Source organism: Streptomyces sp. NPDC085937, from assembly GCF_044540535.1.
GTDB lineage: Bacteria > Actinomycetota > Actinomycetes > Streptomycetales > Streptomycetaceae > Streptomyces.
In genome coordinates, this window is record NZ_JBITSH010000010.1 from 113231 (window position 1) to 224065 (window position 110835).

107 protein-coding genes and 1 pseudogene (2 of these 108 only partly in view) are annotated in these 110835 nt (G+C 73.4%); 66 read left to right on the plus strand and 42 right to left on the minus strand.

Annotation, left to right across the window (positions count from 1 at the left end; translation table 11 throughout):
- The 6 genes from ACIF8S_RS21615 to ACIF8S_RS21640 all read left to right on the plus strand — a co-directional run.
- A protein-coding gene (locus ACIF8S_RS21615; RefSeq protein WP_400000939.1) for a LacI family DNA-binding transcriptional regulator crosses the window boundary here: on the plus strand, nt 1-74 show its 3' end. Its footprint begins 1012 nt before the window's first position; only the last 74 of its 1086 coding nucleotides appear in the window; its start codon lies off the left edge, out of view; it ends in the stop codon at nt 72-74.
- Between the two features lie 402 nt (nt 75-476).
- Nucleotides 477-1718, plus strand: coding sequence for a sugar ABC transporter substrate-binding protein (locus ACIF8S_RS21620; protein WP_400000940.1), 1242 nt, complete (start codon nt 477-479; stop codon nt 1716-1718).
- A gap of 5 nt (nt 1719-1723) precedes the next feature.
- Nucleotides 1724-2701, plus strand: a complete 978-nt coding sequence (locus ACIF8S_RS21625) for a carbohydrate ABC transporter permease (protein ID WP_400000942.1) — start codon at nt 1724-1726, stop codon at nt 2699-2701.
- A complete protein-coding gene (locus tag ACIF8S_RS21630; RefSeq protein WP_400000944.1) occupies nt 2698-3582 on the plus strand; it encodes a carbohydrate ABC transporter permease in 885 nt (294 codons plus the stop codon). Before ACIF8S_RS21625 ends, ACIF8S_RS21630 begins: the two co-directional genes overlap by 4 nt.
- Nucleotides 3583-3640: 58 nt before the next feature.
- Nucleotides 3641-4843, plus strand: a complete 1203-nt coding sequence (locus tag ACIF8S_RS21635) for a glycoside hydrolase family 1 protein (RefSeq protein WP_400000947.1) — start codon at nt 3641-3643, stop codon at nt 4841-4843.
- Nucleotides 4844-5036: 193 nt separating this feature from the next.
- The gene (locus ACIF8S_RS21640) at nt 5037-6458 is read left to right on the plus strand and encodes a glucoamylase family protein (protein WP_400000948.1); all 1422 of its coding nucleotides are present in this window, start codon (nt 5037-5039) and stop codon (nt 6456-6458) included.
- Between the two features lie 39 nt (nt 6459-6497).
- On the opposite strand, the gene ACIF8S_RS21645 is transcribed toward ACIF8S_RS21640, so the two are convergent.
- The 3 genes from ACIF8S_RS21645 to ACIF8S_RS21655 form a co-directional block, all read right to left on the minus strand.
- Complete coding sequence (locus tag ACIF8S_RS21645; RefSeq protein WP_024887711.1) at nt 6498-6800, minus strand: muconolactone Delta-isomerase family protein; 303 nt, start codon at nt 6798-6800, stop codon at nt 6498-6500.
- Nucleotides 6801-6873: 73 nt separating this feature from the next.
- Complete coding sequence (locus tag ACIF8S_RS21650) at nt 6874-7236, minus strand: SgcJ/EcaC family oxidoreductase (RefSeq protein WP_024887710.1); 363 nt, start codon at nt 7234-7236, stop codon at nt 6874-6876.
- 154 nt (nt 7237-7390) lie between these two features.
- Nucleotides 7391-8104, minus strand: coding sequence for an SDR family NAD(P)-dependent oxidoreductase (locus tag ACIF8S_RS21655; protein ID WP_400000951.1), 714 nt, complete (start codon nt 8102-8104; stop codon nt 7391-7393).
- Nucleotides 8105-8331: 227 nt separating this feature from the next.
- Here ACIF8S_RS21655 and wrbA point away from each other — a divergent pair, with 227 nt between their 5' ends.
- The 3 genes from wrbA (at nt 8332) to ACIF8S_RS21670 (ending at nt 10115) form a co-directional block, all read left to right on the plus strand.
- A complete protein-coding gene (wrbA, locus tag ACIF8S_RS21660; protein ID WP_400000952.1) occupies nt 8332-8961 on the plus strand; it encodes an NAD(P)H:quinone oxidoreductase in 630 nt (209 codons plus the stop codon).
- A 63-nt stretch (nt 8962-9024) separates the two neighbouring features.
- Nucleotides 9025-9645, plus strand: a complete 621-nt coding sequence (locus tag ACIF8S_RS21665) for a TetR/AcrR family transcriptional regulator (RefSeq protein ID WP_400000953.1) — start codon at nt 9025-9027, stop codon at nt 9643-9645.
- 41 nt (nt 9646-9686) lie between these two features.
- Nucleotides 9687-10115 carry an OsmC family protein gene (locus tag ACIF8S_RS21670; RefSeq protein ID WP_400000955.1) on the plus strand — a complete coding sequence of 143 codons (429 nt, stop codon included), beginning with the start codon at nt 9687-9689 and terminating at the stop codon, nt 10113-10115.
- A 59-nt stretch (nt 10116-10174) separates the two neighbouring features.
- On the opposite strand, the gene ACIF8S_RS21675 is transcribed toward ACIF8S_RS21670, so the two are convergent.
- Genes ACIF8S_RS21675 through ACIF8S_RS21685 form a run of 3 tightly spaced genes read right to left on the minus strand, consistent with a single transcriptional unit; the run spans nt 10175 to nt 12810 of the window.
- Nucleotides 10175-10993 carry a polysaccharide deacetylase family protein gene (locus ACIF8S_RS21675; protein WP_400000957.1) on the minus strand — a complete coding sequence of 273 codons (819 nt, stop codon included), beginning with the start codon at nt 10991-10993 and terminating at the stop codon, nt 10175-10177.
- 38 nt (nt 10994-11031) lie between these two features.
- A complete protein-coding gene (locus ACIF8S_RS21680; RefSeq protein ID WP_400000959.1) occupies nt 11032-11946 on the minus strand; it encodes a DMT family transporter in 915 nt (304 codons plus the stop codon).
- A gap of 12 nt (nt 11947-11958) precedes the next feature.
- Nucleotides 11959-12810 (minus strand): SDR family NAD(P)-dependent oxidoreductase, encoded by an 852-nt coding sequence (locus ACIF8S_RS21685; RefSeq protein ID WP_400000961.1) that lies wholly within the window; start codon nt 12808-12810, stop codon nt 11959-11961.
- Between the two features lie 178 nt (nt 12811-12988).
- Here ACIF8S_RS21685 and ACIF8S_RS21690 point away from each other — a divergent pair, with 178 nt between their 5' ends.
- Nucleotides 12989-14146, plus strand: a complete 1158-nt coding sequence (locus tag ACIF8S_RS21690; RefSeq protein ID WP_400000963.1) for a galactosyldiacylglycerol synthase — start codon at nt 12989-12991, stop codon at nt 14144-14146.
- An 18-nt stretch (nt 14147-14164) separates the two neighbouring features.
- Here the strand turns inward: ACIF8S_RS21690 and ACIF8S_RS21695 are convergent, their stop codons facing one another.
- The gene (locus ACIF8S_RS21695) at nt 14165-14947 is read right to left on the minus strand and encodes a ribonuclease BN (RefSeq protein ID WP_400001219.1); all 783 of its coding nucleotides are present in this window, start codon (nt 14945-14947) and stop codon (nt 14165-14167) included.
- 320 nt (nt 14948-15267) lie between these two features.
- Complete coding sequence (locus tag ACIF8S_RS21700; RefSeq protein ID WP_400000964.1) at nt 15268-16104, minus strand: MBL fold metallo-hydrolase; 837 nt, start codon at nt 16102-16104, stop codon at nt 15268-15270.
- Nucleotides 16105-16305: 201 nt separating this feature from the next.
- On the opposite strand from ACIF8S_RS21700, the gene ACIF8S_RS21705 reads away from it, so the two are divergent.
- Nucleotides 16306-17364, plus strand: a complete 1059-nt coding sequence (locus ACIF8S_RS21705) for a DNA topoisomerase IB (protein WP_400000966.1) — start codon at nt 16306-16308, stop codon at nt 17362-17364.
- Nucleotides 17365-17682: 318 nt separating this feature from the next.
- Here the strand turns inward: ACIF8S_RS21705 and ACIF8S_RS21710 are convergent, their stop codons facing one another.
- Nucleotides 17683-18585, minus strand: a complete 903-nt coding sequence (locus tag ACIF8S_RS21710) for a UbiA family prenyltransferase (protein WP_400000968.1) — start codon at nt 18583-18585, stop codon at nt 17683-17685.
- Between the two features lie 7 nt (nt 18586-18592).
- Here ACIF8S_RS21710 and ACIF8S_RS21715 point away from each other — a divergent pair, with 7 nt between their 5' ends.
- Genes ACIF8S_RS21715 through ACIF8S_RS21725 form a run of 3 tightly spaced genes read left to right on the plus strand, consistent with a single transcriptional unit; the run spans nt 18593 to nt 21298 of the window.
- Nucleotides 18593-19747 carry a type III polyketide synthase gene (locus tag ACIF8S_RS21715; protein ID WP_400000970.1) on the plus strand — a complete coding sequence of 385 codons (1155 nt, stop codon included), beginning with the start codon at nt 18593-18595 and terminating at the stop codon, nt 19745-19747.
- A gap of 10 nt (nt 19748-19757) precedes the next feature.
- A complete protein-coding gene (locus ACIF8S_RS21720) occupies nt 19758-20273 on the plus strand; it encodes an isoprenylcysteine carboxyl methyltransferase family protein (protein ID WP_400000972.1) in 516 nt (171 codons plus the stop codon).
- Nucleotides 20270-21298, plus strand: coding sequence for an NAD(P)/FAD-dependent oxidoreductase (locus ACIF8S_RS21725; protein ID WP_400000973.1), 1029 nt, complete (start codon nt 20270-20272; stop codon nt 21296-21298). Before ACIF8S_RS21720 ends, ACIF8S_RS21725 begins: the two co-directional genes overlap by 4 nt.
- A gap of 18 nt (nt 21299-21316) precedes the next feature.
- Here ACIF8S_RS21725 and ACIF8S_RS21730 read toward each other — a convergent pair whose 3' ends face one another.
- The 5 genes from ACIF8S_RS21730 to ACIF8S_RS21750 all read right to left on the minus strand — a co-directional run bounded on the left by ACIF8S_RS21730 (nt 21317) and on the right by ACIF8S_RS21750 (nt 27267).
- Nucleotides 21317-23386, minus strand: a complete 2070-nt coding sequence (locus ACIF8S_RS21730; protein WP_400000975.1) for a SpoIIE family protein phosphatase — start codon at nt 23384-23386, stop codon at nt 21317-21319.
- 124 nt (nt 23387-23510) lie between these two features.
- Nucleotides 23511-24323: an alpha/beta fold hydrolase gene (locus tag ACIF8S_RS21735; protein WP_400000976.1), complete on the minus strand. Its 813-nt coding sequence runs from the start codon at nt 24321-24323 to the stop codon at nt 23511-23513.
- A gap of 711 nt (nt 24324-25034) precedes the next feature.
- On the minus strand, nt 25035-26012 hold the full coding sequence (locus ACIF8S_RS21740) for an alpha/beta fold hydrolase (RefSeq protein WP_400000978.1): 978 nt from the start codon (nt 26010-26012) through the stop codon (nt 25035-25037).
- Between the two features lie 179 nt (nt 26013-26191).
- The gene (locus ACIF8S_RS21745) at nt 26192-26791 is read right to left on the minus strand and encodes a molybdopterin-dependent oxidoreductase (protein ID WP_400000980.1); all 600 of its coding nucleotides are present in this window, start codon (nt 26789-26791) and stop codon (nt 26192-26194) included.
- 95 nt (nt 26792-26886) lie between these two features.
- Complete coding sequence (locus ACIF8S_RS21750) at nt 26887-27267, minus strand: STAS domain-containing protein (RefSeq protein ID WP_400000982.1); 381 nt, start codon at nt 27265-27267, stop codon at nt 26887-26889.
- Nucleotides 27268-27591: 324 nt separating this feature from the next.
- Between ACIF8S_RS21750 and ACIF8S_RS21755 the strand changes: the two genes are divergently transcribed.
- Nucleotides 27592-29325, plus strand: coding sequence for a SpoIIE family protein phosphatase (locus ACIF8S_RS21755; RefSeq protein WP_400000983.1), 1734 nt, complete (start codon nt 27592-27594; stop codon nt 29323-29325).
- Nucleotides 29326-29363: 38 nt separating this feature from the next.
- Here the strand turns inward: ACIF8S_RS21755 and ACIF8S_RS21760 are convergent, their stop codons facing one another.
- On the minus strand, nt 29364-29606 hold the full coding sequence (locus ACIF8S_RS21760) for a hypothetical protein (RefSeq protein ID WP_400000985.1): 243 nt from the start codon (nt 29604-29606) through the stop codon (nt 29364-29366).
- A 292-nt stretch (nt 29607-29898) separates the two neighbouring features.
- Between ACIF8S_RS21760 and ctaD the strand changes: the two genes are divergently transcribed.
- Both ctaD and ACIF8S_RS21770 read left to right on the plus strand, forming a co-directional pair.
- On the plus strand, nt 29899-31614 hold the full coding sequence (gene ctaD / locus ACIF8S_RS21765) for a cytochrome c oxidase subunit I (RefSeq protein ID WP_400000987.1): 1716 nt from the start codon (nt 29899-29901) through the stop codon (nt 31612-31614).
- Nucleotides 31614-31991 (plus strand): hypothetical protein, encoded by a 378-nt coding sequence (locus tag ACIF8S_RS21770; RefSeq protein ID WP_145828254.1) that lies wholly within the window; start codon nt 31614-31616, stop codon nt 31989-31991. Before ctaD ends, ACIF8S_RS21770 begins: the two co-directional genes overlap by 1 nt.
- On the opposite strand, the gene ACIF8S_RS21775 is transcribed toward ACIF8S_RS21770, so the two are convergent.
- Nucleotides 31981-32973 carry an alpha/beta hydrolase gene (locus ACIF8S_RS21775; protein ID WP_400000989.1) on the minus strand — a complete coding sequence of 331 codons (993 nt, stop codon included), beginning with the start codon at nt 32971-32973 and terminating at the stop codon, nt 31981-31983. The two genes, ACIF8S_RS21770 and ACIF8S_RS21775, sit on opposite strands and share 11 nt — an antisense overlap.
- Nucleotides 32974-33057: 84 nt before the next feature.
- A complete protein-coding gene (locus ACIF8S_RS21780) occupies nt 33058-33387 on the minus strand; it encodes a putative quinol monooxygenase (RefSeq protein WP_400000991.1) in 330 nt (109 codons plus the stop codon).
- A 146-nt stretch (nt 33388-33533) separates the two neighbouring features.
- Between ACIF8S_RS21780 and ACIF8S_RS21785 the strand changes: the two genes are divergently transcribed.
- Nucleotides 33534-34436, plus strand: a complete 903-nt coding sequence (locus ACIF8S_RS21785) for an AraC family transcriptional regulator N-terminal domain-containing protein (protein WP_400000993.1) — start codon at nt 33534-33536, stop codon at nt 34434-34436.
- A gap of 4 nt (nt 34437-34440) precedes the next feature.
- Here the strand turns inward: ACIF8S_RS21785 and ACIF8S_RS21790 are convergent, their stop codons facing one another.
- Complete coding sequence (locus ACIF8S_RS21790; RefSeq protein ID WP_400000995.1) at nt 34441-34941, minus strand: N-acetyltransferase; 501 nt, start codon at nt 34939-34941, stop codon at nt 34441-34443.
- 227 nt (nt 34942-35168) lie between these two features.
- Here ACIF8S_RS21790 and ACIF8S_RS21795 point away from each other — a divergent pair, with 227 nt between their 5' ends.
- Nucleotides 35169-35747 (plus strand): Dps family protein, encoded by a 579-nt coding sequence (locus ACIF8S_RS21795; protein ID WP_400000997.1) that lies wholly within the window; start codon nt 35169-35171, stop codon nt 35745-35747.
- Between the two features lie 77 nt (nt 35748-35824).
- On the opposite strand, the gene ACIF8S_RS21800 is transcribed toward ACIF8S_RS21795, so the two are convergent.
- From ACIF8S_RS21800 to ACIF8S_RS21810, 3 genes are all read right to left on the minus strand, one after another.
- On the minus strand, nt 35825-36967 hold the full coding sequence (locus ACIF8S_RS21800) for a polyprenyl synthetase family protein (RefSeq protein ID WP_400000998.1): 1143 nt from the start codon (nt 36965-36967) through the stop codon (nt 35825-35827).
- Between the two features lie 137 nt (nt 36968-37104).
- Nucleotides 37105-38685: an SDR family oxidoreductase gene (locus ACIF8S_RS21805; RefSeq protein WP_400001000.1), complete on the minus strand. Its 1581-nt coding sequence runs from the start codon at nt 38683-38685 to the stop codon at nt 37105-37107.
- Between the two features lie 86 nt (nt 38686-38771).
- Nucleotides 38772-40940, minus strand: coding sequence for an FUSC family protein (locus ACIF8S_RS21810; protein WP_400001001.1), 2169 nt, complete (start codon nt 40938-40940; stop codon nt 38772-38774).
- 230 nt (nt 40941-41170) lie between these two features.
- On the opposite strand from ACIF8S_RS21810, the gene ACIF8S_RS21815 reads away from it, so the two are divergent.
- Nucleotides 41171-42322, plus strand: coding sequence for a DUF3103 family protein (locus ACIF8S_RS21815; protein ID WP_400001002.1), 1152 nt, complete (start codon nt 41171-41173; stop codon nt 42320-42322).
- Between the two features lie 196 nt (nt 42323-42518).
- A complete protein-coding gene (locus tag ACIF8S_RS21820) occupies nt 42519-42998 on the plus strand; it encodes a universal stress protein (RefSeq protein WP_400001003.1) in 480 nt (159 codons plus the stop codon).
- Between the two features lie 9 nt (nt 42999-43007).
- Here the strand turns inward: ACIF8S_RS21820 and ACIF8S_RS21825 are convergent, their stop codons facing one another.
- Nucleotides 43008-43592, minus strand: a complete 585-nt coding sequence (locus ACIF8S_RS21825) for a TetR/AcrR family transcriptional regulator (protein ID WP_400001005.1) — start codon at nt 43590-43592, stop codon at nt 43008-43010.
- A 73-nt stretch (nt 43593-43665) separates the two neighbouring features.
- On the opposite strand from ACIF8S_RS21825, the gene ACIF8S_RS21830 reads away from it, so the two are divergent.
- The gene (locus ACIF8S_RS21830) at nt 43666-44727 is read left to right on the plus strand and encodes a zinc-binding dehydrogenase (RefSeq protein ID WP_400001007.1); all 1062 of its coding nucleotides are present in this window, start codon (nt 43666-43668) and stop codon (nt 44725-44727) included.
- Nucleotides 44728-44983: 256 nt separating this feature from the next.
- Here the strand turns inward: ACIF8S_RS21830 and ACIF8S_RS21835 are convergent, their stop codons facing one another.
- Together ACIF8S_RS21835 and ACIF8S_RS21840 are read right to left on the minus strand one after the other, a co-directional pair.
- Entirely contained in the window at nt 44984-46501 is a 1518-nt protein-coding gene (locus ACIF8S_RS21835; RefSeq protein ID WP_400001008.1) for an MFS transporter, read from the minus strand.
- Between the two features lie 159 nt (nt 46502-46660).
- Nucleotides 46661-47680, minus strand: coding sequence for a LacI family DNA-binding transcriptional regulator (locus ACIF8S_RS21840; RefSeq protein WP_400001010.1), 1020 nt, complete (start codon nt 47678-47680; stop codon nt 46661-46663).
- Nucleotides 47681-47822: 142 nt separating this feature from the next.
- On the opposite strand from ACIF8S_RS21840, the gene ACIF8S_RS21845 reads away from it, so the two are divergent.
- The 7 genes from ACIF8S_RS21845 to ACIF8S_RS21875 all read left to right on the plus strand — a co-directional run bounded on the left by ACIF8S_RS21845 (nt 47823) and on the right by ACIF8S_RS21875 (nt 53826).
- Nucleotides 47823-48674: a phytanoyl-CoA dioxygenase family protein gene (locus tag ACIF8S_RS21845; protein WP_400001012.1), complete on the plus strand. Its 852-nt coding sequence runs from the start codon at nt 47823-47825 to the stop codon at nt 48672-48674.
- A gap of 38 nt (nt 48675-48712) precedes the next feature.
- Nucleotides 48713-49783, plus strand: coding sequence for a sulfite oxidase (locus tag ACIF8S_RS21850; protein WP_400001013.1), 1071 nt, complete (start codon nt 48713-48715; stop codon nt 49781-49783).
- 66 nt (nt 49784-49849) lie between these two features.
- Complete coding sequence (locus tag ACIF8S_RS21855) at nt 49850-50809, plus strand: Rieske 2Fe-2S domain-containing protein (RefSeq protein WP_400001015.1); 960 nt, start codon at nt 49850-49852, stop codon at nt 50807-50809.
- Between the two features lie 41 nt (nt 50810-50850).
- Nucleotides 50851-51348 (plus strand): DUF1360 domain-containing protein, encoded by a 498-nt coding sequence (locus tag ACIF8S_RS21860; protein ID WP_400001221.1) that lies wholly within the window; start codon nt 50851-50853, stop codon nt 51346-51348.
- A 132-nt stretch (nt 51349-51480) separates the two neighbouring features.
- A complete protein-coding gene (locus tag ACIF8S_RS21865) occupies nt 51481-51948 on the plus strand; it encodes a hypothetical protein (protein WP_400001017.1) in 468 nt (155 codons plus the stop codon).
- On the plus strand, nt 51945-53120 hold the full coding sequence (locus ACIF8S_RS21870; RefSeq protein WP_400001018.1) for a zinc-dependent alcohol dehydrogenase: 1176 nt from the start codon (nt 51945-51947) through the stop codon (nt 53118-53120). The genes ACIF8S_RS21865 and ACIF8S_RS21870 overlap by 4 nt, the downstream gene beginning before the upstream one ends.
- Before the next feature lie 16 nt (nt 53121-53136).
- A complete protein-coding gene (locus ACIF8S_RS21875; protein ID WP_400001020.1) occupies nt 53137-53826 on the plus strand; it encodes a phosphodiesterase in 690 nt (229 codons plus the stop codon).
- Between the two features lie 124 nt (nt 53827-53950).
- Here the strand turns inward: ACIF8S_RS21875 and ACIF8S_RS21880 are convergent, their stop codons facing one another.
- The 4 genes from ACIF8S_RS21880 to ACIF8S_RS21895 form a co-directional block, all read right to left on the minus strand.
- Nucleotides 53951-54643 (minus strand): hemerythrin domain-containing protein, encoded by a 693-nt coding sequence (locus ACIF8S_RS21880; protein WP_400001021.1) that lies wholly within the window; start codon nt 54641-54643, stop codon nt 53951-53953.
- A gap of 2 nt (nt 54644-54645) precedes the next feature.
- Complete coding sequence (locus tag ACIF8S_RS21885; protein ID WP_400001023.1) at nt 54646-54807, minus strand: hypothetical protein; 162 nt, start codon at nt 54805-54807, stop codon at nt 54646-54648.
- Nucleotides 54808-54940: 133 nt separating this feature from the next.
- Nucleotides 54941-55474, minus strand: a complete 534-nt coding sequence (locus ACIF8S_RS21890; protein ID WP_400001025.1) for an SRPBCC family protein — start codon at nt 55472-55474, stop codon at nt 54941-54943.
- Nucleotides 55475-55586: 112 nt separating this feature from the next.
- Complete coding sequence (locus tag ACIF8S_RS21895; protein ID WP_400001026.1) at nt 55587-56462, minus strand: PhzF family phenazine biosynthesis isomerase; 876 nt, start codon at nt 56460-56462, stop codon at nt 55587-55589.
- Nucleotides 56463-56688: 226 nt separating this feature from the next.
- Between ACIF8S_RS21895 and ACIF8S_RS21900 the strand changes: the two genes are divergently transcribed.
- The 6 genes from ACIF8S_RS21900 to ACIF8S_RS21925 all read left to right on the plus strand — a co-directional run bounded on the left by ACIF8S_RS21900 (nt 56689) and on the right by ACIF8S_RS21925 (nt 63005).
- Nucleotides 56689-57633, plus strand: a complete 945-nt coding sequence (locus ACIF8S_RS21900; RefSeq protein WP_400001028.1) for an NADP-dependent oxidoreductase — start codon at nt 56689-56691, stop codon at nt 57631-57633.
- A complete protein-coding gene (locus tag ACIF8S_RS21905; protein WP_400001030.1) occupies nt 57630-58241 on the plus strand; it encodes an HD domain-containing protein in 612 nt (203 codons plus the stop codon). The genes ACIF8S_RS21900 and ACIF8S_RS21905 overlap by 4 nt, the downstream gene beginning before the upstream one ends.
- A 138-nt stretch (nt 58242-58379) precedes the next feature.
- Nucleotides 58380-60710, plus strand: coding sequence for an FdhF/YdeP family oxidoreductase (locus ACIF8S_RS21910; RefSeq protein WP_400001032.1), 2331 nt, complete (start codon nt 58380-58382; stop codon nt 60708-60710).
- Between the two features lie 182 nt (nt 60711-60892).
- Nucleotides 60893-62011, plus strand: coding sequence for a hypothetical protein (locus tag ACIF8S_RS21915; protein ID WP_400001034.1), 1119 nt, complete (start codon nt 60893-60895; stop codon nt 62009-62011).
- A gap of 168 nt (nt 62012-62179) precedes the next feature.
- A complete protein-coding gene (locus ACIF8S_RS21920) occupies nt 62180-62341 on the plus strand; it encodes a hypothetical protein (protein WP_400001035.1) in 162 nt (53 codons plus the stop codon).
- Between the two features lie 37 nt (nt 62342-62378).
- The gene (locus ACIF8S_RS21925; RefSeq protein WP_400001037.1) at nt 62379-63005 is read left to right on the plus strand and encodes a histidine phosphatase family protein; all 627 of its coding nucleotides are present in this window, start codon (nt 62379-62381) and stop codon (nt 63003-63005) included.
- 186 nt (nt 63006-63191) lie between these two features.
- On the opposite strand, the gene ACIF8S_RS21930 is transcribed toward ACIF8S_RS21925, so the two are convergent.
- The gene (locus ACIF8S_RS21930) at nt 63192-64052 is read right to left on the minus strand and encodes an SDR family NAD(P)-dependent oxidoreductase (RefSeq protein WP_400001038.1); all 861 of its coding nucleotides are present in this window, start codon (nt 64050-64052) and stop codon (nt 63192-63194) included.
- Nucleotides 64053-64253: 201 nt separating this feature from the next.
- Here ACIF8S_RS21930 and ACIF8S_RS21935 point away from each other — a divergent pair, with 201 nt between their 5' ends.
- The 3 genes from ACIF8S_RS21935 (at nt 64254) to ACIF8S_RS21945 (ending at nt 66780) form a co-directional block, all read left to right on the plus strand.
- Nucleotides 64254-65153, plus strand: a complete 900-nt coding sequence (locus ACIF8S_RS21935) for a helix-turn-helix transcriptional regulator (protein WP_400001040.1) — start codon at nt 64254-64256, stop codon at nt 65151-65153.
- A gap of 169 nt (nt 65154-65322) precedes the next feature.
- Nucleotides 65323-66144 carry a nucleotidyltransferase domain-containing protein gene (locus ACIF8S_RS21940; protein WP_400001042.1) on the plus strand — a complete coding sequence of 274 codons (822 nt, stop codon included), beginning with the start codon at nt 65323-65325 and terminating at the stop codon, nt 66142-66144.
- 162 nt (nt 66145-66306) lie between these two features.
- Nucleotides 66307-66780, plus strand: coding sequence for an SRPBCC family protein (locus tag ACIF8S_RS21945; RefSeq protein WP_400001044.1), 474 nt, complete (start codon nt 66307-66309; stop codon nt 66778-66780).
- Nucleotides 66781-66865: 85 nt separating this feature from the next.
- Here the strand turns inward: ACIF8S_RS21945 and ACIF8S_RS21950 are convergent, their stop codons facing one another.
- On the minus strand, nt 66866-67357 hold the full coding sequence (locus ACIF8S_RS21950; RefSeq protein WP_400001046.1) for a hemerythrin domain-containing protein: 492 nt from the start codon (nt 67355-67357) through the stop codon (nt 66866-66868).
- Between the two features lie 221 nt (nt 67358-67578).
- On the opposite strand from ACIF8S_RS21950, the gene ACIF8S_RS21955 reads away from it, so the two are divergent.
- On the plus strand, nt 67579-70104 hold the full coding sequence (locus ACIF8S_RS21955; RefSeq protein ID WP_400001047.1) for a SpoIIE family protein phosphatase: 2526 nt from the start codon (nt 67579-67581) through the stop codon (nt 70102-70104).
- A 99-nt stretch (nt 70105-70203) separates the two neighbouring features.
- The gene (locus ACIF8S_RS21960) at nt 70204-71577 is read left to right on the plus strand and encodes an APC family permease (protein WP_400001049.1); all 1374 of its coding nucleotides are present in this window, start codon (nt 70204-70206) and stop codon (nt 71575-71577) included.
- A 93-nt stretch (nt 71578-71670) separates the two neighbouring features.
- Here ACIF8S_RS21960 and ACIF8S_RS21965 read toward each other — a convergent pair whose 3' ends face one another.
- Nucleotides 71671-72180 (minus strand): DinB family protein, encoded by a 510-nt coding sequence (locus ACIF8S_RS21965; RefSeq protein WP_349796245.1) that lies wholly within the window; start codon nt 72178-72180, stop codon nt 71671-71673.
- Between the two features lie 86 nt (nt 72181-72266).
- Entirely contained in the window at nt 72267-73025 is a 759-nt protein-coding gene (locus tag ACIF8S_RS21970) for an SDR family NAD(P)-dependent oxidoreductase (protein ID WP_400001051.1), read from the minus strand.
- A gap of 240 nt (nt 73026-73265) precedes the next feature.
- On the opposite strand from ACIF8S_RS21970, the gene ACIF8S_RS21975 reads away from it, so the two are divergent.
- From ACIF8S_RS21975 to ACIF8S_RS21985, 3 genes are all read left to right on the plus strand, one after another.
- Nucleotides 73266-75026 (plus strand): MOSC domain-containing protein, encoded by a 1761-nt coding sequence (locus tag ACIF8S_RS21975; protein ID WP_400001052.1) that lies wholly within the window; start codon nt 73266-73268, stop codon nt 75024-75026.
- A 293-nt stretch (nt 75027-75319) separates the two neighbouring features.
- Entirely contained in the window at nt 75320-76330 is a 1011-nt protein-coding gene (locus tag ACIF8S_RS21980) for a sporulation protein (RefSeq protein WP_400001054.1), read from the plus strand.
- A gap of 150 nt (nt 76331-76480) precedes the next feature.
- On the plus strand, nt 76481-76936 hold the full coding sequence (locus tag ACIF8S_RS21985; RefSeq protein WP_400001056.1) for a tellurite resistance TerB family protein: 456 nt from the start codon (nt 76481-76483) through the stop codon (nt 76934-76936).
- A 75-nt stretch (nt 76937-77011) separates the two neighbouring features.
- Here ACIF8S_RS21985 and ACIF8S_RS21990 read toward each other — a convergent pair whose 3' ends face one another.
- Nucleotides 77012-77944: a M56 family metallopeptidase gene (locus ACIF8S_RS21990; protein ID WP_400001057.1), complete on the minus strand. Its 933-nt coding sequence runs from the start codon at nt 77942-77944 to the stop codon at nt 77012-77014.
- Between the two features lie 6 nt (nt 77945-77950).
- A complete protein-coding gene (locus tag ACIF8S_RS21995; protein WP_400001059.1) occupies nt 77951-78340 on the minus strand; it encodes a BlaI/MecI/CopY family transcriptional regulator in 390 nt (129 codons plus the stop codon).
- Between the two features lie 285 nt (nt 78341-78625).
- On the opposite strand from ACIF8S_RS21995, the gene ACIF8S_RS22000 reads away from it, so the two are divergent.
- Nucleotides 78626-79201 (plus strand): TerD family protein, encoded by a 576-nt coding sequence (locus ACIF8S_RS22000; RefSeq protein WP_400001060.1) that lies wholly within the window; start codon nt 78626-78628, stop codon nt 79199-79201.
- Nucleotides 79202-79277: 76 nt separating this feature from the next.
- Nucleotides 79278-79562: a twin-arginine translocase TatA/TatE family subunit gene (locus tag ACIF8S_RS22005; protein WP_400001062.1), complete on the plus strand. Its 285-nt coding sequence runs from the start codon at nt 79278-79280 to the stop codon at nt 79560-79562.
- A 127-nt stretch (nt 79563-79689) separates the two neighbouring features.
- On the opposite strand, the gene ACIF8S_RS22010 is transcribed toward ACIF8S_RS22005, so the two are convergent.
- Nucleotides 79690-80085 (minus strand): GNAT family N-acetyltransferase, encoded by a 396-nt coding sequence (locus tag ACIF8S_RS22010; protein WP_400001063.1) that lies wholly within the window; start codon nt 80083-80085, stop codon nt 79690-79692.
- Nucleotides 80082-80591, minus strand: a complete 510-nt coding sequence (locus ACIF8S_RS22015; RefSeq protein WP_400001065.1) for a DUF2199 domain-containing protein — start codon at nt 80589-80591, stop codon at nt 80082-80084. Before ACIF8S_RS22015 ends, ACIF8S_RS22010 begins: the two co-directional genes overlap by 4 nt.
- A 200-nt stretch (nt 80592-80791) precedes the next feature.
- Here ACIF8S_RS22015 and ACIF8S_RS22020 point away from each other — a divergent pair, with 200 nt between their 5' ends.
- From ACIF8S_RS22020 to ACIF8S_RS22035, 4 genes are all read left to right on the plus strand, one after another.
- The gene (locus tag ACIF8S_RS22020; RefSeq protein ID WP_400001067.1) at nt 80792-81454 is read left to right on the plus strand and encodes a DedA family protein; all 663 of its coding nucleotides are present in this window, start codon (nt 80792-80794) and stop codon (nt 81452-81454) included.
- Nucleotides 81455-81543: 89 nt separating this feature from the next.
- On the plus strand, nt 81544-82770 hold the full coding sequence (locus ACIF8S_RS22025) for a sensor histidine kinase (RefSeq protein WP_400001069.1): 1227 nt from the start codon (nt 81544-81546) through the stop codon (nt 82768-82770).
- Nucleotides 82761-83405 carry a response regulator gene (locus tag ACIF8S_RS22030; RefSeq protein WP_400001071.1) on the plus strand — a complete coding sequence of 215 codons (645 nt, stop codon included), beginning with the start codon at nt 82761-82763 and terminating at the stop codon, nt 83403-83405. Before ACIF8S_RS22025 ends, ACIF8S_RS22030 begins: the two co-directional genes overlap by 10 nt.
- A gap of 141 nt (nt 83406-83546) precedes the next feature.
- Entirely contained in the window at nt 83547-84644 is a 1098-nt protein-coding gene (locus ACIF8S_RS22035) for a MerR family transcriptional regulator (RefSeq protein WP_400001222.1), read from the plus strand.
- Between the two features lie 151 nt (nt 84645-84795).
- On the opposite strand, the gene ACIF8S_RS22040 is transcribed toward ACIF8S_RS22035, so the two are convergent.
- On the minus strand, nt 84796-86880 hold the full coding sequence (locus tag ACIF8S_RS22040) for an NPCBM/NEW2 domain-containing protein (RefSeq protein WP_400001072.1): 2085 nt from the start codon (nt 86878-86880) through the stop codon (nt 84796-84798).
- Between the two features lie 508 nt (nt 86881-87388).
- On the opposite strand from ACIF8S_RS22040, the gene ACIF8S_RS22045 reads away from it, so the two are divergent.
- The 12 genes from ACIF8S_RS22045 (at nt 87389) to ACIF8S_RS22100 (ending at nt 100226) form a co-directional block, all read left to right on the plus strand.
- The gene (locus tag ACIF8S_RS22045) at nt 87389-88675 is read left to right on the plus strand and encodes an ABC transporter substrate-binding protein (protein ID WP_400001073.1); all 1287 of its coding nucleotides are present in this window, start codon (nt 87389-87391) and stop codon (nt 88673-88675) included.
- A 1-nt stretch (nt 88676) separates the two neighbouring features.
- On the plus strand, nt 88677-89615 hold the full coding sequence (locus ACIF8S_RS22050; protein WP_400001075.1) for a carbohydrate ABC transporter permease: 939 nt from the start codon (nt 88677-88679) through the stop codon (nt 89613-89615).
- Nucleotides 89612-90469 (plus strand): carbohydrate ABC transporter permease, encoded by an 858-nt coding sequence (locus ACIF8S_RS22055; RefSeq protein ID WP_400001224.1) that lies wholly within the window; start codon nt 89612-89614, stop codon nt 90467-90469. Before ACIF8S_RS22050 ends, ACIF8S_RS22055 begins: the two co-directional genes overlap by 4 nt.
- Nucleotides 90466-92562: an alpha-galactosidase gene (locus ACIF8S_RS22060; protein WP_400001077.1), complete on the plus strand. Its 2097-nt coding sequence runs from the start codon at nt 90466-90468 to the stop codon at nt 92560-92562. Before ACIF8S_RS22055 ends, ACIF8S_RS22060 begins: the two co-directional genes overlap by 4 nt.
- A gap of 75 nt (nt 92563-92637) precedes the next feature.
- Nucleotides 92638-93411, plus strand: a complete 774-nt coding sequence (locus ACIF8S_RS22065; RefSeq protein ID WP_400001079.1) for an SDR family NAD(P)-dependent oxidoreductase — start codon at nt 92638-92640, stop codon at nt 93409-93411.
- A gap of 40 nt (nt 93412-93451) precedes the next feature.
- A complete protein-coding gene (locus ACIF8S_RS22070; protein WP_400001080.1) occupies nt 93452-94189 on the plus strand; it encodes a FadR/GntR family transcriptional regulator in 738 nt (245 codons plus the stop codon).
- Nucleotides 94186-95331: a galactonate dehydratase gene (gene dgoD, locus ACIF8S_RS22075; protein ID WP_400001082.1), complete on the plus strand. Its 1146-nt coding sequence runs from the start codon at nt 94186-94188 to the stop codon at nt 95329-95331. Before ACIF8S_RS22070 ends, dgoD begins: the two co-directional genes overlap by 4 nt.
- 2 nt (nt 95332-95333) lie before the next feature.
- Complete coding sequence (locus ACIF8S_RS22080; protein ID WP_400001083.1) at nt 95334-96182, plus strand: hypothetical protein; 849 nt, start codon at nt 95334-95336, stop codon at nt 96180-96182.
- 78 nt (nt 96183-96260) lie between these two features.
- A complete protein-coding gene (locus tag ACIF8S_RS22085; RefSeq protein WP_400001085.1) occupies nt 96261-96893 on the plus strand; it encodes a bifunctional 4-hydroxy-2-oxoglutarate aldolase/2-dehydro-3-deoxy-phosphogluconate aldolase in 633 nt (210 codons plus the stop codon).
- Nucleotides 96890-97765 carry an SMP-30/gluconolactonase/LRE family protein gene (locus ACIF8S_RS22090; protein WP_400001087.1) on the plus strand — a complete coding sequence of 292 codons (876 nt, stop codon included), beginning with the start codon at nt 96890-96892 and terminating at the stop codon, nt 97763-97765. The genes ACIF8S_RS22085 and ACIF8S_RS22090 overlap by 4 nt, the downstream gene beginning before the upstream one ends.
- On the plus strand, nt 97762-98742 hold the full coding sequence (locus ACIF8S_RS22095) for a sugar kinase (protein ID WP_400001089.1): 981 nt from the start codon (nt 97762-97764) through the stop codon (nt 98740-98742). Before ACIF8S_RS22090 ends, ACIF8S_RS22095 begins: the two co-directional genes overlap by 4 nt.
- Before the next feature lie 260 nt (nt 98743-99002).
- Nucleotides 99003-100226 (plus strand): erythromycin esterase family protein, encoded by a 1224-nt coding sequence (locus tag ACIF8S_RS22100; RefSeq protein WP_400001091.1) that lies wholly within the window; start codon nt 99003-99005, stop codon nt 100224-100226.
- Nucleotides 100227-100301: 75 nt separating this feature from the next.
- Here the strand turns inward: ACIF8S_RS22100 and ACIF8S_RS22105 are convergent, their stop codons facing one another.
- Both ACIF8S_RS22105 and ACIF8S_RS22110 read right to left on the minus strand, forming a co-directional pair.
- Nucleotides 100302-102587 carry an alpha/beta fold hydrolase gene (locus ACIF8S_RS22105; protein WP_400001092.1) on the minus strand — a complete coding sequence of 762 codons (2286 nt, stop codon included), beginning with the start codon at nt 102585-102587 and terminating at the stop codon, nt 100302-100304.
- A gap of 236 nt (nt 102588-102823) precedes the next feature.
- Nucleotides 102824-103927 carry an FAD-dependent monooxygenase gene (locus tag ACIF8S_RS22110; protein WP_400001094.1) on the minus strand — a complete coding sequence of 368 codons (1104 nt, stop codon included), beginning with the start codon at nt 103925-103927 and terminating at the stop codon, nt 102824-102826.
- 540 nt (nt 103928-104467) lie between these two features.
- On the opposite strand from ACIF8S_RS22110, the gene ACIF8S_RS22115 reads away from it, so the two are divergent.
- Entirely contained in the window at nt 104468-105313 is an 846-nt protein-coding gene (locus tag ACIF8S_RS22115; protein WP_400001095.1) for an MBL fold metallo-hydrolase, read from the plus strand.
- A gap of 33 nt (nt 105314-105346) precedes the next feature.
- Here ACIF8S_RS22115 and ACIF8S_RS22120 read toward each other — a convergent pair whose 3' ends face one another.
- A complete protein-coding gene (locus ACIF8S_RS22120) occupies nt 105347-105556 on the minus strand; it encodes a hypothetical protein (RefSeq protein WP_400001226.1) in 210 nt (69 codons plus the stop codon).
- Here ACIF8S_RS22120 and ACIF8S_RS22125 point away from each other — a divergent pair.
- Nucleotides 105530-105628 (plus strand): annotated as a pseudogene (locus ACIF8S_RS22125) (short-chain dehydrogenase); the annotation flags it as partial. The gene ACIF8S_RS22120 and the pseudogene ACIF8S_RS22125 sit on opposite strands and share 27 nt — an antisense overlap.
- 14 nt (nt 105629-105642) lie before the next feature.
- Here the strand turns inward: ACIF8S_RS22125 and ACIF8S_RS22130 are convergent.
- Nucleotides 105643-106740 carry a serine hydrolase domain-containing protein gene (locus ACIF8S_RS22130; protein ID WP_400001097.1) on the minus strand — a complete coding sequence of 366 codons (1098 nt, stop codon included), beginning with the start codon at nt 106738-106740 and terminating at the stop codon, nt 105643-105645.
- Nucleotides 106737-107573, minus strand: a complete 837-nt coding sequence (locus ACIF8S_RS22135; RefSeq protein WP_400001099.1) for an IclR family transcriptional regulator — start codon at nt 107571-107573, stop codon at nt 106737-106739. The genes ACIF8S_RS22130 and ACIF8S_RS22135 overlap by 4 nt, the downstream gene beginning before the upstream one ends.
- 54 nt (nt 107574-107627) lie before the next feature.
- Between ACIF8S_RS22135 and ACIF8S_RS22140 the strand changes: the two genes are divergently transcribed.
- The 3 genes in view from ACIF8S_RS22140 to ACIF8S_RS22150 are tightly spaced (each overlapping or abutting the next) and all read left to right on the plus strand, a layout consistent with a single transcriptional unit that may run on beyond the window.
- Nucleotides 107628-109205, plus strand: coding sequence for an ABC transporter substrate-binding protein (locus tag ACIF8S_RS22140; protein ID WP_400001101.1), 1578 nt, complete (start codon nt 107628-107630; stop codon nt 109203-109205).
- Nucleotides 109202-110194, plus strand: a complete 993-nt coding sequence (locus tag ACIF8S_RS22145) for an ABC transporter permease (protein ID WP_400001103.1) — start codon at nt 109202-109204, stop codon at nt 110192-110194. The genes ACIF8S_RS22140 and ACIF8S_RS22145 overlap by 4 nt, the downstream gene beginning before the upstream one ends.
- A protein-coding gene (locus tag ACIF8S_RS22150; RefSeq protein ID WP_400001104.1) for an ABC transporter permease crosses the window boundary here: on the plus strand, nt 110191-110835 show its 5' portion. The gene runs 276 nt beyond the window's last position; the window shows 645 of its 921 coding nt (coding positions 1-645); it begins with the start codon at nt 110191-110193; its stop codon lies beyond the right edge, outside the window. Before ACIF8S_RS22145 ends, ACIF8S_RS22150 begins: the two co-directional genes overlap by 4 nt.

Here is a 110835-nt window from a genome sequence, read left to right on the forward strand (position 1 = left end):
TCCCCGTCACCGTCGCCCGCCGTGCCAGTTGCGGCTGCGGCCCCGTGGAGCAGAACGTCGCCATCGGGGCCTGACGCCCACCACGCGGGTGGGCGCCGCCCCGGAGCCAGGCGCGCGGGCGTTCAGCCCACCCGCCCGCTCGCCCCACCCGCCCGCCGCGCGGCCCCAGCCCTTCCGCCACATCCCCCTCACCACATCCCCACGGGACGTATCTCACACCCGCTTCCGTACGCCCAGCCTCCGACCTAGGTTGCTGAGAGGGCCCTGTGCCCGTCATCCGGGGTGTCCGCCTGTCGCGACGTACGCGCGCAGGTGAACGCCCCTTTCTCGCGTCCCTCACACCCCCGGCAGGGCGACCGCAGCCGTTACCGGAGTGTGACCCGGCGCCCCCTTGCCACGGCGGGGCCCCTCCCGCAGAGTCATGTATGCGCTTACAGAATGCGCATACATCGGGAACGCTCGAGGAGGAGCAGTCCATGCACCGCGCCACACCCGCCGCGATCGCCCTCACCGTGGCGTCCGCGCTCACCCTCACCGCCTGTGGCGGCTCCGGTGGCGCGGACGTGGACGCTGATGCCCAGCAGGCGCTCACCGTCTGGGCCATGGGCACCGAGGGCGAGAAGCTCGCCGAGGTCGCCGACGCCTACGAGAAGTCGCACCCGAACATCACCGTCAAGGTGACCCCGGTCGGCTGGGACGTGGCGCACCAGAAGCTCGTCGCCGCGGCCGCCGCGGGCAAGCTGCCCGACGTGATGCAGATGGGCGGCACCTACCTCGGCGAGTTCGCCGACATGGGCGTCCTGGAACCGGTCGACACCAAGACCGTCAAGGAGCGCGACTTCTTCCCCGCCGCCTGGCAGCAGGCCTCGTACGACGGTGAGACGTACGGCGTCCCCTGGTACGTCGACACCCGCGTCCTCTTCTACCGCACCGACCTCGCCGCCGAGGCGGGTCTCGCGAAGCCGCCCGCCACCATGGACGAACTGCGCCGTGCCGCCCAGGCATACCAGGACAAGGCGAAGACCAAGTGGGGCCTGTCCATCCAGCCCGGCGGGCTCGACACCGTGCAGAGCTTCTACCCGTTCCTGTACTCCGCCGGCGGTGAGATCCTCACCGAGGACGGCAAGGCGGCCGTCAACAGCCCCGAGGCGGTCAAGGCGCTGGCGACCTACGGCGACTTCTTCGCCAAGGGCCTCAGCGAGAAGTCGGTCCGCCCCGGCTACGACGTGACCAAGGACTTCAACACCGGCGACGTGCCGATGTTCCTCGGCGGTCCGTGGGTCATGTCGCTGCTCGACGAGAACTACCCCGACATCAAGGGCAAGTGGGCCGTCGCCCCCGTGCCCGCCGACAAGCAGTCGGTCTCCATGGCCGGCGGCTCCAGCCTCGCCGTCTCCGCGGACAGCGAGCACAAGGCCGCCGCGAAGGAGTTCATCTCCTTCCTCACCGACGCCAAGGGTCAGTCCGACTGGTACGAACGCACCCGCGACCTGCCCGCCAACCAGCAGGCATGGGAGTCCGGCGAGCTCGCCACCGACCCCAAGCTGAAGGTCTGGCGCGAGCAGATGGAGACCGCCAGGACCACGCCGTCCCAGCCCCGGCTGACGGAGATCACCTCCAAGGTGGACACCGCCATCGAGTCGGTCACCCAAGGCAAGTCGGATGCGAAGGCCGCCCTGGACAAGGCGCAGGCCGAGATCGAAGGACTCGTGGAGTAACCGGCATGCCCCTGCTGACCAAGGCGGCCGCCGACCGCGCGGCCCCAGTGACCAGGACCCGCCCGGACGGGCCGCCGGGAGAGGGGCGGCGCCCGCGCCGCCCGCTCGGCCGGCACAACCTCTACGGCTGGCTGTTCTCCACGCCGTTCCTGGTGCTGTTCGCCCTCTTCATGGCGTTCCCGATCGTCGCCACGCTCCTGATGAGCTTCACCGACTTCGGCGCCCGCCATGTCACCCACCCCCTGGAGGCGGAGTTCGTCGGCCTGGAGAACTACACCAAGCTCTTCGAGGACGACCGTTTCCTGAAGGCCCTGTTCAACACGGCGTACTTCGTGGTCGTCGGCGTGCCGCTGACCATCCTGCTCGGACTGCTCGTCGCGGTCCTGCTGAACAACGGCATCGACCGTGCCCGCACCTTCTTCCGGGTCGGCTTCTACGCCCCGGTGGTCACCGCCATCGTCGCGGTCGCCGTCGTCTGGCGGTTCGTCCTCGATCCCTCCGACGGCCTGATCGCCGGCCTCGCCGCCGAACTGGGCATGACCGCGCCGGACTTCCTCGGCTCCGAGACCTGGGCCATGCCCTCGCTCATCGCCATGGCGGTGTGGCGCAACCTCGGCACCGTCATGGTGCTGTTCATCGCCGGGCTCCAGGCCATCCCCGCCGACGTGCGGGAGGCGGCGCGGCTCGACGGCGCCGGCGCCTGGCAGGAGTTGCGCCGCATCACCGTGCCGTTGCTGCGGCCCACCATGCTCTACGCCACCGTCATCACGACCATCGGTTACCTCAACGTCTTCGAGGAGCCGTTCGTGATGACCCAGGGCGGCCCGTCCGACGCGACGCTCACCGTCTCCCTGGACATGTACCGCGAGGGCTTCAACTTCTTCCACATGGGTTATGCGAGCGCCATGGCGTACGTGCTGTTCGTGGTCATCATGGGCATCACGGTGCTCCAGCTCCGACTGCTGAAGGACAACACCCGATGAGCGCCCCCACGGCATCCCCGCGCCCGGTGCCCGCACAGCCCCGCCCCCGCGGACGGAGCCGCGTCCGCACCCCCCTGCTGTACGTCGTCGCCTCGCTCGGTCTGCTGGTGATGTCCGCGCCGTTCCTGTGGATGGCGCTGTCCGCCTTCAAGACCCGCCGGGACCTCACCGCGAGCCCGCCGGTGTGGCTCCCCTCCGAGTGGACGCTGAGCAACTTCGGCGCCCTGCTCGACCAGCTCGACATGCCGCGACACTTCCTGAACAGCCTGATCGTCGCCTTGCTGGTCACCCTGTGCAACCTGCTGTTCTGCTCCATGCTCGGCTACGCGCTGGCCAAGCTGGAGTTCACCGGCCGGTCCAAGATCTTCGGCGTCGTGCTGGCCGCGCTCATGGTCCCCGGCAACCTGCTGATCCTGCCGCTGTACGTGCTGATGACGAAGTTCGGTCTCATCGACACCTACGCCGGTCTGGTGCTGCCCTTCGCGGCGGGGGCGTTCGGCGTGTTCCTGATGCGCCAGTTCATGCAGTCCATCCCCGACGAGCTGCTGGAGGCGGCCAGGATCGACGGCGCCGGCGAGTGGTACATCTTCTGGCGCATCGTGATGCCGCTGGTGAAGCCCGCCCTCGCGACGCTCACGATCTTCACCTTCCTCGGCTCCTGGAACAACTTCGTCTGGCCGCTCATCGCGACCAACGACCCCGACAAGTACACCCTGCCGGTCGCCCTGGCCACCTTCGCCAACGATCCCAACCGGACCGTCGGCGGCGGCAACGGCATGCTGATGGCGGGCTCGCTGCTCGTCGTGCTGCCGGTCCTGCTGGTCTTCGTGGTCCTCCAGCGCCACTTCACCCAGGGCATCGCGACCGCCGGACTCAAGTGACCCGTCCCCGGCCCGTTCCGCCGGTGACCGCCCCACCCCCACCAGAGAGAAAAGGACGATGACGCGTACCTCCCTGCCCTTCCCCGACGGTTTCCTGTGGGGGGCGTCCACCGCCGCCCACCAGATCGAGGGGAACAACGTCAACAGCGACTGGTGGCGGAAGGAACACGACCCGGCGGCGGGCATCGCGGAACCCAGCCTGGACGCCTGCGACAGCTACCACCGCTGGGAGCAGGACATGGACCTGCTCGCGGAACTCGGCTTCACCGACTACCGGTTCAGCGTCGAATGGGCCCGCATCGAGCCCGTGCCCGGAACGTTCTCGCACGCCGAGATCGCGCACTACCGCCGCATGGTCGAGGGAGCCCTGGCGCGCGGCCTGCGACCCATGGTCACCCTGCACCACTTCACCGTCCCGCAGTGGTTCGAGGACCTCGGCGGCTGGACCGCCGACGGCGCGGCGGAGCTGTTCGCCCGCTACGTCGAGCACTGCGCGCCGATCGTCTCCGAGGGAGTCCGGCACGTCTGCACCATCAACGAGCCCAACATGATCGCCGTCATGGCGGGCGCGGCCAAGGCCGGCGACCAGGGCTTCCCGCCCGCCGGACTGCCCACCCCCGACGAGGACACCACCCACGCCGTCATCGCCGCCCACCACGCCGCCGTCAAGGCCGTACGCGCGATCGACCCCGCCATCCGGGTCGGCTGGACGATCGCCAACCAGGTGTACCAGGCACTTCCCGGCGCCGAGGACGTCACCGCCGCCTACCGGCACCCCCGCGAGGACGTCTTCATCGAGGCCGCGCGCGGCGACGACTGGATCGGCGTGCAGTCCTACACCCGCACCAAGATCGGCACCGACGGTCCGATCCCCGCCCCCGAGGACGCCGAGCGCACCCTCACCCAGTGGGAGTACTACCCGGCCGCCGTCGGCCACGCCCTGCGCCACACCGCCGACCTCGCCGGCCCGGACATGCCTCTGATCGTCACCGAGAACGGCATCGCCACCGCCGACGACACCCGCCGCGTCGACTACTACACCGGCGCCCTGGAGGCGGTCACCGCCGCCATCGAGGACGGCGTCGACGTCCAGGGCTACCTGGCCTGGAGCGCCCTCGACAACTACGAGTGGGGCTCCTACGCGCCGACCTTCGGCCTGATCGCGGTCGACCCGGTCACTTTCGAGCGCACCGCCAAGCCCTCCGCCGTATGGCTCGGCGAGATGGGCCGCACCCGGCAGCTCCCGCGCGCCGAGCGCTGACCGCCCCGGCGCCCTGGCGCGCCGCCCCGGACCCGGGAGCCGGTGGGCCCCTGACACCCACCGGCTCCCGCACACCCGCGAACGCCCAACACGCACCGCACGACACGCACCGCACGACACGCACCGCACGACGCCCCGCGGCCGGCGCTCCGCCGCCCGCCGCACCCCGCCCTTCCCCGGAGGCTGGAGCCGCATGAACCGTCGTACGTTCCTCACCACCGCCACGACCGCCACCCTCGCCGCCGCGGCCTCCGCGACGGCCCTCGCCGCCCCCGCCCCGGCAGCCGGCGGCGCCGGCACCGGGCGCGCCCCGTTCCGCACCTGGTTCGAGGCGACCCACCGCTCCCTCGACGCGATGACCACCGACTTCGGTCTCACCGCCGACAAGATCGACGTCAGCGGGACGGGCACCCCCGTCCCGTCCGCGCAGACCTCGCCCACCAACATCGGCTGCGGCCTGTGGACCACCGTCGCCGCCGCCGGACTCGGCGTCATCGACTCCGACACCCTGCACCGCCGCCTGACCCGCACCCTCACCGCCGTCGAAGGGCTGGAGCGCGCCCACGGCTTCTGGCTCAACTGGTACGACGCGCACGACGGTTCCCTGCTGACGACCTGGCCGGAGACCGGCGACCCGGTGCGGCCCTTCCTCTCCAGCGTCGACAACGCCTGGCTGGTCACCGGCCTGATGATCGCCGCCGACGCCGACCCGTCACTCCGCCCCCGCGTCGCCCGCCTGCTGGAGGACGCCGACTGGTCGTACTTCTACACGCCCTACGACCCCGCCGACCCGGTCGCGGGACCCGGCCAGCTGCGCGGCGGCTACTGGCCCGACAAGCCCGGCAAGGGCGAGCCGACCGGCCACCACTACGGCGCCCTCAACACCGAGCCGCGCATGGCGAGTTACCTCGGCATCGCCGACGGCTCCCTTCCGCCGGAGCACTACTGGCACGTCTTCCGCACCCTTCTGCCCGGCATGGGGCAGGAGCAGGAACCCGGGGGCGCCTGGGTCACGATCGACGGCGTCCGCGTGTGGCAGGGCCACTACACCCACCGCGGCCGGAAGCTCGTCCCCACCTGGGGCGGGTCCATGTTCGAGGCGCTGATGGTGCCCCTGTTCGTGCCCGAGGCCGAGTGGTCCCCGCACTCCTGGGGCACCACGCACCACCGCTATGTGCGCGGCCAGATCGACCACGGCTTGAAGGAGGCCGGCTACGGCTACTGGGGCTTCTCGCCCGCCAACATCCCCGACGGCGGCTACAGCGAGTACGGCGTCGACGCCCTCGGCATGCAGGAGGAGGGCTACACCTCGAAGGGCGTGGTCACCCCGCACGCCTCCTTCCTCGCCCTGCCCTACGAGCCCGCCGCGGCCGTCGCCAACCTCACCGCCCTGGACCGGGACTTCGGCGCGTACGACGACCGCTACGGCTTCCGTGACTCGGTCGACACCGCGACCGGCCGGGTGAGCGACTACGTCCTCGCCCTCGACCAGGGCATGGTCGCCGCTGCCCTGGCCCAGCAGGTGCGGCCCGGCCTGCTGCAACGGCCCTTCGGCACGGGCGGCTTCCGCTCCCGCGTCCGCCCCCTGCTGGCGAAGGAGCGGTTCAGCATCTGAGCCGCGCCCGCCGGAGGGGCACAAGGCCGCGGGCTCGGGTCAGGCGGAGGTGCCGGCACCACCGGGGTCGTTGGGATGCGGCTCCAGCTCCGTGACGACCGCGGTCATCCACGGCCACAGGGGCAGCGTGCCGAGCACCTCCTCCCGCAGCGCCGCCTCGTCGGCGGCACGCCACAGGCCGATGCTGCGCTTCTCCCCGACGGGTCGCCACAGCCGCGCCAGGTTCCCGGTGGCCGTGAGCTCACGGGCGCGTACCGCCTCCCGCGCACGGACCCGGTCCACCTCGGCCGGGTCCGTGCCCTCGGGGACGGTGGTGGTGAGCTCCACGAGAAACTCCCGCATGTCGTTCTCCGATCCTGTGACGAGGGCCCCGGACCTGTCCGGGTGCCCGTGCGATGTACGCCCCGTTGCCGTCTCAGTCGCCGGCGGCGATCCGGGAGACGTGGTACTGGCGGATCCTCCAGCCGTCGTCATGCCGCAGGACCAGCGACAGGTGGACCTTCGCCTCCCACCCCGACGGCGCGCTGAAGGTGACGTCCGCGAAGCCGCCGGCGACCCGCTCACCGATCGTGTAGGTGTGCAGGACCGTGACGTCGGCGCGCCGGTCCTCGGCCACCGCCTCGTAGTACGCCCGTACCGCGTCGCGGCCGGCGACCACCTCGGGGCCGAACCCCTGGAACAGGGCGTCGGGGGTGAACAGTTCCGCCATCGTGTCCGGCCGGTGGGAGTCGAAGGCGGCCTTCCAGCGGTCGAGGACGTCGTGCATGGGGTCGGTCATGGCCGTGCTCCTTGGGTGTGCGCCGGGCGCGATGCCGCCGGCGCTCGAGGTGTGTTCCCGTCCCGGCCACGCGCGTCCCTCCGCCATCGGGGCGGACGCCGGCGCGGGCCGGAGCGGCCGGGCGGGTGTGCCCGGGCGGAGGCCGGGGTCCGGTTCAGCCACCGGCGGCCTGTCCGCCGTCCACATGGAGTACCGCGCCGGTGACGAAGGGCGCGTTCTCCAGGTAGACGACGGCGTCGGCGATGTCGCGAGCCCGGCCCATGCGCCCCACGGGGTGCAGGGCGGCGAGTTCCTCGTGCTGGTCCTCCGCGTGCATCGGCGTCGCGATGGTGCCCAGGGAGACCGCGTTGGAACGGATGCCCCGGGAGGCGTACTCGATGGCCAGGGCCTTTGTGGCGGCCTGAAGCCCGCCCTTGGACAGGGACGCCAGGACGGAGGGGACCGCGGCGCGGGGGTGGTCCACGAGGCTGGTCGTGATCTGGACGACGTGGCCGCCGCCCTGCTCCAGCATCCGGGGGACGACGAGACGGGTCATGTGGAAGAAGCCGGCGACGTTCACGCCCATCACCGTGTCGAAGTCGTCCTGGGTGAACTCGGTGAACGGCTTGGAGACGAACACCCCCGCGTTGTTGACGAGTGTGTCGATCCGCCCGAACCGCTCCAGGCCGGCGGCGACGACCCGTTCGGCGGTCGCGCGCTCGGCGATGTCCCCCTGAACGGTGATCACGCCGGGGTCCCGCGAGGCGCCGATCGTGCGCGACGTGGCGACGACGGCGTGACCGAGTGCGCGGTAGGCGCCGACCAGCTCGGCGCCGATGCCTTGCGACGCGCCGGTGATGACGGCGACCTTCTGTCCCTGAGTGCTCATGTGGTCGTTCCTTGGCGAGAGGGGGTGACGGTCGACGGACCGGCTGCGCACCATGGTAGACGACCGGTCTAGTGCAAGCAATCGACCGAGGTCGGTGGCGATGTGAGGTGACCGACACGCTCCCGAATTGACGGTGGTAGACCGGTCGTCTACCTTCGAGGCAGTTGACCGGTCGGCTAGTTCTTCCGCAGAGCCGGCCGCCCTTCCCGAAACGGAGCTCACCCGCCATGTCCGCATCAGTGAACGTCGCCATCGTGTACTACTCCTCCACCGGCACCGTCGCCGAGATCGCCGAGGAGCTCAGGGACGCCGCCGTCAAGGCCGGCGCCGAGGTGCGTCTCGCCAAGGCCCCGGAGCTGGCCCCCTGGGAGGCCATCCGGTCGAACCCGGCGTGGGCCGCCCACCGTGCCGCCACGTCCGGCATACCCGAGGCGTCCGTGGACGACATCGAGTGGGCCGACGTCGTGCTGTTCGGTACGCCGACCCGGTTCGGCAATCTGTCCGCCCAGCTCAAGCAGTTCATGGACACCCTCGGGGGCCTGTGGGCGCAGGGCAAGCTGGCCGACAAGGTCTACAGCGGCTTCACCTCCTCCGCCACCGAGCACGCCGGCCAGGAGACGACGCTGCAGGCGCTCTACACCTCCGTCCACCACTTCGGAGGCCTCGTCGTCGCCCCCGGCTTCACCGACCCGGTGAAGTTCGTGGACGGCAATCCGTACGGCACCTCCCACGTCGACGGACAGGGCACCCGCCCTGTCGGCGAGGCGACCCGTGCCGCCGCACGCCATCAGGCGGAACGCGTCGTCGGCATCGCCCGACGGCTGAAGGCGGCCGAGGGTCTCGGCGTCGCGGCCTGACGCCCCTGAGAGCGGTGGCCCTTCTCACCACGTCCACTAGTCGAATGGTCGTATACTTCCATCATGGGACGAACGAGCGACGCCAGGAACAAGATCCTCACCGCTGCCCAGTCTCTGATCGAAGTGCGCGGCTATTCGGCTCTGGGCGTGGCCGAGATCTGCAAGGCGGCAGGGGTTCCGAAGGGGAGTTTCTACTACTTCTTCGAGTCCAAGGAGGCCCTCGCGCTGGCCGTGCTGGACGAGCACTGGTCCGCCCAGCGGCGTGACTGGGCGAGCGCACTGGAGAGCGACCAGGAGCCCCTGCTCCGGCTCCGCGCGCTCTTCGAGCGGACCGAGGCGGCTCAGCGCGCGGGCCAGGCCGACTGCGGGACGGTCTCCGGCTGCATGTTCGGCAACCTCACCCTCGAGATGAGCAACCAGACCGAAGCGATCCGGGAGCGGCTGCAGCAGATCTTCGACGCCCAGGTCGACATGGTCGAGGAGGTCATCGCCGAGGCACGCGAGCGTGGCGACGCCGCGGTGGCCGACCCCCGCGCCGCCGCCCGCTCCGTGGTGGCGCAGCTGGAGGGGCAGGTGCTGTTCGCGAAGCTGTACAACGACACCGCCCCGCTCGAGGCGCTGTGGCAGAACTGCCTGGCCCTGCTGGGAGCCAGGCTCCCCGAGACGGGCCCGGTGACCGCCTGAGCGGTCGGCGGCCCCGTCACCCGGCGCACTACTGTCGACGCATGAGCCAAGATTCCCAGCGGTCCGTCGTCGTCGAGCGGACGAGCAGCGGTCACTACGTCGCCACCAACCCGAGGGGCGGGACGATCACGTTCAGCACCGACGGGGGCGCCGAGTTCACCCCGGTCGAACTGCTGCTCGCCGCCATCGGGGGCTGCTCGGCGGCCGACGTCGACGTCGCCACCAGCCGGCACGCCGAGCCCGCCGAGTTCTCCGTCGCGGTGACCGGCGACAAGATCAGCGACGACCAGGGCAACCGCATGACGAACCTGCGGGTCACCTTCAGCGTCGCCTTCCCGGACGAGGAGGGCGCGGACCGCGCCCGCGCGATCCTCCCTCGCGCCGTGAAGACGTCCCACGACCGCCTGTGCACGGTCAGCCGCACCGTCGAGCTCGGCACCCCCGTCGCCACGGAGGTCAAGGAGAGCTGACCCGTCGGGCCGCCGGGGGCGGCGCGGCCCCCGGCGGCGGACGACTGCCCGTGCGCCCCCTACGGACACCCGGTTGCCGGAGAGCTCCGCGCGCCGGCCGCCACGCTCGCCGCCCCGGGGACCGTGGCGCGCACCGCCGCCGTGCCGTGCTCGGACAGCGTCCCCACGGTCAGGCCGGCGGCGCGCCAGCCGGCCACCAGCCCGGGCAGCGCGCCCAGCGCGGCCCGCCAGCAGCCCGGCGCCGCCATCCGGTCGGTGTCGTGCAGCAGGACGGTGCCGCCGCCGTGAACATCGGCCTCCACCGTCCGGCGCACCGAGGCGGGGGTGGCCCGCGCCGTCCAGTCCCGGCCCCAGGCGCTCCACAGGACCGGCCGCAGCTCCGCCGCACGGGCGGCGGCCCAGCGGCCGGAGGTCAGGATCCCGTACGGCGGCCGGTACCACCGCGGATCGCTCCCCGTGACGTCCCGTACGGCGTCCGCCGCCCGGCACAGCGCCAGGACGTCACCCGCCGGGGTGGGCAGCCACGGACGGTCGTGGCTCCAGCCGTGCACGGCCACCTCGTGCCCCCGGCGCACGGTCTCCCGCACCACCGCCGGATGGCGTACGACCGCGTCGCCCAGCACGAAGAAGGTCGCTCGCACCCCGACGGCGTCCAGCGCGTCGAGGAAGCGGGGCGTGGACACGGGATCGGGCCCGTCGTCGAAGGTCAGGGCGACGTGGCGGGGGTGGCCGGTCCCGGCCAGGCCGGGGAACAGGCGCCGGCGTACGGCGGGCAGCCAGGTGACGGCCGGACCGATGTGCGCCGCGGCGAGGGCGGCCAGGGGAAGCCCGACGGCCGCGGCCCGCCGCCCGGCGGACGGGGGGAGAGGACCGGACATCGCAGTGCCTCCTGGTCGTGCGGCGGCTTCCGCGCCGCTCACGGTGGGTGGGACGCATCGCGCGCCTCGGAGTCAGGGCCGTCCCGTGCCCTCGCCCCGTCCCAGCCGCCGCCGACCGAGGGAGCGCGCGCCAGGCCGACGCTGCCCGCGCCCATGAGCGCGATGCCGATCACCTCCGGCGCCACCCGCGCGCCGAGCGTGATCTGCTCCCCGAACAGGGCCCAGCCCAGTGCCACGCTGGTCAGCGCGTCCCCGAGGGTCAGGGCCGGCTGGGACGCCGCCAGCGTCCCCGCCCGGAACGCGGCCTGCAACAGCAGGAACGCGATCACCCCCACCACGGCGGTGGCGTACAGCGGCCACGTCGTCAGGACGGCGCGCGGCCCGTCCGGGATCAGACCGGTGACGTCCTTGAGCAGCGCGGCGGTCGCGGAGAACGACACCGCGGACGCCAGGCCCAGCAGAGCGGCGCGCGGCGCGCCCCGCACGCCCCGGGACACCGCCACCAGCAGCACCACAGCGGCCAGCAGGGCCGCCCCGACGGGCCACCAGTGCCCCGGTACGGACGAGGACCGGCCGGACGTGGGCGCCGCCGCGGTCAGGAACAGGGACAGGCCCAACGCCAGCGCGACGAACGCCAGCCAGGTTCTCAGGTCGGGGCGACGGTGGAAGACCAGACTCCCCACCGCCAGGGTGAACAGCAGCTCGGCGGCCATCAGCGGCTGCACCAGCGCCAGACTGCCCACGCCGAGAGCCGCCGCCTGCAGCACCGTGGACAGGGCGAGCATCCCCGCGCCCACCACCCAGTGCGGCCGCCGCAGCACGTGGACCAGCCAGCGCACGGCCTGCCGCAGCCCCGCGCCCCCCTCCGGCTCGTCCGCCGCGGCCCGCCGCTGCAGCACGGAGGCCGCGGCGTTCGCCAGCGCCGCGAGGAGAGCCAGGACGACCGTGAGCACGCCGGGCTGTCCTCAGCCGAACGTGGCGGCCAGCCGCCGGTACAGGCCGGGCGCCGCGCCGCGCACCCTGGCCGGAAGGCGCAACCACCCGGGGACGTAGATCTCGTCCCGGCCGCGCGAGACGGCGCGCCACACGGCGTCCGCGACCCGCTCGGGCGGCACCGGCCGGGGCCGGTTCCGCGGATACGGCGCGCCCCTGTGCTCGAAGAACGGCGTGTCGACCACCCCCGGCACGATCAGGCTCACCCCCACGCCGGTGCCGCGCAGTTCGTACCGCAGGGCGTCGGCGAACGCGGCGACCGCCGCCTTGGACGCCGAGTAGACGGCCTCGCCCCGCACCCCGACGGAGCCCGCCAGGGAACCGACGAGCACCACCCGGCCGGAACCCGCCTCCACCATGTGCGGGAGCACCTGCCGGACCAGGCGCAGCGTGGTCACCAGATTGACGTCGATCACCTCGTCGAAGGAGCGGCGGCTCATGGTGGTGAAGTCACCGGCCCAGCCGACCCCGGCGCACGCGACCAGCAGATCCAGCCGGCCCACCTGTTCCAGCGCGAAACCGGTCAGCCGCCGCTCGGCGGCCGGCCGGGTGAGGTCCCCGGGGAAGACCGCCGCGGAGGCCCCCGCCGCGACCTCGCCGAGGCGGCCGGCGTCCCGGCCGTTGAGCACCAGACGCCATCCCTCGGCGGACAGTCGGCGTGCCACGGCGGCACCGATGCCGGAGGAGGCCCCGGTCACCAGCGCCGTCCCGGGGCGTCGGGCCGGCGCACCGCCGGGACGGGCCCGCGCGTCGCCGGGGAGGGCGGCCGGTGTCCGGGTGTCGGAGGCGCCGGCCGTACCGGCGTGGGAGGGTGCGTGGGGCATGGGCTGACCTCGGCTGCTGGGCGGACACCGGAAGCGGCCGGCTGTGACCACTCCCGTCGTCCGGGAGGGCGTGAGCCCCGGAGTATCCAGGTCAGGGACCGCCGAAACGCGCGCCGGGCGTTTCACCGGCCCGCGGGCCGGGCGTTTCGGGGGCGAGTGAAAGGGTGACTCACCAGACGTGCTTTCGTCCTTCCCGGTCCCGCACCGAGGCACCGCACCGGCGGGTGACGCCCGCCGGGTGCTGCTGCTCAGCGCCAGCATGGGCGCCGGCCACGACACGGTGGCCCGGGAACTCGCCCGCCGCGCCCGCGAGCAGGGCCACGAGGCGGAGACCGTCGACCTGATGCGGCTCCTGCCGTACGGGACGGGATCCGGGCTGCGCACCTTTTATCGGACGTCGGTGCGGCACGCGCCCTGGGTGTACGACGGCCTCTACCGGGCGTTTCTGCGCCCCGGCGACGGCGCCCGCCCCAGCGGTGTCCCGCTCGCCCGGCTGGCGGGCGAGGGGCTGGTCCGGCTCGTGGCACACACCGGCGCGGACGTCGTCGTCCCCGTCTTCCATTTGGCCGCCCAGCTGACCGGTCACCTCAGGACGCGGGGCCGGCTGAATGTCCCGAGCGGCGTCTTCGTCCTCGACTTCGCCGTCCACCGGCAGTGGCTCCACCCGGGCAACGACGCCTACTTCTGCCTCACCGAACAGGCCGCGGAGGACGTCCGCCGTTCCCTTCCGGCGCGTGTCGAGACGACGGGTCCGGTGGTGGCGCCCGAATTCTTCGCGCCCGCCCCGGGGGCCGCCGCCTGGCGGGACCGCTTCGAGCGCTTCGCCCCGGGCCGGCCGGCCGTGCTGCTGTCCGCGGGCGCCTGGGGCGCGGCGGCGGGTCTCGGCGAGACCGCCCGGCTGCTGGCCGGGGCCGGCTACCTGCCCGTGGTGCTGTGCGGCCGCAACGAGGCGCTCCGGACCCGCACGGCCCGCGTCCCGGGCGCGCTCGCGCTGGACTGGGTCGACGACATGCCCGGCCTGCTGCACGCCGTCCGCGCGCTCGTCGACAACGCCGCCGGCCAGACCGCCGTGCAGGCCCTCGCGGCCGGGCTGCCCGTGGTCGGCCACCGCCCGCTGCCCGGCCACGGCGCCGACGGTGTGCGCCGGATGGCGGAACTCGGCCTCTCCGACGCCACCGCCGACGGACCCTCACTCCTGCGCGTCCTGCACCGGCTCACCACCGAGCCTCTCGCGGAACGGCCGGGGACCGGGTCCTCGCTCTTCCGGTCCGACGTCCTGGCACGCGCGGCGGCCCTGGCGCACCGCCCCGCCGGACCGTCCACGCGCGGGGCATGAGCCGCCGTCGGCGCGTGGTCACTCGGTGTCGGCCTGCTCCCGGCCGGAATCCCGCATCCGGTGCCGGTGCAGATGCCCCGGGTGCCAGTGGCCGTGGTGACTGAGCAGCCAGTGCCCGAACAGGGCGCCGCCGTACACGACGAACCCCACGCCGATCAGCCAGGACTCGACCACGAGGACCACGCCGACCGTGCCGTAGCTGATCGCGTTCTCCACGATCAGCGGCGTGAAGACGTAGTACGAGAAGATCCGCAGGCCGACCAGCCCGACCATGGTGGCGACGGCGCCCGGCAGCAGGTCCCGCCATCTGACCTGGCCACCGAGCAGGAAGCGCTGACCCCACCAGAAGAACAGCACGCCGGTCGTCGTCGTCAACGCGATCCGCTCGGGCCCGTACAGCGTCGTGCGCGTCTGCACCTCCTGGTAGAGGTACGCGGTCAGGACGGCCAGCCACAGCGCCTGGCGCCACACCCGGTGCCAGGGGCCCGGAGGCAGCTGCCACACCCGCTCGTAGCCGTTCTGGACGCTGCCGCCCAGGGCGACGCCGAACACGGCGAGGGCCAGTCCGCCCCAGACGCTCGTGGTGCCGACCACCTTGCGCGGAGGGCTGATGATCTCCGTCAGCACCCGCGCGGACTCCCCGGTCACCCCCATGCCGTCCGCGAGCCACGCCGCGAAACCGCCCTTCGCCAGCGGGTCCGCGGCGGCGACCACGATCAGCAGCGGCGCCAGGGTCACCAGCGCCATGGTGGCGAACCCGGTCGCCCGGTGCATCAGCTCCAGCTCACGGCCCCGCGCCATCAGGGTGTGGGCACCCAGCCACCTGTAGACGTTCCGGAGCACGCCGAGGAACCGCCTCACGGTGCCCCTCCTTCGCCTGCTCGGGCACACGCCGCGAAGTCACCCGCGGCGCGGTCGGACCGTCTCGCCCCGCACCGGGGGCGGACCGGGGCGCCGCACGGCACCCGTTCCGCTCTCCGCGCCCATCATCCGGCGTGCGTGACCGGGCCCGCCACTTCGCCCCGCCCGGCGGTCCCCGTCCGCAACGACGACTACGGCGGTCCACGCCCCGCCGAGCACCCTTCCGGAGGGGTGTCCGGTCCGTTCGGGTGACGTCCGGCTCAGCGGCGGGTGTCCCCGCCGACCGTCACCCGCTCACCCGGGGCGCAGCGCAGGATCCGCCGGCCGTGCCCGCGCCGCCCGGCCTCGGCGAGGAAGTCGGTCAGCGGCGAGCGGAAGACGCCGTAGTCGTCGTAGTGGACGGGGAGCGCCCGGTGCGGACGGATCATGTCCAGCAGGTCGGCGCCCTGTTCGGCGTCCATGGTGACGACCATGCCGCCGGGCAGGGTGGTCCCGCCCAGGTGCAGCACCGCCAGGTGGATGTCGGGGTGGCGGCGGGCGATCTCCCGCAGGCCGTCGAACATCAGGGTGTCGCCGGAGATGTAGAGGACCAGGCGGATCTCTCCGGACCGGTCACCGAACTCCAGCAGGCTCCCCATCACCGGCGGCAGCAGCCGGCGGGCCGGACCCGGGGCGTGACGTCCGGGCAGCGCGGTGACGCGGACCAGCGAGTCACCCCGCAGCAGGGTGTGGCTCTGCCAGGTGCGCAGGCCCAAGGCGCGGTGGAAGCCGAACAGCCCCTGAAGGACGCGTGAGGCGTGCGGGGTGGTCACGAAGGGCAGCCCCCGGTCCAGGTGGCGCCGGGCCACCCGGTCGAAGTGGTCGCCGTGCAGATGGGACAGCACCACCGCGTCCAGGTCCGCGTGCGGGAGGTCGGCGACGTCGACGGCGGGTTCGGTCAGCCGGCGCGACACGAGCCCGTAGCCGAGGTGCGCCCGCTGGCCGCGGTGCAGGAAGTTCGGGTCGGTCAGCAGGGTGAGGCCGCCGTACCGGATCAGCAGGGTGGCGTTGCCGATGAACTGCACCTCCACGGTGCCCACGGGCGGTGTGCGCTGCACGAGGAACTCCCTCCGCCGCCTACGGCGTCCCGAGCACGACCCGGGTGATCCGGCCGGAGCGTCCTACACCCGCCGGAGCCGCGCGCGTGCCGTAACCGCGTTCGCGGGTACCCGCGCCCCAGGTTCCAGTTCTCGCCCTCCCCGCACGCGCGCCCGCCGCGCGTGCCGGACGGGTTCCACGGTCCACGCCGGGAGGTCCGGTTGCGTCTCCACCACAGTCGCCCCACCGACGCGGGGTACCGCCGGCTGCGCCACGGGCGCGGCTTCCGCTACCTCGACGTCGCGGGCGAACCCCTGCGCGATCGCGAGGAGCTGTCCCGCATCCGCGCGCTGGTCATCCCGCCGGCCTGGACGGACGTGTGGATCTGCGAGCGGGCCAACGGCCACCTCCAGGCCGTGGGCACCGACGCCGCCGGACGGCGCCAGTACCTCTACCACCCGCGCTTCCGGGCCGAGCAGGAGGCCGCCAAGCACGAGCACGTCCTTGACGTCGCCGAGGCGCTGCCGGCCCTGCGGGAGGCCGTCGAAGGGCACCTCGGTGACCGGGGCCTGACCCGCTCCCGCGTCCTCGCCACCGCGGTCCGCCTGCTCGACCTCGGCTTCTTCCGCATCGGCAGCGAGCGGTACACCGAACTGAACAACAGCTACGGACTCACCACGCTGCTGCGGGAACACTCGACCTGCCGGTCGGGCGCGGTCCTGTTCAGCTACACCGGCAAACACGGCAAGGAGATCATCCGGACCGTCGCCGACCCCGCCGCGTGCCGCAGCCTCACCGCGCTGCTGCGCCGCCGGGGCGGCGGCGACCGGCTCCTGGCCTACTGGGAGGGGCGCGCCTGGCACGACGTGAGCAACGCCGACGTCAACGCCTATCTCAAGGAGCTGGCCGGCCTCGAAGTCACCGCCAAGGACTTCCGGACCTGGCACGCCACCGTCATGGCCGCCGTGGCGCTGGCCGTGTCCGAGCCGGTCGCGCGCAGCGAGACCGCCCGGCGGCGCGCCATCGCCCGCGCGGCGCGCGAGGTCTCCGGCTACCTCGGCAACACCCCCGCGGTCTGCCGGGCCTCCTACATCAACCCCCGCGTGATCGAGCTGTACGAGGAGGGCGTGACCGTGGCGCCCGCGCTGCCCCACCTCGGGGACGAGGCCGCCCTCGGCATCCCCGCGACCCAGGGCGTCACCGAACGCGCCGTCCTGAGCATGCTCCGCACCGGCTCCCCACCCCTGGACCTCACCACACCCGTGGCAGAGGCGGCGTGAACCGCGGGCCGCGCCCGCAGGGCCTGTCGCGGAGCGGGGGGGAAGCGCGGGTCACGCCCGTGGGGCCCGGCGCGCGGGAGTCGGGGCGCGTCTGCTGAGCGTGGAGCGCCGGCGTGAAGCGCAGGTCACGCCTGCGGGGCCGAGGTGCGGTGGGAGGAGGGCGCGGGTGCGGGTCCGGGCGTTACGCCCGTGGGGCCCGTCGCGCGCGGGAGTTGCGGGGCGCGTCCACTGAGCCCGTCGCGCCGGGGTCGCGTGAAGCCCGGGGCGTGGGCCCAGGATCCGGGGCGTCGGGGGAGTGGGGCGTGGGGGCAAACGGGGTCACGCCAGGTGCGTGCCGTGCAGCAGCAGTTGCGACACCGCCATGGCGGCCACCACCATCGCCGCCCGGAACGGCCACCGGCTGTGCCGCCCCGCCGCCAGCGCCGTACCCGCCACGGCCACGGTCCCGGCCACGGCGGCCAGGAACAGCCCCCCGCGGCCCGCCGCCCCGGGCGGTCCCGCGACGACCACCCAGACGGCCGTCAGCATGACCAGCGGCGCCAGCCACCGGCAGGCCGTTCGGCCCAGCCGCTGCGGCAGCCCCCGCACCCCCGTCGACAGATCGTCCTCGATGTCCGGCAGAACGTTCGCCAGGTGCGCCCCCACCCCCAGCAGCGCCCCCGCCGCCACGGCCCACCAGGCGGGCCAGGCGGGCGACGGCAGACCGAGGGTGACGAACACCGGCAGGGACGCGAAACCCACGGCGTAGGGCAACGGCGACAGCACCGAGTGCTTGAGCCGCAGGTTGTAGCTCCAGCCCGCGGCCACGCCCGCCAGATGCGCCAGCCCCGCAGCCACCCCGCTGAGCAGCGACAACGGTACGCACAGCCCCAGTGCCGCCCATGCCGCCACGGCCACCGTCCGCGCCGGCAGCCGGCCCGCCGCCACCGGCTTGTCCCGGCGCCCGCACGCCGTGTCGCGCCGCGCGTCCACCGCGTCGTTGCTCCACCCCACCGACAGCTGACCGGCCAGCACCGCCGAGGCCACCGCCGCCGAACCCGCGAACCCCCGGCCCGCCGTCACCGCCAGCGCGGTCACGAACAGCGTGACGGCCACCGCCGGCTCGGGATGACAGGCGCGCAGCAGCGCCGGGACACGGCGCGGTGCCGTACGCGGGAGAACCCCAGACGGGTGGTGGGACACGGGTGCAAGGTAGCCGGGCGCCGTCGGTGTGGAAGTCATTACCGACATGCGTGTCCCTCTCATCGCCGACCCACCGTCCTCCCCGCAGCCCGCCGCGACGCCCCGCCCGGGCGTCCCGGCGGTCACTACCATCGCCGCCGTGCACACCGCGCTGCCCCCTCACCGCTACCGCCAGGAAGACCTCACCGAGCCCATCGGCGACCTGTGCCTGGTCCCGGCGGCCGACCGGGCCGTGCTCCGCCGGCTGCACGCGTCCGCCGGTGTGCGCACCCGCCATCTCGCCCTGCCCATCGAGCGGTACGCCGCACTCCGGGACTTCCGCGAGAGCAACGAGGCCTGGCTCACGACCGGCCTCGGCCTGGCCGAGCGGGCGCTCACCGGCGCGCTGGCCCGGGCGGGCCTCGCCCCGGCCGACGTCGACCTGCTGGTGTGCGCGTCCATCACCGGGGTGGCCGCCCCGTCGCTCGACGCCCGGCTGGCCGGGCGCGTCGGCCTGCGGCCCGACGTGAAACGGCTGCCGGTGTTCGGCCTGGGCTGCGTCGCCGGCGCCGCCGGTCTCGCCCGGGTCCACGACTACCTGCGCGGCCACCCCGGCGGCACCGCCGTCCTGCTCTGCGTCGAACTGTGCTCGCTGACGCTCCAGAAGGGCGACGACTCCCGCGCCAACCTGGTCGCCGGCGCCCTGTTCGGCGACGGCGCGGCAGCACTCGTCGCCCGCGGCGCCCGCCTCGACGACAGCCACGGCGACCACGGTGCGGCGCCGGCCGGGCCCGCGGTGATCGCCACCCGCAGCCACCTGTACCCCGGCACCGAGCACCTCCTGGGCTGGGACGTCGGCGCCGGCGGCTTCCGCGTCGTGATCGACCCCGCCGTCCCCGCCCTGGTCCGCCGCGACCTGGGCGGCCAGGTCCGTGGCTTCCTCGCCGAACACGGCCTGACCACCGGGGACATCGGCACCTGGGTGTGCCATCCGGGAGGCCCCAAGGTGCTGGACGCCGTGACCGACGCGCTCCACCTGCCCGACGACGCCCTCGACCCGGCGCGGCACTCGCTCGCCGCGGTGGGCAACATGTCCTCCGCCTCGGTCCTGCACATCCTCCAGGGCGTCACCGAGACCTGGAGCCCCGAACCCGGGAGCTGGGGGCTGCTCATGGCGATGGGCCCCGGCTTCTGTTCCGAACTCGTCCTGCTGCGCTGGTGAGGTGCCCGCCGTGCCCTGGTACACGCTTCTCCTCCTCGCCGTGGCCGTCGAACGCCTCGCCGAACTCGTCGTGGCCCGCCGCAACGCGGCGTGGACCCGCGCCCGGGCCGGGGTGGAGCACGGCCGCGGCCACTACCCCGTCATGGTCGTCCTGCACACCGGCCTGCTGGCGGGCTGCCTGCTCGAACCCCTGCTCACGGACCGCCCGTTCCTGCCCGCCCTGGGCTGGCCCGCGCTGGCGCTCGCCCTCCTCGCCCAGGCCCTGCGCTGGTGGTGCATCACCTCCCTCGGCCCCTACTGGAACACCCGCGTCATCGTCGTCCCCGGCGCCCGCCTGGTAGGCCGCGGTCCCTACCGCCTCCTCCGCCACCCCAACTACGTCGCCGTCGTCGTCGAGGGCGTCGCCCTGCCCCTGGTGCACTCGGCGTGGATCACGGCGACCCTGTTCACCCTGGCCAACGCGGTCCTGCTCACCGTGCGCATCCGCTGCGAGAACGCCGCCCTCACCCGGGCGGTGCCCGCGTGAGCCACCCCGACCTCCTCGTCGTCGGGGGCGGCCCCGCGGGTCTCGCCACCGCCCTCCACGCCGCCCGCGCCGGGCTCGACACCGTCGTCGCGGAACCGCGCCCCGCGCCCGTCGACAAGGCGTGCGGAGAAGGCCTGATGCCCGGCGCGGTCCGCGCCCTGACCGCCCTCGGCCTGCACGTCCCCGGCCACCCCCTCACCGGCATCCGCTACGTCCAGGGGCACCGCAGGGTCCAGGCGGAGTTCCGGCACGAACAGGGCCTCGGCGTCCGCCGCACCGACCTGCACCAGATACTCCACCGGGCGGTGCTGGACGCGGGCGTGCCGGTGCTCCCGCTGCGCGTGGACGACGTACGGCAGGACGCCACCGGGGTGACCGTGCCCGGCGCGGGACTGCGCGCCCGCTGGCTGGTCGCCGCCGACGGCCTGCACTCACCCGTGCGCCGCGCCCTCGGCCTGGCCCGCGGGACCCGCACGGCGCCCCGCTACGGGCTGCGCCGCCACTACGCCGTGCCGCCCTGGTCGGCGCACGTCGAGGTGCACTGGGGACCGGACACGGAGGCCTACGTCACCCCGCTCGGCCCCGAACTGGTCGGTGTGGCCCTGCTGACCACCCGGCGAGCCCCGTACGACACCCAACTGGCGGACTTTCCCGACCTGGCGGCCCGCCTCCCGCCGCACGCGGCCGTCACTCCGGTGCGCGGTGCCGGACCGCTGCGGCAGCGCTCCCGCACCCGCGTGCACGGCCGGGTCCTGTTCGTCGGCGACGCCGCCGGGTACGTCGACGCGCTCACCGGCGAGGGCGTCTGCCTGGCCCTCACCGGGGCCCGCGCCCTGGTCGCCAACCTGTGCCGGGGCACGCCCGGCCGCTACGACGCCGACTGGAACCGGGCGACCCGCCGCTACCGGCTCCTGACGGAACTGCTGGTCCGGGCACGCCAGCAGCCCGCGCTCGGCCCTCGCATCGTGCCGGTGGCGGCGCGCCTGCCCCGCCTGTTCGGGGCGGTCGTCAACGCGCTCGGGTGACCCGGAGGCCGGTGACCGTCAGCGCGCCTCCGGATCTGGACTGAGCAGCAGCAGCGCGATGTCGTCGCCGGGGGAGGGGGCGTGCTGGACGAGCGTGTCGGCCATGGCGTCCAGGTCGCACGGATCACCCTGTTCCACCAGGCCGGCCAGGGCGGCGGTCGCGTCGTCGAGGTCCACACCCGGTGCCTCGACGAGGCCGTCGGTGTAGAGCACGAGCACACAGCCGGGCGGCAGAGCACACTCCAGCGAGGGATAGCGGGACGTGGGGTCGATCCCCAGGAGCAGCCCGGGCGGGATGTCCAGCAGCTCGGTACGCCCGTCGCCGTGGCGCATCAAAGGCGGCGGATGCCCGGCGGTGGCCAGGCAGGCCCGTCCCCGGCCCAGGTCCAGGTGCGCGTACAGGCAGCTGCTGAACAGACCGGGGTCCAGGTCGGTGAGCAGGCGGTTGGTGCCGGTCAGGACGTGGTCCGGGGGCGCGCCGACGGTGGCGTGGGCGTGGACGGCGGTGCGGACCTGCCCCATGAGGGCGGCGGCGTCCACGTTGTGCCCCTGGACGTCCCCGATGGTGGCCGCCGCCGTGTGCTCGTCCAGGCGGATGAGGTCGTAGAAGTCGCCGCCGATGCCCAGACCGCGGGCGGCCGGCAGATAGCGGGCGGCGACCCGCAGACCGGGGATGCGGGGCAGGCTGTGGGGGAGCAGGGCGGACTGCAGCCGGTGGGCGAGGTGGTCCTTGCTGTCGTAGAGGCGCGCCCGGTCCAGTGCCTGTCCGACCAGCCCGGCCAGGGAGGTGAGGATCGCGCGCTCGCCCGGCGGGAAGGCGTGCGGCCGGTCGTAGGAGATCAGCAGGGAACCGATGGGCCGGCCGGACGCGATGAGCGGCAGGACCGCCCACGCGGCCATCCCGTCCTCGTGCGTCGTGGCCGGGTAGGAGCGCGCCATGTCAGCGAAGGAGGGGAAGAAGCCCGGCTCCCCGGTGGCCAGCACCGCCGCGCCGGGGATCTCCCGGCTCAGCGGCGCGCCGTCGAAGCGGTCCATCAGCTCGCTGCTGTACCCGCGCTGGCCCAGGATCCTGAGCCGGCCGTCCTCCGCGGTCATGAGCACCATGCCCTGGGCACCGAGGGCGGGCAGCAGCTGGTCGGCGGTCTGGTCGACGACGTCCTGCACCCCGACGGCCTCGGTCAGCGTGGTCGCCAGGTGCATCAGGTGGTAGAGCACGGTGGCGCGGCCGGGTCCCTGCGCGTTCGCCGCGAGCGCGCGGGTGTCCTCGTCCTCGTCGGCCCGGTCGACACGGACGCTGATGCCGGAGCGGTCCGGATACAGCTCGAAGGACAGCCAGGTGCCGGGCGGGCGCAGCACCCGGAAGGCCTGCGGCCGCCGGCTGATCAGGGCCGCCCGGTACCTGTCCTCGACATGGGGGATGTCCATCCAGGGCAGGGCCTCCCAGGGCAGGGAACCCATCAGACGGTCCGGGTCGGCACCGACGAGGTCGGCGGCGGCCGGGGTGACGAGGGTGATGCGGCCGTTCAGGTCCAAGGCGACGTACCCGCCGGGGAGGCGGTCGAGGAGCGCCGTGCCGGCCGACGCCTCCGCGGGTGTCGGGGCACGCCCCGGCTCCGACGGCAGGATGCGCGGCCGCCCGGCGGGCAGCAGCTCCTCGCCCCGCTCGGCGGCCTGGCGCAGCCGGTCACCGAGCCGGCGGCAGCCCACCCGTACGGCCTCCTGCTCGGCGGGGCTGAGCTGCGGCGCATGGCCGCTGGGCCACAGCAGCACCAGCCCGCCGTGCACCCCGGCGTCCGACGGCACCGGCGCGGCCGCCAGGGCGAAGTCGTAGGGCAGCACCACCGCCGGCCGGGGGTAGCGGCGGGCCATTTCCACCTGCCCGTTCACCCACACCAGGCGCTCTTCGCGGACGGCGTCGGCCACCGGCATCGGGTCGCTCACCGCCACCCTGCTCCAGGGGGCCACGACCTCGTGCGGGGCGCCCGACACCATGATCAGCCACAGGGCCTTGCGGTCGGGGGTGAGGGCGTAGAGCAGCGCACCGGAGGCCCGGGTCTCCCGCACCACGTCGGCCATCGCGGTGTCCATCAGTCACCCGCCCGCCCCGGCGGGGGCGGGACCGGCCCGTCGGCCGCCTCCGCCCGAACATCACCCATATCCGGACACTACGCCGAATCCGTACCGGAGGCATCCAAAGGCGGGGCGGCAGCTGTCAGGTGACCGTGTCCCCGCCGAACGGCCCGCGCGCGGGTGCGCGCAGCACCGGCATCATCGTCTCGACCTCGCCCCCGGCGAGGTGTTCGAGGATCATCCGGTTGACCTCGGCGGGCTTCTCCAGCGGCACCAGGTGCGACGCGCCCGGGACGACCGCGAGCCGGGCGTCGGGCAGGGCGCGGTACAGGGCCGCGGTGTGCTCCAGGGTCACCAGGTCGTCGTCGCCGGAGACGACGAGCGTGGGGGAGCGGATCCCGGCCAGGTCCTCGGGGTCGAGCGCCGGCTGGGTCCGCCACATGTCGATCACCCGTGCCGTCACGGCCGGCCAGTGGGCGGGACCGTCCGGGCTGACGGCCTCGTACAGCTCGCGGAAGAAGGCGAGTTCGACGCCGTCGGGCGTCATCGCGTCGAGCATCTCCGGCTCGACGAAGGACTCGGGCGCCGGGCGGAAGTTGGTGCCGATCACCACCGTGCGGCGCACCAGGTCGGGCCGGGCCAGGGCGACGAGCAGGGCGACGACGCCGCCGTCGCTCCAGCCCACCAGATGCGCGGGCCCGCCCACCACGCCCTCAAGGAACGCCACCGTGTCGTGCGCCATGTCGGAGTAGGTCAGCGGTCCCTCGACGTCCGGGGTGTGCCCGTGCGCCCGTCGCTCGGGGAGGTACAGACGGTGGGCCGCGGCGAGGTCGGCGCGCTGGGCGCCCCAGGTGTCGTTGGTGCAGAAGCCGCCGTGCAGCAGGACCAGCGGGTCACCGGACCCCTCGGTCTCGTACCACGTCCTGACCCCGGGCAGGTCCGCGTAGTCGCCCATGCTCCGGCCCTTTCCGGGACGGCCACCGCCCCCGGCCAGTCTCCGACACCCCCCGAGGGGCCGCAACGCGACTCCTTACCCAGGGTCGGGGCCGGTCTCGTCCGCCCCGGCGCCGGGTCAGAACGGCGAGTCTTCGCTGTAGCCGCTTCGCCGGGAAGCGTGGGCGGCGGCGAGGAGGGCGTAGCGCCGGCGTGCCGCCGTGTCGGTCTCGTTCTCCAGACTGCTCGTGTCGTGTCCCCAGGCCCGCATCGCGTCCGGGGCGCGGTCCCGGTGACGCCGATCGGCGCTGGTGGCCAGCAGGCGCCGGGCGTGGTCGGCCAGGGCGGCCTGATGCCGGGTGAGGAAGGCATGCTCGACGAGCGGGACGGCGGTGACGAGGGCGGTGTGGCGAATGCCGGGGTCCTTGTGGTCGAGAAAGCCCAGAGCTGCGGAGAAGAGGGCTGGGCGTGCGTCTCGGAAGGTACGTATGGGCGCGTGGTCGTCGAGAAATCCCGGACCCTACTCACGCTCTTCCAACGCGACGCACGCGTCGTCGGCGTCGTATGCGGTGTCGCCGAGCCAGAGCGTGGATCTCGTCCCTCAGCCCGGCGGGGAAGCGTTCGAGGATGCCGGCGGCCGCGGTCCGCAGATGGGCGAGGAAGGTCTCCGCCTCGATCCGTCAGCCCAAGAGCATGCCATCCGCCCGAGCGGCGCTCGGGCGGAGGACCGCGTTCAGGTGCGGCGGCGGGCGATGGCGACGAGGCCGGTGCCGGTGGCCAGGGCGAGGACGGCGGCGCCGCCGAGGACCGTGAGCTGTTCGGCAGCGCCCGTGTCGGCGAGGGCGGGCCGGGAGGAGTCGTGCGCCGCCTGCAGGATCAGATCCGTGATCTCGTCGGGAGCGGTCTCCATGACGGCGTGCGGTCCGTCGACCTCGACGGTGGTGGAACCGGCCCGCTCCGCCATGAAGCGCAGGTTGGCGGTGCCGATGGTGCGGTCGTCCGTGGGCACGAGGAACCAGGACGGGATGTCCTTCCACGCGGTCGCCTCGGTCGGCTCGTTGCCGCTGGCGACGGTGCCGGGCCGCTGGGCGGCGGCCAGGACGGCGGCCCGGTCGGCCTCCAGCCGGTCGCTGAGGAAGACGTCGCTGAACTTGTCGGGCTTGAGGTACAGGTCCACGTCGGTGGGGTCGTCGCTCAGCGGCACGGCGTTCAGGGAGGTGGGCACGGGAGCCGTGGGGTCGTCCGTGATGCGGCTGCCGGGGTACTTGGCCGCCAGTTCGAACGCGCTCTCGCCCTTCTCCGGGGCGAACCCGGCGATGTAGACGAGGGATTCGACGTTCGGGTTGCCGGCCGCGGCGTTGGTGATGACGGCGCCGCCGTACGAGTGGCCGACCAGGACGATCGGTCCCTCGATCGTCTTGAGCAGGGTGGCCAGGTAGTCCGCGTCGCCGGAGAGGCTGCGCAGCGGGTTCGCGGGGGCGATCACCCGGTGGCCCTCGGCCTGGAGGTTCTCGATCACCTGGGTCCAGCCCGAGCTGTCCGCCCAGTAACCGTGCACCAGGACGACGGTCGGTTTGGCGTCCTGGTGCGGCGTGGTGTCACCTCCGCTCTCCGAGCCCGCGGACGGGCCGGCCGTCATCAGGGCCAGGGCCGGGAGGAGGATCGCGAGGGCGAGTGTCCGCCGCGCGGCGGAGTGCCGTATGTGCGTCATGACCGCTCTTTCTGCGTGGGCGAAGTCTGCTGAGACGACACTGCACGCGCGGGGGTTGCACGGCACCGCCCGGTGGTCCGTGCGGGTGACACCGCACGGACGACGCACGGGTGAAGATCACGGCGGTCAGGTTTCGGCACGCCTCGCCCCCGGCGGATCACGCCGGGGGAGGCCGCGTGTCAGTCACCCCGGTGCCGCTGCTCCCGCCAGGGGTCCCCGTAGTTGTGGTAGCCGCCGCCCTCCCAGAAACCCGGCCGGTCCTCGGCCGTGAGGCGCAGTGCGCGCACCCATTTCGCCGACTTCCAGAAGTACAGGTGCGGCACCAGGAGCCGTGCGGGACCTCCGTGCTCGGGTGACAGCGCGAAGCCGTCGTAGGCGTGGACCACCCATGCCTTGCCGCCGCGCAGGTCGGCGAGCGGGAGATTGGTCGTGTAGCCGCCGTAACTGTGCGCCACGGCGAACGCGGCGTCCGTGTCGACACCCTCCAGGAACGTGTCCAAGGAGACCCCGCGCCACCGGGTGTCGAACTTCGACCAGCGGGTCACGCAGTGGATGTCGCGGACCGGCTCTTCCTGCGGCAGCGCCATCATCTGGTCCCACGTCCAGCGGCGCTCCTCGCCGTGCTCCGTGGTGACCGTGAACGTCCACGTGTCGGTGGACACCTCCGGCGTGGGACCCGCCGACAGCACGGGAAAGGACTCGGTCGGATACTGCCCCGGCGGAAGGCGGTCGACGAACGACCGGCCGCGTCCGCGGAAGCCGGGCGAAAAAGAACTCACGGCTCACTCCGTCCCAGGGAAGAGCGAGGGTCGGTGTGCTTCTTCTCTCCTCGAAACGTCACTCGATCGACATGTCCCCGAACGGCCAGCCTACGTCAGCAGTGCGCCTCGGGCAGGGGCGGCCGCGCGGCGCGGACCGCCTCGTCGACATCGGCGTGGAAGGTGAAGACCTCGTCCAGTCCGACCATCTGCAGCACCCGCATCTGCGAAGGAGCGACCCCGGCCAGAGCGAGCGACGACCCCGCCGCCTGCGACCGCCGGTGCGCCGTCACGAACACCGTGATGCCCGTCGAGTCGCAGAAAGTCAGCCCGGACAGGTCCAGCACCACCCCCAGCGGCCCGAAAGGGGCCTCGTTGACAGCCTCCGACAGCACCGGGGCCGAGTGGTGGTCGAGTTCCCCGACCACCTCGAGGACGTACGGCCCCGAGGCGCTGGGGCGGGGGGTGACGGCGAACGTCTGGTCCGTTTCGGACACGAAATCTCCTCGGCGGGGTCCTCGGCGCGCACGGCCGACCTGGCCTCGCCCATCCAGGGGTGCATTGCTGGCCGGATCATCCTACGAACTCGACGCGGGCGGATCGTACATCCTCTGTACCCGATCGCTCCGCGTACGCGTCTCGTCCCGTTCTGTGCGGTGGCGCGCGAATCGGGGGCGGGAGGACCGCGCGCCCGCCGGACGTGTGATGATCTGGGGAGGGGTCGCGTCGTGCTTCCCGGTTTCCCGCCACGGTCCGGCCGAGCGCTCGGAGCCGTGGGGTCCCGTGACCGTTCTTTGACCGACAGGGGGCGAGGAGGGGACATGGAGACGGCGGGCGATGGTCGTGGCCCCGGCGACGGGCACACCGGAGCGGGCTCCGACGAGACGGTCGGCGACATGCTCGCCCGGCTCCGCACGGGCGCCTACGTCGTGGACGTACGCGGCTCCATCGTCGCCGTCAACGCCCTCGCCGAGCAGCTCCTCGACCGTACCGCCGCGCAACTCGTCGGTGCGGACGCACACGACCTGCTGCACCGCAACGCCCGCGGGGAGTCCATGCCGACGTCCCGGTGCCGCATGCGGCCCGCCTTCCTCGCGGGCCGCCCCGCCCAGGACGACCAGGAGTGGTTCGAGCGGGGGGACGGCACCCTGCTCCCCGTCTCCTGGAGCATCGTCCCGTGCGGCGCGGGACCGGACGACACGCTCGTGCTTGTCCTCTTCCACCGCCGCGAACCCTCCGTCGGCCTCACCGGGCACGAGGAGGCCGGCGGCGGGACGCTCGACGAGCTCGAACGGCTCGCCCTGCTGGCGGAGATGACCACCCAGCTGACGTCGACCCTGTCCGTCGACGAGGCGCTGAGCCGTCTCGTCTCCCTGGTGCTGCCGCGGCTCGCGGACTGGGCGGTCGTCGATCTGATCAGCGAACGCGACGAGGTGTGGCGGACCAAGGTGGTCCACATGGAGAACGGCACCACGGTCGTCCGCCGGGACCTCGAAGGCCCCATGGCCCCCGTCCCCGCCGAGTCCCCGATGCCGCTGTCCCGGGCCCTGCGGGGCGTCTCCTCGACGATCGCCGAACCGCAGACGTACGAGCGGTCCCCCGACTCGGGCATCGCCGTAGAACAGCGCCGGCTGTTCGAGGCCACCGGCATGCACTCGGCGGCCATCGCTCCGATACGCGGGCTGCGCGAGGTGCTCGGCGCCCTCACCCTCGGCCGGTCCGAACGCGCCGACAGGTTCACCCCCGCCGACCTCACCCTGCTCGAGGACATCACCCGGCGCGCCGGGCTGGCCCTGGACAACGCCCGCCTCTACCAGCGGCAGCGCAAGGTCGCCGAGACCATGCAGCGCTACCTGCTGCCCCAGCTGCCGCGCGTCACCGGCCTGGAGATGACCTCCCGGTACCTGCCGGCGCCGGACGCCTCCCACGTCGGCGGCGACTGGTACGACGCCTTCACCCTCGGCGACGGCGACACCGCCCTGGTGATCGGCGACGTCTCCGGGCACGACCTGGACGCCGCCGCGGGCATGGCCCAGCTGCGCAACGTGCTGCGCTCCTACGCCTGGTCGCAGAAGGAACCGCCGAGCCGCATCGTCGAACGGGTGGACCGCGCGGTGCTGCGCATCACCGACGTCTCCATGGCCACCCTGGTGCTCGGCACGCTGACCACGGACGACGAGGGACGGTGGAGCCTGCGCTGGACCAACGCCGGCCACCCGCCGCCGCTGCTGGTCACCCGGGACGGCGTCACCGAGTACCTCACGGACGGCGGCGGCATGCTGCTGGGCACCGGCACCGACCGGCCGCGCGTGGACGGCTCGACGGCCCTGCCGCCGGGCTCCACGCTCGTGCTCTACACGGACGGACTCGTCGAGTCACCCACCCACTCCATCGACGACGGGCTGGACCGGCTGCGCCGGAACGCCGCCGCGCTCGCCCACCGCCCGGTGGAGGCGTTCACCGACGAACTCCTGCGCAGGGCGAGGCCCGCCGACAACGACGACGACGTCGCCCTGCTGGCCGTACGGATCGGCACCCGCTCCGGCCACCGCTGACACCCGTTTCCGACGCCTGGCGAGGCGCCCCCGCCCCGTCAGCGCAGGCTGTCGCGGAGCCGGGAGACGGCGGCCTGCAGGGCATCGAAGGCGTGCTCCTCCTGCCGCGGACCGGTGCGCGCCGCCGGTAGCAGGCTGTCACGGGCCGCCCGGGCCCGGGCGTACGCCTCGAAGCGCGTGACGACGTCGGCCACGGCGTCGGGCGGCGGTGCGCCCTGGTGGGGTTGCTCGCGGGACGGCATGGAGCGTCCTTCCCTCCCCGAGTCGGTCCGTCCGGTCATGCCCCGCATCCTTACCGGACACCCTTGCCCTCCACACTGCCCGCGGCCGGACACGGACCGTGGGCCGACCTTGCCGGAAACCGGCAACGCGCCGCCGTACGCCCGTCGTCCCCCGCGCATCGGCGCCACTCGCACGGGTGAAAGTCGGCGTCCGGTCGGGGAGTGTCAGAAGCGGACCCCGGGATACCTGACATAGCGTCGACCCGACCCACCCGTGCCGTTTGCACCTTTTACGGCATGAGTGGACGCCCTTTCCGCTTCAAATCCCCGCGTTGTGAACCGAAGGACCTCGATGGCGACACACACGACTGAACCGCTTTCTCCGGTACCCGCGGCGGAGGGACGACGAGGGAAAGGGCGTGTGGTCGTCTCGTGGCTGACGACGACCGACCACAAGAAGATCGGGCACCTGTACCTGATCACGTCGTTCGCCTTCTTCCTCGTGGGCGGCCTGCTCGCCATGGTGATCCGGGCCGAACTGGCGCGCCCCGGGCTGCAGATCGTGTCGCAGGAGCAGTACAACCAGTCGTTCACCATGCACGGCACGATCATGCTGCTGCTGTTCGCGACGCCGACCTTCGCGGGTTTCGCCAACGCGATCATGCCGTTGCAGATCGGCTCCCCGGACGTGGCGTTCCCCCGGCTGAACATGCTGTCGTACTGGCTGTTCGCCCTGGGCGGTCTCATCGTCCTGGGCAGTTTCCTCACCCCCGAGGGCGCCGCCGACTTCGGATGGACGGCGTACACCCCGCTCAGCGGCGGTGAGCGCACCACCCAACTGGGCGGTGACCTGTGGATCATGGGGCTGGCGCTGTCCGGTTTCGGCACGATTCTCGGTGCCGTGAACTTCATGACCACGATCATCTGCATGCGCGCGCCGGGCATGACGATGTTCCGGATGCCGATCTTCACGTGGAACGTCCTGCTCACCTCGGTGCTGGTGCTGCTGGCGTTCCCGGTGCTCGCGGCGGCGCTGCTGGCCCTGGAGGCGGACCGCAGGTTCGGCGCGCGGATCTTCGACCCGTCCAACGGGGGCGCCCTGCTGTGGCAGCACCTCTTCTGGTTCTTCGGTCACCCCGAGGTCTACATCCTGGCGCTGCCGTTCTTCGGAGTGGTCACCGAGATCCTGCCGGTCTTCTCCCGCAAGCCGATCTTCGGATACATGGGCCTCGTGGGTGCCACCATCACCATCACGGGCCTCTCGGCGACGGTGTGGGCGCACCACATGTTCGCCACCGGCGCGGTGCTGTTGCCGTTCTTCTCCTTCATGAGCTTCCTCATCGCGGTACCGACGGGCGTGAAGTTCTTCAACTGGATCGGCACCATGTGGAAGGGATCGCTCTCCTTCGAACCGCCGATGCTGTGGGCGGTCGGGTTCCTGGTGACCTTCCTCTTCGGCGGTCTGACGGGTGTTCTGCTCGCCTCACCCCCCATGGACTTCCACGTCCACGACAGCTACTTCGTCGTCGCCCACTTCCACTACGTGGTGTTCGGCACCGTGGTGTTCGCCATGTTCGCCGGATTCAGCTTCTGGTGGCCGAAGATGACCGGCACGATGCTCGACCACCGGCTGGAGAAGGTGCACTTCTGGACCCTGTTCGTCGGCTTCCACACCACCTTCCTGATCCAGCACTGGCTGGGCGCGGAGGGCATGCCCCGGCGCTACGCCGACTATCTCGCCGCCGACGGGTTCACCGCGCTGAACACGGTCTCCTCCATCGGTTCCTTCCTGCTCGGCCTGTCGACGCTGCCGTTCCTGTACAACGTGTGGAAGACCGCGCAGAAGGGCGAGAAGGTCGAGGTCGACGACCCCTGGGGCTACGGCCGTTCCCTGGAGTGGGCCACCTCCTGCCCGCCTCCCCGGCACAACTTCGTCACCCTGCCGCGGATCCGCTCCGAGTCGCCGGCCTTCGACCTGCGCCACCCGACCCTCGCCGGCTTCGACCAGGCGGAGAACGCCGGCCAGCGCGACGTCCTCGACACCGGCGGCCACAAGGGCGACCGCTGATGGCGCGGGCCTCCCGCTCCCGTCGCGCCCTCGCCCGCGACGCCTCGGCCGTCACGGCCGAGGCGGAGGGCATCGTCATGGCGCGGTCCCACCTCGCCGAGGCGCGGCTGGAGGCGGAGGCGCTGTGCGGGGACATGCCGTGGCTGACCACCGCCCAGGCCGAGGACGTCGCCCGGCACTACGTCGACCGGCGCATCGACCTCACCCGGCGGATGCTCCAGACGACGGTCCGCCGCGCCGACGAACTGCGCGGCGAGTACGAGGCCCGGTACGCCGAACTGCGCGGCGCGCTGCTGAGGCGTCACGTGGCCTGCGCGTCCGGCCTGCTGGCCTGCGCCACCGGGATCAACGCGGCGCTCTGGGTGTTCACGCGCTAGGTCCTGTCGTCACCTTCCCGTGGTTCGCCTGCCGCAGTACACGGGCCAGCCAGTCGGCGCGGGTCCGGCGCGCCGCGACCGACAGCTCCGCCTGCGGGAACAGCGCGTCGAACCCGTGGTGCCCGCCCGCCCACACGTGCAGTTCCGCCTGCCCGCCGGCCGCCCAGAGGCCGGCGGCATAGGCCACGTCCTCGTCGCGGAACACCTCGGCGGAGCCGGTGTCGACGTACGCGGTGGGCAGGCCGGTCAGGTCGCCGGCCCGCGCGGGGGAGACGTACGGGGGCACCTCGTCGTCGGCGAGGTCACCGAGGACCGCGCGCCAGGCGAACGCGTTGGTCTCCTGGGTCCATACACCCGGCTCCCCGGCGTACTGCCGGCTCGAGGGGGTCGCGTTGCGGTGGTCGAGCATGGGGCAGATCAGCAGCTGCGCGGCGATCGCGGGCGTACCGAGGTCACGGGCCAGCAGACAGAGCCCGGCGGCGAGGCCACCGCCCGCGCTGGTACCGGCGACCACGATGCGGCCGGGGTCGATGCCCAGCTCCTCGCCGTGCCCGGCCACCCACTTCAGCCCCTGATGGCAGTCCTCAACGGCCGTGGTGCCGGTGGCCTCCGGCGCCAGCCGGTACTCCACGGTGACGACGACCGCGCCGAACCGCTCCAGCCACTCCAGCGGGATGTCGATCTGCGAGAAGCGGTCCCCCATGACCATGCCGCCGCCGTGGATCCAGTACACGCACGGCGAGGGGACGGCCGGGTCGCGGTCCGCGGGGCTCAGGACCGACAGCCGGACGACAGCGCCGTCCTCGGCGGGCACGTCGACCTCGCGCCGGACGGCGCGGTGGCGGGCGAGGAGGGAGTCGACGGGGGTGGAGGGCAGCTGCCGCAGCTGGGCGAGGATCTCCTCGTCGAGCCGTGCCACGAGGGGCATGTCGGCCAGGAGGGTGCGCAGTTCGGGGTCGAGGGCGGGACGCGGGACGGTCATGGGGCTGCCTTTCGGGGGAGGGTGGGACGGGTCAGGAGTGCCGGGGTCACGGCCCGCCGGCGGGCCGGGCGAGCGCGGTGCGGGTCAGACGGCGGCCGGGAACGCGGCCTTGCCGTGCACCGGGACGTGGTCGGTGTACACGGGCTCCCCGGCCAGCAGTCCGGAGAGCCGGGCCACCACGGCCTGGGCGGCCTCACCGGCGAAGACCCGGTGGTGGTCGTCCTCGCTGGTCCAGCCCTCCATGACGTGGACGACGTCCGGGTCGGCGGCGGACCGCGAGACGAGATAGACGACGCAGTGCTCGCCGGCCGCCGGGCCACCCTCGGCCAGCCCGGTCAGGAGCACGTCGACCAGCGCCTCGCCCATGCCGGGCCGGGCGGTCAGGGTGGCCTGGAAGCCGTAGTGCGCGATCATGTCGGCCTTCTTTCGTCCGATGGAGTGCGGCGATTCCATTGAAGGCCGTTGAACTGCGAAAACGTTAGAACGATGCTCTCCGCTGCTTGCACGATCCTGCCGCCGCGGGGGACACCTGGCCCCGACGGGTGTGCTGCAATGGGGGTATGGCCCTTGACGAGCTGCGTACGCTGCTGGAGCGGCACGCCCGCCCCGACGCCACCACCGTCATCGACGGCGTCCTCGCCTCGAGGATCGACCGCCAGGGCCCCCCGGGCCCCTCCATGTCCGGCACGGTCCTCGCCGTCATCGCCCAGGGCGCCAAACGTCTCGCCCTCGGCGAGAGGGTCTACGAGTACGGGCCCGGCCACTATCTGGTCGCCTCCGTGGACCTGCCCGTCACCGGACAGTTCCTCCAGATCGACGCCGAGCACCCGGCGCTGGGCTTCGGGCTCGTACTGGAGCCGTCCGCCATCGCCGAACTGCTGCTTCAGGCCGGGCCGGGGGACCTGCCCCGGGCCGGCGGCGTTCCGTCCGCGATCGCCGTCAGCGACGCCCCGGCGGCGCTCCTCGACGCGATCGTCCGGCTGCTGCGGCTGCTGGACGAACCGCGCGACCGCGCGGTGCTCGCACCCCTGCTCAAACGGGAGATCCTCTGGCGCCTGATGACCGGCGAACAGGGCGCGACGGTCCGTCACCTGGGCCTGGCCGACAGTGGACTGAGCCATGTCTCCCGGGCGGTGCGCTGGATCCGCGAGCACTACGCGCAGGCCTTCAGGGTGGAGGACGTGGCGCGCATGACTGGCATGAGCGTGTCCGCGTTCCACCGCAACTTCCAGGCGGTGACCGCGATGAGCCCCATCCAGTTCCAGAAGCAGATCCGGTTGCAGGAGGCCCGCCTGCTGCTGGCCACCCGCCCGGGTGACGTCACCGCGGTCGGCCGCCGGGTCGGCTACGACAACCCGTCCCAGTTCAGCCGGGAGTACCGGCGCCAGTTCGGCGCGCCCCCCAGCCGTGACGCGGTCCGCCTGCGGGACGCCGGACACGTCCCCGCGGCGGTCACACCCTGACCGGTCAGCCCACGTCCGGCAGCTTCATCCACGCGTCCCAGGTCAGGTCACGGCCGATGAACCGCGGCCGCCGGAACGGCCAGTCCTCGGCGATCCACCGCGGCACGAACGCGTCGAGCGCCCGCTCCAGGGCGCCGCCCACCTCGTCGTCCACCACCCACCAGGAGATCTCGGCGTCCGCGCCCTCCTTCTCCGGCGGGTCGATGTACACGCAGCCCTTCAACGCGGTGCGCTCCGCGTTCTCCACGGTGTAGTTGAACGATTCGTGCGCCTCGATCTCCGCGGCGTGCCGCTCCAGATCGGCGAGATTCGCCTCGTACGACATCGTGGCCGACGGCCAGCCCCACGCGGGCCCGAAGATCGAGAACAGCCGCTCGCGCGACCCCATCACCGTCGGGTAGTCGAGGGGCGCGTCCGCGCCACTGATCGGCCGCAGCCGATGACCCCCGCCGCCGGGTATGCCGACGTGCAGAGGATGGACGAAGTCACGCGGAAGCCAGCTCATGACCGCGAAGCCAACCACGCACCGCCCACCGGGGCAAAGAAATATCCGCACCGGGCGGTTCCGGCGGCTTCGGCGGGGACCGCTGCTCTGCTGGGAACGTCATCCCGGTGGTGGGGCTGCTCCAGATTGGTGAGATGCGGGGGGTCCGGCAGGGGGGAGCCGGGGAATCGGGCGATGACCCGCTTATCTGGAGGTCCGAGCATCGGACCATCGCAAGGAGTTACACCGTGCCGTCACAGCCCAGCGACCCCTCGTACACCGTGCCGGGCCTGCGCACCCAGGACAGCGGACGGATCATCGAGCTGCTGCAGATGCGACTTCACTCCCTCAACGACCTCCACCTGACCTTGAAGCACATCCACTGGAACGTCGTCGGGCCCCACTTCATCGCCGTGCACGAGATGATCGACCCGCAGGTCGACAAGGTGCGGGACATGACCGACGACCTCGCCGAGCGGATCTCCACCCTCGGCGGCGAGCCCAACGGCACCCCCGGCGCCCTGGTGCACGCGCGGACCTGGAACGACTACTCCATCGGCCGGGCCGAGGCGATGGAGCACCTGGGCGCGCTGGACCTGGTGTACACGTCCGTCATCGAGGACCACCGGGAGGCGATGCGGGAGACCGAGGAGGCCGACCCCGTCACCCAGGACATGCTCATCGAGCAACTGCGCGGCCTGGAGCTCTTCCAGTGGTTCGTCCGCGCCCACCTCGAGTCCAGCGGCGGCCGGCTCAGCACCCGCGGCGCCACCACCGAGACCGGCGCGGCGGGGCAGGCTGCCGAGCAGGCCCGCAACCAGCCCTGACCGTCGCCCCGGCACGGGGGACCGCGACCGCCGTGCCCGCCTCCGTCCGGCCGGCCGGACCGAGGCGGGCACGAACCTCACACCGCTTCCCGCACACACCCCGTGGCGATCCCCGACGCGCGGGCGACCAGCGCCGCGAACTCCCGCCGCACCGCGGGCTGCGCGCCGGTCTCGTCGAAGTGCCGCAGCGCCGAGTCCGCCAGCTCCGCGATCTTCGCCTCCACCTCGTCCCGGGCGCCGGTCCGCTCCAGCGCCGCCCGTACGCCCTCCACGGCACCGTCCGGCAGGGTGGCGGAGCCGGGGGACAGGGCCGCCACGGCCTCCTCGTCCCCGTGGGCCCGGCCCAGCTCCAGGGCGACGGCCAGCAGATACGTCAGCTTGCGCGCGCGCAGGTCGTCACCCACCGGCTTGCCCGTCAGCGCGGGATCGCCGAAGGCGCCGAGCAGGTCGTCCCGCAGCTGGAAGGCCAGCCCGGTGCAGCGGCCGGCCGCCCGCAGCGCCGTCATGACCGACTCGTCCGCCCCGGCCAGCGACGCGCCGAGGGCCAGTGGCCGCTCCACCGTGTACAGGGCGCTCTTGAGCGTCGCGATCGTCAGCGCCTCGTCGACTCCGGACGCGCCGGCCGCCTGCGCCTGGAGGTCGCGGTACTGACCGGCCACCATCTCGCCCCGCATCGCCCGCCACTCCCGGTACACCCGGGGCCCGTGCGGCGAGCCGAGGACGATGTCCGTCATCAGGTCGTCGGCCCAGGCCAGCGCCAGGTCACCGGCCAGCACCGCCGCGGAGTGCCCGAACGCCTCCGCGCTGCCCGCCATGCCCTCGTCGCGGTGCATCCGGGCCAGGTCCACGTGCATCGCGGGCGCCCCGCGGCGCAGGTGCGACCGGTCCATCACGTCGTCATGCACGAGCGCACACGTCTGCACCAGTTCCAGCGCGGCGCCCGTGCGCAGCAACGGACCCGGGTCGCCCGAGCCGCCGCCGGCCCGCCACCCGCACCAGGCGAACGCCGTACGCAGCCGCTTCCCGCCGCGCCGGGCGAACGCGGAGACCCGGCCGGCGACCTCGCGGGCGAACACCGCGTCGACGTCGTACGCCTGCGACATCCGCGCGTCCAGCACCTCGTCCAGGACCCGCCGCACGGCCCGGGTGGCGGCGTCGGCGGTGAGCGGGCCACCGGCCCGTTCCGCAGGTTCCTCCGTCGCCGACCGCAGTTCACGCATGCACAGCCTCTTCTCGTTGTCCGTCGCCCGCCCGCACCCGTCCGCCGCCGGGTACCCGGGAAAAGGCGCGGTGACCTTCTCCCGTCGGCGCGGCGGCCCCGGACGCCGGTCCGGAACGCCCACGGGGGCGGCCCGGCCTAGTTCGGGACGCCCGCCCGTCGTCGGCGGGTCCGCCATCCCCGCCCGGCGCCCGTGGCGCCGCCCGGTACGCTTCCGCCCGCCGCCGCCCGGGTGATGTTGCGCGCCATGCCGCCGAAGACCACGGCGTGGAAGGGCGAGACGGACCACCAGTAGGCGTGGCCCAGCAGGCCACGCGGGTGGAACAGGGCGCGCTGCCGGTAGGCGGTGCGGCCCGCGCCGTCCGTCTCCACGCGCATCTCCAGCCACGCCAGGCCCGGCAGCCGCATCTCGGCCCGCAGCCGCAGCAGCCGTCCCGGCTCGATCTCCTCCACCCGCCAGAAGTCCAGCGAGTCACCGGCCCGCAGCCGCTGCGGGTCACGCCGTCCACGCCGCAGCCCCACCCCGCCGACGACGCGGTCCAGCCAGCCCCGGACCGCCCACGCCAGGGGGAAGGAGTACCAGCCGTTCTCGCCGCCGATGCCCTCGATCACCTTCCACAGCGCCTCCGGCGACCCGGACACCGCCCGGTGCCGTTCGTCCCGGTAGAGGCTGCCGCCGGCCCAGTCCGGGTCGGTGGGCAGGGGGTCGCTCGGGGCGCCCGGCACGGCGGCCGACGACCAGCGGGTGGCGACCTGCGCCTCCCGCACCCGCCGCAGGGCCAGCTCCAGCGCCTCTTCGAAGGGCAGGGGCCGGCCGGGCGCGTCGGGCACGTACGCGGCGATGTCGTGCTCACGGCACACGACCTCGTGGCGCAGCGACTCCGTGAGGGGCCGCGCGATGCCCGCCGGCACGGGGGTCACCAGCCCCACCCAATGGCTCGACAGGCCGGGAGTGAGCACCGGCACCGGCACGATGACGCGCCGCCGCAGACCCGCCACCGCGGCGTAGCGGCGCATCATGTCACGGTACGTCAGGACGTCGGGGCCGCCGATGTCGAAGGCCCGGTCGACGTCGGCCGGCATGGTGGCCGACGCGACGAGGTAGCGCAACACGTCGCGGACCGCGACGGGCTGCGTGCGGGTGTGCACCCAACTGGGGGTGACCATGACCGGCAGGCGCTCGGTCAGGTAGCGCAGCATCTCGAACGACGCCGACCCCGAGCCGATGACGACGGCGGCCCGCAGCACCGTGGCGCGGACGGGGGAGTCGAGGAAGATGCGGCCGACCTCCGCCCGGGACCGCAGGTGCGGGGACAGCGTGTGCTCCGGCACGCCCTGCGGGGTGAGCCCGCCGAGGTAGACGATGCGGCGCACCCCGGCCGCGTGCGCCTGCTCGGCGAAGGTGCGGGCCGCGCGGCGGTCGGTCTCCTCGAAGTCGCCGCCGGTGCCGAGCGCGTGGACCAGGTAGTACGCCACGTCGACGCCGTCCATGGCCGCGGCGACGGAGGCGGCGTCGGTGACGTCGCCGCGCACCGTCTCGACGTCCGGCGCCCAGGGGTGGTCGCGGAGCTTGTCGGGGGAGCGGGCCAGACACCGGACCCGGTGGCCGGCCTCGAGGAGATCGGGGACCAGCCGTCCGCCGATGTAGCCCGACGCCCCGGTGACGAGGCAGTGCGCCCCCGCGCTGCTTCCTCCTTGGCCGCGCCTGTCCACGGTCATCCCTCCGCACGGTCGTCGTGACACCGGCTCCTGCTCCCGATCCTCGCCGCACGCGCCCGGTCCCGCGCGTCGACCGGGGCGCGGCTTCACCGGTGACCGTCCCGGTCCCCGTCGCCCGGCCCGACGGCCGTCTCCAGGTCGGAGGCGAGGGCGTGCAGCCACACCTCCACGTCGACCAGGTGGGAGACGGACGGTGCCGGGATCCGCGCCAGGATCCCCACGGGCAGTGGCGCCGGTCGCACGGCCACACCGCCGGCCGGGAAGTCCGCCGCCCGGAGCGCCGCGGACACCACCTCCTCGGCGGCCGCCCGGGCCCAGTCCGCCGCGTCGGCGGGCCACGGCGTCCCCGGTGACCAGGGCACCCAGTAGGTGCCGGTCAGCACACGGGAGCCGAAGTTGAGCGCGGCGAGCCAGTCGGGCCCGCCGTCCGCCGGGCGGCGGGGCGGGGGCTCGGTCCGCAGTTGCGCGTACGAGGCGTGGGCGATGCGCCACCGCAGCAGCGCCCGCCGCAGCGTCGGGGCCGCGTCCCCGCGGCTCGTGGGGGCCGCGTGCCCGGCCGCCGTCCGCTCGACGGTGACCCGCACCAGCGGCGCGGTGGTACGGAACAGGGCGGCCGCGCTGCGCCGCATCTCGGCCCGCGCACCGGCGGGCCAGGCCAGCACCCCGCACACCAGTCCGATCACGCTGCCGGTGAGCACGTCGACGATCCTGGCCTCCGCCAGCTGCCACGTCACCGGCGCGATCTGCGCGAAGGCCACGGACACCACCAGGGTGAAGAGCCCCTGCCCCCAGGCGGGCCCGCCTACCGGCCCCGCCCAGAAGGCCACCAGCATCGTGGGCACCAGCAGGGCGGCGTACACCTCGGCCGCGTCGCCCGCCGAGACCAGCAGCGCGCCCGCCGCCAGCGATCCGACCAGCGTCCCCACGACGGCCCCGCGTACCGCGGACCAGGTGGCCCCCGCCGTGGTGCGGCCCAGGGTCAGCATGCCCAGCAGGACCCAGAAGCCGTGCGACAGGTCCAGCGACCCCGCCACCAGCCGGGCGAGCGCCAGCCCGGAGGCGCTGCGAACGGAGTTCTGGAAGACGACGGAGCGCGGCGTGACGTGGTCGGCGATCCGCACCCACCACAGCCGGGCCGTGGAGGCGCCGGCGTACCAGAACTGCTCGCGCGGCAGTCCGGGCAGGGGCCCGCGTCGTCCGGTCGCCAGGGCCACCGCCGCGCTCACCGTCACCGCCGACACCGCCACGGCGAGGAGTGTCGACTGACGGCTCAGCAGCGGGTGCGGGTCCCCGCACAGGTCCGACGGCACGCCCCGGGCGACCGCGTACTGCGCGGTCATCTCCTCGATCCTCTCGGGGTCGGGGGCAGGGCGCGTCCCGCGCAGCGCGCCGGCCGTGTCGGCGCAGGCGGCCGCGAGACCGCGCAGCAGGGTGGCCGAGGGCAGGTCGACCGGTGGCCGCAGCAGCGGCGCGAGGACCGCGAGCAGGTCGAGGCAGCGGCGCGTCGCGTACCCCGCCTGGGCCAGCGCGCGGTCCCGCGCACCGGCTCCGGTGGGGCGGCCGCCGGCCGGTGTCCTCGAGAAGCGCAGGTCCCGGCCCGCCGCCCGCAGCGCCTCGGCCGTCTTCCGGCCGTCGGCGACGCCTCGCAGCAGGTCCCGTACGGCGTGCGCCGCGAGGTCGAGGCTCCCCGCGATCCGGTCGCGGTACGACGGCTGTTCGGGTTCCGGCAGCAGCAGCCACTCGCACACGACGGTGAGGGCCGCGCCCAGGGCGAGCCCGGCCAGCCGGTCCGGCAGCGTGCCAGGGGCGTAGGGAGGGAAGCTGGCCAGGATGTAGCTGAGCTGGAGCGCGGGGACGACGCCGGCCGCCCGGGAGCCGATCGAGGAGCCGAGCACGAGCACGAACCCCACGAGCAGCATCCCGAGCGCCGCGGACCAGCTCGCCGCCGCCAGGTACGTGCCGAGCACGATCAGCGCCGCGGCGGCCGGCACGGCGCGCAGCACGGTGCCGGCGCGCCGGCGTCCGCAGCCGGGGAGCGGGGAGAGCAGCCCGAACGCGACGGGGATGAACAGCGTGTACAGCGCGAGCACGGGCCGGTCCAGCAGATCGACCGCGGGGTAGAACCCGGCGACGGCGGCGACCGTGACGCGGACCGCGCGCCGGGCCGCGCCCACGGATTCGCCCCGTGACGGCGGATTCGGCAGCAGCGTCCGCCAGGAACGCGCGTGCCCCTCGGAGCGCCCCCGGTGCCACATGACGCACCATCCTGCCCGGACGCGGCCCGTGTGGCGGGCAGGCCGCACCGTCGTGGGCGGCGGTACCGCCCGTCCGGCGCACCGTGGCGCAGGCCCCCTTGCTGGACTGTCATGTCAGCGTCATCATTGCTACTCGCGGGTATCTACCCGCATAGACACCGCACGGTCACGCTCACGAGCTCCATACGCAGTGCCCCCGCCCCTCACTCGTCCCAGGAGGCTCGATCCACGTGAGACCCCGTCATCTCCGCCGCCGCGGCGCCCTCGCCGTCGCGGCGACGACCCTGGCCGTCCTGTTCGCCGGCCAGTCCCTCGGCGCCCCGCAGGCCGCCGCAGCCCCCGTCCCCGTCCCCGCGCCGGCCTCTCCCGCGTCCGAGGTGCACGCGGCGGAGGACCTGGCCGCGCGGGCCATCGCCGGCGCCCTCGCCGACCCCGCCTGGAACGCGCGCGTCCGCCGGGCCGCGCTCGCCTCCGACGAGGTCGCCGTCACCGCCCTGGCCGACGGCACCCTGAGGTCCACCCTCGCCGCGGCCGACCGCAGGATCGCCGCCGCCAAGGGCCTCGACGCCGGTGTCGGCCCGCTGCTGCGGCTGCGGCTCGGCGACCCCTCGATGCGCGGCGCGCTCACCGCCGGCACGCGGCCCTGGGTGGCCGCCGCCACCTCGGACGACGGCCCCGTCACCGCGTACGACAGCGGGGGCCGGACCCACACGCTGGACGCGCGCGAGGCGCCCGCGCACCCGGTGTACGTCGTCGACCTCGACGGCTCCCGGGCGCTGGCCGCCGGCCTGGACGTCCTGAACGAGGAGCTGACCCGCCGAGGCGTGCGCTCCACCGCCCCGACGACGCGGCGCACACCGCTGCGGGACGCGTCGGCCACTGCTGCCGCCGCCGGTTTCTGGACCACCCGCGTCGCCGCGGTCTCGCTCTCCGACGACCAGGAGCCCTGGATCAAGGGTGACGCCGAGATCTACACCCTCGTCACCGGCTTCGGCCACGACGGCAAGGTGCGGGTCGACCCGGTCGACATGCCGTACCTCGACGACGACGGCGTCGTCTACCGGCCCCAGCAGATCCTGGTCAACTGGTCGTCGTACAAGTACAACCTGGCCGACGCCGTGATGATGGAGGACGACGGCGGCACCAACTACCGCGACCTCGCCAAGGCCATCGCCGCCGTCCTGCTCACCGTCACCGACCAGGGCGCGTACATCCCGCTGGTGAACGCGGTCCTGGACGCGATCCCGGACGACTGGTGGACCGACGACCCCGACTACGTCGACTCCTGGTACACCCTGGCCCGCACCGACAGCGGCACCCGTCACGGCGCCCGCGGCAACGGCTGGATGACCCTGGAGCCGTACTTCGTGCAGGAACTCTGAGAGGCCGGCGCGTACGTGCGGCCCCGCGGCAGGGGCGACCTGCCGCGGGGCCGTCCCGCGCCGAGGTCACCTTCCCGCTGCCCCGTCCGGACCCGCTGGGCTCGGCATCCGCCGCCGGGGGCCGGAGGCTGGGGACCGGGTGTGACGCGGGCGGTCCGGAGCCGGCCGGCCGCCCGGGCACAGGTGAGGAGAGACCGTGGACGATCAGCAGGGGGCCGCGGACCGCGTCGTGGTCGGGGTGGACGGCTCACCGTCGTCGCGGCAGGCGCTGCGCTGGGCGGTGCGCCAGGCCACGCTCACCGGAGGGACGGTGCGGGCCCTGAACGCGTGGGACTACCCCCAGTACCACGGTGCGCTGGGCTGGCTGCCCCCGTCGAGCGGGGACGAGGACGAGCTGGAGGCCAGGGCACGCGAGGACCTGACCCGGTGTGTCGAGGAGACCCTGGGCACACGGCCGCCGGCGGAGGTCCGCGCCGAGGTGCAGTACGGGACGCCGGCCAGCGTGCTGCTGCGCGCGGCCCGTGACGCGTCCCTGCTGGTGGTCGGCAGCCGGGGCCTGGGCGGGTTCGCCGGGCTGCTCCTCGGCTCCGTCGCGCAGCACTGTGCGCAGCACGCGGCCTGCCCGGTCGTCGTGGTCCGGGAGGACACCGCGACCGGGATCGGCGACGACGGCTGACGGGCCGCCTCAGCCGCCTGCGCGGACCGCGGCGCGGACCAGGTCGCGGGCCAGGTCCGTGGCCGTCGCGAGCGTGCCCGGGCCGACGGGCCGGGTGGCGAGCGCGCCCTCGTGCAGGACGAGCAGGCGGGCGGCGAGGGCGGCCGGGTCCGGGCAGCCCGCCGCGTCGGCCAGCTCCTCGAAGAGGCGCAGCAACCAGCGCTTCTGGTCAGTGGCGACGCGGTGCGCGGGATGCCCCGGATCGGGCAGCTCGGCCAGGGCGTTGATGAACGCGCATCCCCGGGTGTCGGCCGCACTCCACTCGCGCAGCGTCTCGAAGGGCGCGATGACGGCCTCCTCCGCGCTGCCGCTCCCCTCGACCGCCGCCCGGACCGCCGACCGCCAGCGGCGGTCGCGCTCGGCGAGGTAGGCGGCGACGAGGTTGTCCTTCGAGCCGAACCGGTTGTACAGCGTCCGCTTGGTCACGCCGGAGTGCTCGGCGATCAGGTCCACGCCGACCGCCGTGATGCCCCGTTCGTAGAACAGCTCCTCGGCCGCGGCGACGATGCGGCGCCCGGCCGGCGTCAGGGGAGGGATGTCGGTGCCGTGGTCCATGCGCGCGCCTTCACTGATCGGTGTACGGTGGGAGGTGAAGTATACAGATCAGTATATCTGTGAGGTGGGCATTATGACCGAGTACATGCGCGCGGTACGCATCACACGGCACGGTGGACCTGAGGTGCTGGAAGTGGCGGACGTGCCCGTCCCCGTACCGCGGGCCGGCGAAGCGCTGGTGCGCGTCGCGTCGGTGGCCCTGAACAACACCGATCTGTGGACCCGCGAGGGCGCCTACGGCCGGCCCGGCGACCCGGAGGCCCGGTCGGGCTGGCGCGGGCCGGTCGGCTTCCCCCGCATCCAGGGCGCCGACGTCGTGGGCCGGGTGGCGGCGGTGGGCCCCGGCGGCGACGAGGGCCTCGTCGGCCGCCGCGTGGTGGTCGACCCGGCGGTCTACGACGGCGACGGCCCGGACGCCCACCCGGTGGGCCTCATGGGCAGCGAACGGGACGGCGGGTACGCGGAGTACGTCACCGCCCCGCTGGACCAGCTCCACGACGTCACCGGCTCCCCGCTCACCGATGACCAGCTCGCCTCCCTGCCGACCGCGTACGGCACCGCGCTGGGCATGGTCGAGCGCGGGCGCCTGCGCGAGGGCGAGACCGTGCTGGTCTCCGGCGCCTCCGGCGGGGTCGGGCTCGCGCTGGTGCAGATCGCCCGGGCCCGGGGCGCCCGGGTGGTCGCCGTCAGCAGCGGCACCAAGATCGACGCGGTACGCGAGGCGGGGGCGCACGCCGTCGTCGACCGGGCCGGGGACGTCGTCGACCAGATCGGTGCCGCCGCCCCGGAGGGCATCGACGTCGCGCTCGACGTCGTCGCCGGGGACCTGGTGACCGAGGGGGTGCCGCTGCTGCGCGAAGGCGGACGGTGGGTGATCGCCGGGGCGCTCGGCGGCTACGGGGTGCACCTCGACGTACGCCGTCTCTACCTGCACAACGCCCGGGTGATCGGCTCGGCGATGCACACGCGGGCGCACTTCGGGCTGCTCATGGACATGGCCCGGCAGGCCGCCGTCCAGCCGGTCGTCGCCGCGGTGTACCCGCTGGACCAGGCCGCCCGGGCACAGGAGGAACTGGCCCGCAGGAACCACGTCGGAAAGCTCGTCCTCCACCCGGGGGATGCGCCCGGCCGGTGACGGGCCGCCCCCGCCGTCCGCCGCCGGGCCGCTCACGCCGTGAGCCGGACCCGCCCACCGTCCCCGAGCCGCTCAAGTCGGTAACCGGGCCGCTCACGCCGTGAGCCCGGACCCGCCCGCCGTCCGTTGAGCCGCTCGCGTCGTGAGCAGGACCCCCACCGTCCGCCGAGCCGCTCAGATCGGTGACCAGCCCGCCTCGCCGCCCGCCAGGGCGCTCAGCTGGTGACGAGCGACGCCCCGCCGTCCACCGGGTCGCTCAGGTCTGCCGGGCGTGCACCGGGCTGTTCGCGACCTCCTCCGGGCACTTCGCGTGCGCCTGGCGCATCCGCCGGTCGCGCAGCCAGTCGTACGCCGCCAGGGCGAGCGAGGCCAGCATCGCCGTGAGGGCGGCGGTCAGCGCGATGAACAGGGAGACCTGGAAGTCGTCGTTGCGGGCGAGCATCAGGTAGAAGAGGCCCGGCAGGGCCGCCGTACCCACCGCGGCGCCGAGCCGCTGTCCCGTCTGCAGGGCGCCGCCGGCCGCGCCCGCCATCCGCACGGGCACGTCCCGCAGCGTCATGGTGATGTTGGGCGAGACGACGAAGCCCCCGCCGATGCCGCCGACGAACAGTGCCGGGGCGGCGAGCCAGGGGGCGATGTCAAGGGGCGCGAACCGCAGCAGCAGGGCGGTACCGCCGAGCCCCACGATCACCCCCGCGAGCCCCCACACGGTGAGCAGACGCCCGAACCGGTCGACGAGACGCCCGGAGATCACCGCGGCCCCGGCCGACCCGATGGCGAACGGCGTCACGGCGAGCCCGGACTCCAGCGGCGAGTAGTGCAGACCGTGCTGGTAGAACAGCGCGAAGACCAGCCAGACACCGCTGAAGCCGATGAAGTACAGGGTGCCGACGCCCGCGCCGATGGCGTAACCGCGCACGGTGGTGAACAGCCGTGGATCGAGCAGCGGGGTGGCCCCCCGGGCGAGCAGACGGCGCTGCCGGCGGACGAAGACGGCGAGAATCGCGGCGCCGACGAGGAACAGCCACCACATGCGGCTCAGCCCGCCCGACTCCGCCTGCACCAGCGGGAACATGAACGACAGCACGCCGAGCCCGAGCAGCAGCACACCCGGCACGTCCACATGGCCCCGCCCCGACTTCCGGGTCCGCGGCAGCAGGCGACGGCCCAGCAGCACGGCGAGGACGCCGATGGGCACGTTGACGTAGAAGATCCACCGCCATCCCTGCATGCCGTCGGCCAGCGCGAGGATCGCACCGCCGACGATCGGCCCGGACGCCGAGGAGATACCGACGGTGGCACCGAAGTAGCCGAAGGCGCGGCCCCGTTCGGCGCCGCGGAACATCTGCTGGATGAGGGCCGAGTTCTGCGGCGCCATGAATCCCGCCGCCAGACCCTGGGCGAGGCGGGCCACGACCAGCAGGGTGATGTCGGGCGCCGCGCCGCAGGCCGCGCTGAACAGCACGAAGCCGCACAGGGCGATCAGGAAGATTTTCCGCCGGTCCAGGGCGTCGCCCAGCCGGCCCGCCGTGACGAGGGCGAGCGCGAAGGTGAGGGCGTAGCCGGACACCACCCACTGAACCTGTGCGGGGGAGGCCCCCAGGTCGGTCTGCACGGTGGGCAGCGCGACCGCCACGATCGTGACGTCGAGCAGGCTCATGAAACCGGCGACGAGCGTCACCCACAGGGCACGCCACCGGTGCGGATCCGGCTGGTAGTCGTCACCCCGGGTACCGGGCTGCCGGTCGCCCGCCCCTGACGCCGACGCAGTCACATGGAGTCCTCTCACACGCCCGAACAGGGCGAACATGTTCCCCGGCCGGGCCACGCGCACACCCGATGGCGCACAAAACCAGCCCGCCGCCCCCGCCCCCGGACGCCACGGCACCGAGTCACCCCGGAGACCCCGGCACCGGGCCACGCCCGGCGGGCCCTAGCCGGCCGGAGCCACCGTGCTCCCGCGGACGGCCAGCCGGTGCGGGACCGTGAGGTCGGCGGCGGGCACGTCGTTGAGCGGGCTGTAGATGCGGTCGGCGAGGCACTGCAGCGCCCGCTCCGCGATCTGCCGCTTGTCGGGGGAGACGGTGGTGAGCGTCGGCCGGCCGAACCGGCCGTCCTCGATGTCGTCGAACCCGACGACCGCCAGGTCCTCCGGCACCCGCAGCCCCCGGACGTGCGCCGTGTGCAGCGCGCCCAGCGCCAGTTCGTCGCTGAACGCGAACACCGCGTCGGGCGCGTCGCCGGAGTCGAGGAGTTCGGCCATCGCCCGGGCGCCGTCGCCCCGGTGCAACGCCCTCACCGGACGCTCCCACGCGGGGGCCGGGGTGATCCCGGCACGCCGCAGCGCCGTACGGTAACCCTCGGCGCGCAGCTCGGCCGTGCCGTTGCCCAGGTGGGGCTGCAGGCCGACGGCGGCGACGCGGCGCCGGCCCAGTGACAGCAGGTGCGTGGTGGCCTCGTCCGCCGCGGCCACGTTGTCGACGGCCACCCGGTCCGCCAGGCCCTGCGGGTCGCGCTCGCCGAGCAGCACCACGGGCAGGGGGCGTGCGGCGGCGGTGATGTCCTCGGCCGGCAGCGCCCAGGGACTGATGATCAGACCGTCCATCACCCGGCCTCCGTCACCGGTGAGCAGCCGCCGTTCCGCCTCGGCGTCGCCCCCCGTCTGGTCGATGACCACCGTCCACGACCGGCGGCGCGCCTCGTCCACGAGCAGCCCGGCCAGTTCGGCGAAGTAGGGGGAGTGCAGCTCCGGGATCGCCAGGCCGATGATGCCGGTCCGTCCCGCCCTCAGGCTCCGGGCCGCGAGGTTGGGGCGGTAACCCAGGTCGTCGATCGCCTCCTGCACCCGTCGGCGGGTCTCGGGCGCCACCCGGGCGGAACCGTTGACCACGTTCGACACCGTGCGCGCGGAGACCCCCGCGCGCGCCGCCACATCTTTCAGGCTGCTGCTCACCCGCACATCGTGGCATGCCCCCCGACGCGTGGACCATGAGCCGGCACCAACCTATTGCCACGTTGAAATCAACGATGCAACATAGAGCTGGGGGAGGTGCCCGGCCCGGTACCTCCACAGGTCCCGCCGCAAGGAGGCACGCATGAGCCCGTACGCCCACCCCGGCATCGCGCCGGCCGAGCTCGACGTCGACGTCACGGCCGACGTCCAAGCTCTCTACGAGGACGGCATCACCGCCCGCAAGGGCGCCTTCAGCCCCGAGTGGGCCGACCGGCTGCGCGAGGACATCGAGACCGCCTTCGAGGAGGCCCGCGGCCGCCCCGGCGGCGCGGTCGGCCGCGGCCCCCACCGCTACTACGTGGAAATCCACCCCGAACAACTGCGCGGCTTCGTCGACCTCGTCGACCACCCCTGGGTGCGCTCCGTATGCACGGCGGTCCTCGGCCCCGACTACCGCATCGTCGAGGTCGGCTTCGACGTGCCGCTGGAAGGCGCCGTCAACCAGCCGTGGCACCGCGACTTCCCCATGCCCGAGGAGACCCGCGCCGAGCGTCGGCTGACCTCCCTCGCCTTCAACGTGACCGCGGTCGACACCGAGGAGGACATGGGCCCCTTCGAGATCGCCCCCGGCACCCAGTGGGACGACAGCCCGGAGTTCGGCCACGGGATGTTCCCGCCCCGCACGCACTACCCGCGCTACGAGGAGCGGGCGGTGCGCAAGTACCCCCGGCGCGGCGACATCTCCGCGCGCAGCGCGCTGACCATCCACCGCGGCACCAGGAACCACTCCGCCAAGGCGCGCCCCGTCCTCGTCCTGGGCGTCGACGGCCCCGACGCGACCAACGGCGAACGGCACGACACCGCCGTCACCCGCGCCTACTGGGAGACGCTGCCCGAACGGGTGCGGCGCCACCTGGACTGCCCGGTCGTCGACGTCCTGGTGCCGGTGACGCAGAAGCACACCATCGAGGGCCTGGTGATGGGCGACGCCTGACCGGGCGGTCCGCCGGGGAGAGGCGGACAATCACCACCATGGGCATGTGGGGCAAGCGGGACGACATGGTGGTCCACGGACGGGAGCCGTTCAACGCGGAACCGCCCGGCGCCGCCCTGGCCGGCGCGCGCGTCACCCCCGTCGACACCTTCTACAGCCGCAGCCACGGACCCGTGCCCCGGCTCGACCCGGCGGACTGGCGGCTCACCGTCGACGGACTGGTGGCGCGCCCGCTGCGGCTGTCCCTGGACGAACTGCGGGACCGCTTCGAGGAGACCGGGGCGACGGTCACCCTGCAGTGCGCGGGCAACCGGCGCGCCGGCCTGATGGCCGTCCGCGACATCCCCGGCGAGACACCCTGGGGACCGGGCGCCGCGTCGACCGCCCGGTTCCACGGCGTCCGCCTCGCCGACGTCCTCGCCCACGCCGGTGTCGCCCCGGAGGCGGCCCACATCGCCTTCCACGCCCCCGACGTCTCCCCGTCCGCCGACCCGCCCCAGCCCTACGACGTGTCCGTCCCGCGCGAGAGGGCGACGGAGCCGGACGTCCTGCTGGCCTGGGCGATGAACGGCACCCCGCTGCCCGACGTGCACGGCGCGCCCCTGCGCGTGGTCGTGCCGGGCTGGATCGGCGCGCGCAGCGTCAAATGGCTGACCCGCGTCACGGCGCGCACCACCCCCTCCGACGGCTGGTTCCAGACCACCGCCTACCGCCTCCCCCCGGCCGAGGCCGGCGCCGAGGGAGTCACCCTCGGGCCGTTCCCACTCAACTGCGCCGTTCTGACCCCCCAGGACGGCGCCCTCGTGCCGCGCGGCCCGGTGGAGGTCACCGGCTACGCGCTCGCCGGCCCGGGGCGCGCCGTCGCCCGGGTCGAGGTTTCCACGGACGGCGGCCGCGCCTGGTACCGGGCGGCACTCGACGAGCCCGCGGGGCCGGGGGCCTGGCAGCAGTGGCACCTCACCCTCGACCTGCCGTCCGGTGACGCGGACGTCCTGGCCCGGGCGTGGGACACCACCGGCGCGGGCATGCCCGCGTCACCGTCCGCCCTGTGGAACCCCAAGGGCTACGTCAACACCTCCTGGCCCCGGGTGCGCCTGCGGGTCAGCTGACCGGGCCCGCGACCGCCCGCATTCATCCCGCTGTTTGCGCGCCGCGCGTGGGGAAACTCAGCGCCCATGAGCAAGAAGCCTGGGCGCCCCCTCATGGGTCAGAACCGGATGCTGTGGCTGTTGGACGCGCTGGAGCGCGATCCCGGCCGTGACAAGCTGATCGACGCGCTCGGCGCACGCGTCCGCGCGCTGCCGCTCGGACGCGTCCGGGACGTACTCCACGGCACGTGGCTCGGCCACCCCGTGCACCCGATGTCGATCCACCTGCCCCTCGGCAGCTGGATGTCGGCCGCCGTTCTCGACCTCACACCCGGCCGGTCCCGGAAGGCGGACCTCCTGGTGGCCGTCGGCCTGGCAGGTGCCGCCCCCGCCGCGGTGACGGGCCTCGTCGACTGGGCGGAACTCCGCCGCGAGCAGCAGCGGGTGGGCCTGGTGCACGCCGTGGCCAACACGACGGCCGTGGGCCTCTACGGCGCCTCCCTCGCCCTGCGCCTGACCGGCCGGGGCACGACGGGACGCGCCCTCGGGTTCCTCGGACTGACCGCGGTCGGCGTCGGCGGCCTCCTCGGCGGCCACATGGCGTACCGGCAGGCGGCGGGCGTCAACCACGCCGAGGAGGTGCCGCACGTCGTCAGCGACGGCTGGCACCGCGTCGGCGGCGTGGACGAGTTCCCGGTGGGCGAGCCCGTACGGCGCGTCGTGGACGACGTGCCGGTCCTGGTGGTGCGGGAGGCCGGCGGGGAGGTGCACGCGCTCGCCGAACGGTGCAGCCACCTGGCCGGACCTCTGTCCGAGGGCACCGTCGCCGACGGCTGCGTCCGCTGCCCCTGGCACGGCAGCACCTTCCGGCTCTCCGACGGCTGGAACGTCGAGGGCCCCGCCACCGCGCCCCAGCCCGCCTTCGACACCCGCGTGACCGACGGGCACGTCGAGATCCGCCTGCCCGGCGACGGCGTACCGGACACCGTGGACGGCACGGCGACGATCGGGGCGACGCCGGGGGCGGACGGAGGACGGACGTCGTGACCAGGACGACCGGGGGCGGTGCCGTGTCCCGGGTGAAGAGGATGCTGCGCCGCGTCGAGCACGGGTACGCGGAGGACGGCGAGCGTCCGATCCGCGGCTACCTCGTCGCCATGTCGGCGTTCGCCGCCTACACCACCGGCTGGGCCCTGATGGTGCGGCGGCGTGGCCGCCCGCTGCCGGACCGGCCGGTGCCGTGGGACGTGGCACTGACCGCCGTCGCCACGTTCCGGCTGAGCCGGCTGCTGAGCAAAGCCTCGGTGACCAGCCCGCTGCGCGCCCCCTTCACCACGTTCGTCGGCCCGCAGGGACCGGCGGAACTGCACGAGGAGGCACGGTCCGACGACCGCAAGGCCACGGTCGGCGAACTGGTGACCTGCCCCTTCTGCGTGAGCGTCTGGGTCGCCTCCAGCCTCACGGCGGGACAGCTCCTGTGGCCGCGCGCCACCCGCACCGCCATGGGTGCCCTGACCGCGCTGGCGGGCGCGGACGCGCTGCAACTGACGTACACGGCGCTGGTGGACAGGACGACCGGTGACTGAGCCCGGCCGTGCGTGCCCGGAGTCTCCGGCCCGCCCCGTGTCCGCCGCCGACGTCGGCCCGGCACCGTTTCGCCTCACCCGCCGCGGAAACCCGGCGCCCACGATGAGGCCTTTCCGAGCAGGAGGCAGTACATGAAGAGGGCGTTGTGGATGGTTCCCGTCGCCGCCGTCGGCGTCGCGGCGGCTCGGAAGGCCGGCGCGGCGGCGCGCGGCGGGGACGACCGGGCGGGCGACCGCTGGCTGTCGGTGACGGTCAACCGTCCGATGGAGGACGTGCGGCAGGACGGAAAGCTGCCGGACGCCCTCGAACGGCTCTCCGACCGCGTCGACGTACGGCTGCGCCCGGCGCCCGGCGACCGCGGCACCGAACTCGCCGCCCGCCTCAAGGAGCCGACGCCTCCCGCGTCGGCCTCCCTGCCCGCCCGCCTCGCCGGGCAGGACCCGCGCCAGGAGGTGCGGCTCGCGCTGCGCGAGGCGAAGGCCGTCCTGGAGACCGGGGAGGTCATGCTCCCCGACACACCGCCGACGACGCGGCCCACCCCGGGCGGCCGGCTCGTCGGACTGTTCAGCCGCCGGTCCGGCGGGGAGGGAGTGCTGTGAAGGCCCTGTGCTGGGAAGGCGTCAACAAGCTGTCCGTCGAGCAGGTCCCCGACCCGGAACTGCGCAACGACCAGGACATCGTCGTACGGCTGATCGCGGGCACCACCTGCGGCTCCGACCTGCACCTCATCGGCGGGTACATCCCGGCGATGAGGGCCGGCGACGTCATCGGCCACGAGTTCGTCGGCGAGGTCGTCGAGACCGGGTCCGCGGTGCGCAGGCACAAGGTGGGCGACCGGGTCGTCGTCTGCTCGTTCATCGGCTGCGGCCGCTGCTGGTACTGCGCCAACGACCTGTGGTCCCTGTGCGACAACAGCAACACCAACCCGGGCATCGGGCAGGCCCTCTTCGGCTACGAGACCGCCGGCATCTTCGGCTACTCGCACGCCATGGGCGGCCTGCGCGGCAGCCACGCCGAGTACGTACGCGTCCCGTTCGCCGACTACGGCGCCTTCACCGTCCCCGAGGGCATCGACGACACCAGTGCCCTGTTCGTGTCGGACTCCGTGCCCACCGGATGGATGGGGGCGGACCTGGCCGGCGTCAAGCCCGGCGACGTGGTGGCCGTCTGGGGCTGCGGCGCCGTGGGACAGATGGCGGCACGGGCGGCGCTCCTGCTCGGCGCCGAACGCGTCATCTCCATCGACCGCATCCCCGAGCGGCTGGAGATGACCGAGCGGTACGTCGGCGCGGAGACCATCGACTACACCACCACCGACGTCGCCGCGGAACTGCGCGAACGCACCGGCGGGCGGGGCCCCGACGTGTGCATCGAGGCGGTCGGCATGGAAGCCCACAGCGACGGCCCCATGCACCTGTACGACCAGGCCAAGCAGCAGCTCCGGCTGCAGACGGACCGCCCCACCGCCGTACGCCAGGCCATTCACGCCTGCCGCAAGGCGGGAACGGTGTTCATCCTGGGCGTCTTCGCGGGCGCCGTCGACAAGTTCCCGCTCGGCGCCGTCATCAACAAGGGGCTCACCGTGCGCGGCGCGCAGATGCACGGGCAGCGCTACATCCCGATGCTGCTCGACCGGCTCGCCGCCGGTGAGATCTCCACCGCCCACCTGGCCACCCACTCGGTGTCCCTCGACGACGCCCCCACGGCGTACGACATGTTCAAGCACAAGACCGACGGCTGTGTCCGCGCGGTCATCCGCCCCGGGGCCTGAACCGCCCGTGGGCACCGTGCACGAAACCGCCCACCGGGCCGCCGAACGGGTGGCCCGGTGGCGGGGCGCGCCCGCCGTGCACTCGACCGGGGTGCTCTGCTCCGGGACCCTGCACGTGTCCGGCCGCGGCGACGCCGTCTGGGGCGTGCCGTGGCTGGACCGGCACGCCTCCTACCCGGCGACCGTGCGCTGGTCCCGCGCCCTGGGCACGCCCCGGCGGCTGCCGGACGCGCTGGGCCTGGCCGTCCGCGTCGAGGACGCCGGCGGACCGGGCCGGCCGCTCGACCTGCTGTTCACGTCCAGCGGCGTCGGCCGGCTCGGCCGGCATCTGCCGCTGCTCCGGCCCGATGCTCTCACCGGGGCGTACTCCACCCTGCTGCCGTACCGGACCGGAGGATGCGAACGCGTCCTCGCCGCCTTCCCGGTGCACGGCCCGCCGCACACCCCGCAGCCGACCCTGTGGCGGGAACTCGCCCGCCGGCCCGTCCGCTTCCGGCTGTGCGCGGCCGCCGCCGGTGAACCCTGGCGGCCGTTCGCCTCGCTCACCCTCGACGCGGTGTACGCCGCCCCCGGGGACACCACGCTGTCCTACGACCCCAACGCCCACAGCTTGCCCGGACTGCACCCGGCGGGACGCCTCAACCGACTGCGCGACGCGGCCTACGCGGGCTCCCGCCAGGGACGCGGCGCCGAACCCCCGGAGTGAGACCGTCTCCCGGCCCGACGTCGGTCAACTCCCGGCCCGGGGGGAATGCGGGCCGGAAGTGAATCACAGTGAACGAAGGGCGGCGCCCGCCGCCTTGTCGCGCGCGGGCGCCGCCGAGGTCCGCTCAGCCGCGCGTACGGCGGGCGAACCGCACCGCCAGGACGACGGCGCCACCCGCCGCCACCACTCCGGCCGCCACGAGGGAGGCGCGCCGGGCGGTCGGGCCGCTGCCCGGCGCCAGGTCGCGCAGCCGGTCGAAGGCGCTGAGCGGCACACCGCGCAGCGCGTTCCCGGGCGGGCGCCGCGGCACACCGGGGTGCGGCCGGGTCGGGGCGGTCGCCCGCACGGCCTCCCACGCGGCGCCGATGCGTCGCAGCTTGCGGTCGTCGAACGCCACGCGCAGGTGCGGCAGCAGCTCGTCCTCCTCGTCGCGGATGTCCTGCCGGATGAGGGCGAACGCCTGCTGGAGCCACTCCGCGCGCCGGGGGTCGTCCGGGGACCTCTCGATCCGCGCGATCAGCTCGTTGATCTCCTGGTGCTCCTCCTCGACCTGACGCGTGAGCGCCTCCCCGTCCGGTGCCACGCGCCGCAGCAACGGCCACAGCACGGTCTCCTCGGCGAAGGCGTGGCTGAACACCAGCTGCACGATGTCGAGCCAGAGCGCGTCCAGTTCGTCGGCCGGGAGGTCCTCGGACTGGCAGCGGCTGATCATCGCGTCGAGCCGTGCGTGGTCCCGGCGCTGACGCATCAGGATGCTGTCGTCACCGCCGAGCGTGTCGGCGTCCTGGAGGGAGATCGAGGCGGCGCTCACGGTCATGGTCACCCTCCGGACGTGTCGTCGCCGGAGCCGTCGGCGTCCTGTGCGTCGTTGTCGCCGGCCGCCTTCCGGTCCTGCCGCTTCTCCTCCTCGGGAGTGACGTCCTTCTCGCCGGTCACCTGCTCCAGCGGATGGGTCAGGTCCTTGTCGTCAGGGGTGCTCATGGGTCGCTCCTCGGGTCGGTTCCGACCGCCGGGTTCCCCGCATGCCCGGAACCGCTCAGCCGATCCCGGGCTTTTTTCCGGGATGTCCGCAACCGCCGGGACGACAGCGGGACGGCGGGCCGCGGGCGGTGGGTCAGCCGACGGGCCAGCCCGCCACCCTGCTCCGCGGCGGCTCCGCCTCCAGAGGCTGCACCTGCCCGTTGCGGATGACCCCGCGCCAGGCGCCGCTCTCCTGCCCCAGCCCTTCGATGAACCACTTGAAGTGGCCCAGCTCGGCCCGCACCACGCGCGCCGTCACCGGGATCCGGTGCAGCAGGTGCCGCTTGGCGGGGTGCGGCAGGGACCCCATGCGCACGACGATCTCGGTGTGTTCCGTCCCCACGGAGCGGAACGTCACCTCGCCCCGGTGCCCGGCCCAGCGGCCGAGCCCCCGCCACGCGATCAGCTCGTCGGGCCGCTGCTCCACGATCTCGGCCGTGTACGTGTAACTCACCCAGCCGACGCCGATCACCCACCGGGTGAGGTTCGGCCGGAGCTGCTCGACGCCCTTCACCCAGCGCATGAAACGGGGAAAGGTCTTGTACTGGGTCCACTGGTTGTACGCGGTGTGCACCGGAACGGCGACCTCGATCGCCTCTTCGACGGACTGCGTGGCTGCTGCGGGCATGGCCCCACCTGTCGCTCGGGGTAGTCCACCTCAGTGTCACGCCCCGCCCGTCACCCCGCCACCACGAGGCTCCGCGCGGGGCGCCCCCGGCGTCCCCCGCCGCCTCCTGCCGTCAGCCGATGCGGGTTCCCGCGCCACTGACCCGCACGCGCGGGTCGCCCGCGCGCAGCGTCACGGTGAGTTCACCGGGACGGCCCAGGTCCTCACCCTGGCGCAGGGTGAGCACGGCGTCCTCGGGGACCAGGCCCAGCTCACGGGCGTACCCGCCGAACGCGGCGGCCGCGGCGCCGGTGGCCGGATCCTCGACCACCCCGCCGACGGGGAAGGGGTCGCGGACGTGGAACAGGCTGGGCGACTCCCGCCACACCAGCTGCACGGTGGTCAGGTCCAGGCGGTGCATCAGGGCTTCGAGGCGCTCGAAGTCGTAGTCCAGGTCGGCCAGACGGGCGCGGGTCGCCGCCGCCAGGACGAGATGGCGGGCGCCGGCGAACGCGATGCGGGGCGGGAGCGCCGGGTCGAGGTCGGTGGCGGGCCAGTCCAGCGCGGCCAGCGCCTCCGCGAGATCGGCGTCGGTGACGTCCTCGAGGTGCGGTTCGACGCTCGTGAGCGTGGCCCGCAGCGTGTCGCCCTCCTCCGTCACGTCCACCGGCACGGTGCCGGCCGGTGTCGCGAAGACCAGCGGCCCCGGCCCCAGCCGCTCGGCGAGCGCGAGGGCCGCCGCGACCGTCGCGTGTCCGCAGAACGGCACCTCGGCCTTCGGGCTGAAGAAGCGGATGGTGTACGCCCGTCCCTCCTCCCCGCCGAGACCCTCCGGGGGCGCGGTGAGGAAGGCGGACTCCGAGTAGCCGAGTTCGGCGGCGACGGCCAGCATGTCCCCGTCGTCCAGGGCACTGGCGTCGAGCACGACACCGGCGGGGTTCCCGCCCGCGGGGTCGCTGGAGAAGGCGGTGTAGCACAGCACTTCGGGCCGTGACGTCGTCGTGGTCATACGCGCGACAACTACCGGACGGACCGGTGTGTTCCCACAGCCGCCCGGCCGGGGCCCGGGAGGCTCCCGGGCCGGTGACAAGTGGCGCAACGCCCCACCCGCGAAGTGGCCCACACGGAGGGATCGGCTGGTGCATACGGTCGAGAGCACGGCACGGCACGTGCCTCGCGGACCCGCGAGGGGATGGTGCTGATGCCCGACCACCCCGCAACCTCCGAGGACTTCCATGCGCGCCATCACCGTCCACGACCCCGACACGGGTGTCCAGGGACTCACACTCACCGAACTGCCCTACCCGCACGCCGCCGAGAACGACGTCGTCGTACGGGTGCACGCCGCCGGCTTCACCCGGGGCGAACTCGACTGGCCGTCGACCTGGGCCGACCGCGCCGGCCGCGCGCGGACCCCCAGCGTGCCCGGACACGAGCTGTCGGGGGTGGTGGAGCAGCTGGGCTACGGCACCACCGGACTGACGGTCGGCCAGCACGTCTTCGGCATGGCCGACTGGGCCCGTGACGGATCCCTGGCCGAGTACACCGCCGTCGAGGCCCGCAACCTGGCCCCGCTGCCCGCCGACGTCGACCACGTCGTCGCCGCCGCGCTGCCCATCTCCGGGCTGACCGCGTGGCAGGGCCTGTTCGACCACGGGCGGCTCACCGCCGGACAGACGGTGGTCATCCACGGCGCCGCCGGAAGCGTGGGGTCGGTCGCTGTGCAGCTGGCCTGTGAGGCCGGCGCACGGGTGATCGCCACCGGACGGGCCGCCGACCGGCACACCGCGCTCGGCCTCGGCGCCCACGTCTTCCTCGACCTGGAGTCGGAGCAGCTGGAGGCCGTCGGAGAGGTCGACCTGGTGCTCGACGTCATCGGCGGGACCGTCCTCGACCGCTCGGCGGCACTCGTGCGCGCCGGGGGCACCCTCGTCACGATCGCCGCGCCGCCCACGGTCCGGCCTGCGGACGGCAGGGCCGTCTTCTTCGTCGTAGAACCCGACCGCGCCCGGCTGGCCGACCTGGTGCAGCGGGTGCGGGAGGGCCGGCTGAAGCCCGCCGTCGGCGAGGTGCGGCCGCTGGAGGACGTTCCGGAGGCGTTCGCGCCCGGCCGCGGCAGGCACGGCAGGACGATCGTCCGCGTGGTGCAGGAAGGCCCGACCGAGGCGGACGCACGGTGACCCGTACGACGCTCGACGCGCTGCCCGTGCCGGACGGCGCGACGGCCGCCGCCGCCCTGGAGGTGGCGGCCGCCCACTACTCACCCGCGATGCTCCACCACGCGCAGCGGTCCTACTTGTGGGCCGCGGCGCGCGGCACGGCGGACGGCATTCCCTTCGACCCGGAACTCCTCTACGTCGCCGCCCTGTTCCACGACATCGCCCTGGTGCCGGTGTTCGACAGCCACACGGTCGCGTTCGAGGAGGCCGGCGGCCAGGTCGCCGCTGTCTTCGCGGCCGGCGCCGGCTGGCCGGCCGCGCGCCGCACCCGTCTGGCGGAAGTGATCGTCCGGCACATGTGGCCGGAGGTGGAGGTGTCGGCGGACCCGGAGGGGCACCTGCTGGCGCGCGCGACGGCGACCGAGATCGTCGGCCGGGAGGCGGACACCTATCCGGCCGCGTTCCGGGCCGAGGTGCTGGAGCGCCATCCGCGACTCGGCCTCGCCGGGGAGTTCCTGCCCTGCTTCGAGGCCCAGGCCGCCCGCAAGCCGGGGAGCAGCGCCGCCGGGGCGGTGCGGTCGGGCCTCGCCGGCCGGGTGGCCGCCAATCCGCTCGACTCCCTCGCCTGACGCCGCCGGACCGGCCCGGGCCCTGCCCCCGACGGCCGGGCGACGGCCACGGAACCCCATCGGCGGAAGATCGTGTGGCCGTCCCCGGCCGGTGACGTGAGACTGAGGACGTCCGCGTGTCCGGTGAAGGAGAGTCCGATGTCCGAGCGGCCCGACGACGGTTCCCAGGATCAGGAACAGGAACAGCTCACCGTGACACCGCCCAAGACGTGGGCGACGGGAGCGCCGGCGGTGATGCACGCGCTGGAGTACTCCCTGGCGCAGACCTCCCCGCTGCGCACGGGGCAGACGCTGCTGACGATGAACCAGGTGGACGGCATCGACTGCCCCGGCTGCGCCTGGGCCGACCCCGCGCCGGGGCACCGGCACCGCAACGAGTACTGCGAGAACGGCGCCAAGCACATCAACGACGAGGCGACCACGCGGCGCATCACCCGCGGCTTCTTCCGCGAGCACTCGGTGTCCGATCTCGCCGGGCGGTCCGACAAGTGGCTCAACGACCAGGGACGGCTCACCGAGCCGATGGTCAAGCGGCCCGGCTCCGACTTCTACGAGCCGATCAGCTGGCACGACGCCTTCGGACTCCTCGCCGGGGAGCTCACCTCCCTCGACTCGCCCGACGAGGCCGTGTTCTACACCTCCGGCCGCGCCAGCAACGAGGCCGCCTTCGTGCTCCAGCTGTTCGCCCGCGCCCTCGGCACCAACAACCTGCCCGACTGCAGCAACCTGTGCCACGAGTCCAGCGGCTACGCCCTGCACGAGACGCTCGGCACCGGCAAGGGCACGGTCAGCCTGGAGGACATGCACCACGCCGACCTGATCTTCGTGGTCGGTCAGAACCCCGGCTCGAACCACCCCCGCCAGCTGTCCGCGCTGGAACAGGCCAAGCGCAACGGCGCCCGCATCGTCGCCGTGAACCCGCTGCCCGAGGCCGGACTGCTGCGCTTCAAGAACCCGCAGACGGCGCGCGGGCTGATCGGCCACGGCACCGCGATCGCCGACCGGTTCCTGCACATCCGCGTCGGCGGTGACCTGGCGCTGTTCCAGGGCCTGAACCGGCTGCTCCTGGAGGCGGAGGACGCCCGCCCCGGCACGGTGCTGGACCACCACTTCATCGACACGAACACCGAAGGCTTCGCCGACTTCGCCCGGCACGTCCGCTCCGTCGACTGGGACGACATTTTCACGGCGACCGGACTGACCCGCGAGGAGATCGAAGAGGTCCGCGACGACGTCCTGCGGTCCGAACGCGTCATCGTCTGCTGGGCGATGGGCATCACCCAGCACAAGCACGCGGTGCCCACCATCCGCGAGTTCGTCAACTTCCTCCTGCTGCGCGGCAACCTGGGCCGGGCGGGTGCGGGGGCGTGCCCGGTGCGCGGCCACAGCAACGTGCAGGGCGACCGGACGATGGGTATCTGGGAGCAGATGCCGGACTCCTTCCTGGACGCCCTGCGGGACGAGTTCGGCTTCGACCCGCCGCGCGCCCACGGCATGGACTCGGTGAAGGCGATCCGCGCGATGCGCGAGGGCCGCGTGAGATTCTTCCTCTCCCTGGCCGGCAACTTCGTGCGCGCCGCGCCCGACAGCACGGTCACCGAGGAGGCCGTGCGCGCCTGCCGGATGACCGCCCACATCTCCACCAAGCTCAACCGCACGCACACCGTCTGCGGCGACACCGCGCTGATCCTGCCCACCCTCGGCCGCACCGAACGGGACGTCCAGTCCGGCGGCGAGCAGTTCGTCACGGTGGAGAACTCGATGAGCGAGGTGCACACCTCGCGCGGACGCCTCCAGCCGGCCTCCCCGCTGCTGCTCAGCGAGGTCGCCATCCTCTGCCGCCTGGCCCGCCGCACCCTCGCGGGCAAGGGCCCCGACATCCCGTGGCCCACGTTCGAGTCGGACTACGGCGAGATCCGGGACCGCATCTCCCGCATCGTGCCGGGACTGCACGACTTCAACCGGCGCGTGGTGCGCCCCGGCGGGATCCGGCTGCCCAACGCGGTGAACGAAGGGGTGTTCCACACCCCGGCCGGCAAGGCCCGGTTCACCAGCAACACCTACGAGATGCCTCACGTCCCCGCGGGGCACCTGCTGCTGCAGACCCTGCGCTCGCACGACCAGTGGAACACCGTGCCGTACACGGACAACGACCGCTACCGGGGCATCCACGGCAGCAGGCGCGTCGTCCTGGTCAGCCCCGCCGACCTCACCGCGCTGGGGCTCGCCGACGGTGACCATGTCGACCTGGTGGGCGTGTGGACGGACGGCACGGAGCGGCGCGCGGACGACTTCACGATCGTCGCGTACCCGACCAAGGCCGGTACGGCGGCGGCCTACTATCCGGAGACCAACGTCCTGGTCCCGCTCGACAGCGTCGCCGACCACAGCAACCAGCCCACGTCCAAGAGCGTCGTCGTCCGCCTGGAGCCCGCCCTCCGCCCGGCGCCGACACCCGTACCCGGGTGACCGGGGCGGCGGCCGGGCGGCGTGGGCCCCGGGCCTGAGGTGCGCGGGCGCCCGCGCGCAGGGGCGCGGCCCCCAGGGACTCCGGACGGGCGGCGGCGGCGCCCGAGCGGGCCAGCCCGCGCACCGCCCCGCCGCCCGCAGCAAGATGGAACCAGGGGGGCCGGCAACCGGGAGGTGCGGTGATGGGCGACAGCGCCGAGAACGAGGCGGCGGCGATCGAGGAGGGCGAGCCGTACGACACGGACGAACCCGACGTGGAGCCGGACGCGTACGACGCGGAGCCGGACGCCTACGACGTCGAGCCCGACGCCGACGACGTGGAGGACGGGCCCGCCGCCCGCGTGCCCGCCGACCGGACGGACACGGACGTCTACCTGGACGTGCCGCTGCTGAAGGTCGACGAGATCGACCTGGACGTCGAGGATCTGCGCGCCCATGTGTCCCTGCAGGCCGAGGTGCTCGACCTGCTGCGGCTGAACGTCGGCGCGGACGTGTCCCTCGGCCGGGTGCATCTGGGGATCTCCGGGGTGGAGGCACAGGCCCAGCTGAAGGTCCGTCTCGACAACGTCGCCCTGATCATCAACCGGGTGCTGACCACGCTGGACCGCAACCCGGAGCTCCTGCGCGACCTGACCCGCGGGGTGGGCTCCGCCGTGCGGGACGTCGGCGGTGGGGCGCGTGAAGCCGTCGGGGCGGTGGGCGCGGGGGCCGGGCAGGCCGTTCAGGACGTCGGCCGTGGTGCCGGCGGCGCGGTGCGGGACGTCGGGCGTGGTGCCGGAGGTGCCGTGGAGGAGGTCGGCCGGGGCGCCGGTGGCGCCGTGCGGGACGTGGGACGTGGCGCGGGAGGCGCAGTCGAGGAGGTCGGCCAGGGTGCCGGCGGTGCCGTACGGGACGTCGGGGAGGGTGCCGGCGGTGCCGTACGGGACGTCGGGGAGGGTGCCGGGGAGGTCGTCGAGGACGTCGGACAGGGGGCCGGGAAGGTCGTCGAGGGCGCCGGAGGTGACGTCGGCGCGGTCGCGCGGGACGCCGGTCGGGGTGCCGGGCAGGTCGTGCGGGAGGCGGGGGGTGAGGTCGGACGCTCGGTCGGGGAGGCCGGCGCCGGAGCGGGGCAGGCCGTCACGGGTGCGGCGGGCCAGGAAGCCGCCGAAGCGCCCCCACGCAGGGCGACCAGGTCGGCCGCGAAGAAGCGGACCGCGGCCGAGAGCGGCACCCGCAAACGCAGGGTGCGCGGCGAGGACGGCAAGCTGCCGCCGAGGCCCGCCCGCCGCCGCGCCGTCGAGGAGTCCGAAGAGCCGCCCTGAACGGCCGACGCGCGGGAGCGGAGGCGGGGGAGTGGGCCTTCGGCGCGCACCGCCCCCGACATCGCCTTCCGGGCCACGGTCCGCTCCGACCGCCTCCGCTTCGAGGACGCCCCCCGCACCGCCGTACGCTTCCCGGGCTCCGGTGCGCGCGCATCGGTCAGCCGCAGCGTGCGTACCCACCTGCCGGAGACGGTCGAACCCGGTGTGGACTACGGTGACGTCACCGTGCACTACCGGCTGGAGACGGGCCTGAAGGAGCCGCCCTCGACCACGTACGGCGACGGACCGCCCGGCGACGGAACCGCACCCGCCCCCGACCACGTCCCCTGAGGCGCAGGAGCGCCGACGCACCACGGGGGACAGCGATATGACGACCAGCACGGCCGCCCGGCACCTCTACCTGGTCCGGCACGGCGAAGCCCTGCCGGACGGCAGCGGGCTGACGGAGCGTGGCCGCCGACAGGCAACGCTGCTCGGCCGGCGCCTCCGTGACGTCCCCCTCGCCGCCGTGCACCACGGCCCGCTCGCTCGCGCGGACCAGACGGCCCAGCTGATCGCCGGCCAGTCGCACGACCTGCCCCCGCAGGTCTCGGAAGCCGCGGGCGACTACGTGCCGTACGTGCCCGGCAGGGAGGAACTGCCCGCCGACGCGGCCGATCACTACCTCCGCTTCCTCGACGGCGCCACCGCCGAGGAACGGGAGCGGGGGCCGCTGCTCGCCCGTGAGGCGGTGGACCGGTTCACCGGGCCGGTGGCCGGTGACGAGGACCGCCACGAACTGGTCGTCACCCACAACTTCCTGGTCGCCTGGCTGGTCCGCGACGCCATGCGGGCGCCGAAGTGGCGCTGGCTCGGCCTCAACCACTGCAACGCCGCGCTGACGGTGATCCGTTACGCACCCGGCCGCGCCCCGTCGGTGCTCGTCGCCAACGACATGAGCCATCTGCCCGCCGAACTGCGCTGGACGGGCTTCCCGCCCGAGTCGCGCGTCTGACCTCGCCCGCATGAGCGGGACGGCCCGGCGTCAGACGGCGTGTCGACACCGTCACACCGGGCCGGGCCGGCACACCGGCGCTGTCCGGGCCGGCCGCCGACGAGGAGCAGGCAGCCCTGTTCCGCCGGAACCTCGCGTGGGGGCGGGCCCGCCGGTCGGTGGACCCGCCCATTCCTGGGGCGCGGATCAGGCGGCGGGGTGGTCCGTCGCGGGCGCGGTGGCGGCGGTGGCGTCCAGGTTGGCCGTCAGCGCCCGCACCTTGGCGGTGGCGTAGGCGTGCGCGTCACTGCCCAGCAGCTGCCGCAGCGGGCCCTCGCCGGTGACGACGCGGTCGATGACGGCGGCGGCGCCCTTCACGGGGTCACCGAGTTGCTTGCCCTGCAACTCCAGGTGCTGGGCGACCATTTCCCGGACGGCGGGGTAGTGGTCGGTGGTGGTCCCGGGCAGGGCCAGGGAATCGCGGGTGAGGAAATCCGTGCGGAAGTAGCCCGGTTCGACGACGGTGACGTCGATGCCGAAGTCGGCGACCTCCGCGGCGAGGGCCTCGCTGAGCCCCTCCAGGGCGAACTTGCCCGCGCAGTACAGGGCCCAGCCGGGCACGGCCGTCAGGCCCAGGACGGACGAGACGTTGACGACGTGGCCCGACCGCTGGGCGCGGAGCACCGGCAGGGCCGCGCGCAGCACGTTCCACACGCCGACGACCTGCACGTCCAGCATGTCGCGCACGTCCTGGTCGCCGGTCTCCTCGACGGCGCCGAGATAGCCGTAGCCCGCGTTGTTGACGACCACGTCCAGGCCGCCGAAGTGTTCCGTGGTCTTCCGTACGGCGGCCGCCACTTGCTCCTCGTCCCGCAGGTCGACGGTGAGGGGCAGCAGCCGGGCGGTGTCCACGTCGTCGCCGAGGGCCGCCAGCAGCCGGCCGGTGGACCGGGTCGTCGCCGTGACCGCGTCACCGCGCTCCAGCAGTTGCCTGACCAGGTCGAGTCCCAGGCCGCGGGAGGTGCCGGTGACGAACCAGACGGCGGGTCGGTCGGTCGGGTAGGTCATGATTCTCATTCCTCGCATCGGTGTGCCGGGTGTACCGGGGGGGATCGCCGTCCCGAGAACCCCTTCGGGACCGGTGCCTCCAGCGTGGTCGGTGAAAGCACGCCGTGGGGGCCCAAGGAGGGCCCCGCGAGACCGCTGACGCGGCAACCTAGGACTCGGAGGGCCAGGTGACGGCGTCCGGGCTGCGCCACACTGGAGGGCGTGGCTGAGACGAACCGTGAACTGGCCGACTTCCTGCGACGGGCGCGCGCGCAGGTCGACCCCTCGCGGGCCGGTCTCCCCCCGGACAACCGGGTCCGCCGTGTGCCCGGCCTGCGCCGTGAGGAGGTCGCGCTGCTCGCCGGGGTGTCCACCGACTACTACACCCGCCTGGAGCAGGGCCGGCGCATCACCCCCTCGCCCGCCGTGGTCGAGGCCCTGGGGCGAGCCCTGGACCTCGACGCGGCCGGCAAGGCCCACCTCCAGGACCTCTTCGGCATCACCTCGGCCGCCACGCGCGGCCCCCGGCGCCCGGCCGCCGTACAGCGCCTGCGCCCGGGCCTGCACCAGCTGATCGACGCACTCGACGGCGAGCCCGCTCTGGTCCTGGGCCGGCGGACGGACATCCTGGCCGCCAACCGCATGGCCCGCGCCCTCTTCGCCGACTTCGACCGCAAGCCCCGGACCGAGCGCAACTACGCGCGCTGGATGTTCCTCGACGAGGCGGCCCGGGAACTGTTCGTCGACTGGGAGGACCAGGCCCGCACGGCCGTGGAGAGCCTGCGCCTCGAAGTGGGCCGCGACCCCCTGGACCGGGCGACCACCGAACTGATCGGGGAACTGCGGGAGCGCAGCGCCGAGTTCGACCGGTGGTGGGAGCAGCACCGGGTGCACCAGCGCACCCACGGCTCCAAGCGGCTGCGTCACCCGCTCGTCGGTGACCTGACCGTCGAGTACGAGACCCTCGCCCTGCCGGGCGACCCCGACACCACCCTGTTCGTCTACACCTGCGAGGAGGGCTCGCCGTCGAAGCGGGCCCTCGACCTGCTCGCGAGCTGGACCCTCACGGGCCCGGCCGCCGACTCGGACATCCGGGGCGAGGGACGTACGGGCCGGCCCTGAACCGGCCTTCGGGGCGCGTCGGCAAGGGTGGCGGCCACGGTCGCCGCGCTGTGGCAGAGCTGACCGACGGCCACCGTGCCGCTGTGGGAGCCTCGGCCTCACGTCCCGCTCTCACGCCGTGAGGGAAACGCGGTCGCCGCGGGGCTTCCCGTTCGGCACACTCGTGCCGATGGACGAGATCTCCCGCATCGCACACCGGTTGCAGGCCGTCGACGGCGTCGTCGCGGTCGCCCTCGGCGGCAGTCGCGCCCGTGGCACGCACCGCCCCGACTCGGACGTCGACCTCGGCCTCTACTACCGCCCTCCGCTGGACACGACGGCGCTGCGCCGGCTGGCCGCCGAGCTCACCGGGGCCCCGGTGGAGGTGACCGAGCCGGGCGGCTGGGGGCCGTGGGTGGACGGCGGCGGCTGGCTCACCGTCGACGGGACACACGTCGACTGGATCTACCGTGACCTGGACCGCGTGCGCCGGGTTTGGGAGCAGTGCGGGGACGGACACGTCGAGGTGGGTGTCCAGGCCGGCCACCCGTTCGGCTTCTCCTCCCACACGTACGCCGGGGAGGTGGCCCTCGGTCGCGTCCTCACCGACCCCACCGGCGAACTGACCGCCCTGCGCGCCCGGATCCGCTCCTCGTACCCCCGGCCGCTGCGTGACGCGCTGATCGGTCAGGCGCGCTGGGAGGTGCCGTTCATCCTGACCGCCGCCCGCAAGGGAGTGCCCCGGGGCGACGCCTTCCATGTCGCGGGCTGCCTCCACCGCGCGGTCGGACTCCTCGTCCACGCCCTGTACGCCGCGGCCGGGACCTGGGTGCTCAACGACAAGGACGCCGTCCGGGCGGCGGGCGGGCTTCCCGCCGCCCCGGCCGGCTTCTCGCCCCGCGCCCACGGCCTGTTCGGCACGCTCGACACGGCTCCGGACCGTCTGTCGGCGGCGGTCGACGACGCGGAACGGCTGGCAGCCGAGGTCCTGGACACCCTCCCCGAGGGGTGAAACTGCCCTGCAGGCAGGGGTGTTGACGCGCATCCGGGAACCGGCCGCGATCGGGATCTTTGAGGTCGCGTCCGCCGGGTACCCGCCGTCCCGGACGATCCGAACAGGAGGCCGACGTGCCCGGCACGCCGGCCCTTCGCACAGAGAATCCAGGAGGGACCCATGAGCACGGTCAAGGAGACGGTCGACGTCAACGTCCCCGTCCGCCGGGCCTACGACCAGTGGACGCAGTTCGAGGACTTCCCGCGCTTCATGGAGGGCGTCGAGCAGGTGACGCAGCTCGACGACCGCCACAACCACTGGACCACGAAGATCGGTGGGGTGAAGCGCGAGTTCGACACGGAGATCGTGGACCAGCTCGTCGACGACCGGGTCACCTGGCGGACCATCGGGGGCGAGACGCAGCAGCGTGGCTCGGTCCGCTTCGAGCCGCTGGACGACACCCGCACCCGGGTGGAGCTCACCATGGACGTCGAGCCCACCGGCATGGCGGAGAAGGGCGCGGACGCCCTCGGCCTGATCGACCGGCGGGTCAAGGGGGATCTGCACCGCTTCAAGGACTACGTCGAGGGCGGGGGCAGCTCCGGGGGCTGGCACGGCCGCATCCGTCCGGAGGACCCGGCCGCCGGCCACTGACACCGGCGGACGGCCACGCACCGAAAGGCCGGCCCCCCGTTCCCGGGAGGGCCGGCCTTCTCGCGTGCCGTGGAACGGGCAGCGGTCAGGACTCGACGATCTTGCGGACGTTGTCGAGGGAGCCGCAGCCCGCCTTCAGCAGGCGCTCCCGCTCCTCCCAGAACGCCGCGCCCAGCTCCTCACGCCGCTCCATCGGCACGTTCTCCCGGGCGCCGTTGAGGATCGTGCGCTCCTCCTCGTCGGCGTGGTGCGTGACGGCCTCGACGAGTTCCTCGAGCTTCTCGTCCCACTCGTCGCCGCCGATCTCCTCCACCTGGAGCAGCTCCAGCAGCGCCTTGTTGCCCTCGTCGTGCTCGTCCTCGCCGTGCTCGACCTCGTCGTCGTCGATGTTCTTGTACCGCTTCAGCGCGGGGTACACCTTGGACTCCTCGGCCAGCGCGTGCGCGATCAGCAGATCCGAGAACTCACGCAGCGCGGCGCCCCGGTCGTCCTCGACGCTGCGCATCAGGCGGAACAGGTCCTCCATGCGCCGGTGGTCTCGAAGGATCAGCTCGACGACGTCCGATGTCTCGGGCATGGGACTGCACTCCTTACATGTGAGCGGATTCGGCGACTACCGAATGCCCAGTTCCGCCGCGATGACTACTCCCGATTTCCCGGGGGCCCCCGGAGTCTGCCGCGGCCACCGACATGCCGGCCGCCTGGAGATCCCCGCCCTGTCACACGGCCGCCGTCCGGACGGTCATCCCTCTGCAAAGGGGCGGACGCCAACCTTCCACGACCGAAGCCGGACCGACCATGGTGACTCTGGACAAGCCGATGAGCAGTGCCGACAACTCCGACACCGCGCTGGCCCTACTCGACGACGACGGGACGGTGACCGGATGGACCCAGGCGGCCCGCCGGCTCACCGGACTCTCCCCGGGTGACGCCGTGGGCCGGGCCGCCGGCCTGGTCTTTCCCGGCCTCGCCGGCGGGCGGGACACTCCCGGCGACGCGGACGCGGGCGGGGCGGGCGACAGCCGGCCGGGCACGGCCGGAGCACGCCATCTGGACGGCCGTCTCCTCGACGTCACCCTGCGCCTCTCCCCGGTGCACGGGCCGCGGGGAGCGGTGCGACGGCTGGTGTCCCTGGCCGACACCGCCACGCTGCCCGACGGCCCGAGGGGCGCGGCCGTGGGGCCGGCCCGTATCGCCGGGGACCCCGTCGGCGTCGTCGTCCGGGACCCGGAACTCCGCTGCCTCTGGGCGAACGACACGGTGGAGGACCACGACGGCATCCCCGCGGGGCGGCGGCTCGGGCGCCGGGTGAGCGACGTACGGCCGGGGCCCGAGGCCGACGTGCTCGAAGCCGTGATGCGGCAGGCGCTGCACAGCGACACGACCAAGGTCCACGAGTACCGCACCTGGCTGCCGACGGGCTCCGGCCGGGAACACCTCTTCGCCGTGTCGTTCCAGTGCCTGCAGGGCGCCGACGGGCGGGCGCTCGGCGTGTGCGTCCTCAGCACGGACGTCGTACGGCACCGGCGGACGCGGGAGCGTCTCGCCGTCCTCGGGCGGATCGGCGCACGGCTGGGCAGCACCCTCGACGTGATGCAGGCCAGCCAGGAACTCGCCGACGTCGCCGTGCCGTTGCTCGCCGACTACGTCGCCGTCGACCTGGAGCAGTCGCTGTCCTTCGGCCAGGGGCCACCGGTCCCCGTCGGCGCGACCGGCCGCACCCTGCCCGGCCTGCGCCGCGCGGGCCTCGCCTCGATCCACCGGGGCGTGCCCGAGTCACCGTGGATGCGCGGCGAGCTGGTGCACGTACCGCCGGTGTCACCGCTGGCCGGCGTGCTGCGTGCCGGGCGCGCGCAGCTCGAACAGGTCCGCGACAGCGCGTCGAGCCCGTGGGTCGACGAGGTGCCCGCGCTGGCCCGCCGGGTCCGCGAGAACGGCATGCACTCGATCATGGCCGTGCCCATCCGCGCCCGGCGCGCCCTGCTCGGCGTGGCCCTGTTCGTCCGCACGCGCGAGTCCGAGCCGTTCGACGAGACCGACCTGCTGCTGGCGGAGGAACTCGTCGGCCGCGCGGCGCAGTCCCTGGACAACGCCCGCCGGTACACGCGCAAGCACAACGCCGCCCTCGCCCTGCAGCGCACCCTGCTCCCCAGGTGCCCGGCCGGCGGCACGGCCGTCGACGTGGCGTCGCGCTACCTGCCCGCGGACGTGGACCACTCCGTCGGCGGCGACTGGTTCGACGTGATCCCGCTCTCCGGTGCCCGGGTGGCGCTCGTCGTCGGCGACGTGGTCGGGCACGGCCTGCACGCCGCCGCCACCATGGGCCGCCTCCGCACCGCCGTCCGCACCCTCGCCGGCCTGGAACTGCCCCCGGACCAACTGCTGGCCCACCTCGACGACACGGTGCAGCGGCTGGGCGAGGAGGACTGCGACCTGCCGGAACAGGTCCCCGCGGTGGCCGGCGCCACCTGCCTGTACGCCGTCTACGACCCCGCCACCCTCCGGTGCACCCTCGCCTCCGCAGGCCACCCCCCGCCCGCGGTCGTCGACCCCCAGGGGCACGTCGACTACCTCGGCCTCCCCGCCGGAGCGCCCCTCGGCGTCGGCCTCGGCGACCCCTTCGAGGCCGTCGAGGTGGACCTGCCCGAGGGCAGCGTCCTCGCCCTGTACACCGACGGCCTGATCGAGACCCGAGCGCACGACCTCGACGCGGGCATGGACCGGCTGGCCGGCGCCCTCGCCCGGCCCGGCAGCTCCCTGGAGGACCTGTGCGACGCGGCGACCCGGCCCCTGGCGGACCGGGACCCCCGCGACGACGTCACCCTCCTCCTCGCCCGTACGCGCGCCCTCGGGCCGTGCCGGGAGGCCTCCTGGACCCTGGACGGCGACCCGCGGGCCGTCCGTACCGCCCGCGGCCTCGCCGCACGCCAGCTGGGGGAGTGGGGCCTGGACGGCCTCGCCGAGGCCACGGAACTGCTCGTCAGCGAACTGGTCACCAACGCCCTGCGCCACGGGGACGGGCCGGGACCGGTCGGACTGCGGCTCCTGCGCGACCAGGTGCTGACCGTCGAGGTCGCCGACGGCGGCAGCACGCTCACCCCGCACCCGCGCCGCGCGCACGTCACGGACGAGGGAGGCCGCGGCCTGTTCCTCGTCGCCAAGCTGTCCCGCAGGTGGGGATCGCGCCCCGCCCCGGACGGCAAGGTCGTCTGGGCCGAACTGGACTACCCCCGTTCCGCTGCCCGCACCGGACCGGTGCGGACCGCTCCCCGCGGGACACCCGTTGAGGTCACCTCGGCCCCCGTGCGACCGGAGGCGGCCTGACACGGTCTCGCCCGGCCGGACGAGCGGTGTGACGTGGCCCATCCCCGTCCCGGCGGGTCGACGAGCGTGCAATCGCCGGGACGGGACATACGTGGCGTCATGGCAAGACGAGTCGGTGACCAGGCAGGGACGAGCGCGCACGCACAGGGAGCGGCACAGGAGCCGACGGCCCTCAAACGCGCGCTGACGACCCCGCTGCTGTACTTCTTCATCCTGGGTGACGTGCTGGGCGCCGGTGTGTACGTCCTGGTCGGGCAGGTCGCGGCCGACTCCGGGGGAGCGGTGTGGGTGCCGCTGGTCGTCGCGCTGCTGCTCGCGATGCTCACCGCCGCCTCCTACGCCGAGCTGGCGACGAAGTATCCCCGGGCGGGCGGCGCCTCCCACTACGCGACCCGCGCCTTCGGGCCGTTCGCCGGTTTCGTCGCGGGGTTCTGCATGCTGGCCGCCGGCATCGTCTCCGTCGCGGCCCTCGCGCGCGGCTTCGGCGGCGACTACCTGTCGGCCTTCGTGACCCTGCCCGTGGCGCTCGTCGCCGTCGTCTTCCTCGGCCTGCTCGCGCTGGTCAACGCGCGCGGCATCAAGGAGTCGACCCGCGCCAACGTCGTCGCCACCGTCGTCGAGGTGGGCGGACTGGTCGTCATCGTCGTCCTCGGCGCCTGGCTGCTGCTGCGCGGCGACGGCGACCCGGGCCGGCTCACCCAGCTCGGCACGCCGGAGAAGGGCGCGGCGGCCGCCGTGCTGAGCGGCTCCGTGCTGGCGTACTACTCCTTCGTCGGCTTCGAGACCTCGGTGAACGTCGCCGAGGAGACCCGCAACCCCCGGCGCTCCTACCCGCGCGCCCTGTTCGGCGCGCTGGCCACCGCCGGAGCCGTGTACGTGCTGGTCGGCCTGGCCGCGTCCGCGGCCGTACCGACCGACCGGCTGGCCGCCTCCAGCGGCCCGCTGCTGGAGGTCGTGCGGGAGGCGGGCGGCGTCCCGACGCGCCTGTTCAGCGCCATCGCGCTCGTCGCCGTCGCCAACGGCGCGCTGCTCACCGGCATCATGTCCTCCCGCCTGGCCTACGGCATGGCGAAGGACGGGCTGCTGCCCGGCGCGCTGACCAAGGTGCTGCCGGGCCGCCGCACGCCGTGGGCCGCCATCGCGGTCACCACCGTCCTGGCGATGCTCCTCGCCCTCACCGGCAGCGTCGCCACCCTCGCGTCCACCCTGGTTCTGCTGCTGCTCATCGTCTTCCTCATGGTCAACACCGCGGTGCTGGTGCTGCGTCGCGACCCGGGGGAGACCGACCACTTCCGGACCCCGGTGGTCCTGCCGGTCCTGGGCATCGCGTCCTGCGTCGTGCTCGCCACGCAGATCGAGGCCGCGGTGTGGCTGCGCGGTCTGGCGATCGTGGCGGTCGGCACGGTGCTCGCCGCGATCAGCGCCGCGCGCCGCTCCAAGCGGGCGGCCCAGGAGGCGCCGGACGCCGGCTGACACGCCCACCGGCCCACCGGCCCACCGACCCACCGGCCGGCCGGGAGACCGCCGGCCATGGGCCCGCGCTGGCCGTCCCGCCGACGGCAGGAGTCAGGCGCCCACGGTCCCGTCGATCCCCTCGCGCAGGAAGTCGGCGTGGCCGTTGTGGCGGCCGTACTCCAGCAGGACGTGCAGCATCACCATGCGCAGCGACACGTCCTCGCCCCACCGCGGCTGGTGTCCGGTCCCGTCCAGGGAGGGTGCCTCCCGCTCCACGCGGCGGGAGTTCTCCACCTCCGCCTCCCACGCCGTGAACGCCTCCTCCCGGGTCGAGGCGTCGGCGTCGTACGCGGCCTGGAAGTCGATCGTGTCCGACCACACCATGGGCGCGTCGTTGTCCTGGAAGACCCGGCGGAACCAGGCCCGCTCCACCTCCGCCATGTGCCGCACCAGACCGAGCAGCGACAGCGTGGACGGCGGCATCGACCGCTGCCGCAGCTCCTCGTCGGTGAGTCCCTCGCACTTCATGGCGAGCGTCGCCCGGTGGTATTCGAGGTACGCGCGCAGCATGTCGCGTTCGCTCCCCGAAGTGGGCGGTCCCGGGCGGCTGTCGCTCGTCACTGTCCGCGCTCCTCGTACTCGTCGGTGGGCCGGTGGGGTACGAGTATGGCCGCCCGCGTCCTCCCTCCCCGGGGCGGGTGCGGCGGTCAGAGGTTGTGGCCGCCGGAGACCTCGATGTTCTGGCCGGTGATCCAGCGTCCGTCCTTGGAGACCAGCATCGCGACGACCCCGCCGATGTCGTCGGGCTCGCCGATCCGCCCGAGCGCGAAGGACTTCGCCATCTCGTCGGCGATCTCCGGGTTCCGGGCGAAGGCGTCGTCGGCGAAACGGGTGCGCGTGGCGCCGGGGGCGACGGAGTTGACGCGGATGCCGCGGACGCTGAACTCCTTCGCCATGTACCGGGTGAGGACCACCACGGCGCCCTTGAGGGACGCGTAGACCGAGTAGCCCGGCGCGGTCACGTGGGGGAGGGCGGAGTTGCTGGTGACGTTGACGACGGCACCGCCGTCGGCCAGCAGCGGCAGCAGGGTCTGGGTGAGGAAGAACGGGCCTTTGAACAGGCCGTCGGTGAGCCGGTCGAACCCCTGCTCGGTGGTCTCCTCGATCATCGCCATGCCCGCGAAGCCCGCGTTGTTGACCAGCTGGTCGAACGAGTCCCGCCGGAACGTCTCCCGCAGGACGTCGGCCACGGCGTCCCGGAACGCGGGGAAGCCCGCCGTGTCGGCGACGTCCAGACGCAGCGCCACCGCGGTGCCGCCCGCCTGCTCGATCTCCCGGACGGTCTCCTTGGCGCCCCGCTCGTTGGCGCTGTAGGTCAGGACGACACCGGATCCCCGCCCGGCGATGTGTACGGCGGCGCTCCGGCCGATGCCGGAACTGGCGCCCGTGACGACGGCTACCTTCATGGCGTGCTCCCTGGGTGTGCCCCGGGCCCGAAGGCCCCGTGCGGAATGTGACACCTCAAGGCAAGCGCGTCGCCGGTCCGGCGGAAACAACGATCCTCCCGGCCTCTTGCCCGATCCTGCCGTCGTTCCGGACACAGGTCCCGGGCACCGCCTCGACAGGGAGCGCCGGGCGCTCGCCTCGTTGATCCGGGCGGAACCGCCTAGGGTTTTCCGTAGCGAGCGCTGCGGAGAGGTGCGGTGATGGCGCGGCTGCTGTCGGTGAACGTCGGTCTGCCCCGGGACGTCCCCTGGCGGGGCGAGACGGTGCACACCGGGGTCCACAAGAGCTCGGTCCTCGGCCCCCGGCGCGTCCGGCGGCTCAACATCGACGGCGACGGGCAGGGCGACCTGCGCGGCCACGGCGGCGAGATGCGGGCCGTGCTGGTCTATCAGGCCGACTCCTACCGGCACTGGGCCGCGCACCTCGGGCGGGACGACCTCGTGCACGGCAACTTCGGCGAGAACTTCACCGTGGAAGGACTTGCCGACGACGAGGTGTGCGTGGGGGACCGCTACCGGATCGGGACGGCGGTCTTCGAGGTGACCCAGCCGAGGGTCACCTGCTACCGCGTGGGGCTGCGCATGGGGGAGCCGCGCCTGCCCGCCCTTCTGGTCTCGCACGGGCGACCCGGCTTCTACCTGCGCGTGATCGACGAGGGGGAGGTGGAGGCGGGCCAGGAGATCGTCAAGGTCGCCGACGGGCCGGAACGCATGACCGTCGCGGAGGTCGACGCCCTGCTCTACCGCCCGCCCCACCCCGCAGACCGTCTCGAACGAGCCCTGCGGGTGGAGGCCCTCAGCCCGGGCTGGCAGGCGTCGTTCCGCGCTCTCCTGGACCAGGCGCGCGGCGACGGCGCCCGGCCGGCCGGAAACGCGGGCCTCAGCCCCGCATCGGTCACCCCGCCCGCGTGGGACGGCTTCCGGCCGCTCCGCGTCCAGCGTGTCGTCGACGAGACGCCGTACGTCCGGTCCCTCTGGCTGACGGATCCCGACGGGGCGCCGCTGCCCGCCGCCCGACCGGGCCAGTACCTCACCCTGCGGGCCGGAGAGGCGCCGGGCACGGTGCGTTCCTACTCCCTGTCCGGGCGGCCCGGCGCACCCGGCTACCGGATCAGCGTGAAGCGCGAGGAGCACGGGCGGGCCAGCACCTGGCTGCACACCGGCGTCCGGACCGGCGACGACCTCCAGGCAGCGGCGCCCCGTGGCGCGTTCGTCCTCCAGGATCTCCGGGAGGACACCCTCCCCGTGGTGTTCGTCTCCGCCGGGGTGGGCGTCACACCGCTCCTCGCCATGCTGCACGCCCTCGCCGACGACGCCGATGCGCCGCGGCACCAGGTCTGGTGGCTGCACGCGACGCGGAACGAGCGCACCCACGCCTTCGCCGACGAGGTCCGCCGGCTGTTGGCACGGCTGCCCGGCGCCCGGCTCCGCGTGTTCTACAGCAGGCCCGAGCCGGCCGCCCGCCTCGCCGCCGGGACGACGGCCGGCCGGCTGACCGCCGACACCGTCGCGGATCTCGGCCTCCCCGGCGACGCACAGGCCTATGTGTGCGGACCGGACCCCTTCATGCGGGACGTCACGGAAGCCCTCCGGCACCAGGGCACGCGCCACATCCACACGGAGACCTTCGGGGCCGGCCCCGGTTCCACACCCGGTATCGCGGACAGGAAGCGTCCGAGCCCGCACTCCCTGCCGTCCTCGGGCCCCGGCCCCCGGGTCGAGTTCGCCCGCAGCCAGGTGAGCGCGACGTGGAACGGCGACCACGACAGCCTTCTGGAACTGGCCGAGGCCTGCGACGTGCCGACCAGGTGGTCCTGCCGCACGGGAGTGTGCCGCACCTGCGAGACGGCGCTGATGTCCGGTGCGGTCGAGTACACCACCGAACCGGTGGAGCAGCCCCCGCCGAGTTCGGCCCTCATCTGCTGCTCACGGCCCGCGCGGGACGTCGTCCTCGACCTCTGAGTCACCCTGACGGCGCGTCACATGTCCCGCCGGTTTCCCGCGTGGCCGACCCGCCGACACACCCGGCCGGGCGGAGCCCGTTTTCGGCCGTTTCCGGCGAGCCGCTTCCGCCCGCGCGGTGTCCGGCCCCGGAGCGCCCTATTCTTCTACCCGTCTGTAGAAGAACCAGGCGCCCACCCCGGCCGCTCCGGCCGGGTGGCGCGCCTCCGGTGCCGCGGTGCACCGGCGGCTCCCCGGCTGCCCGGCGCCGCACCCACAGGAAACACACGTACGCAAAAGGAGTGGACGCCACCATGGTGTTCAAACGACTGCTCGGCTCACTCGGCGTGGGCGGTCCCACGGTCGACACGGTTCTCGATCCGGGAGCGGCCCGCCCCGGCGGCGCGCTGACCGGTCAGGTCCATCTCGAGGGCGGGCAGAGCGACTTCGACATCGAGCACATCACCCTGGAGCTCGTGGCCCGGGTCGAGGCCGAGCACGGGGAGGGCGAGAGCGAGGGTGTCGTCACCTTCGAGCGGTTCACCGTCGGCGGCGGCTTCCGGCTCGCCGCGGCGCTGCGGCACAGCGTCCCCTTCACGGTGACCCTGCCGTGGGAGACGCCGATCACCGAGCTGTACGGCCAGCACCTCGGCATCGTCCTCGGCGTGCGCACCGAACTGGCGGTGGCCGGCGCCAGGGACAAGGGCGACCTGGACCAGCTGAGCGTCGCCCCGCTGCCCGTCCAGGAGGCGATCCTCGAGGCGTTCGGACAGCTCGGTTTCGGCTTCAGGTCCGCCGACCTGGAGTACGGGCACATCGCGGGCACCGGACAGCGGCTGCCCTTCTACCAGGAGATCGAGCTCACCCCCGCACCCCAGTACGCCCACCAGGTCAACGAGATCGAGGTGACCTTCCTGGCCGGCCCGGGCGGCGTCGAGGTCGTCCTGGAGGCGGACAAGCGCGGCGGCCTCTTCTCCGGCGGCCACGACGCGGTGTCCCGCTTCGCCGTCGGGCTGCACGACGCACGCGACTGGAACGCGGAAGTCGACGCCTGGGTCCGTCAGTTGGTGGAACGCCGGGCGGGATCCGGACACCATGGGCAGCACGGCGGGCACGCCCACGGGGGCTACGGCCACGGTGCCCCGTACGCGGGCCACGACTCCCACGGTCACGACGGTCACCACCGCGGTGGTCCGGGCGTGGGGACAGCCGTAGCCGCGGGCGCCGCCGGCCTCGCGGTCGGTGTCGTGGGCGGCATGGTGGCGGCCGAAGTGGTGGACGAGGTCGGCGACTTCTTCGAGGGCGACGAGGAGGACGAAGGCTGACGACGGCCCGGGTGCTGCCTGCGGGGGCACCGTCGGCGGGGCGGGCGATCGCGTCTCTCCGTCCCCCGCTGGTAACTTCTACATCAATGTAGAAAGTGAGGAGCCCGGACCACCCCGTCCGGGCTCCCGCCCGACACGTACGGAGCTCTCATGGCCCTCTGGGACCGCCTCAAGGAGTCCGCATCCACGATGCAGACCCAGCTCATGGCGAAGAAGAACGATCTGAAAAGCGGTGCCTTCCGGGACGCCGGCATGGCGATGTGCGCCCTGGTCGCCGCCGCCGACGGCAGCGTCGATCCCTCCGAGCGCCAGCGGGTCGCCCAGCTCATCGCCACGAACGAGGTGCTGCGGAACTTCCCCGCCGACGATCTGCGCCGCCGCTTCGAGGCCAACCTCGACAAGCTCACCGCCGACTTCGCGTTCGGCAAGGTGAGCGTCATGCAGGAGATCGCCAAGGCGAAGAAGAGGCCCGCCGAGGCGCGGGCCGTCATCCAGATCGGCATCGTCATCGGCGGCGCCGACGGCGACTTCGACAAGGACGAGCAGGCCGTGGTCCGCGAGGCCTGCTACGCCCTGGACCTGCCGCCCCACGAGTTCGACCTCTGACCGGCCGGAGTGGCGTACGGGCCGGCACCCCCGGGGTGCCGGCCCGTCGCATGCCCGTGGCTCATCCGGTGCGGCTCACAGAGGCGTGGCCGCGTGCAGGATGAGCACCATCGTCACCGCGGAGTTGGCGGACGACATCGCCGACACGACCGCCCCCGTGGCCGCGCCCCACGCGGCCACTCCCACCGCCGTGAACAACGAGGGCCACGTGCGCACCGCGGGCGCGGGCCCGAGCAGGGCCGCCACCCGGCGCGGCACGGGCCCCGCCGCGGCCAGACCGGCCAGGGTGGCGGACGGCGTCCCCCGGGAGACCAGCGCGGCCTTGCCGATCGCGCGGGCCACCGTACGGCGGCTGCCGACGGTCCGGGCCGCGTCCTCGTCCGCCCACCGCTCCGCCGTGTACGACACCGCCGTGCGCAACGGCCGCAGGAACGGGTTGGCCTGCGCGGCCAGGCGCACCGTGAGCAGGAAGCGGTGGTGGCGCGCGGACAGATGGGCCCGCTCATGGGCGAACAGCGCCCGGCGCTCGGCGGGTTCGAGGCAGTCCAGCAGGGCCGTCGTCACCACCACCCGGTCCCGCCGGCCCCCGGGCAGCGCGTACGCGTACGGGGCGGCGTCGGGAAGTACGGCCACCTCCGTGTCCCGCAGCCCCGCCAGCGCCCGATGGGCACGGCGGCGCACCCGCGCGTGCCGCCACCATGTCCGGCCGCACGCCACCAGGACCGCGACCAGCGCGGGGATCGCCGCCTTGCCGACGACCTCGTCGTACGGGACCGCCGCCCGCACCTCGGGATCCGACCAGCCGTCGGGCAGCGGGTTGCCGGGAAGCTGGGCGGTGCCGACCACCATCACCAGCGCCAGGCAGAGAGTGCTGCACGCCGCCATCACCGCGGCCACCCCGGTCAGCAGCCGCGTAGCGGTCCGCGGATGCAGATGCTGCTCGGCCAGGCGTGCGATCGGCCACGCGGTGAGCGGCAGCACCAGCGGCAGAAAGACGAAGACCCCCATGAGGCTTCAGTCTTCCCCGTCCCGCCCCGCCGGACGCAGCAGCTCCCGCAGCAGCCGCTCGTCGTCCGGCCCCAGGCCGGTCACGAAACTGGCCAGCACGGCCTCACGGTCGTTCTCGGAGTCCAGGACCTTGCGCATCCGCCGGGCGGCCAGGCCCGCCTGGTCCAGCGCGCAGGTCCAGGCGAACGACCGGCCCGCCCGCTCCCGCGTGACGGCTCCCTTGGCCAGCAGCCGGGTCAGGATGGTGATCACCGTCGTGTACGCCAGGTCGCCGCCCAGCCGCTCCTGGACCCACCCGGCGGTGGCCGGACCGTCCGCCTCCTGGAGCGCCGACAGGACCAGCGCCTCCAGCTCACCCTGCCCCCGCCGCCGGGGACGCTGCCGCTGCTCGCCCACGTCCTGTCTCCTCCCTGCCGCCGTACGTTCGCCGCGCTGACATCGTATAGACGCCCGCACCCCCGCCCGTCCGCGCGCCGCGCGCCGGGCGCCGGGCGCGGGGCGCGGGGCTCGGGGACGCGGGGCTCGGGGCGGGCCGACGGAGGGACGCGGCCGGCCTCGCGGCGCGAACCGGGTGCGGACTTACGGCCGCACGCCCTGCCACACCCTCTCTACAGTGATGTAGATTCGTGAGTCCGGACCCGAGCCGCGGGCCCGAACGCACCGGTCGAGAAGGAGCACACCGTGGGAGTTTCCCTGTCCAAGGGCGGCAACGTCTCGCTCAGCAAGGAGGCGCCGGGCCTGACCGCCGTCCTGGTCGGTCTCGGCTGGGACGTCCGTACGACCACCGGCACCGACTACGACCTCGACGCGTCCGCCCTGCTCCTCGACGCCTCCGGCAAGGTGCTGTCGGACCAGCACTTCGTCTTCTACAACAACCTCACGAGCCCGGACGGTTCCGTGGAGCACACCGGCGACAACCTCACCGGTGAGGGCGAGGGCGACGACGAGAGCGTGAAGGTGAACCTCGCGACCGTGCCCGCCGAGGTCGACCGGATCGTGTTCCCGGTCTCCATCCACGACGCGGAGAACCGCGGCCAGAGCTTCGGCCAGGTCCGCAACGCGTTCATCCGGATCGTCAACCAGACCGGCGGCGCCGAGATCGCCCGCTACGACCTGTCCGAGGACGCCTCCACGGAGACCGCGATGGTCTTCGGTGAGCTCTACCGCCACGGCGCCGAGTGGAAGTTCCGCGCGGTCGGCCAGGGGTACGCCTCGGGCCTCGCCGGGATCGCCGCCGACTTCGGCGTGAACGTCTGACCCGTCGCCCCCGACGCACCGCCAGTGCACTCGTGCCGCCCCGGCCCGGGTCCGGAGACAGAAAGAGCAGGACACCATGTTCGGACTGAGCGAACTGGCCGTCATCCTGATCGTCGTCATCGCGCTGATCCTGGCCAGGAAGGGACCCGAACTCGCCCGTAACGCGGGCAAGTCGGCCCGCATCCTCAAGGCCGAGGCACAGGCCATGAAGAGGGCGGAGCAGGAGGAGTCGCAGGCACGCGGCGCGGACACCTCCCCCCGGATCATCCAGGGGGAGGCCGTTCCGGGCCCGGGCGCGCCCGCCCCCGAACGGCCGTCCGCGGACACGGACGGCATCCCGCCGCAGGGGAGCAGGGCGTAGGCCCGGCCCGCCGCCGGACCGGTCCCGCCGCTCGGCGGGCGGGCGCTCCCGCCCGCCGGCGCGGGCCCGTGACGGGCGGGCCCGACGAGAACTCGTCATCGGGCCCGCCCACCGTGGCCCCCGGGCGTCACAGCGCGATCAGCCCCGCGGCCGTCTCCCGGAAGCCGCAGGCGTCGAGGTAGAACGGCCGCAGGTGCTCCTCGAAGTCGACGTGCAGCCACCCGCACCCCGCCGCACGGGCCCCGTCGGCCGCCGCCCTGACCAACGCGGACCCCACGCCGCCGGAACGGCAGTCCCGGGCCACGACCGTGTCCAGGACGAAGGCGTGGACCCCACCGTCCCAGGCGACGTTGACGAAGCCGACCAGACGGTCCCCGTCGAGTGCGCAGACCCAGCCGAGACTGTGCCGCTCGAGTCTGGCCCGCCGGCCCGTCCCCCCGGCCGGATGCCCGAACCCCTCGGCGTGCAGGGCGTTGACAGCCGAGTCGTCGACCTCCCCACGCCACACGTACGTGATGGTCATGTCCCGTGGAGTACGGCCGTGGCGATCTCGCGTACCCGGTCCATGGTGATCCCCGCTCGCTGTTCCACGGCCAAGGGGTGGCTCGTGGGTTCGAGCTCGATGTAGGGGCGCTCACCGACCGGGCGGGTGTGCACCAGCGTCTTGAGGTTGAGGGTCGTCTCCGGGTAGACCAGCAGCTCGGTCGTGAGCCAGCCGAAGTACGGCTTCTCGTCCTCGCGGCCGGGCTCGTCCCAGAGGTCCGCCGCCCGCGCGAAGTTCTCGCGGCTCAGCGACACCCAGACGGCCCAGGAGAACACGTCGTCGGTGCCGACGACCGGAATCTCGATCAGCCCCTTGACGAAGTGGTGCGCGGCCTGGATCACGCACTGGTCCGAGGAGAGCATGCAGTCCTCGGCACCGGCGAAAGCCGCGTTCCATACGGCCGGAGCATCGGCCGAATAGTTCATCGGCAGCTCGGCGTGGTGGGCGCCGCAGCCCGTGCACGTGAATCCGGGATCACTGACCATGGCGCGGGAGTCTAGCCCTCCGGCCACTGGTGGCGATCTTCGCAGCGATCCGCACAGGGTGCGGTTTTCCGCAGGGTGAGGGGTGTGGGGAACCGCAGTGGGGCGGGCGGAGATCCGCATACCCGCGTTGACCTGCGCTTTCTAGCCTGGTGGGAGTCGGTGTCCGCCCGGGCGCCGGACCCGCGAGCTGGGAGAACCGTATGCGCCTCACCTCCTCACCCCTGCCCGCCGCCCCCGCCGACGGCATCGCGGGCTGGGCCGCCGATCTCGTCGGGACCCTGGGCGGTCCCGGCGCGGGCCTGGCCATCGCGCTGGAGAACCTCTTCCCGCCGATGCCCAGCGAGGTGATCCTCCCACTGGCCGGGTTCGCCGCCGGGCAGGGCGTGATCACCCTGGTCTCGGCCCTGTTCTGGACGACGCTCGGCTCGGTCGCCGGAGCAGTGGTCCTCTACGGCATCGGCGGGCTGTTCGGCCGGGACCGCGTGCACGCCCTGTGGGCCAAGCTGCCGCTGGTCAAGGCATCCGACCTGCGGCGCACCGAGGCGTGGTTCGCGAAGCACGGCACCAAGGCGGTCCTCCTCGGCCGCATGGTGCCGGTCTTCCGCAGTCTCATCTCCGTCCCCGCGGGCGTGGAACGCATGCCGCTGCCCGTGTTCGTCATGCTGACCACCCTCGGCAGCCTCATCTGGAACGCGGCCCTGGTGATGTCCGGTTACTGGCTGGGCGACCAGTGGGAGACCGTGGGGACCTACGTCGGCGTCGTCTCCAAGGCCGTGCTCGCCCTCGTCGTCGTCGCGCTCGTCTCGTACGTGGCTCTGCGCCTGCGCGGCAACAGCGGGGCCCGTCACCGCCGTGCGTCATGACGCGCCACTCCCCGACGCCCGCGGGAGCGCCGCCCGCCGGACAGAACCGATCTTGCTCCCCCACCCGTGCCGCACTACGCTCAACTCCCGTGCAGGGGAACTCCGCAGGCATCGCCGCCGCCCACCGCCTGCCCAACCCCGGGGAACAGGACGTCCACGGAGACGACGGCACCACCGTCACGGCGCCCGCGTCCCGGGTGCGCCGCTGCGCCGGCACCCTGCTCGGCTGCGTCACGGCCTTCCTCGGGCTGCTCCACCTGCTCGTCGTCGGAACCGTCCTCGGCCCGTTCCTCCTGTGGCCCGCCACCCGCACCACCGCGCTGGCGGCCCTCACCGCGGGAGCCCGTCGCCTCACGGCCCTGGAGCGGGCCCGACGGACCATCCTGTTCGGCGACCGCTACCCGGAGCACCGCGAGGCGTCCGCGCAGCAGACCCTCCGCTACCTGGCCGCACGCATCTACACAGGGCTGCTGATCAGCGTGGTGGTCGCGTTGCTCGGTTTCGGGACCGTCCTGGCCGGCCTGCTGGCCGTGGGACTGGCCCGGGGCTCCCTCGGCTGGGACGAACTGCTCCTGCAGACGTCCCTCGGCGGCGTGCTGCTCTTCCTCGACGTCCAGGGCCTCCGCTCGCTCGCCGCCCTCGACGCGCGCATCGCCCGCGAGTGCTTCGGCCCCTCCGAACGGGACCTGCTGCGGCAGCGCATCGAGGACCTCGCCGCCAGCCGGGCAGCGGTCGTCCAGGCGGTGGACACGGAACGCCGGCGGATCGAGCGCGACCTCCACGACGGCATCCAGCAGCGGCTCGTGGCCCTCGGCATGCTCCTCGGCCGGGCCCGCCGGGCACGGGGCCCGGAGCTGCCGGACGCACTCCTGCGCCAGGCCCACCAGGAGACCCAGGACCTCCTGGCGGAACTGCGCGAGGTGACCTGGCGCATCTACCCCTCCGCGCTGGACAGCCAGGGCCTCGAGGAGGCACTGAGCGGTGTGTCCGAGCGGGCCGCCCTCGCCGTCCGGACGGAGTTCGACGTCCCCGCGGAACTGCCGCGCGCCGTGGAGACGGCGGCCTACTTCGTGGTGTCGGAGTCCGTGACGAACGCGGCCAAGCACTCCGGCGCGACGGACGTCTTCGTACGCGTACGCCTCCACGACCGGCTGCTCACCGTACGGATCAGCGACAACGGCCGCGGCGGCGCCGATCCCACCGGCAGCGGACTGGGCGGACTGAGCAGCAGGGTCGCCGCGCTCGACGGCGCCCTGCACGTCGACAGCCCCGCCGGGGGACCCACCACCATCACCGCGGAACTGCCATGCGCCTGATGATCGCCGAGGACTCGACCCTGCTCCGCGAGGGGCTGGTGCGGCTGCTGGTCGAGGAAGGACACGACGTCCTCGGCGCCTACGGCGACGCCGACGCCCTCCTGGCGCGGCTGCCCTCGCAACGCCCCGACGTCGTCGTTCTCGACATCCGCATGCCCCCGACGCACACCGACGAGGGCCTGCGCGCGGCGCTGTCCATCCGCGAACAGTGGCCGGGCATCGGCGTGTTGCTGCTGTCCCAGCACATCGAGCGGAACTACGCGGCCAAGCTGCTGGCGAGCAGCGTGGAACGGGTGGGCTACCTCCTCAAGGACCGCGTCGCCCAGGTCGAGGAGTTCCTGGACGCGCTGGACCGCGTCCACGCCGGCGGCGCCGCCATCGACCCCGAGGTCGTACGGCAGCTGGTCGTCCGCACGACCCACACGGACCCCCTGACCCGCCTCACCCCCCGCGAACGCACCGTCCTGGAGGGCCTGGCCCAGGGACACACCAACGCGGCGATCGCGCAGAAGCTGCACCTTTCCCAGAGCTCCGTCGAGAAGAACCTCAACGCGATCTTCGACAAACTGGACCTGACCCACACCACCGGCTACAGCCGTCGCATCCTGGCAGTCCTGAGATACCTGGAGTCATAAGCCCCACCACCCGGCCGCCGGCCCTTCGCGCCGACTTCACGACCCTGACGTCGTGGGCCAACGGTTCGGGTGGGTGCGGTCGCGGTTGACCCTCACGTGACGTCAGGGTGCAGGGTCGGGGGCGTGAAGAGTAACTGGACCGTGGGGCAGGTGGCCGAACTGGCCGGGGTGACCGTGCGGACGCTGCATCACTACGACGCCGTCGGACTCGTCCGGCCGTCGGCGCGTACCCCGGCCGGGTACCGGGCGTACGCGGCGGGTGACGTGGAGCGGCTGCGGCAGGTGCTGGCCTACCGGCGGCTGGGGTTCGGACTGCGGGAGATCGCCGAACTGGTCGGCGACCCGCACACCGACGCGGTCGCACACCTGCGCCGGCTGCGTGGCCTGCTGCTGGAACGGCGGGACCGCGCCGACGCCATGGTGGCGGCGATCGACAGAGAGCTCACCGCACACGCGCGGGGATTGACGGTGACACCGGAGGAGCGGCTGGAGATGGTCGGACCACGTCTGTACGACGCGATCGGCGGCGCGTACACCGCGACCCGCCGCACGGATCCGCGGATCGCCGCGCGGATCTGGGACGCGCTCGGTGACGCGCGCAGGGTGCTGAACGTCGGGGCCGGGACCGGTTCCTACGAGCCCACCGACCGCGACGTGACCGCCGTGGAACCGTCCGCGGTCATGCGGGGACAGCGGCCCGCCGGTGCGGCCCCGTGCCTGGCCGCCGCCGCGGAGAGACTGCCGTTCCGCGACGGTGCCTTCGACGCCGCGATGGCCGTCTCCACCGTGCACCACTGGGGCGACCCGATCGCGGGCCTGCGCGAGATGCGGCGCGTCGCCCGCCGCGTCGTGGTGCTCACGTTCGACACCGACGAGCCCGGCTGGCAGGACCGCTTCTGGCTCACCCGCGACTACCTCCCCGAGTTCGCCGACGTCCTCGCGGACTTCCCCTCCCTCGCCGGGATGGCCGACGCGATCGGCGCACGCACCGAACCCGTGCCGGTCCCGTGGGACTGCGCCGACGGCCTGTTCGAGGCGTACTGGCGCCGTCCGACGGCGTACCTGGAGGAGCGTGTGCGCCGCGCGATGTCGGTGTGGACGAGGGTGGGGGAACAGGCCGAGCAGCGGGCGGTGCGCGGCCTCAGGGACGACCTCGACTCCGGCCGGTGGGCCGAGCGCAACGGCGCACTGTCCACCCTCGACAGCGCCGACCTCGGCATCCGCCTGCTCATCACCTGACGGACGTCAGGGGCTGCGCGGGCCGCCGGCTGCCGGAGAGCGCGATCGCCGCTGCCCTGTCCATGCGGACGCCGGGAGGCGCGCACCCCGCCCGCGCAGGAAGACGGCGGGCACGCGGGCGAGGTGCGACCTCACGACGTGACGGGACCGGTCAGCAGGTGGCGTCGAGCCCCGCCCAGTCGGCGCGGTCGTTGTAGCCACCGTCACCGCCGTCCCCGACCACCAGGTCGAGCACACGGACACCGGTGAGGTCGACGTCGGCCTCGCGGACGTCGTCACGGCCCAGGACCCCGCTGTCGAACAGTACCTGTCCGTCCCCGACCACCTGGAAGTCCGACGTGCCGCCCTCCGGGCCGACGTTGCGGACGGCGTCGTCGATGCCGACGGTCGCACGCAGCCGGGTGCACCGGTCACCGAGGTAGTAGCGAACCGTGGAGGGCGAGGCGACGCCGAGGCCGGTCGGGTGGACCTGACCGAGCATGCTGATCGGCGACCCGCCGCCGACACTCCGGTCGACCGTCGGGCTCATCCACCCGCTGGTGGCGCTGATCCAGTCGTGGTGCGACAGGACGACGTCTCCGTCCGGGGCTGCCGGTGCCACGGTCAGCGCCGCGCTCGTCTCCTGTTCGAGACGGCCCTTGCCGGTGACCTCGTACGACGTCGTCGCGGCCAGCGCGGTGCCGCCCGGCGTGGCGTCGGGCGGCAACGTCACCGCGAAGGCGAGCGTGAGGGAACGCCTGGGCGTCAGCACCCCGGGTGCCGTGCCGAGCGGGCGTACGGTCCAGCCGTCGGGCACGTCCAGCCGCACCCGGGGTGAACCGACCGGCCGGGCGCCGTCGTTGCGCACGGTGACCTCGACCCGGGCACGGTCGCCGCCGGCGGCCACCGGAGCGATCCCGGCCGGTACGGCGTCGTCGCCGACGGCGGTCACCTGCGGCAGGCCGGCCACGACATGCGGAACCCCGGGCCTGCCTGTGGCCCGCCCGACCCGGAGGAGGGCCGCACCATGGGCGGGGACGGCGGCACCGATGGTGCCCGCGCTCTCGGTGACCCGGTCGGTCCACGCGTCCTTGACGGTGAAGCGGCCGCCGGACAGCCCCACCGAGCGGGCTGTCGTGGTGAGCGTCGCGGGGCTGTCGCCGCGGTTGAGCAGCACCACGGCACGGTCACCGTCGGCGAGCCGCTTCACCCACGTCTCCGTCGTGCCGGCGGGGCCGACGCGGACGGCCTGGACGGCGGCCGTGTCCTGGTTGACGGCGAGGACGTCGGGGTCCGTGAGGATGCCGAGCGAGGTGGCGCTGAGCTGCCGGACGTCGCTGCCGATCACCAGCGGCGCGGCCGCCACCGACCACAGCGTCATCTGCGTACGGAACTCCTCGTCGCTCATGCCCAGTTCGGGCCCGAGGTAGTCGGGGTCGTTGAAGTGCCCGGGCCCCGCGACCTCCGGGTGCCGCGCGTTCGCGTCGTAGTTGCGCAGCACGTCCTTGAACTTGATCTCGCCGACGAAGCCCACGTCCGTGTACGTCCGCCAGGACTGCGCGATCGCCGGTGCGTACGACCAGGAGTGCGTCGACTGCTGCTCCTCCGGATAGGTGCCCCAGTCGGGGGAGGTCACCGGATTGCAGAGGTTGAAGAGCATGGGGCGGCCGGCGGCGTTGTTCCGCAGGGCCTGCGCGAACTCGGTGTAGACGGTCTTCGGGTCGAGGTCCGCGGCGATCCCGCAGAGGTAGTCGACCTTGACCGCGTCGAACTCCCAGGCCGCGAACTGGTCCGCGTCGTTCTGGTAGTGGCCGTGGCTGCCCAGCCCGCACTTACCGGGGATGTAGGGCCCGGCGTCGGTGTAGATGCCGGCCTTGAGGCCCTTGGAGTGGATGTAGTCGACCAGCGGCGCGAGCCCGTCGGGGAACTGGTCGGGGTTGGCCACCAGATCGCCGGCCTCGTCGCGCGGCGTCGGCGCGGCCCAGTTGCCGTCGATCCAGACGTACTCGTAACCGGCGTCGCGCAGACCGCTGCTGACCAGGAAGTCGGCCGTCGACCTGATCTCCGCGTCGGTCGGGTCGCCCCCCAGGGCGTAGTAGGTGTTCCAGCCCATGTACGGCGTCGGGCTGAGCACCTGCGTGGGTGCCGCCGGCGCCGTTCCGGCGGCCTCACCGGCCTCGGGGGCCGCGTGGGCGGGTGCCTGCGCGACCAGCAAGGCGGTCAGGAGAGCCGGCAGGACGGTGAGATGTCGTTTCACATCGGATCCTTCGCTGTCCGATCAGGCGGGCGACCCGTCCCGGACGTGCGTCCGGCCGCCGCCTCGCGGGGGGATGCGGCGGGTCGCCTCGGGGTCCGTCAACGGACGTAGGCCTGCGGGATGTTGGCCAGGATCCTGACGGCCGTCCCGGCGCCCGTCAAGAATATTTCCTAAATTAACAGTTAGCCCGGCCTGTGACGGGGGTGGTGTGCGTGTCCGGCGTCGGCCGCCGCCCGAATTAATTAGGAATAATTGTTGACAAGGCCTCCGTCCGGCGCCACAGTCTTCGCCGTGACACCGGCCGGCACACTCGGTTGGCTCCGGCGCGTCCGGCGGCTCCGACCGTGCCCCCCGCCCCGCTCTCGCCCTCCAGGGCAAGCGAATCTCCATTAATTAGTAATTAACCTTGACGTGGCTCGATCGCCACGCGAACCTGTATGCGCCGCGAGCAGCGCCCGGCCCGCACCAGGGGCCGGCTCCCGCCGCGCGGATTCCCAGGGAGTGCTCCATGACCAACCAACAGCCCAGCCGACGACGGTTCCTCGCCGGGCTCGGCGCCGCCGGCACGGCCGCCCTGCTCAGCGGCTGCGTCACCTCCGGCTCGTCCGGCAAGAGTTCCTCCGGGGGAGCGGTGACCCTCCAGTCCAACCTGTCCGCCCCGCAGGCCAAGGCCGCGATGGAGGATCTGGTCGCCGCGTACGGCAAGAAGGGGACCGGCGAGGTCAGCCTGAACACGGTGGCCGCCGAGACCTTCCGCACCCAGCTGCCGACGTACCTCACCTCGGCCAACCCGCCGGACGTCTACACCTGGTACCCGGGGTCCGTCGCCGACGCCTACGCCCGCAAGAACCTGCTGCTCGACCTCGGCGAGGTCTGGTCGTCACCCGAACTGCGCGGCTACTCCAAGGCGTTGAACAGCCTCTGCACGGCGACCTCCGGCAAGAAGGTCTTCGTGCCCACGACCTACTACTGGTGGGGCATGTTCTACCGGAAGTCGAACTTCGCCAAGTGGGGCGTCAGCGAACCGAAGACCTGGGACGACTTTCTCGACCTGTGCGACAAGCTCAAGAGCAAGGGCATCACGCCCATCGGTCTCGGCGCGGGCGGCAACACCGCGTGGGTCGCCTCGGCCTGGTTCGACTACCTGAACATCCGCATCAACGGCGCCACATACCACCGCGAACTCCTCGCCGGCACGCACCGCTTCGACGACCCCGAGGTGCGCAGGGTCTTCGACCGCTGGCAGGAGATCCTCCCGTACTTCGACCCGGACGGCACCGCCGTCGCCTTCCAGGACGCCTCCACCTCCATGCTCAACGGCCGCAGCGCCATGATGCTGATCGGCACCTTCTTCGCCGACGCCGCCCCCAAGGACGCCCTCGACGACATCGACTTCTTCCGCTTCCCCGTCATCGACCCGAAGGTCCCGCTCGCCGAGGAGGCGCCCACCGACGGCTACTTCGCCGGCGCCCGCACCGGCCGCCGCGACGAGGTGATCGACCTGATGCGCTTCCTCGGCACCGCCGAGGCCCAGGAGATCTACATCAAGGGCTCCTCCGGCACCGTCCTGCCCTGCCACCCGGACGCCAAGGACGCCGGCACCCCGCTGGTCGTCAAGGGGCGCAAGCACATCGAGGAGGCGGCCGAGATCACCCAGTTCTTCAACCGCGACTCCAGCGACGCCCTCCAGCCCACCGCCGACAACGCGCTGACCCGCTTCATCGCCGACCCCAAGTCCATCGGCTCCGTCCTCACCACGTGGCAGCGCGACGCCGAGAAGATCTGGAACGCCTGACGTGGCCGTGCTGACCCCGACCAAGAGCGCCTCCCCGGCCCCCGCACCGCCCCGCGGCAAGCGAGGCCGGGGGGCCGCCCGCCGCACACCCCCGCTGGTGCTCGCCTTCGTCCTGATCCCCCTGCTCGCCGAGGCCCTGTGGGTTTTCTGGCCCGCACTCCAGGGCTTCTACCTGGCCCTGACCGACTGGGACGGCGTCTCCGCGCCCACCTTCGTCGGCCTGGACAACTTCCGGGAGATGGCGGGCGACGACACCTTCCGCAGCGCCACCTGGCACACCGTGCTCTGGCTGGTCCTCTTCGGCGGACTGTCCGCGATCCTGGGCCTGGCCACCGCGCTGCTGCTCCAGCAGGAGCGCCGCGGCATCGGCTTCTACCGGGCCGCCCTGTTCCTGCCCGTGGTCTTCTCGCTGGTCGCCACCGCCCTCGTCTGGCAGGCGATCTACCAGCCCGACGGCGTCCTCAACCAGGTCCTCGCCTCGGTCGGACTGGACAGCCTGCGCCACGCCTGGCTCGCCGATCAGGACACCGCCCTCTACGCGGTGATCGTGCCCGCCCTCTGGCGGCAGATCGGCTATGTGATGGTGCTGTACCTGGCCGGCCTCAAGGGCATCGACCCCGCCCTGTACGAGGCGGCCAAGGTCGACGGCGCCGGCCCCTGGCAGCGCTTCCGGCACGTCACCCTGCCCCAGCTGCGCAGCGTCAACGCCGTCGTCCTGTCCGTCATCGTCATCGACTCGCTGCGTTCCTTCGACGTCGTGTGGTCGCTGACCCGCGGCGGCCCCTACCACTCGTCCGAGCTGCTGAGCACCTACATGTACTCCACCGCCTTCCAGTCCCTGCGCCTCGGCTACGGATCCGCGCTGGCCGTCGTCATCTTCGTCCTCGCCTTCGGCGTGATCGCCTCGTACCTCGTCCGCGCCTTCCGGGAGGCCGACTGATGGCGAACCCAACCGTCCCGTCGGCACCGCTGCGGCGGCGCGCCGCCACCGCCGGATTCCACCTCGGCGCGGGAACACTGGCCGTGCTGTGGCTGCTGCCCATCGCCCTGGTCCTGGTGACCAGCCTGCGCTCCTTCGACGACATCGCCGCCAACGGTCTCGGCAGCTGGCCGCACTCCTTCACCCTCGACAACTTCCGCCAGGCCTGGGTCGACGGCGGCCAGCAGCGCGCGCTGATCAACAGCCTGCTGGTCACGATCCCGGCCGTGCTGGCGACCCTGGCACTCGCCGCCATGGCAGCCTTCGCCCTCAGCCGCTACGACATGCCCTTCAGGCGCTCGGTGTTGCTGCTCATGCTCGGCGGCAACCTGCTCCCGCCGCAGATCCTGCTCATCCCGGTGTCCAAGCTCAGCGAAATGATGGGCGTCTACGACACCCTGCCCGCCCTGATCGGCGTGCAGATCGGCTTCGGCGTCGGCTTCTACGTCTTCGTCCTGCACGGCTTCATGCGTGCCATACCCGCGGAGATCCAGCAGGCGGCCGTCGTCGACGGCGCCGGGCCCTGGCAGATCTTCTGGCGGATCATCCTGCCGCTCACCCGCCCCGCCCTGGCCGCCCTCAGCGCCCTGTCCTTCACCTGGATCTTCAACGACCTGCTGTGGGCCATCACGGTGCTGCGCAGTGACACCAAGATGCCCATCACCGCCGCCCTCATCGGACTCCAGGGCCAGTACGTCTCCATGTGGAACGTCATCGCCGCCGGATCCGTCATCGCCGCCGCGCCCACCGTCGCCGTGTTCCTGCGCTTCCAGCGGCACTTCGTCGCCGGCCTCAACCTGGGAGCGGTCAAGTGACGTACCAACGCTGGACCTTGCGCACCGACCGTACGAGCTACACCGTCCGGCTCTCCCCGGACGGCCCCTGGGCCGAGCTCGACGCCTGGGGTCCGCACGGCTGCGAGGACGGACCCTCCGCCCTCGACTGGTCCCGGCGCACCCACTTCCTCACCCCCGCCGACGCGGCACCGGCCGAGTACCTGCCGTCGGGGATGCGCCCGTTCACCGGGTCCGACCTCGTGGCCTCCCGCCCCGGCGGTGAGCGCGGGGTGTGGTGGGAGTTCTCCGGCGCCGAGGAGGGGGAGGGCTCGCTGCGGCTGGCCTTCACCGACGGCGTCCTCGGGCTGCGCACGGTCCTGTGCTACGCCACCGTCCCCGGCACCGACGTCGTCCTGCGCTGGACCGAGCACACGTGCACCGGTGACGAACCGCTGCGCCTGGAGCGCTTCGACTCGGCCGCCGTGAACGTCCCCGCGGCCGACGGCGTACGGCTGACCTACCTCACCGGCCAGTGGTCGCAGGAGTTCCAACGCACCCAACTCGACCTGACCCGCGGAACGTTCACCATGGGCAGCGTCCAGGGAGTGCCCGGGCACGCCTACGCGCCCTGGCTCGCCGTACAGGACCGCACCGCACCGCAGGACTGTCCGGCACCCGCGTACGGCGTGGCCCTGGAATGGCCGGGCAACTGGCACATCACCGCCGAGGCCGAACCGGGCGGAGCCGTCCGCGTCCGCGCCGGACGCGTCCCGCACGAGGGCGCGGTGCTGCTCGCCCCCGGCGACACCCTCACCACCCCCCGCCTGGCCTGCGCGTTCAGCCCCGACGGACTCGACGGACTGGCCCGGGTCCAGCACCGCTACGAACGCCGGCTCACCGGCGAACGCCTCCACCGCGCCCGCAAGGTGCTCTACAACTCCTGGGAGGCCACCGGCTTCGACGTCGACGCCGCCGGACAACTGGAACTGGCGGAGGCCGCCGCCGGCATCGGCGCGGAACTCTTCGTCGTCGACGACGGCTGGTTCACCGGCCGCGACGACGACACCGGGGGCCTCGGCGACTGGTACCCGGACCCGAAGGCCTTCCCGGAGGGCTTCGACCGGTTCGTCGCCGACGTGCGCGCGCTCGGGCTCGACTTCGGCCTGTGGGTGGAGCCCGAGGCGGTCAGCCCGGGCAGCCGCCTGCACGCCGAACACCCCGAGTGGGTGTACCGCATCGAGGACCGTCCCGCCCGCCTGGTCCGCAACCAGCTCCTGCTGGACCTCGGCCGCGCGGACGTCCAGGACTTCGTCACCGGCACCCTCGACCGGCTGCTGACCGCCTACGACATCAGCTACCTCAAGTGGGACATGAACCGTCCGCCCACCGAACGCGGACGCCCCGGCGCCGGCCCGGCCGACCGGCTCGACCTCGACGCCGCCCACGTCACCGGATACCTCCGCGTCCTCGACCACCTCCGCACGGCTCACCCGCACGTCACCGTCGAGGGCTGCGCGGGCGGCGGCGGACGCGTCGACCACGCCACCCTCGCGCGCACCGACGTCGTCTGGCCCAGCGACAACACCGCACCCCTGGACCGGCTGCGGATCCAGTTCGGCTTCCTGCACGCCCACGCCCCGCACGTCATGAGCTCCTGGGTGACCGACGCTCCCGGTCTGTTCGATCCGCGCCCGCGCAGCCTCGCCTTCCGCTTCGTCACCGCGATGTGCGGCGTGCTCGGCATCGGCGCTGACCTGCGCACCTGGAACCCGGAGCAACGCGCCGAGGCGGCCCGGTGGATCGCCCGCTACAAGGAGGTGCGCGACGTGATCCACCACGGCGAGGCACACCTCCTGGCCACGCCGGACGACCCCACCTGCGGGATCCAGTACGACGCCCCGGACGGGAAGCGCACCGTCGTCGCCGCGTTCGGCACCGGACGGCTCGACGGCGCCCCGCTCGTCCCCGGCCGCCCGGCCAGGCTGCGCCTGCGCGCCCTCGACCCCCACGCCCGGTACCGCGACACACGCACCGGCGCCACGTACGGGGGAGCCCACCTGCTCCACTACGGTCTGCCGTTCGCGTGGAGCGCCGGCCACGACGCCGAACTGGTGCTGCTGACACGGCACTAGGCCGAGCCGCCACGTAGGTTGCCAGCACACCCCCGACACCCACCGCCCGACCCCGCGAAGGAGCCCGACCCCACGATGGACCAGCCAGCACGACGTCACGGCACCCGCTACCACGGCCGCACCGCCGTGGTGACCGGAGCCGCCTCCGGCATCGGAGCCGCCACGGCCGAGCGCCTGGCGCGGGAAGGAGCCGCCGTCGTGCTCGCCGACGTCGCCGCAGCGGCCGGCGAGACCGTCGCCGCCCGCATCACGGCGGCGGGCGGCCGGGCGGCGTTCGTACGCGCCGACGTCTCCGCCGAGGCCGACTGGGAGCGCGTACTGGACGCCGCGCACGCCTTCGGCCCGGTCGACCTCCTGGTCGGCAACGCCTACACCGTGGACGTCGCCCCCGCGCACGAACTCACCCTCGACTCCTGGCAGCGGCAGCTCTCCGTCAACGTCACCGGCAGCTTCCTCGGCTTCCGCGCCGTCCTGCCCGACCTGCGGGAACGGCAGGGCGCGGTGGTGCTGACCTCCTCCGTCCACGCCCACGCCGGCATCCCAGGCCACCCCGCCTACGCCGCCTCGAAGGGCGCGCTGCTCTCCCTGTGCGGGCAGCTCGCCGTGGAGTACGGACCCGAGGTGCGCGTCAACGCCGTACTGCCGGGACCGATCCTCACCGCGGCATGGGACAGGGTCCCCGCCGAGGAGCGCGAACGCAGCGTTGCCGGGACCGCCGCAGGCCGCTTCGGCACCCCTGGCGAAGTCGCCGCCGCCATAGCGTTCCTCGGCAGCGACGACGCCTCCTTCGTCACCGGCTCGCACCTCCTGGTCGACGGCGGCTGGAGCGTCGTCAAGGCCTCCGCATGACCACCACCGACCGTTCCGCGCAGCAGAAAGGCTCTCCGACATGACGCCCTACGCCCGTCGTGGTGTGCACGGCCAGACCGTGGAAGCCCTGGCCCGCCGCATCCTGGGTGGGGAGATCCCCGAAGGCGCCACGCTCGACCTGGTGGCACTGCAGAGTGAACTCGACGTGAGCCTCACCGCGCTGCGCGAGTCGCTGAAGGTCCTCGCCGCCAAGGGAATGGTCGACGCCCGCCAGAAACGCGGCACCTTCGTGCGGGCGCGCGGCGACTGGAACCTCCTCGACGCCGACGTGCTGCGCTGGCAGTTCGAGGGCGGCCGGACCACGGAGGCCGACCGCGCGCTGCTGCGCAACCTGGCCGAGGTGCGCGCCATCATCGAACCGGCCGCCGTGCGGCTCGCCGCCGAGCGGCGCACCGCCGACGACCTCACCGCCCTGGACGACGCGCTGAGGGCGATGGGAGAGGACGACAGCGACGCCGGTCACGCCGTGGAGGCCGACCTCGCCTTCCACCGGGCCCTGCTGAAGTCCACCCACAACGAGCTGCTGGAACGCATGGAGATGGTCATCGAGTCGGGCCTGGCCCACCGCGACCGCATCGTGCACAGCTCCCCGCACGGCGAGAACCCCGTGCCCGCCCACCAGGCGGTCCTGGACGCCGTGCGCGAGCAGGACCCCGACGCCGCCGAGGCCGCCATGCGGGCCCTGCTCGACCAGGCCGGCCGCGACCTGGAACGTGTCGACGGCGACGACGAGACGAAAGGCCCCGGCCCGCAGTGAAGATCGCCCGCATAGAAACGTTCCTGGTCCCGCCGCGCTGGCTGTTCTGCCGGGTGGAGACCGACGACGGACTCGTCGGCTGGGGCGAGCCCGTCGTCGAGGGCCGCGCCGAGGTGGTGCGCAGCGCCGTCGACGTCCTGTCCGAACACCTCCTCGGCGAGGATCCGCTGCGCATCCAGGACCACTGGCAGGTGCTGACCAAGGGCGGCTTCTACCGCGGCGGCCCGGTGCTGTCCAGTGCCGTCGCCGGACTCGACCAGGCCCTGTGGGACATCGCGGGCCAGGCCTACGGCGCCCCCGTGCACGCCCTGCTGGGCGGCCCCGTCCGGGACACCGTCCGGGTCTACGCCTGGGTGGGCGGCGACGAACCGGCCGGGCTGCGCGAGCAGATCACCGCCCAGGTCGAGGCCGGCTTCACGGCGGTGAAGATGAACGCCGCCGGCGCCACCTCCCCGCTCACCACCGCCGCCGAGACCGCGGCCGTGGTCGCCCGGGTGGCCGCCGCCCGTGACGTACTGGGCCCGGACCGCGATGTCGCCGTCGACTTCCACGGCCGCTTCACGGCGGCGGCGGCCCGCCGTGTCCTCACCGAACTCGCGCCACTGCACCCGCTGTTCGTGGAGGAACCCGTCGTCCCCGAACAGAGCCATCTGCTGCCCGGCCTGGTCGCCGCGAGCCCGGTGCCGCTCGCCACCGGCGAACGCCTCTACTCCCGCGGGGAGTTCCTGCCCGTCCTGAACGCCGGGGTCGCCGTCGCCCAGCCCGACCTCTCCCACGCGGGCGGCATATCCGAGGTGCACCGCATCGCGACCCTCGCGGAGACCTACGGCGCCCTGCTCGCCCCGCACTGCCCGCTCGGCCCGATAGCCCTCGCCGCCAGCCTCCAAGTCGCTTTCGCGACACCGAACTTCCTCATCCAGGAGCAGAGCCGGGGCATCCACTACAACAAGGACGCCGACCTGCTGTCGTACGTCGTCGACCCCGAGCCCTTCCGCTTCGTCGCCGGGAACGCCCTGCGCGGCGACCGCCCCGGCCTCGGCGTGAGTGTCGACGAGGCCGCCGTGCGCGCCGCCGACCGCGCCGGACACGCCTGGCGCAACCCCGTGTGGCGCCACGCGGACGGCTCCTTCGCGGAGTGGTGAGCATGCCATCGCCCAGCACGCCGCCGGCGCCGAACACGCCACTGAGCATCACCACCGACCTGGAGCACGGCGGACGCTGGACGTCCCTGAAGGCGGGCGGCCGGGAATGGCTGTGGCGGCGCGAGACATCCCGCCGCGCGGCTGTCACCCCCGGGAGCGCGTTCGTCGACGCGGGCGGCCTCGAGGAGTGCGTCCCGACCGTCCGCGGCACCCCCGACCACGGGGAGGCATGGGCCCGCCGCTGGCGCCGGGACGGGGACACCGACCGGGTGGACTGCGAACGCTTCACCCTGACCCGCCGGATCCGGGTCACCGGCGACGTCGCCGAGGCCGACTACACCCTGGCCGCCGACGCCGGCTTCCGGTTCGTCTGGGCGGCCCATGCCCTGCTGGCCCTGTCGGACCGGGCGGTCCCGCACATGACCCCCGGCGCGCCCACCCGCCTCCACCCCGAGGCGGCACCGCTGCTGGCGGAGCCGTGGCCCGCCGGCGCGCCCTGGCTGGAGGGCCCCTGGCCCGCGCCGCACGGACTGCGCCTCGACCGGTTCGGTCCGGACGACGGCACGGCGGTCGGCGCGGTCGTGGACACCGACCGCGTCTGCGTCCACGACGGATCCGCGGACCGGCTCGCGATGTCCCTCCAGGCCGACGGACAGCCTGCGTCCGTCGCCCTGTGGCGCAATCTCGGCGGCTTCCCCGGGGAACACCCCTACCGGAGCACGGGTGTCGAACCGATGCTGGGGCGGGTCTTCGACCTCGCCGACGCACGCGAGGGCGAAGCCGCGCGCGTACCGGCGTCCGGCGAGGTCCGCTGGCGGCTCACGCTGACCGCCGACTGCCGCTGCCCCTGAGCGCTGCGCCTGAGCCGGGGCGCCCGCCGCCCGTACCCGAAGAACCGTTCCCGTACCCCCGACGAGAAGGAACCCGCCGTGGAACTGCAGGCCGCACTGGCCACCCACCGTCTGGTCGCCATCGTGCGCGGCAGTGACGCCGACGCGGCGCTGGACACGGTCCTGACGCTGGCAGAGGAAGGCGTCGAACTGATCGAGGTGTCACTCACCGGGGCCGACGCCCTGACCGTGATGGCCCGTGCCCGCGCCGCACTGGGCGACGCCCGCCCCCTGGGCGCCGGTACCGTCCTCACCGCCGACGACGCCCGCGCAGCCCGTGACGCGGGCGCCGACTTCCTCGTCACCCCCGCCCTGGGCGAGGCGGTCGGCACGGCTCGCGAACTCGGACTGCCCGTACTCGCAGGTGTGTTCACCCCGACCGAGATCGTCGCCGCCCGCGCGCTCGGCGCCACGGCGCTGAAGGTCTTCCCCGCGGCCCAGGCCGGCGGACCGGCCTACCTCAAGGCATTGCGCGGCCCCTTCCCGCACGAGCCGCTCGTCCCGGTGGGCGGTGTCGACGAGGAAGCGGCCCGCGCCTATCTGGCCGCCGGGGCGACCGCGGTGGGCGTCGGCTCACCCCTGGTCGGCGACGCGGCTGACGGCGGAAGCCTCACCGCCCTGCGCGCCCGCGCCCGCGCGCTCACCGCCGCCGTGCGGGAGGCCACCCGATGACCGCCGTCCTGCGGCCCACCCGCCCCGACCGACTGGAACTCGGGGAGGGCATCCGGCACGCCGACGGCCGCATCGTCCTGGTCGACCTCCTCGCCGGACGCCTGCTGACCGCCCCGGCCGACGACCCTGCGGCCCCGCTGCGCACCCTGGCCGAACTGCCCCACCCGGTGGGTGCCGTGGCCCCCGTGGCCGGACGCCCCGGTCACTGGATCGCCGCGGCGGGCACCGGCGTCTGCCTGCTCGCCCCCGACGGCTCGGCCCGCCCGCTGGCCCACCTGGAGGGGGACGGCATGCGCATGAACGACGCCGTCGCCGACCCCGCCGGCCGTTTCTGGGCGGGCAGCATGTCCTACGACGCCTACCCGGACGCGGGTTCGCTGCACCGCGTGGACCACGACGGCACGGTGCACCGGGTCCTGGACGGCATCACCGTCCCGAACGGGCCCGCCTTCACCGCCGACGGCCGCCACATGTACCTCGCCGACAGCGCCCGCGGCGTCGTCCGGCGCTATCCGGTCGACCCCGAGACCGGCACCCTGGGCAGCGCGGAGGAGTTCGTGCGGATCGAGGACGGCAGCCCGGACGGCATGACGGTCGACGACGAGGGCGCGGTGTGGATCGCGGTCTGGGGCACCGGCACCGTCCGCCGCCACCTCCCGGACGGACGCCTCGACACCACGCTGCGCCTGCCGGCCCGCCAACCCGCCGCAGTGTGCCTCGAAGGCCACACCCTCCACATCACCTCGGCGCGCCTGGGCCTCGACGACCCGGGCCCGTACGACGGCGCCCTGTTCAGCACCCGCGTCGCCGTCCCCGGCGCACCGGCCGCCCCCTACCGGCCCACGCCGTCCCTCCTCGCGGAGCCGGCATGAACGACACCCTGCTGCCCGGCGAGGGCCGGGTGGTCTGCGTCGGCGAGACCATGGCCGCCCTGACACCGGACCCTCCCGAGCCGGTGGAACACGCCGACCGGCTGCGGCTCGCCGTGGCCGGAGCGGAGTCCAACGTCGCCATGTACCTCGCCGGCCACGGCATTCCGGCCGTATGGCTCTCCGCGGTCGGCGACGATCCTCTGGGCCGCCGCGTCCTGGCCGCCGTGGCCGCCGCGGGCGTCGACGTCTCGTACGTACGGACCGACCCCCGGCGCCCGACCGGCCTCATGGTGAAGGACCCCGGCCCCGACGGCACCCGCGTCCACTACTACCGGTCCCGCTCGGCCGCCTCGGCCCTCGGCCCCGACCTGCTCGACCGGGAACCGGTGAGCACCGCCCGGCTGCTGCACTTCACCGGCATCACCCCCGCCCTCTCCGCGTCCTGCCGCGCCCTCATGGCCCGGGCCCTCGACACCCCCTCCGACGCCCGCCCCTACGCCATCAGCTTCGACGTCAACCACCGCGCCGCCCTGTGGCCGGACGGCACGGCCGCGCCCGTCCTCCGGCGCCTGGCGAACCGGGCGGACATCGTCTTCGTCGGCCTGGACGAGGCACAGACACTGTGGGGCGCGGACCTCACCACCGAGGACGTACGGACCCTGCTGCCGGACCCGGGGACCCTCGTGGTCAAGGACGGCGCCAGGTCCGCGACGGCCTTCACGCCCGACGGACCGGACACGGTCCCCGCCCTCCGCACGACGGTGGTGGAACCCGTGGGCGCCGGTGACGCGTTCGCGGCCGGCTTCCTGGCGGGCCTCCTGCGCGGCGAGCCGCCGACGCGCGCCCTGCGCCGCGCTCACATCACGGCGGTCTCGGCCCTCAAGGTGACCGGGGACCACGGCCCACTGCCACCCCCGGCGGAGACGGAACACCTGCTCACCCTGCCGGACACGGCGTGGAGGTCCCTCACCCGCTGATCCGAACCGGCCTCAGCCGGGCGATCGCCGCCGCGGCACGCCGCGGCCCCCGGGCCGCTGTCCGATTACGGCCGGGCAGGGACGAACGCGGTTGTCGCCGACGTCGCGGGCGTGTATGCCGAACATGGTCGACCGGACGCCGTGAGGGACCTGCGGGACATCCTCACGGCCTGCCGGGAGGCCGCGAACCGATCCACGACCGGGTGAGAGGCGCGCGCCGCGCGCCGGGCCGCCCGCACGCACGGAGGAGAGGCACGCCGGTGCCCGACGACATCGCCCGCTGGCTGACCGAGCACGCCCACCCCCTGGGCTCGCTCAGCCCCGGCGTCCCCACCCAGGACCTGAAACCGCTGGGCGAGGCCCTGCACGGGACCCGCGTCGTAGGCCTCGGCGAGTCCACCCACGGCACCGCCGAGTTCTTCCGCCTGAAGCACCGCATCGTGGAGTTCCTGGTGCGCGAGGAGGGATTCACCACGCTCGCCCTGGAGGCCGGCCAGTCCGCCGGCCGCGCCCTCGACGCCTACGTACGGCACGGCACCGGCGACCCCGGACACCTCGTCGGCAAGCTGGACTTCTGGACCTGGCGCACCCGGGAAATGGTCGACCTGATCGAGTGGCTGCGCGCCCACAACCGCGACCTGCCCGAGGAACGCCGGGTCCGCTTCGTCGGGATGGACCCGCAGCGCTGCGCCGACTCCGTCGAGGCGGTCACCGCCTTCCTGCGCCGGGCGGCACCTGGGCGGGTAGGGGAAGCCCAGGCCCTCGACGTGCTCGCCCACGCCCGCCCCTCCTCGCTGCCCGACCCGCGGCAGGCGCTGATGCGGCAGGCCGAGGAGATCGTCCGTCTCGTCGAGGGCCATCGCGAGCGGTCGGGTCCCGGCGACGGGGCCGACGTCCTGGAGCACGCGCGGGTCCTGGTGCGCGCCGCCGACCTGGTGACCCGCCCCTTCGATCCGTTCGCCGGCGAGGACAGCGTGTTCGCCGCACGGGACCGCTACATGGCCGAGTCCGTCACGCGTCTCCTGGACGACGTCCCCGGAGCGCGGGTCATGATCTGGGCGCACAACGGCCACATCGCCAAGGGGACGTACGGGGAGGGAATCCCGGCCCTCGGCAGCCGGCTCCGCGAACGGTACGGCGACGCCTACTACGCCCTGGCCCTCCTCTTCGGCAAGGGGTCCTTCCTCGCCCGGCGCGGCGACGACCTCCAAGGTCCTCCGGTTCCGCACCGCGTCCGCACCGGCATCCGCAGCATCGAGGCGCGGCTCGCCGACGCCGTACGCGGTGACTACTACGCCGACCTGAGGACCGGGCCGGCGCCGTGGCTCGACAGTCCGCAGGCGCAGCGCAGTTTCGGCGCGAACGTCCCCCGCTTCGTCTACCGCTTCCACACGGCGCCGCTCGTCCCGGCCCGGGACTACGACGGCCTCGCGTTCGTCGCGCGCTCCACCTGCTCCCACCCCCTGCCCGGCACGGGGGAGTGACCGGCCGTCCGCGTCTCCTCGGTGTCCGACGGACACGGACGGCGATCCCGTTTTCGGCCACCGGGAGTACGGCGCTCAGGCGGGACGGACGTTGTGGTTGTGGCGGAACAGGTTGGCGGGGTCGTGCCGTCGCTTGACCTCGGCGAGCCTGTCGTACCGCTCCGGCCCGTACACGGCCCGGACGCCTTCGGTGTCCGCGGCCTCGTCCGGCGACAGGAAGTTCACCATGCCCCGGTCCGCCGCCCAAGGCGTGAGACCGTCCACGACCTTCGCCAGGTCCCTCCTCAGGTCGTCCGCCCGGTCGAGACCGCCGACCGCGAAGCCGAAGACGACGAACGGAACGCCCCTCATCGACACCGCGTTGGCGACCCGCGGCTCCCGGTCCAGCGCACCACCGAGTGCCCGGATCTCGAAGTTCGCCAACCGGCAGCCGGAACCGGGCCCGACGAGCTCCACCAGGGCCCGCGCCGCCTTCTCGGGGAACTCCCGCAGGGACAGGCTCCGGTCGAAGTACGGCATCGGATCCACGGGGTCCATGTGGATCTCCCCGACGGCGGTGACGGGCTTCTCCCCGACCGCGTCGAGGAGGACCGGCGCCGCCGCGCGCAGCGGGGCCACGAGCCGCTCGCCGTCGTCGGCGGATCCCAGGTAGCCGATCCGCACGTGCACGACGAACGCGCCACGCAGGGGCGGGGGCAGCGCCGGCAGGTCGGGGAGCCGCTGGACACCGAGGGACGTCGTCATCTCCTCCGGCACGGTCGGCACCCACAGCCGCCAGGCGTCCAGCACCGCGGCCAGGTCCTCGCCGGCGAAGTAGATGCCGCCGCCGTAGAAGCGGGTCACGGGAAAGACGTCGAACTCGATCTCGGTCACCACACCGAAGTTGCCCTTGCCCCCGAGCAGGGCCCAGAACAGGTCCGGCTCGTTGTCCGGTGTCACCGTGCGCAGTTCGCCGTCCGCCGTCACCACATTCATACGGCGCACATGGTCGGCCGCGTATCCGTGCGTGCGGCCGAGCAGCGGACTCTGGCCTCCTCCGAGGGTGTACCCGACCACCCCGACCTCGGGGGCGGAACCCGCGACGGGAGTGAGGCCGGCGTCCGCCGCGCGCGGCAGCACCTCGCTCCAGCGCAGGCCGGCCTCGGCGCTGACGGTGCGCCGGTCCCCGTTGACCGTCAGGCGCTTCATCCGTTCCGTCGTGATGAGCACCGCGTCCTCCGCCGGCGACACGAACTGGTGCCCCGAGGACTTCACCGCGATCGGCATGCCCCGGCCGGCGGCGAACCTCACCGCCGCCCGGACGTCGTCCTCACAGGCGGCCCCCACGACGAGGGCCGGCCGGAAGGAGAGGTTGAGGTTGAACGTGGCGCACTCGGCGGCGTACTCGTCCGTGCCGGGCATGAGCACCGGGCCGGAGAGCCCCCGCAGTTCCTCAGGCACGGCGTCCCCGGTACGGGGCTCGGCCTCCGTCCGCGTGGACTCCACGAAGCCGCGCACGGCCCGCGCGAACGCCTCGGGTTCCTCGACGTGGCCGAGGTGACCGCTGTCCTCCAGCACGGCCAGCCGGGACCCGGGTATCAGCGTGTGGAGTTCCTCCGCCCATCGCGGCCCGCAGATCACGTCGTGGCGGCCGACCAGGACCAGCGTGGGAACGGTGAGTCCGGGCAGGGCGTCCCGGTCGTCGATGACGTCGGGCTCTCCCGTCTCGTGCTGCGTCGAGACGTAGGTGCAGGTGACCGCGGAGCGGAACGCGCGGAACTCGTCCTCGCGGTCCCAGTACCGAGCGAAGTAGACCGGCAGCAGACCGCGCAGAGCCGTGGTGACGGAGGCGTCGTCGGTGCTGGCTCCGACGGCCTGCAGGGCGGCGAGCGCCGAGGGAAGCTCCGGCCGGCCTTCGTTCCGCCGGGCGAACGCGTCCACCCTGGCGGCGGCCTCCGCCATGTGCTCGGGACCCGTCACGGGAGCGCTTTCGTACAGCACCAGTCCGTGCAGCCGGTCGGGGTGGTGCAGCGCGAAGTGCTGCGCGACGAAACCGCCGTGGGAGTGGCCGAGCAGGAAGACGCGGGGAAGCGCGAGCCGGTCGAGCAGCCCGGTCAGGCTGCGGGTGTAGCGCTCACGGGTGTAGCCGTGCGGGTGAGAGGGGAGGCGCTGCGAGTCGCCGGTGCCCAGCGGTTCCACGTACACCATGGTCAGGAACTCCTCGAGCTCCGGTGTGCGCAGGGATGCCCAGTCGACCCCCGGTCCGCCGGGCACGGCCACGCAGACCGGGCCCGATCCGTGGACGTGGTAGCGCTGGGTGAGGCCGTCCACGTCCACTTGGTGGGGGCCCGGGGTCAGGTGACCGGCCGTCTCGTTGCTCACAGATTGCTCCAGGGGTGACTGTTCGGTCCCTTGAGGAGGCGCGCCCAGATGGGGGCGGGCCACTCAACTCGCGCTCTCATTGTGTGGTCCCGGCCACTGCGTGTCCACGTGATAGATGTCATATGTAATCTATTGAGCCTGTCAGCCCTTTTCAGCCCTTCGGTCGAGGGCGGAAGTGTCCTTCAGCAGCCGGCTGTTCCCGGTCACCGACGCGGTGTCAGGTGAGTGCGGGGAGGTCAGGGCTGCGTGTGCAAAGGAGCGTGGTTGGCCTTGAAGAGACGCTCACCGGCCCGGCGGAGGGTGAAGTTGCGCAGCGGCGTGGGCAGGTTGCGTGCCTTGTCGCGGCGGTGGTTCTGCGCCACCACCCAGGCGACCCGGCCGGCACGCCGGGCCTGGAAGGAGGCGAGGGCCGTGGGGACATCAGGTGCGTCGGCCAGTGTGTCGGCGAGGACCACGGCATCCTCGAGCGCCATCGCGCCGCCCTGCGCCATACTCGGCGAGAAGGTGTGGGCGGCATCGCCGACGAGAGCGGCGCCGGGACGTGTCCACACCGTGTTCTCACTCTCCTGCAGCGCGGCGAAGTACGCGTCCTCGCCCTGCTCGAGCAAACGGGGGACCGGTCCGCCGAAGTCGGCGAAGAGCGTGCGCCAGTCGCCGGCCGGGGGAGTGGCGACGGGGCTGTTGATGTCGGCGTAGCAGTAGACGCGGCCGTCGCCGAGCTGCACCGTCAGGAACGTCCGCCCCTTGCTGCCCAGGCGGGCCGTCCAGTCGGTGATGCCGGGTATTCCGGTGTCGTCGGCGATGAACCGCCAGCACAGCTGGCCGAGGAAGCGCGGGCCCGGACCGCCGAAGAGGGAGCGCCGGACGGCCGAGTTGACGCCGTCCGCGCCCACCACGAGGTCGTACGTGCCGGTGTCGCCGTCCGTGAAGGTCACGGTGCCGTCGTCGTCCACGGAGGTCACCTCGGTGCCGTACCGGACGACATCGTTGTCAACCGCTCCGCGAAGCACCTCGTGCAGGTCGCTCCGGGTGATCGCCAGGCAGGGGCCGACCTCACCCCAGATGCTGCCCACCGCGAAATCGGCCAGCGGGCGCCCGCGATGGTCCTGGAGTCGCTGCCGGGTCACCGGCTCCGCGCGCTTGGTCACTTCGTCCTCCACGCCGATGCCCCGGAGGGCGCGTACGGCGTTGGCCGGCAGGTAGAGGCCGGCCCCGAGGGCCTGTCCGTCGTCGGCGCGCCGCTCGACGACCTCCACCGGGAGTCCACGGTTCAGCAGGGACGTGGCCAGGGCCAGACCGGAGATTCCGGCTCCGACGATCAACGTACGGGGGGTGTTCACAAGGTTTCCTTACCGGCACGGACGATGGGATGAGGGCCTCGAACCCGGCCTGGGACGCACGGGCGCATGAACGGGAACAGACGTCGAGCGGACTCCTCCGTCGCAGCCCGCGCGTGGCCACTCACTTGATGGACTGACAAGGCATTCAGGGGAGTTGGCCGACGGAGTGCGGCGAGCGGCCCTTCTTCGCACCTGTCGCGGACGGCAGCCGACGCACCGCACTCGTCCCGTGGTGCACGCTCACACGGCGCGGGGTCCCGGCGCTCGACCGTGAGGGGGCGCTGGGCGTACGGACGCGCAACTCCGCCTGGCGGTACTCCCGGAACAGGGGATCACGCTGCTGATGTGAGGGGCAACAGGTCAAGGCCCACACGCACCGAACCCATGCCCTCTTCTTACCTTCGGGATCACCTCCCTGTTAGATGTGAGTTGTAATCTAAATGAAGCGCCGAAGCGCGCCGAGTGAGCGGACGGCGGAAACTTGTCCCGCGGGGCGCTGCGCGCATCAGTGATCACCTCCACCGACTCAGGAGAGAACCCATGACAGACCTGAGGTACGACACACTGCTGGTCCGCCGGGAGGGAGTCGTCCGTGACCTCCCGCAGAGCGCCGAAGAGGGGCCCGATCTGCGCTGGGTGATGAACACGGCGACCCTGATCCTCGGTGAACGGGACGCCGTCCTCGTCGACACCTTCACGACGATCGAGCAGAACGACGAACTGATCGAGTGGATCAAGGGGCACGGACGCACTCTGACGCACATCTACGTCACGCACGGCCACGGCGACCACTTCTACGGCGTCGGGCAACTGCTCGACGCGTTCCCCGGGGCGCGGGCCGTGGCCACGGCGGGGACCGTCGCCGGTGCGCGCGTCCAGGCCGGGGACGACTACCGCGACGGCTTCTGGGGTCGCCTCTTCCCCGGGCAGATCCCCCCTCCGGTCGTTCCGGACGAGCTGGAAGATGACCACATCCTCCTGGAAGGGCACGAGCTGAGGGTGGTCGAGGCGGGTCACACCGACACGAAGGGCAGCACCGTCCTGTGGGTCCCGGACGCCCGGCTCGTGGTCGGCGGCGACGTCGTCTACAACCACACCCACATGTACCTCGCCGAGACGGACGCGGCCTCACGTGTCGAGTGGGTCGCCGCCCTGCGGGCCATCCAGGACCTCGGTGCCCAGCGTGTCGTCGCCGCCCACAAGCACCCCGACCGCGACGACGACCCGGTGATCGTGCAGCAGTCGATCGACTACCTCGCCGACGTCGAGGAGGCCCTGGCGGCCACGTCGAACGCCCTGGAGTTCTACGAGGCGATGCTCGCCCGCCACCCCCACCGCGCCAACCCCGGCTCCCTCTGGGGTGCGGCGAAGGTGTTCAGGCCGTAGGCGAACGCGTGCCGGCGGGCCGGGCGGGGACGTTCAGGCGTGCGGCAGCACACCCAGCAGGGACGAGGTGAAGGAAAGCCGCAGGGCGTCCCGCAGCTCCATGTGGAGCACGCCGAGGTCAGGCTCCTCCGCGTACGCGGCGAGGACGCCGGGCGGCGGCGGGACGTACGTGGACAGGGCGCCCGCCGACGCCAGGCACATCAGGCAGAAGACCTGCGTGTCGTCTCCGAGCTTGCCTCCCACGACCGGGATGTCCAGCAGCGCCTGTGGACCGTCTCCGAGGAACTCACCGGCGTGACCTTCCCCGTGCGGTGACGCGAGCGGGCGCGCTACGCCCCGTCCCGGGTCCCGCCACGGCCGCCGGCCTGTCCGGTGCCGTGACGGTCCTCGGCGGCGTCCACGGTCATGTGGGCGGCGATGTCGTGGAAGGCCCGGCGCAGGGCGGTGATGCCCTCACCCGTCCTGGCCGGGTGCACGCGGTTGGTGAGGAGCACGGCGTAGCGCCGTGTGGCGGGATCGACCCACAGACTGGTGCCGGTGAAGCCCGTGTGGCCGTAGGAGTCCGGGCCGAACACCTCTCCCGCGGGGGAGTCGACCGGGTCGCGGCCCTGCCAGGCCAGGGCGCGCCGCAGCGCCAGGTCGTCCGTGTGCGGGGCCGTCATCAGGGCGAGCGTCCCGGGGCGCAGCAGGTCCCGGCCGCCGGCGGCGAGGGCGGCGCCGAGGCGCTCCATGTCCGCCAGTGTGGAGAACAGGCCCGCGTGAGCGCCGACCCCGCCGAGCACCACCGCGTTCTCGTCGTGGACCTCGCCCACGACCAGACGGCGGCGCCAGGGGCAGTCCTCGGTGGCCACCGCCCGGGCCCGGCGGCCGGCGTCCGGCCGGAAGACGGTGTCACGCAAGCCGATCGGGGCGCACACCAGCCGTTCCACCAGCTCGTCCAGCGGTTGCCCGGTGGCCGCCTCGGCGACGAGACCGAGGACGATGAACCCTTGCGAGGAGTACTGGACGCGGGTGCCGGGGGCCGCGGTCAGCGGCAGCAGACGCACCGCGTCCAGCAGCGCCGCGCGGGTGGGATGGTCCCGGTACAGCGGCACCTGCCCGGGGATCCCCGAGGTGTGCGTGAGGAGTTGACGCAGGGTCAGGTCCGCTTTGTCGCCGCCCCGGTAGCCGGGAAGGTACGTGCCCACGGTGTCGTCCAGCCCGAGGGCGCCACGCTCGACGAGGGCCATGACCGCGAGTCCGGCGATCGGCTTGGTCACCGAGGCGAGGTCCCACACGTCGTCGCCGTCCAGCTGCGGCCCTTCCCAGCTGCGGCTGCCGGTCCAGCCCCGGTCCAGCGGGCCGTGCGCGTCCCCGACGGACCAGGCGGCACCGGAGTAGATCCGTTCCCGCCGCCCGTCAGCAAGCAGTTCGGCCGGGGTGCTCATGCCCCCTCACCTTCGGGTGTCGAGTCCACGACACCGAGTGCGGGGGTGCGGGCGCCGAGCCCGGCGGACACCGTGCGCGCGGCGGCCCGCACCATGGGCCCGAACACCTCCACACTGCCGGGGTCGAGGGTGAAGGACAGTCCGGCGACGCCGATCGCGCCCACGGGCCGGCCCTCGGCGTCCAGCACGGGTGCCGCCACCGACCGCACGTCCGGCTCGTCGTACTCGTCGTCCACCGCGTAACCACGCAGCGCGGCCCGGGCCAGCTCCGCCCGGAGCGCGGCCGGGTCGGTGAGGGTGCTGTGGGTGCGCGCCTCCAGGTCCGGTGCGTCGACGACCGCCGCGCTCTCCCCGTCCGGCATCGCGGAGAGCATGGCGAGCCCGACACCGCAGGCGTGCAGGGGGGACCGGTGACCGGGCCGGGTGCTCATCCGGTACTCGCGGGCGGGTTCCGACAGTTCCAGGTACACGGCGTCGGCCGCGTGCCGCGCCGCGTAGAAGGCGACATGGCCGGTGCGCAGGCGCAGATCTGCGAGGGCCGGCCTGGTGAGCTCCAGGACCCGGCTGTCGCTCAGGGCCGCCGCCGCAAGGCCCAGCAGCCGGGGGCCCGGACGGTAACTGCCGCCCTCGGCGGGCTCCGCGAAGCCGTACTCGGCCATCGTCCGAAGATGCCGGTGGACGGTGGGTTTCGTCAGCCCGGTGCGGCGCGCGATCTCCCCCAACCGGTGGGGACCGCCGGGCCGGACGAGCGCTTCGAGCACCTCCATCGCCTTGTCGACGGGGCCCTTCACAAGTTCCTGGTCGACCGACCGGGTGTTGACCGCTTTCACCATGTCGCTTAGCTTAACCCAACCGCATTCCATCTGACGGAACGGAGGTGTTGTTCAATGGAACGAATTCTTCAGGGGCGCACGATGGACCGCAGCCGTCCCAGCCGACGCCACGTCCTGCGGACCGGTGGTCTGCTGCTCGGGGCCCTCAGCGCCCCGGCGCTCCTGAGCGCGTGCGGCACGACGGCCGCCGCGGACCGGGCCGGCAACGTCCTGCGGGTCTCCCAGCCGGGCGATCCGAAGACGCTGGACCCGCACAAGCAGGGCGACATGGTGTCGATGAACGTCCTGATCAACATGTTCGACACCCTCACCACCCGCGGCCCCGACAACCGGCTGCACCCGAGGCTCGCCCTCTCCTGGAAGGCCACCGACGCCCGGACCTGGCGTTTCGTCCTCCGCCCCGGGGTGGCCTTCCACAACGGTGAGGTGTGCGACGCGCGGGCCGTGGCGTTCAGCATCGAGCGCCTGCTCGACCCCGCGACCAAGTCACCGATCGTCGAACTGCGCTTCGTCGAGGGCGTCACCGTCGTCGACCGGCTCACCGTCGACATCCACACCACCGTGCACGACCCCATCCTGCCCGCCAAACTCTCGCTGTTCGGCGGCGTCGTGGTGCCGCCCCGGCACCTCGCCGAGGTGGGCGACGCGGCCTTCGCCGACCACCCCGTCGGCACCGGTCCCTTCACCTTCACGAGCTGGCAGCGCGACCACGAACTGCGGATGGGCGCCCACGCCGGCCACTGGAACGGCCGCCCGGCCGTCGACGGCCTCGTCTTCAGCCCGGCACCCAACGCCTCGTCCTCCCTGGCCGCGCTGCAGAGCGGCGGCGTCGACCTCGTGGCCGGACTCACCCCGGACGCCGCCCAGCAGCTCGACGGCTACGGAGGCATCACCATCGACGGACACACGGGCATCCGCACCGCCTACCTGTCCCTGAACACCCTCGAACGCGGCCCCCTCCAGGACCGCCGGGTACGCCAGGCACTCAACCACGCGATCGACGTCCCGCTGCTCATCAAGGCCGTGCTCGGCGGCAAGGCCACGGAGACGCCCGCACTCGTCCCCCGCGGATCCTTCGGCTTCGACCCCACCGTCAAGCCCTTCACACGCTCGGTCGACACCGCACGCAGGCTCCTCGCCGACGCCGGCCACCCCCACGGCTTCTCCACCACGCTCACCGCCTCCAACGTGGACGCCAACGTCGCCGAGGCCCTGTCCGGACTGCTCGCCAGGGCCGGAGTGGACGCCCGCGTCAACCTGCTCGACCCCGGTACCTACTCCGCGCGGCTCACCTCCGACAACCGGGGAGCGCTCGGCCCCGTCTACCTCGCGGCCAGCACCGTGTGGACGATGGACGGCGCGTCCATCGTCCAGTCCAACGTGCGCAGCGACCGGCGGCAGAGCCGCTGGCACTCGGCGGAGGCCGACCGCCTCATCGACGCCGAGGAACTCTCCGAGGACCCGGAGCGGCGCAAGGCGGCCTTCTCGGACCTCCAACGGCTCATGCGCAGGGAAGCACCCTTCGTCTTCCTCTACCAGATCGACAACATCTTCGCCCGCAACGACCGGCCCCGCTGGACCCCGGGAGCCGCCGGCGTCCTCGCCATGGAGAGCGCGGAGGTGACCCGGTGAGCACCCTCACCCTCGACACACCACCCACACCGGCGGCCACCACCGCGCGCCGCCCGGACCGGACGGGACTGCTGCGGGCGGTGCTCAAACGCCTGGTCACCGCCCTGTTCGTGCTGCTGTGCACGGCGACCGTCGCGTTCTTCCTCGTCCGCCTGTCCGGCGACCCCGTGAAGATCCTGCTGCCGCCCGACGCCACGGCCGAACAGGAGCAGGTGCTGCGCCACTCCCTGGGCCTGGACCAGTCCCTGCTCACCCAGTACCTCGACTACCTCTGGAACCTGCTGCACCTCGACTTCGGTGACTCCCTCGTGTACGGGCAGCCGGTGAGCGAGATACTCGCCGACCGGCTGCCGGCCACCGTCGAACTGGCCGCCGCCGCCCTTGCGTTGACCCTCGTCATCGCCGTCCCGGCGGGCATCCTCGCCGCGATGCGCCGCGGCCGGGGAACCGACCACACCGTGATGACCGGCGTCCTGCTCGGCCAGTCCACCCCGCCGTTCTGGGTGGGCATCCTGCTCATCCTGGTCTTCGCCGTCTGGCTGCGCGCCCTGCCCGCCTCCGGATACGGCACGTTCGCCCACCTGATCCTGCCCGCCGTCACCCTCGCCGTGTACTCCGTCGCCGTCGTGGCCCGCCTCCTGCGCTCCTCACTGATCGACGTCCTGTCCTCCGACCACATCCGCAGCGCCCGCGCCAAGGGATTCGGGCCGCTGCAGGTGGTGCTCCGGCACGGAGTGCGCAACGCCTCACTGCCGGTGGTGACCGTCGTCGGCCTGGAGGTCGGCAACCTGCTCGGCGGTGCCATCCTCACCGAACGGGTCTTCTCCTGGCCCGGAGTGGGCCAGCTGACCGTCGAGGCGATCTCCAACCGCGACTTCCCGCTCGTCCAGGCCACCGTCCTGTTCTTCGCCGCCACCTTCGTCGTGGTGAACCTGCTCGTCGACCTCTCCTACAGCTTCCTCGACCCGAGGGTGAGGACGTCACGATGACCGTCATGACCCCCGCCGCGCCCGACCGGGCCACGGCGAAGACTCCGTCCGGCCGGTCCGGCTCCCGGGCCGTCGCACTGCGGGCACTGCTGCGCGACAAACGGGCCGTCGCGGCCCTCGCCGTACTGCTCCTGTTGATCCTCGCCGCCCTGTTCGCGCCGCTGATCGCCCCCTACGACCCCAGCACGCAGAACCTCCTCCTGCGACTGCGGCCCCCCGCCTGGCAGGACGGCGGCAGCAGCGCTCACCTCCTGGGCACCGACCAGCTCGGCCGCGACATGCTCTCGCGCGTCGTCCACGGCGCCCGTGTCTCCCTGCTCGTCGGCGCCGGGGCGGCCTTGCTCGCCGGCGTCGTGGGCACGGCCGTGGGCCTCGCCTCCGGCTACTTCGGCGGCTGGGCGGACCGCACCCTCATGCGGCTCGCCGACGTCCAACTCGCCTTTCCCTCCCTCCTGCTGGCGCTCGCCGTCGTAGGCTTCCTCGGCTCGGGACTGTGGATGGTGATCCTGGTCCTCGGCTTCACCGGCTGGGTCTCCTACGCCCGCGTCGTGCGCTCCGAGGTGATGTCGTTGCGCACCCGCGACTTCGTCACCGAGGCCCGCGCGATCGGCGTCACCGACGTCACCATCATGCGCCGCCAC

What these genes read in the sequence shown, in the direction of transcription:
- ACIF8S_RS21620 (WP_400000940.1), top strand. Translation starts at nt 477, where the DNA reads ATGCACCGCGCCACACCCGCCGCGATCGCCCTCACCGTGGCGTCCGCG.
- ACIF8S_RS21785 (WP_400000993.1), top strand. Translation starts at nt 33,534, where the DNA reads ATGGCCCTTGACGAGCTGCGTACGCTGCTGGAGCGGCACGCCCGCCCC.
- ACIF8S_RS21865 (WP_400001017.1), top strand. Translation starts at nt 51,481, where the DNA reads ATGAAGAGGGCGTTGTGGATGGTTCCCGTCGCCGCCGTCGGCGTCGCG.
- ACIF8S_RS21990 (WP_400001057.1), bottom strand. Translation starts at nt 77,944, where the DNA reads ATGGGGGTCTTCGTCTTTCTGCCGCTGGTGCTGCCGCTCACCGCGTGG.
- ACIF8S_RS21900 (WP_400001028.1), top strand. Translation starts at nt 56,689, where the DNA reads ATGCGCGCCATCACCGTCCACGACCCCGACACGGGTGTCCAGGGACTC.
- ACIF8S_RS21945 (WP_400001044.1), top strand. Translation starts at nt 66,307, where the DNA reads ATGAGCACGGTCAAGGAGACGGTCGACGTCAACGTCCCCGTCCGCCGG.
- ACIF8S_RS21955 (WP_400001047.1), top strand. Translation starts at nt 67,579, where the DNA reads ATGGTGACTCTGGACAAGCCGATGAGCAGTGCCGACAACTCCGACACC.
- ACIF8S_RS21805 (WP_400001000.1), bottom strand. Translation starts at nt 38,685, where the DNA reads ATGACCGTGGACAGGCGCGGCCAAGGAGGAAGCAGCGCGGGGGCGCAC.
- ACIF8S_RS21890 (WP_400001025.1), bottom strand. Translation starts at nt 55,474, where the DNA reads ATGCCCGCAGCAGCCACGCAGTCCGTCGAAGAGGCGATCGAGGTCGCC.
- ACIF8S_RS22045 (WP_400001073.1), top strand. Translation starts at nt 87,389, where the DNA reads ATGACCAACCAACAGCCCAGCCGACGACGGTTCCTCGCCGGGCTCGGC.
- ACIF8S_RS21670 (WP_400000955.1), top strand. Translation starts at nt 9,687, where the DNA reads ATGAGCCAAGATTCCCAGCGGTCCGTCGTCGTCGAGCGGACGAGCAGC.
- ACIF8S_RS22030 (WP_400001071.1), top strand. Translation starts at nt 82,761, where the DNA reads ATGCGCCTGATGATCGCCGAGGACTCGACCCTGCTCCGCGAGGGGCTG.
- ACIF8S_RS21845 (WP_400001012.1), top strand. Translation starts at nt 47,823, where the DNA reads ATGAGCCCGTACGCCCACCCCGGCATCGCGCCGGCCGAGCTCGACGTC.
- ACIF8S_RS21635 (WP_400000947.1), top strand. Translation starts at nt 3,641, where the DNA reads ATGACGCGTACCTCCCTGCCCTTCCCCGACGGTTTCCTGTGGGGGGCG.
- ACIF8S_RS21940 (WP_400001042.1), top strand. Translation starts at nt 65,323, where the DNA reads ATGGACGAGATCTCCCGCATCGCACACCGGTTGCAGGCCGTCGACGGC.
- ACIF8S_RS21790 (WP_400000995.1), bottom strand. Translation starts at nt 34,941, where the DNA reads ATGAGCTGGCTTCCGCGTGACTTCGTCCATCCTCTGCACGTCGGCATA.
- ACIF8S_RS21860 (WP_400001221.1), top strand. Translation starts at nt 50,851, where the DNA reads ATGCTGCGCCGCGTCGAGCACGGGTACGCGGAGGACGGCGAGCGTCCG.
- ACIF8S_RS21625 (WP_400000942.1), top strand. Translation starts at nt 1,724, where the DNA reads ATGCCCCTGCTGACCAAGGCGGCCGCCGACCGCGCGGCCCCAGTGACC.
- ACIF8S_RS21760 (WP_400000985.1), bottom strand. Translation starts at nt 29,606, where the DNA reads ATGACCGGACGGACCGACTCGGGGAGGGAAGGACGCTCCATGCCGTCC.
- ACIF8S_RS21885 (WP_400001023.1), bottom strand. Translation starts at nt 54,807, where the DNA reads ATGAGCACCCCTGACGACAAGGACCTGACCCATCCGCTGGAGCAGGTG.
- ACIF8S_RS21695 (WP_400001219.1), bottom strand. Translation starts at nt 14,947, where the DNA reads ATGGCGCGGGGCCGTGAGCTGGAGCTGATGCACCGGGCGACCGGGTTC.
- ACIF8S_RS21710 (WP_400000968.1), bottom strand. Translation starts at nt 18,585, where the DNA reads ATGACTTCCACACCGACGGCGCCCGGCTACCTTGCACCCGTGTCCCAC.
- ACIF8S_RS21655 (WP_400000951.1), bottom strand. Translation starts at nt 8,104, where the DNA reads ATGAGCACTCAGGGACAGAAGGTCGCCGTCATCACCGGCGCGTCGCAA.
- ACIF8S_RS21730 (WP_400000975.1), bottom strand. Translation starts at nt 23,386, where the DNA reads ATGGACACCGCGATGGCCGACGTGGTGCGGGAGACCCGGGCCTCCGGT.
- ACIF8S_RS21950 (WP_400001046.1), bottom strand. Translation starts at nt 67,357, where the DNA reads ATGCCCGAGACATCGGACGTCGTCGAGCTGATCCTTCGAGACCACCGG.
- ACIF8S_RS21775 (WP_400000989.1), bottom strand. Translation starts at nt 32,973, where the DNA reads ATGACCGTCCCGCGTCCCGCCCTCGACCCCGAACTGCGCACCCTCCTG.
- ACIF8S_RS22065 (WP_400001079.1), top strand. Translation starts at nt 92,638, where the DNA reads ATGGACCAGCCAGCACGACGTCACGGCACCCGCTACCACGGCCGCACC.
- ACIF8S_RS21825 (WP_400001005.1), bottom strand. Translation starts at nt 43,592, where the DNA reads ATGGACCACGGCACCGACATCCCTCCCCTGACGCCGGCCGGGCGCCGC.
- ACIF8S_RS21925 (WP_400001037.1), top strand. Translation starts at nt 62,379, where the DNA reads ATGACGACCAGCACGGCCGCCCGGCACCTCTACCTGGTCCGGCACGGC.
- ACIF8S_RS21800 (WP_400000998.1), bottom strand. Translation starts at nt 36,967, where the DNA reads ATGCGTGAACTGCGGTCGGCGACGGAGGAACCTGCGGAACGGGCCGGT.
- ACIF8S_RS21855 (WP_400001015.1), top strand. Translation starts at nt 49,850, where the DNA reads ATGAGCAAGAAGCCTGGGCGCCCCCTCATGGGTCAGAACCGGATGCTG.
- ACIF8S_RS21780 (WP_400000991.1), bottom strand. Translation starts at nt 33,387, where the DNA reads ATGATCGCGCACTACGGCTTCCAGGCCACCCTGACCGCCCGGCCCGGC.
- ACIF8S_RS21910 (WP_400001032.1), top strand. Translation starts at nt 58,380, where the DNA reads ATGTCCGAGCGGCCCGACGACGGTTCCCAGGATCAGGAACAGGAACAG.
- ACIF8S_RS22020 (WP_400001067.1), top strand. Translation starts at nt 80,792, where the DNA reads ATGCGCCTCACCTCCTCACCCCTGCCCGCCGCCCCCGCCGACGGCATC.
- ACIF8S_RS21755 (WP_400000983.1), top strand. Translation starts at nt 27,592, where the DNA reads ATGGAGACGGCGGGCGATGGTCGTGGCCCCGGCGACGGGCACACCGGA.
- ACIF8S_RS22070 (WP_400001080.1), top strand. Translation starts at nt 93,452, where the DNA reads ATGACGCCCTACGCCCGTCGTGGTGTGCACGGCCAGACCGTGGAAGCC.
- ACIF8S_RS21630 (WP_400000944.1), top strand. Translation starts at nt 2,698, where the DNA reads ATGAGCGCCCCCACGGCATCCCCGCGCCCGGTGCCCGCACAGCCCCGC.
- ACIF8S_RS21880 (WP_400001021.1), bottom strand. Translation starts at nt 54,643, where the DNA reads ATGACCGTGAGCGCCGCCTCGATCTCCCTCCAGGACGCCGACACGCTC.
- ACIF8S_RS22015 (WP_400001065.1), bottom strand. Translation starts at nt 80,591, where the DNA reads ATGGTCAGTGATCCCGGATTCACGTGCACGGGCTGCGGCGCCCACCAC.
- ACIF8S_RS21895 (WP_400001026.1), bottom strand. Translation starts at nt 56,462, where the DNA reads ATGACCACGACGACGTCACGGCCCGAAGTGCTGTGCTACACCGCCTTC.
- wrbA (WP_400000952.1), top strand. Translation starts at nt 8,332, where the DNA reads ATGTCCGCATCAGTGAACGTCGCCATCGTGTACTACTCCTCCACCGGC.
- ACIF8S_RS22080 (WP_400001083.1), top strand. Translation starts at nt 95,334, where the DNA reads ATGCCATCGCCCAGCACGCCGCCGGCGCCGAACACGCCACTGAGCATC.
- ACIF8S_RS21735 (WP_400000976.1), bottom strand. Translation starts at nt 24,323, where the DNA reads ATGGGCGACTACGCGGACCTGCCCGGGGTCAGGACGTGGTACGAGACC.
- ACIF8S_RS22135 (WP_400001099.1), bottom strand. Translation starts at nt 107,573, where the DNA reads ATGGTGAAAGCGGTCAACACCCGGTCGGTCGACCAGGAACTTGTGAAG.
- ACIF8S_RS21975 (WP_400001052.1), top strand. Translation starts at nt 73,266, where the DNA reads ATGGCGCGGCTGCTGTCGGTGAACGTCGGTCTGCCCCGGGACGTCCCC.
- ACIF8S_RS22095 (WP_400001089.1), top strand. Translation starts at nt 97,762, where the DNA reads ATGAACGACACCCTGCTGCCCGGCGAGGGCCGGGTGGTCTGCGTCGGC.
- ACIF8S_RS21985 (WP_400001056.1), top strand. Translation starts at nt 76,481, where the DNA reads ATGGCCCTCTGGGACCGCCTCAAGGAGTCCGCATCCACGATGCAGACC.
- ACIF8S_RS22005 (WP_400001062.1), top strand. Translation starts at nt 79,278, where the DNA reads ATGTTCGGACTGAGCGAACTGGCCGTCATCCTGATCGTCGTCATCGCG.
- ACIF8S_RS22090 (WP_400001087.1), top strand. Translation starts at nt 96,890, where the DNA reads ATGACCGCCGTCCTGCGGCCCACCCGCCCCGACCGACTGGAACTCGGG.
- ACIF8S_RS21970 (WP_400001051.1), bottom strand. Translation starts at nt 73,025, where the DNA reads ATGAAGGTAGCCGTCGTCACGGGCGCCAGTTCCGGCATCGGCCGGAGC.
- ACIF8S_RS21740 (WP_400000978.1), bottom strand. Translation starts at nt 26,012, where the DNA reads ATGACGCACATACGGCACTCCGCCGCGCGGCGGACACTCGCCCTCGCG.
- ACIF8S_RS22115 (WP_400001095.1), top strand. Translation starts at nt 104,468, where the DNA reads ATGACAGACCTGAGGTACGACACACTGCTGGTCCGCCGGGAGGGAGTC.
- ACIF8S_RS21850 (WP_400001013.1), top strand. Translation starts at nt 48,713, where the DNA reads ATGGGCATGTGGGGCAAGCGGGACGACATGGTGGTCCACGGACGGGAG.
- ACIF8S_RS22130 (WP_400001097.1), bottom strand. Translation starts at nt 106,740, where the DNA reads ATGAGCACCCCGGCCGAACTGCTTGCTGACGGGCGGCGGGAACGGATC.
- ACIF8S_RS21685 (WP_400000961.1), bottom strand. Translation starts at nt 12,810, where the DNA reads ATGCCCCACGCACCCTCCCACGCCGGTACGGCCGGCGCCTCCGACACC.
- ACIF8S_RS21665 (WP_400000953.1), top strand. Translation starts at nt 9,025, where the DNA reads ATGGGACGAACGAGCGACGCCAGGAACAAGATCCTCACCGCTGCCCAG.
- ACIF8S_RS21930 (WP_400001038.1), bottom strand. Translation starts at nt 64,052, where the DNA reads ATGACCTACCCGACCGACCGACCCGCCGTCTGGTTCGTCACCGGCACC.
- ACIF8S_RS21715 (WP_400000970.1), top strand. Translation starts at nt 18,593, where the DNA reads ATGCGTGTCCCTCTCATCGCCGACCCACCGTCCTCCCCGCAGCCCGCC.
- ACIF8S_RS21640 (WP_400000948.1), top strand. Translation starts at nt 5,037, where the DNA reads ATGAACCGTCGTACGTTCCTCACCACCGCCACGACCGCCACCCTCGCC.
- ACIF8S_RS21645 (WP_024887711.1), bottom strand. Translation starts at nt 6,800, where the DNA reads ATGCGGGAGTTTCTCGTGGAGCTCACCACCACCGTCCCCGAGGGCACG.
- ACIF8S_RS21830 (WP_400001007.1), top strand. Translation starts at nt 43,666, where the DNA reads ATGACCGAGTACATGCGCGCGGTACGCATCACACGGCACGGTGGACCT.
- ACIF8S_RS21770 (WP_145828254.1), top strand. Translation starts at nt 31,614, where the DNA reads ATGGCGCGGGCCTCCCGCTCCCGTCGCGCCCTCGCCCGCGACGCCTCG.
- ctaD (WP_400000987.1), top strand. Translation starts at nt 29,899, where the DNA reads ATGGCGACACACACGACTGAACCGCTTTCTCCGGTACCCGCGGCGGAG.
- ACIF8S_RS22140 (WP_400001101.1), top strand. Translation starts at nt 107,628, where the DNA reads ATGGAACGAATTCTTCAGGGGCGCACGATGGACCGCAGCCGTCCCAGC.
- ACIF8S_RS21980 (WP_400001054.1), top strand. Translation starts at nt 75,320, where the DNA reads ATGGTGTTCAAACGACTGCTCGGCTCACTCGGCGTGGGCGGTCCCACG.
- ACIF8S_RS21960 (WP_400001049.1), top strand. Translation starts at nt 70,204, where the DNA reads ATGGCAAGACGAGTCGGTGACCAGGCAGGGACGAGCGCGCACGCACAG.
- ACIF8S_RS22010 (WP_400001063.1), bottom strand. Translation starts at nt 80,085, where the DNA reads ATGACCATCACGTACGTGTGGCGTGGGGAGGTCGACGACTCGGCTGTC.
- ACIF8S_RS21675 (WP_400000957.1), bottom strand. Translation starts at nt 10,993, where the DNA reads ATGTCCGGTCCTCTCCCCCCGTCCGCCGGGCGGCGGGCCGCGGCCGTC.
- ACIF8S_RS21650 (WP_024887710.1), bottom strand. Translation starts at nt 7,236, where the DNA reads ATGACCGACCCCATGCACGACGTCCTCGACCGCTGGAAGGCCGCCTTC.
- ACIF8S_RS21810 (WP_400001001.1), bottom strand. Translation starts at nt 40,940, where the DNA reads ATGTGGCACCGGGGGCGCTCCGAGGGGCACGCGCGTTCCTGGCGGACG.
- ACIF8S_RS21915 (WP_400001034.1), top strand. Translation starts at nt 60,893, where the DNA reads ATGGGCGACAGCGCCGAGAACGAGGCGGCGGCGATCGAGGAGGGCGAG.